This window comes from Rhizobium sp. NLR16a (genome assembly GCF_017948245.1).
GTDB lineage: Bacteria > Pseudomonadota > Alphaproteobacteria > Rhizobiales > Rhizobiaceae > Rhizobium.
On the sequence record NZ_CP072866.1, the window covers coordinates 57,672 to 167,952 of the forward strand.

The 110,281-nt window shown below is 61.3% G+C and carries 116 protein-coding genes, 1 tRNA gene and 4 pseudogenes (2 of these 121 only partly in view); 52 read left to right on the forward strand and 69 right to left on the reverse strand.

Translation table 11 applies throughout. The features are described from left to right. The 3 genes in view from J7U39_RS19945 to J7U39_RS19955 are tightly spaced (at most 17 nt apart) and all read left to right on the forward strand, a layout consistent with a single transcriptional unit that may run on beyond the window. Positions 1–461 carry the 3' portion of a DUF2271 domain-containing protein gene (locus J7U39_RS19945; protein WP_210631992.1) on the forward strand. Its footprint begins 10 nt before the window's first position, so 461 of the gene's 471 nt are visible here — the last part of the coding sequence; the start codon falls outside the window, past its left edge; it ends in the stop codon at positions 459–461. Positions 462–478: 17 nt separating this feature from the next. Continuing rightward, positions 479–2,677 (forward strand): PepSY domain-containing protein, encoded by a 2,199-nt coding sequence (locus tag J7U39_RS19950; RefSeq protein ID WP_210631993.1) that lies wholly within the window; start codon positions 479–481, stop codon positions 2,675–2,677. Beyond that, positions 2,658–3,602: an FAD:protein FMN transferase gene (locus tag J7U39_RS19955; RefSeq protein WP_210631994.1), complete on the forward strand. Its 945-nt coding sequence runs from the start codon at positions 2,658–2,660 to the stop codon at positions 3,600–3,602. The genes J7U39_RS19950 and J7U39_RS19955 overlap by 20 nt, the downstream gene beginning before the upstream one ends. 288 nt (positions 3,603–3,890) lie before the next feature. Here the strand turns inward: J7U39_RS19955 and J7U39_RS19960 are convergent, their stop codons facing one another. Genes J7U39_RS19960 through J7U39_RS19985 form a run of 6 tightly spaced genes read right to left on the reverse strand, consistent with a single transcriptional unit; the run spans position 3,891 to position 9,602 of the window. Further along, positions 3,891–4,874, reverse strand: a complete 984-nt coding sequence (locus J7U39_RS19960) for a sugar kinase (RefSeq protein ID WP_210631995.1) — start codon at positions 4,872–4,874, stop codon at positions 3,891–3,893. A 19-nt stretch (positions 4,875–4,893) separates the two neighbouring features. Continuing rightward, positions 4,894–5,709, reverse strand: coding sequence for a carbohydrate ABC transporter permease (locus J7U39_RS19965; RefSeq protein ID WP_210631996.1), 816 nt, complete (start codon positions 5,707–5,709; stop codon positions 4,894–4,896). After that, a complete protein-coding gene (locus J7U39_RS19970) occupies positions 5,709–6,647 on the reverse strand; it encodes a sugar ABC transporter permease (RefSeq protein WP_210631997.1) in 939 nt (312 codons plus the stop codon). Before J7U39_RS19970 ends, J7U39_RS19965 begins: the two co-directional genes overlap by 1 nt. Continuing rightward, complete coding sequence (locus tag J7U39_RS19975; protein WP_210631998.1) at positions 6,647–7,975, reverse strand: sugar ABC transporter substrate-binding protein; 1,329 nt, start codon at positions 7,973–7,975, stop codon at positions 6,647–6,649. Before J7U39_RS19975 ends, J7U39_RS19970 begins: the two co-directional genes overlap by 1 nt. Before the next feature lie 57 nt (positions 7,976–8,032). Next, positions 8,033–8,710 (reverse strand): GntR family transcriptional regulator, encoded by a 678-nt coding sequence (locus J7U39_RS19980; RefSeq protein ID WP_210631999.1) that lies wholly within the window; start codon positions 8,708–8,710, stop codon positions 8,033–8,035. 7 nt (positions 8,711–8,717) lie between these two features. Then, the gene (locus tag J7U39_RS19985) at positions 8,718–9,602 is read right to left on the reverse strand and encodes a dihydrodipicolinate synthase family protein (protein ID WP_210632000.1); all 885 of its coding nucleotides are present in this window, start codon (positions 9,600–9,602) and stop codon (positions 8,718–8,720) included. A 267-nt stretch (positions 9,603–9,869) separates the two neighbouring features. Here J7U39_RS19985 and J7U39_RS19990 point away from each other — a divergent pair, with 267 nt between their 5' ends. Next, positions 9,870–10,145, forward strand: a complete 276-nt coding sequence (locus J7U39_RS19990; protein ID WP_210632001.1) for a type II toxin-antitoxin system ParD family antitoxin — start codon at positions 9,870–9,872, stop codon at positions 10,143–10,145. Continuing rightward, on the forward strand, positions 10,126–10,476 hold the full coding sequence (locus tag J7U39_RS19995) for a type II toxin-antitoxin system RelE/ParE family toxin (RefSeq protein WP_210632178.1): 351 nt from the start codon (positions 10,126–10,128) through the stop codon (positions 10,474–10,476). Before J7U39_RS19990 ends, J7U39_RS19995 begins: the two co-directional genes overlap by 20 nt. Positions 10,477–10,492: 16 nt before the next feature. Here J7U39_RS19995 and J7U39_RS20000 read toward each other — a convergent pair whose 3' ends face one another. The 6 genes from J7U39_RS20000 to denD all read right to left on the reverse strand — a co-directional run bounded on the left by J7U39_RS20000 (position 10,493) and on the right by denD (position 16,782). Beyond that, a complete protein-coding gene (locus J7U39_RS20000; protein ID WP_210632002.1) occupies positions 10,493–11,392 on the reverse strand; it encodes a carbohydrate ABC transporter permease in 900 nt (299 codons plus the stop codon). 10 nt (positions 11,393–11,402) lie between these two features. Then, the gene (locus J7U39_RS20005) at positions 11,403–12,329 is read right to left on the reverse strand and encodes a sugar ABC transporter permease (RefSeq protein WP_210632003.1); all 927 of its coding nucleotides are present in this window, start codon (positions 12,327–12,329) and stop codon (positions 11,403–11,405) included. An 82-nt stretch (positions 12,330–12,411) separates the two neighbouring features. Beyond that, positions 12,412–13,716, reverse strand: coding sequence for an ABC transporter substrate-binding protein (locus J7U39_RS20010; protein ID WP_210632004.1), 1,305 nt, complete (start codon positions 13,714–13,716; stop codon positions 12,412–12,414). 176 nt (positions 13,717–13,892) lie between these two features. Continuing rightward, complete coding sequence (ugpC, locus tag J7U39_RS20015; RefSeq protein ID WP_210632005.1) at positions 13,893–14,960, reverse strand: sn-glycerol-3-phosphate ABC transporter ATP-binding protein UgpC; 1,068 nt, start codon at positions 14,958–14,960, stop codon at positions 13,893–13,895. 65 nt (positions 14,961–15,025) lie between these two features. Further along, the gene (locus J7U39_RS20020) at positions 15,026–15,799 is read right to left on the reverse strand and encodes an SDR family oxidoreductase (protein WP_210632006.1); all 774 of its coding nucleotides are present in this window, start codon (positions 15,797–15,799) and stop codon (positions 15,026–15,028) included. After that, a complete protein-coding gene (gene denD / locus J7U39_RS20025; protein ID WP_210632007.1) occupies positions 15,796–16,782 on the reverse strand; it encodes a D-erythronate dehydrogenase in 987 nt (328 codons plus the stop codon). The genes J7U39_RS20020 and denD overlap by 4 nt, the downstream gene beginning before the upstream one ends. 444 nt (positions 16,783–17,226) lie before the next feature. On the opposite strand from denD, the gene J7U39_RS20030 reads away from it, so the two are divergent. Further along, positions 17,227–18,225, forward strand: coding sequence for a LacI family DNA-binding transcriptional regulator (locus J7U39_RS20030; protein ID WP_210632008.1), 999 nt, complete (start codon positions 17,227–17,229; stop codon positions 18,223–18,225). Positions 18,226–18,276: 51 nt separating this feature from the next. Here J7U39_RS20030 and J7U39_RS20035 read toward each other — a convergent pair whose 3' ends face one another. Beyond that, positions 18,277–18,750 (reverse strand): NUDIX domain-containing protein, encoded by a 474-nt coding sequence (locus tag J7U39_RS20035; protein ID WP_210632009.1) that lies wholly within the window; start codon positions 18,748–18,750, stop codon positions 18,277–18,279. A 97-nt stretch (positions 18,751–18,847) separates the two neighbouring features. Here J7U39_RS20035 and J7U39_RS20040 point away from each other — a divergent pair, with 97 nt between their 5' ends. The 4 genes from J7U39_RS20040 (at position 18,848) to J7U39_RS20055 (ending at position 21,370) form a co-directional block, all read left to right on the forward strand. After that, positions 18,848–19,669, forward strand: a complete 822-nt coding sequence (locus J7U39_RS20040; protein WP_210632010.1) for a DUF1206 domain-containing protein — start codon at positions 18,848–18,850, stop codon at positions 19,667–19,669. 42 nt (positions 19,670–19,711) lie between these two features. Further along, positions 19,712–20,209, forward strand: a complete 498-nt coding sequence (locus J7U39_RS20045; protein ID WP_210632011.1) for a metallophosphoesterase family protein — start codon at positions 19,712–19,714, stop codon at positions 20,207–20,209. After that, positions 20,209–20,751, forward strand: a complete 543-nt coding sequence (locus J7U39_RS20050; protein ID WP_210632179.1) for a GXWXG domain-containing protein — start codon at positions 20,209–20,211, stop codon at positions 20,749–20,751. Before J7U39_RS20045 ends, J7U39_RS20050 begins: the two co-directional genes overlap by 1 nt. Positions 20,752–20,851: 100 nt before the next feature. After that, positions 20,852–21,370: a hypothetical protein gene (locus J7U39_RS20055; RefSeq protein WP_210632012.1), complete on the forward strand. Its 519-nt coding sequence runs from the start codon at positions 20,852–20,854 to the stop codon at positions 21,368–21,370. A 47-nt stretch (positions 21,371–21,417) separates the two neighbouring features. Here the strand turns inward: J7U39_RS20055 and J7U39_RS20060 are convergent, their stop codons facing one another. The 3 genes from J7U39_RS20060 to J7U39_RS20070 form a co-directional block, all read right to left on the reverse strand. Then, positions 21,418–21,603, reverse strand: coding sequence for a hypothetical protein (locus J7U39_RS20060; RefSeq protein WP_210632180.1), 186 nt, complete (start codon positions 21,601–21,603; stop codon positions 21,418–21,420). A 101-nt stretch (positions 21,604–21,704) separates the two neighbouring features. Beyond that, positions 21,705–22,061: a response regulator gene (locus J7U39_RS20065; RefSeq protein WP_210632013.1), complete on the reverse strand. Its 357-nt coding sequence runs from the start codon at positions 22,059–22,061 to the stop codon at positions 21,705–21,707. After that, a complete protein-coding gene (locus J7U39_RS20070) occupies positions 22,058–23,752 on the reverse strand; it encodes an HWE histidine kinase domain-containing protein (protein WP_210632014.1) in 1,695 nt (564 codons plus the stop codon). The genes J7U39_RS20065 and J7U39_RS20070 overlap by 4 nt, the downstream gene beginning before the upstream one ends. Positions 23,753–23,904: 152 nt before the next feature. Here J7U39_RS20070 and J7U39_RS20075 point away from each other — a divergent pair, with 152 nt between their 5' ends. After that, positions 23,905–25,203, forward strand: coding sequence for a GGDEF domain-containing protein (locus tag J7U39_RS20075; protein WP_210632015.1), 1,299 nt, complete (start codon positions 23,905–23,907; stop codon positions 25,201–25,203). 110 nt (positions 25,204–25,313) lie between these two features. Here the strand turns inward: J7U39_RS20075 and J7U39_RS20080 are convergent, their stop codons facing one another. Together J7U39_RS20080 and J7U39_RS20085 are read right to left on the reverse strand one after the other, a co-directional pair. Further along, entirely contained in the window at positions 25,314–25,514 is a 201-nt protein-coding gene (locus J7U39_RS20080) for a hypothetical protein (protein WP_210632016.1), read from the reverse strand. 337 nt (positions 25,515–25,851) lie between these two features. Further along, positions 25,852–27,033, reverse strand: coding sequence for an MFS transporter (locus J7U39_RS20085; RefSeq protein ID WP_210632017.1), 1,182 nt, complete (start codon positions 27,031–27,033; stop codon positions 25,852–25,854). 154 nt (positions 27,034–27,187) lie between these two features. Between J7U39_RS20085 and J7U39_RS20090 the strand changes: the two genes are divergently transcribed. Both J7U39_RS20090 and J7U39_RS20095 read left to right on the forward strand, forming a co-directional pair. Beyond that, positions 27,188–28,102 carry a LysR family transcriptional regulator gene (locus tag J7U39_RS20090; RefSeq protein WP_210632018.1) on the forward strand — a complete coding sequence of 305 codons (915 nt, stop codon included), beginning with the start codon at positions 27,188–27,190 and terminating at the stop codon, positions 28,100–28,102. Between the two features lie 779 nt (positions 28,103–28,881). After that, entirely contained in the window at positions 28,882–29,520 is a 639-nt protein-coding gene (locus tag J7U39_RS20095; RefSeq protein ID WP_210632181.1) for a hypothetical protein, read from the forward strand. A 99-nt stretch (positions 29,521–29,619) separates the two neighbouring features. Here the strand turns inward: J7U39_RS20095 and J7U39_RS20100 are convergent, their stop codons facing one another. From J7U39_RS20100 to J7U39_RS20125, 6 genes are all read right to left on the reverse strand, one after another. Continuing rightward, positions 29,620–31,218, reverse strand: coding sequence for an MFS transporter (locus J7U39_RS20100; RefSeq protein WP_210632019.1), 1,599 nt, complete (start codon positions 31,216–31,218; stop codon positions 29,620–29,622). Further along, a complete protein-coding gene (locus tag J7U39_RS20105; RefSeq protein WP_210632020.1) occupies positions 31,215–31,658 on the reverse strand; it encodes a DoxX family protein in 444 nt (147 codons plus the stop codon). The genes J7U39_RS20100 and J7U39_RS20105 overlap by 4 nt, the downstream gene beginning before the upstream one ends. 161 nt (positions 31,659–31,819) lie before the next feature. Further along, a complete protein-coding gene (locus J7U39_RS20110) occupies positions 31,820–33,802 on the reverse strand; it encodes an amidohydrolase (protein ID WP_210632021.1) in 1,983 nt (660 codons plus the stop codon). Beyond that, positions 33,802–34,089, reverse strand: coding sequence for a XapX domain-containing protein (locus tag J7U39_RS20115; RefSeq protein ID WP_210632022.1), 288 nt, complete (start codon positions 34,087–34,089; stop codon positions 33,802–33,804). The genes J7U39_RS20110 and J7U39_RS20115 overlap by 1 nt, the downstream gene beginning before the upstream one ends. 65 nt (positions 34,090–34,154) lie before the next feature. Then, positions 34,155–34,844 (reverse strand): hydrolase, encoded by a 690-nt coding sequence (locus tag J7U39_RS20120; protein WP_210632023.1) that lies wholly within the window; start codon positions 34,842–34,844, stop codon positions 34,155–34,157. 318 nt (positions 34,845–35,162) lie between these two features. Continuing rightward, positions 35,163–36,095, reverse strand: a complete 933-nt coding sequence (locus J7U39_RS20125) for a VOC family protein (RefSeq protein WP_210632024.1) — start codon at positions 36,093–36,095, stop codon at positions 35,163–35,165. Between the two features lie 113 nt (positions 36,096–36,208). On the opposite strand from J7U39_RS20125, the gene J7U39_RS20130 reads away from it, so the two are divergent. Further along, a complete protein-coding gene (locus J7U39_RS20130) occupies positions 36,209–37,108 on the forward strand; it encodes a LysR family transcriptional regulator (protein ID WP_085781364.1) in 900 nt (299 codons plus the stop codon). Between the two features lie 49 nt (positions 37,109–37,157). Here the strand turns inward: J7U39_RS20130 and J7U39_RS20135 are convergent, their stop codons facing one another. From J7U39_RS20135 to J7U39_RS20145, 3 genes are all read right to left on the reverse strand, one after another. Continuing rightward, positions 37,158–37,886, reverse strand: coding sequence for a gamma-glutamylcyclotransferase (locus J7U39_RS20135; protein WP_210632182.1), 729 nt, complete (start codon positions 37,884–37,886; stop codon positions 37,158–37,160). Positions 37,887–38,062: 176 nt separating this feature from the next. After that, positions 38,063–38,899, reverse strand: a complete 837-nt coding sequence (locus tag J7U39_RS20140; protein ID WP_311043526.1) for an alpha/beta hydrolase — start codon at positions 38,897–38,899, stop codon at positions 38,063–38,065. Positions 38,900–39,591: 692 nt separating this feature from the next. Continuing rightward, positions 39,592–39,996, reverse strand: coding sequence for a hypothetical protein (locus tag J7U39_RS20145; protein WP_210632026.1), 405 nt, complete (start codon positions 39,994–39,996; stop codon positions 39,592–39,594). Between the two features lie 297 nt (positions 39,997–40,293). Between J7U39_RS20145 and J7U39_RS20150 the strand changes: the two genes are divergently transcribed. The 5 genes from J7U39_RS20150 to J7U39_RS20170 all read left to right on the forward strand — a co-directional run bounded on the left by J7U39_RS20150 (position 40,294) and on the right by J7U39_RS20170 (position 44,226). Continuing rightward, positions 40,294–41,187, forward strand: coding sequence for an alpha/beta hydrolase (locus J7U39_RS20150; RefSeq protein ID WP_210632027.1), 894 nt, complete (start codon positions 40,294–40,296; stop codon positions 41,185–41,187). 121 nt (positions 41,188–41,308) lie between these two features. Continuing rightward, a complete protein-coding gene (locus tag J7U39_RS20155; RefSeq protein WP_210632028.1) occupies positions 41,309–42,406 on the forward strand; it encodes a PHB depolymerase family esterase in 1,098 nt (365 codons plus the stop codon). Between the two features lie 336 nt (positions 42,407–42,742). Then, positions 42,743–43,180 carry a curlin gene (locus J7U39_RS20160; protein ID WP_210632029.1) on the forward strand — a complete coding sequence of 146 codons (438 nt, stop codon included), beginning with the start codon at positions 42,743–42,745 and terminating at the stop codon, positions 43,178–43,180. A 62-nt stretch (positions 43,181–43,242) separates the two neighbouring features. Continuing rightward, positions 43,243–43,641, forward strand: a complete 399-nt coding sequence (csgH, locus tag J7U39_RS20165) for a curli-like amyloid fiber formation chaperone CsgH (protein WP_210632030.1) — start codon at positions 43,243–43,245, stop codon at positions 43,639–43,641. Positions 43,642–43,812: 171 nt separating this feature from the next. After that, positions 43,813–44,226 carry a curlin gene (locus J7U39_RS20170; RefSeq protein WP_210632031.1) on the forward strand — a complete coding sequence of 138 codons (414 nt, stop codon included), beginning with the start codon at positions 43,813–43,815 and terminating at the stop codon, positions 44,224–44,226. 65 nt (positions 44,227–44,291) lie between these two features. Here J7U39_RS20170 and J7U39_RS20175 read toward each other — a convergent pair whose 3' ends face one another. The 6 genes from J7U39_RS20175 to J7U39_RS20200 form a co-directional block, all read right to left on the reverse strand. Then, entirely contained in the window at positions 44,292–45,326 is a 1,035-nt protein-coding gene (locus J7U39_RS20175; protein ID WP_210632032.1) for an L-idonate 5-dehydrogenase, read from the reverse strand. Between the two features lie 9 nt (positions 45,327–45,335). Continuing rightward, positions 45,336–46,742 carry a TRAP transporter large permease gene (locus J7U39_RS20180; protein ID WP_210632033.1) on the reverse strand — a complete coding sequence of 469 codons (1,407 nt, stop codon included), beginning with the start codon at positions 46,740–46,742 and terminating at the stop codon, positions 45,336–45,338. 4 nt (positions 46,743–46,746) lie between these two features. After that, the gene (locus J7U39_RS20185; RefSeq protein ID WP_210632034.1) at positions 46,747–47,319 is read right to left on the reverse strand and encodes a TRAP transporter small permease; all 573 of its coding nucleotides are present in this window, start codon (positions 47,317–47,319) and stop codon (positions 46,747–46,749) included. 163 nt (positions 47,320–47,482) lie between these two features. Beyond that, a complete protein-coding gene (locus J7U39_RS20190; protein WP_210632035.1) occupies positions 47,483–48,457 on the reverse strand; it encodes a sialic acid TRAP transporter substrate-binding protein SiaP in 975 nt (324 codons plus the stop codon). Positions 48,458–48,481: 24 nt separating this feature from the next. Beyond that, positions 48,482–49,240, reverse strand: coding sequence for a FadR/GntR family transcriptional regulator (locus J7U39_RS20195; protein ID WP_210632036.1), 759 nt, complete (start codon positions 49,238–49,240; stop codon positions 48,482–48,484). A 480-nt stretch (positions 49,241–49,720) separates the two neighbouring features. Continuing rightward, on the reverse strand, positions 49,721–50,449 hold the full coding sequence (locus J7U39_RS20200) for a Crp/Fnr family transcriptional regulator (RefSeq protein ID WP_210632037.1): 729 nt from the start codon (positions 50,447–50,449) through the stop codon (positions 49,721–49,723). 235 nt (positions 50,450–50,684) lie between these two features. Here J7U39_RS20200 and J7U39_RS20205 point away from each other — a divergent pair, with 235 nt between their 5' ends. Beyond that, positions 50,685–52,058, forward strand: a complete 1,374-nt coding sequence (locus J7U39_RS20205; protein WP_210632038.1) for a PAS domain S-box protein — start codon at positions 50,685–50,687, stop codon at positions 52,056–52,058. 186 nt (positions 52,059–52,244) lie between these two features. Then, the gene (locus J7U39_RS20210) at positions 52,245–52,985 is read left to right on the forward strand and encodes a Crp/Fnr family transcriptional regulator (RefSeq protein ID WP_210632039.1); all 741 of its coding nucleotides are present in this window, start codon (positions 52,245–52,247) and stop codon (positions 52,983–52,985) included. Here J7U39_RS20210 and J7U39_RS20215 read toward each other — a convergent pair. The 3 genes from J7U39_RS20215 to J7U39_RS20225 all read right to left on the reverse strand — a co-directional run bounded on the left by J7U39_RS20215 (position 52,969) and on the right by J7U39_RS20225 (position 53,912). Beyond that, positions 52,969–53,208, reverse strand: a complete 240-nt coding sequence (locus J7U39_RS20215; protein ID WP_210632040.1) for a hypothetical protein — start codon at positions 53,206–53,208, stop codon at positions 52,969–52,971. The genes J7U39_RS20210 and J7U39_RS20215 overlap by 17 nt on opposite strands. Positions 53,209–53,323: 115 nt before the next feature. Beyond that, positions 53,324–53,620 carry a hypothetical protein gene (locus tag J7U39_RS20220; RefSeq protein ID WP_210632041.1) on the reverse strand — a complete coding sequence of 99 codons (297 nt, stop codon included), beginning with the start codon at positions 53,618–53,620 and terminating at the stop codon, positions 53,324–53,326. Next, positions 53,613–53,912 carry a hypothetical protein gene (locus J7U39_RS20225; RefSeq protein ID WP_210632042.1) on the reverse strand — a complete coding sequence of 100 codons (300 nt, stop codon included), beginning with the start codon at positions 53,910–53,912 and terminating at the stop codon, positions 53,613–53,615. The genes J7U39_RS20220 and J7U39_RS20225 overlap by 8 nt, the downstream gene beginning before the upstream one ends. 273 nt (positions 53,913–54,185) lie before the next feature. Here J7U39_RS20225 and J7U39_RS20230 point away from each other — a divergent pair, with 273 nt between their 5' ends. The 4 genes from J7U39_RS20230 (at position 54,186) to J7U39_RS20245 (ending at position 55,674) form a co-directional block, all read left to right on the forward strand. Then, positions 54,186–54,557 carry a hypothetical protein gene (locus J7U39_RS20230; protein WP_210632043.1) on the forward strand — a complete coding sequence of 124 codons (372 nt, stop codon included), beginning with the start codon at positions 54,186–54,188 and terminating at the stop codon, positions 54,555–54,557. Positions 54,558–54,716: 159 nt separating this feature from the next. Beyond that, entirely contained in the window at positions 54,717–54,995 is a 279-nt protein-coding gene (locus J7U39_RS20235) for a hypothetical protein (RefSeq protein WP_247241773.1), read from the forward strand. Then, entirely contained in the window at positions 54,992–55,174 is a 183-nt protein-coding gene (locus J7U39_RS20240) for a hypothetical protein (protein ID WP_210632044.1), read from the forward strand. Before J7U39_RS20235 ends, J7U39_RS20240 begins: the two co-directional genes overlap by 4 nt. A 68-nt stretch (positions 55,175–55,242) precedes the next feature. Further along, complete coding sequence (locus J7U39_RS20245) at positions 55,243–55,674, forward strand: DUF983 domain-containing protein (protein WP_210632045.1); 432 nt, start codon at positions 55,243–55,245, stop codon at positions 55,672–55,674. A 24-nt stretch (positions 55,675–55,698) separates the two neighbouring features. On the opposite strand, the gene J7U39_RS20250 is transcribed toward J7U39_RS20245, so the two are convergent. Next, positions 55,699–56,418 (reverse strand): Crp/Fnr family transcriptional regulator, encoded by a 720-nt coding sequence (locus tag J7U39_RS20250; RefSeq protein ID WP_097601685.1) that lies wholly within the window; start codon positions 56,416–56,418, stop codon positions 55,699–55,701. A gap of 113 nt (positions 56,419–56,531) precedes the next feature. After that, on the reverse strand, positions 56,532–57,506 hold the full coding sequence (locus J7U39_RS20255) for an alpha/beta hydrolase fold domain-containing protein (protein ID WP_210632046.1): 975 nt from the start codon (positions 57,504–57,506) through the stop codon (positions 56,532–56,534). A gap of 398 nt (positions 57,507–57,904) precedes the next feature. On the opposite strand from J7U39_RS20255, the gene J7U39_RS20260 reads away from it, so the two are divergent. The 5 genes from J7U39_RS20260 to J7U39_RS20280 all read left to right on the forward strand — a co-directional run bounded on the left by J7U39_RS20260 (position 57,905) and on the right by J7U39_RS20280 (position 60,462). Beyond that, positions 57,905–58,660 carry a Crp/Fnr family transcriptional regulator gene (locus J7U39_RS20260; protein WP_210632184.1) on the forward strand — a complete coding sequence of 252 codons (756 nt, stop codon included), beginning with the start codon at positions 57,905–57,907 and terminating at the stop codon, positions 58,658–58,660. A 223-nt stretch (positions 58,661–58,883) separates the two neighbouring features. After that, positions 58,884–59,432 (forward strand): sigma-70 family RNA polymerase sigma factor, encoded by a 549-nt coding sequence (locus tag J7U39_RS20265; protein WP_210632047.1) that lies wholly within the window; start codon positions 58,884–58,886, stop codon positions 59,430–59,432. Further along, positions 59,429–60,073: a DUF1109 domain-containing protein gene (locus J7U39_RS20270; RefSeq protein ID WP_210632048.1), complete on the forward strand. Its 645-nt coding sequence runs from the start codon at positions 59,429–59,431 to the stop codon at positions 60,071–60,073. Before J7U39_RS20265 ends, J7U39_RS20270 begins: the two co-directional genes overlap by 4 nt. Before the next feature lie 66 nt (positions 60,074–60,139). After that, entirely contained in the window at positions 60,140–60,292 is a 153-nt protein-coding gene (locus tag J7U39_RS20275) for a hypothetical protein (protein WP_210632049.1), read from the forward strand. Beyond that, positions 60,289–60,462: a hypothetical protein gene (locus J7U39_RS20280; RefSeq protein WP_210632050.1), complete on the forward strand. Its 174-nt coding sequence runs from the start codon at positions 60,289–60,291 to the stop codon at positions 60,460–60,462. The genes J7U39_RS20275 and J7U39_RS20280 overlap by 4 nt, the downstream gene beginning before the upstream one ends. Before the next feature lie 41 nt (positions 60,463–60,503). On the opposite strand, the gene J7U39_RS20285 is transcribed toward J7U39_RS20280, so the two are convergent. Both J7U39_RS20285 and J7U39_RS20290 read right to left on the reverse strand, forming a co-directional pair. Then, positions 60,504–61,826 carry a cytochrome P450 gene (locus J7U39_RS20285; protein WP_210632051.1) on the reverse strand — a complete coding sequence of 441 codons (1,323 nt, stop codon included), beginning with the start codon at positions 61,824–61,826 and terminating at the stop codon, positions 60,504–60,506. Between the two features lie 125 nt (positions 61,827–61,951). Further along, a complete protein-coding gene (locus J7U39_RS20290) occupies positions 61,952–62,479 on the reverse strand; it encodes a sigma-70 family RNA polymerase sigma factor (protein ID WP_183704965.1) in 528 nt (175 codons plus the stop codon). Positions 62,480–62,765: 286 nt separating this feature from the next. Here J7U39_RS20290 and J7U39_RS20295 point away from each other — a divergent pair, with 286 nt between their 5' ends. After that, a complete protein-coding gene (locus tag J7U39_RS20295) occupies positions 62,766–63,269 on the forward strand; it encodes a ferritin-like domain-containing protein (RefSeq protein ID WP_097601680.1) in 504 nt (167 codons plus the stop codon). A gap of 75 nt (positions 63,270–63,344) precedes the next feature. Here the strand turns inward: J7U39_RS20295 and J7U39_RS20300 are convergent, their stop codons facing one another. The 7 genes from J7U39_RS20300 to J7U39_RS20330 form a co-directional block, all read right to left on the reverse strand. Beyond that, entirely contained in the window at positions 63,345–65,057 is a 1,713-nt protein-coding gene (locus J7U39_RS20300; protein ID WP_210632052.1) for a glycoside hydrolase family 32 protein, read from the reverse strand. A 4-nt stretch (positions 65,058–65,061) separates the two neighbouring features. After that, entirely contained in the window at positions 65,062–65,955 is an 894-nt protein-coding gene (locus tag J7U39_RS20305) for a carbohydrate ABC transporter permease (protein WP_210632053.1), read from the reverse strand. Further along, the gene (locus J7U39_RS20310) at positions 65,948–66,889 is read right to left on the reverse strand and encodes a sugar ABC transporter permease (RefSeq protein ID WP_210632054.1); all 942 of its coding nucleotides are present in this window, start codon (positions 66,887–66,889) and stop codon (positions 65,948–65,950) included. Before J7U39_RS20310 ends, J7U39_RS20305 begins: the two co-directional genes overlap by 8 nt. Before the next feature lie 92 nt (positions 66,890–66,981). Beyond that, positions 66,982–68,274, reverse strand: coding sequence for a sugar ABC transporter substrate-binding protein (locus J7U39_RS20315; RefSeq protein WP_210632055.1), 1,293 nt, complete (start codon positions 68,272–68,274; stop codon positions 66,982–66,984). A 36-nt stretch (positions 68,275–68,310) separates the two neighbouring features. Further along, entirely contained in the window at positions 68,311–69,315 is a 1,005-nt protein-coding gene (locus tag J7U39_RS20320) for a LacI family DNA-binding transcriptional regulator (RefSeq protein WP_210632056.1), read from the reverse strand. A gap of 82 nt (positions 69,316–69,397) precedes the next feature. After that, a complete protein-coding gene (locus tag J7U39_RS20325; protein ID WP_210632057.1) occupies positions 69,398–71,251 on the reverse strand; it encodes an ABC transporter ATP-binding protein in 1,854 nt (617 codons plus the stop codon). Positions 71,252–71,684: 433 nt separating this feature from the next. Beyond that, complete coding sequence (locus tag J7U39_RS20330) at positions 71,685–72,005, reverse strand: hypothetical protein (protein WP_210632058.1); 321 nt, start codon at positions 72,003–72,005, stop codon at positions 71,685–71,687. A 260-nt stretch (positions 72,006–72,265) separates the two neighbouring features. Between J7U39_RS20330 and J7U39_RS20335 the strand changes: the two genes are divergently transcribed. Further along, positions 72,266–73,162 (forward strand): universal stress protein, encoded by an 897-nt coding sequence (locus tag J7U39_RS20335; RefSeq protein ID WP_210632059.1) that lies wholly within the window; start codon positions 72,266–72,268, stop codon positions 73,160–73,162. 163 nt (positions 73,163–73,325) lie between these two features. On the opposite strand, the gene J7U39_RS31835 is transcribed toward J7U39_RS20335, so the two are convergent. The 3 genes from J7U39_RS31835 to J7U39_RS20345 form a co-directional block, all read right to left on the reverse strand. Next, positions 73,326–73,868: an MFS transporter gene (locus J7U39_RS31835; protein ID WP_247241774.1), complete on the reverse strand. Its 543-nt coding sequence runs from the start codon at positions 73,866–73,868 to the stop codon at positions 73,326–73,328. After that, positions 73,825–74,520: an MFS transporter gene (locus J7U39_RS31840; protein ID WP_247241775.1), complete on the reverse strand. Its 696-nt coding sequence runs from the start codon at positions 74,518–74,520 to the stop codon at positions 73,825–73,827. Before J7U39_RS31840 ends, J7U39_RS31835 begins: the two co-directional genes overlap by 44 nt. Positions 74,521–74,620: 100 nt before the next feature. Then, entirely contained in the window at positions 74,621–75,316 is a 696-nt protein-coding gene (locus J7U39_RS20345; protein WP_210632060.1) for an NUDIX domain-containing protein, read from the reverse strand. 128 nt (positions 75,317–75,444) lie between these two features. Between J7U39_RS20345 and J7U39_RS20350 the strand changes: the two genes are divergently transcribed. Together J7U39_RS20350 and J7U39_RS20355 are read left to right on the forward strand one after the other, a co-directional pair. Continuing rightward, entirely contained in the window at positions 75,445–76,479 is a 1,035-nt protein-coding gene (locus J7U39_RS20350; RefSeq protein WP_210632061.1) for an SPFH domain-containing protein, read from the forward strand. Further along, a complete protein-coding gene (locus tag J7U39_RS20355) occupies positions 76,466–77,404 on the forward strand; it encodes a sugar kinase (protein ID WP_210632062.1) in 939 nt (312 codons plus the stop codon). The genes J7U39_RS20350 and J7U39_RS20355 overlap by 14 nt, the downstream gene beginning before the upstream one ends. A gap of 37 nt (positions 77,405–77,441) precedes the next feature. Here the strand turns inward: J7U39_RS20355 and J7U39_RS20360 are convergent, their stop codons facing one another. From J7U39_RS20360 to J7U39_RS20370, 3 genes are all read right to left on the reverse strand, one after another. After that, positions 77,442–78,056, reverse strand: coding sequence for an AAA family ATPase (locus J7U39_RS20360; RefSeq protein WP_210632063.1), 615 nt, complete (start codon positions 78,054–78,056; stop codon positions 77,442–77,444). A 405-nt stretch (positions 78,057–78,461) separates the two neighbouring features. Next, complete coding sequence (locus J7U39_RS20365) at positions 78,462–78,893, reverse strand: GFA family protein (protein ID WP_210632064.1); 432 nt, start codon at positions 78,891–78,893, stop codon at positions 78,462–78,464. 669 nt (positions 78,894–79,562) lie between these two features. Beyond that, positions 79,563–79,988 (reverse strand): hypothetical protein, encoded by a 426-nt coding sequence (locus tag J7U39_RS20370; protein WP_210632065.1) that lies wholly within the window; start codon positions 79,986–79,988, stop codon positions 79,563–79,565. A 597-nt stretch (positions 79,989–80,585) separates the two neighbouring features. Between J7U39_RS20370 and J7U39_RS31845 the strand changes: the two genes are divergently transcribed. The 3 genes from J7U39_RS31845 to J7U39_RS20385 all read left to right on the forward strand — a co-directional run bounded on the left by J7U39_RS31845 (position 80,586) and on the right by J7U39_RS20385 (position 84,100). After that, the gene (locus J7U39_RS31845; protein WP_247241776.1) at positions 80,586–81,170 is read left to right on the forward strand and encodes a hypothetical protein; all 585 of its coding nucleotides are present in this window, start codon (positions 80,586–80,588) and stop codon (positions 81,168–81,170) included. Between the two features lie 433 nt (positions 81,171–81,603). Further along, the gene (locus J7U39_RS20380) at positions 81,604–82,683 is read left to right on the forward strand and encodes a YihY/virulence factor BrkB family protein (protein ID WP_210632066.1); all 1,080 of its coding nucleotides are present in this window, start codon (positions 81,604–81,606) and stop codon (positions 82,681–82,683) included. A gap of 133 nt (positions 82,684–82,816) precedes the next feature. After that, the gene (locus tag J7U39_RS20385; RefSeq protein ID WP_210632067.1) at positions 82,817–84,100 is read left to right on the forward strand and encodes a cystathionine gamma-synthase family protein; all 1,284 of its coding nucleotides are present in this window, start codon (positions 82,817–82,819) and stop codon (positions 84,098–84,100) included. A gap of 47 nt (positions 84,101–84,147) precedes the next feature. On the opposite strand, the gene J7U39_RS20390 is transcribed toward J7U39_RS20385, so the two are convergent. From J7U39_RS20390 to J7U39_RS20400, 3 genes are all read right to left on the reverse strand, one after another. After that, complete coding sequence (locus J7U39_RS20390) at positions 84,148–84,561, reverse strand: cupin domain-containing protein (RefSeq protein ID WP_210632068.1); 414 nt, start codon at positions 84,559–84,561, stop codon at positions 84,148–84,150. Positions 84,562–84,611: 50 nt separating this feature from the next. Beyond that, positions 84,612–85,376, reverse strand: a complete 765-nt coding sequence (locus J7U39_RS20395; RefSeq protein ID WP_210632069.1) for an SDR family oxidoreductase — start codon at positions 85,374–85,376, stop codon at positions 84,612–84,614. Positions 85,377–85,818: 442 nt separating this feature from the next. Next, positions 85,819–86,280, reverse strand: a complete 462-nt coding sequence (locus tag J7U39_RS20400; protein ID WP_210632070.1) for a cupin domain-containing protein — start codon at positions 86,278–86,280, stop codon at positions 85,819–85,821. Positions 86,281–86,390: 110 nt separating this feature from the next. Between J7U39_RS20400 and J7U39_RS20405 the strand changes: the two genes are divergently transcribed. Continuing rightward, positions 86,391–87,338 (forward strand): LysR family transcriptional regulator, encoded by a 948-nt coding sequence (locus J7U39_RS20405; RefSeq protein ID WP_210632071.1) that lies wholly within the window; start codon positions 86,391–86,393, stop codon positions 87,336–87,338. A gap of 59 nt (positions 87,339–87,397) precedes the next feature. Here the strand turns inward: J7U39_RS20405 and J7U39_RS20410 are convergent, their stop codons facing one another. Genes J7U39_RS20410 through J7U39_RS20420 form a run of 3 tightly spaced genes read right to left on the reverse strand, consistent with a single transcriptional unit; the run spans position 87,398 to position 90,511 of the window. Continuing rightward, positions 87,398–88,597, reverse strand: coding sequence for a thiolase family protein (locus tag J7U39_RS20410; RefSeq protein WP_210632072.1), 1,200 nt, complete (start codon positions 88,595–88,597; stop codon positions 87,398–87,400). After that, the gene (locus J7U39_RS20415) at positions 88,575–90,092 is read right to left on the reverse strand and encodes an AMP-binding protein (RefSeq protein ID WP_210632073.1); all 1,518 of its coding nucleotides are present in this window, start codon (positions 90,090–90,092) and stop codon (positions 88,575–88,577) included. Before J7U39_RS20415 ends, J7U39_RS20410 begins: the two co-directional genes overlap by 23 nt. A 2-nt stretch (positions 90,093–90,094) precedes the next feature. Then, positions 90,095–90,511 carry a thioesterase family protein gene (locus J7U39_RS20420; RefSeq protein ID WP_210632074.1) on the reverse strand — a complete coding sequence of 139 codons (417 nt, stop codon included), beginning with the start codon at positions 90,509–90,511 and terminating at the stop codon, positions 90,095–90,097. 53 nt (positions 90,512–90,564) lie between these two features. On the opposite strand from J7U39_RS20420, the gene J7U39_RS20425 reads away from it, so the two are divergent. Further along, positions 90,565–91,533: a zinc-dependent alcohol dehydrogenase family protein gene (locus J7U39_RS20425; RefSeq protein ID WP_210632075.1), complete on the forward strand. Its 969-nt coding sequence runs from the start codon at positions 90,565–90,567 to the stop codon at positions 91,531–91,533. A gap of 147 nt (positions 91,534–91,680) precedes the next feature. On the opposite strand, the pseudogene J7U39_RS20430 reads toward J7U39_RS20425, so the two are convergent. The 3 genes and pseudogenes from J7U39_RS20430 to J7U39_RS32190 form a co-directional block, all read right to left on the reverse strand. Next, positions 91,681–91,952: pseudogene (locus J7U39_RS20430) on the reverse strand (nuclear transport factor 2 family protein); the annotation flags it as partial. A gap of 23 nt (positions 91,953–91,975) precedes the next feature. Continuing rightward, a pseudogene (locus J7U39_RS20435) lies at positions 91,976–92,338 on the reverse strand (LysR substrate-binding domain-containing protein); the annotation flags it as partial. Between the two features lie 5 nt (positions 92,339–92,343). Then, positions 92,344–92,472, reverse strand: a complete 129-nt coding sequence (locus tag J7U39_RS32190; protein ID WP_259665272.1) for a hypothetical protein — start codon at positions 92,470–92,472, stop codon at positions 92,344–92,346. Between the two features lie 679 nt (positions 92,473–93,151). Between J7U39_RS32190 and J7U39_RS20440 the strand changes: the two genes are divergently transcribed. The 3 genes and pseudogenes from J7U39_RS20440 to J7U39_RS20450 all read left to right on the forward strand — a co-directional run. After that, positions 93,152–93,394, forward strand: coding sequence for a BON domain-containing protein (locus J7U39_RS20440; protein WP_210632076.1), 243 nt, complete (start codon positions 93,152–93,154; stop codon positions 93,392–93,394). Positions 93,395–93,667: 273 nt separating this feature from the next. Continuing rightward, positions 93,668–93,775, forward strand: a tRNA-OTHER gene (locus J7U39_RS20445). 51 nt (positions 93,776–93,826) lie between these two features. Beyond that, positions 93,827–94,030, forward strand: a pseudogene (locus tag J7U39_RS20450) (nuclear transport factor 2 family protein); the annotation flags it as partial. Here the strand turns inward: J7U39_RS20450 and J7U39_RS20455 are convergent. Beyond that, the gene (locus tag J7U39_RS20455; protein WP_210632077.1) at positions 94,027–94,917 is read right to left on the reverse strand and encodes a LysR substrate-binding domain-containing protein; all 891 of its coding nucleotides are present in this window, start codon (positions 94,915–94,917) and stop codon (positions 94,027–94,029) included. The pseudogene J7U39_RS20450 and the gene J7U39_RS20455 sit on opposite strands and share 4 nt — an antisense overlap. Positions 94,918–95,022: 105 nt before the next feature. On the opposite strand from J7U39_RS20455, the gene J7U39_RS20460 reads away from it, so the two are divergent. The 5 genes from J7U39_RS20460 (at position 95,023) to J7U39_RS20480 (ending at position 97,894) form a co-directional block, all read left to right on the forward strand. Continuing rightward, on the forward strand, positions 95,023–95,727 hold the full coding sequence (locus J7U39_RS20460; RefSeq protein ID WP_210632078.1) for an SDR family oxidoreductase: 705 nt from the start codon (positions 95,023–95,025) through the stop codon (positions 95,725–95,727). Between the two features lie 13 nt (positions 95,728–95,740). Next, the gene (locus tag J7U39_RS20465; RefSeq protein WP_210632079.1) at positions 95,741–96,316 is read left to right on the forward strand and encodes a pyridoxamine 5'-phosphate oxidase family protein; all 576 of its coding nucleotides are present in this window, start codon (positions 95,741–95,743) and stop codon (positions 96,314–96,316) included. A gap of 277 nt (positions 96,317–96,593) precedes the next feature. Beyond that, positions 96,594–97,151 (forward strand): DUF3299 domain-containing protein, encoded by a 558-nt coding sequence (locus J7U39_RS20470; RefSeq protein ID WP_210632080.1) that lies wholly within the window; start codon positions 96,594–96,596, stop codon positions 97,149–97,151. Between the two features lie 75 nt (positions 97,152–97,226). Beyond that, complete coding sequence (gene vapB, locus J7U39_RS20475) at positions 97,227–97,487, forward strand: type II toxin-antitoxin system VapB family antitoxin (protein WP_210632185.1); 261 nt, start codon at positions 97,227–97,229, stop codon at positions 97,485–97,487. Further along, positions 97,484–97,894: a type II toxin-antitoxin system VapC family toxin gene (locus J7U39_RS20480; protein ID WP_210632081.1), complete on the forward strand. Its 411-nt coding sequence runs from the start codon at positions 97,484–97,486 to the stop codon at positions 97,892–97,894. The genes vapB and J7U39_RS20480 overlap by 4 nt, the downstream gene beginning before the upstream one ends. 117 nt (positions 97,895–98,011) lie before the next feature. Here the strand turns inward: J7U39_RS20480 and katG are convergent, their stop codons facing one another. Then, complete coding sequence (gene katG, locus J7U39_RS20485) at positions 98,012–100,195, reverse strand: catalase/peroxidase HPI (protein ID WP_210632082.1); 2,184 nt, start codon at positions 100,193–100,195, stop codon at positions 98,012–98,014. Positions 100,196–100,341: 146 nt separating this feature from the next. On the opposite strand from katG, the gene J7U39_RS20490 reads away from it, so the two are divergent. Further along, complete coding sequence (locus J7U39_RS20490; RefSeq protein ID WP_210632083.1) at positions 100,342–101,256, forward strand: hydrogen peroxide-inducible genes activator; 915 nt, start codon at positions 100,342–100,344, stop codon at positions 101,254–101,256. Between the two features lie 45 nt (positions 101,257–101,301). Here J7U39_RS20490 and panB read toward each other — a convergent pair whose 3' ends face one another. Next, positions 101,302–102,123, reverse strand: coding sequence for a 3-methyl-2-oxobutanoate hydroxymethyltransferase (panB, locus tag J7U39_RS20495; protein ID WP_210632084.1), 822 nt, complete (start codon positions 102,121–102,123; stop codon positions 101,302–101,304). Then, positions 102,120–103,046: a pantoate--beta-alanine ligase gene (panC, locus tag J7U39_RS20500; RefSeq protein WP_210632085.1), complete on the reverse strand. Its 927-nt coding sequence runs from the start codon at positions 103,044–103,046 to the stop codon at positions 102,120–102,122. The genes panB and panC overlap by 4 nt, the downstream gene beginning before the upstream one ends. Before the next feature lie 243 nt (positions 103,047–103,289). On the opposite strand from panC, the gene J7U39_RS20505 reads away from it, so the two are divergent. From J7U39_RS20505 to J7U39_RS20515, 4 genes and pseudogenes are all read left to right on the forward strand, one after another. After that, positions 103,290–103,766 (forward strand): ProQ/FINO family protein, encoded by a 477-nt coding sequence (locus J7U39_RS20505; protein WP_210632086.1) that lies wholly within the window; start codon positions 103,290–103,292, stop codon positions 103,764–103,766. A 145-nt stretch (positions 103,767–103,911) separates the two neighbouring features. Next, positions 103,912–104,168: pseudogene (locus J7U39_RS31850) on the forward strand (MFS transporter); the annotation flags it as partial. Positions 104,169–104,346: 178 nt separating this feature from the next. Beyond that, positions 104,347–105,327, forward strand: a complete 981-nt coding sequence (locus tag J7U39_RS20510) for a cytochrome c peroxidase (RefSeq protein WP_210632087.1) — start codon at positions 104,347–104,349, stop codon at positions 105,325–105,327. 10 nt (positions 105,328–105,337) lie between these two features. Then, positions 105,338–107,143 (forward strand): methyl-accepting chemotaxis protein, encoded by a 1,806-nt coding sequence (locus J7U39_RS20515; protein WP_210632088.1) that lies wholly within the window; start codon positions 105,338–105,340, stop codon positions 107,141–107,143. Between the two features lie 11 nt (positions 107,144–107,154). Here the strand turns inward: J7U39_RS20515 and repC are convergent, their stop codons facing one another. From repC to repA, 3 genes are all read right to left on the reverse strand, one after another. After that, on the reverse strand, positions 107,155–108,444 hold the full coding sequence (gene repC / locus J7U39_RS20520) for a plasmid replication protein RepC (RefSeq protein WP_210632089.1): 1,290 nt from the start codon (positions 108,442–108,444) through the stop codon (positions 107,155–107,157). Positions 108,445–108,654: 210 nt separating this feature from the next. Then, positions 108,655–109,629, reverse strand: coding sequence for a plasmid partitioning protein RepB (gene repB / locus J7U39_RS20525; RefSeq protein WP_210632090.1), 975 nt, complete (start codon positions 109,627–109,629; stop codon positions 108,655–108,657). 69 nt (positions 109,630–109,698) lie between these two features. Then, a protein-coding gene (repA, locus tag J7U39_RS20530; protein ID WP_210632091.1) for a plasmid partitioning protein RepA crosses the window boundary here: on the reverse strand, positions 109,699–110,281 show its 3' end. The gene runs 626 nt beyond the window's last position; 583 of the gene's 1,209 nt are visible here — the last part of the coding sequence; its start codon lies off the right edge, out of view — the gene reads right to left on this strand; it ends in the stop codon at positions 109,699–109,701.

Genomic DNA, 110,281 nt, shown 5'->3' on the forward strand with positions numbered 1-110,281 from the left:
ATTTGGCCACGCTGGCCGTCACGACGGCGTTGACAGTACCCTGTCTGGCGCTCGCAACCGAAGTGACCTTCACCACCAGCATGCGCAACTATGGTGGAGACGGAGCCTATCTTGCCTACTACGTGACCGACGCGCAGGGAAAATATGCCGGCAGCTTGTGGATGGCAGGAGGCAAGGCGCGCTACCACGAGCATCTGAGCGGCTGGTATCGGGCCACAGGCGGCGACACAGGCGAAATCAACGGCATCACCGGAGCCAGCGTCGGGGCCGGCCGCTCGCTCAAGATCACACTTGACCTCGCCGATACCCTCTTTGATGCCGGCTATAAGCTGCACATCGATTCCGCCGTCGAAGACATGCGCGACAGCCCCAACGAAATCGTCGTGCCGCTAACCTCGGCCGGATCGGGTCAGGCGGCTAAAGGTAGTCACTACATCGCCGACTTCATCTATACGCGTTAATCTGCAAGGAAATTGCCATGATCCGGTCACTCCACCGCTGGTTCGGGCTGGTCGCCGCTGTGCTTATCGCCGTCATCGCCCTGAGCGGTACGGCACTCTCCATCTTCCCGGCCATTGAGGGGCTCACCACCCCTGTCACTCAAGACATCAGTGTCGCGGAACTCGCGGCACGGATCCAGACAACGGAACCCTCAGTAGAGCTGATCAGGCGCGCGCCATCCGGCCGGATCACGGCACACTATTTCGACGGCGACCAGCCGGCGTCTTCCATCATCGACCCGGCGACCGGCTCGCCCGCTGGCAGCGCCGACACGTCGACCGTCGAGCGTTGGCTCATCGAGCTTCATCGCGCGCTGCTCCTCGACGATAGTGGCCGTCTCATCGTCGCTAGCGGCGCGGCATCCCTGCTGACGCTGACCCTGTCCGGCCTATTCCTGCTGGCGCGCCGTGCCGGCGGCTGGCGCCATATGCTGAAGCCTGCAAAAGGCACGGGCGACAGACGCTTCCATGCCGTCATCTCGCGGATTGCGCTGCCCGGCCTGCTCCTGTCATCGCTAAGCGCACTCTGGATGACCGCCTCAACATTCGGCTATCTGCCGGAGGGGGCCGGCGCTCCGCCCTTCCCATCGCAGGTCAGTGGCGCCATCGGTGCTCAGATCGCCTCCATAACCCTACTGCAGGAGACCCCGGTCGAAACATTTCGCTCCCTCAGCTTTCCGGCTGCCGGCGATGCAAGCGACGTATTTACCCTCAAGACGGCTGCCGGCGAAGGCTATATCGACCAGGGTAGCGGCGAACTGCTCGCCTGGAAGGATTCAAACTGGGTCAATCGCCTGACCGACCTCCTCGCCATGCTGCATACCGGTCAGGGAATGGCGTGGCTCGGCCTGCTTCTCGGTGTTTCCGCACTTGCCGTTCCTGTCCTCAGTTGGACCGGTCTCGCCGTCTGGTTCAGGGGGCGTGGCGAGAAGAAAGGCAGTTCCGTTTCCGCAGACGAGGCCGACACCATAATCCTCGTCGGCAGCGAGGGCGGGACGACCTGGGGCTTTGCCGAAACCCTGAGAAAATCGCTCGCGGCGCATGGCATGCATGTCCATGTCGGTCCAATGTCGAGCTTCCAACCCGCACGCTGGCCCATCGCGCAACGGCTCATCCTTCTTGCCGCAACCTATGGCGACGCCGAAGCCCCGGCGTCCGCGCAAGGTTTTCTGGAACGCTTTCGGCGCACGCCTGCAGAGAAGGGGCTTTCGCTTGCCGTTCTCGGCTTCGGCGACCGGAGCTTCCCTGCCTATTGCGGTTTCGCGGCCGACATCGCGCGGCTGGCGGAAGAGAAGGGCTGGGATAGGCTGCTGCCTTACGACACCGTGGACCGTCAGTCGTCGCCGGATTTTGCTCGCTGGGGCCGTGATCTCGCGGAGATGCTCGGGCTCACCTTCGAACTCGATCACCGGCCCACCAGACCCAAGACCTGGGAGCTTTCACTGGTCTCGCGACGCGACTATGGCGCAAGCGTTCAGGCCACGACTGTGATCCTGCGCTTCACTCCGCCGATGCCGTCCGTCTGGCAGCGTCTGGCCGGCAACGCATTTCCGCGGTTCGAAGCCGGCGACCTGGTCGGCATCCTGCCGGAAGGTTCGGAAGTGCCGCGCTTCTACTCGATCGCTTCGGGCACGAAGGACGGGTTCCTCGAAATCTGCGTCCGCAAGCAGCCGGGCGGCCTCTGCTCCGGACAACTGACAGCTCTGGAACCCGGGCAGACGGTGACGGCCTTCGTTCGCTCCAATCCGAGCTTTCGGCCTTTACACAGCGGCAGGCCCGTCATCCTGATCGGCGCAGGCACCGGTATCGGACCTCTTGCGGGATTCGCCCGCGCGAATAGGGCCCGCCACCCCATGTATCTTTATTTCGGAACACGTCATCCGGCGAGCGATGCTCTCTATGCGGAGGAATTGTCGGACTGGAGGCAGGACGGCCGGCTGGCAGGCGTCTCCACCGCTTTCTCGCGCACCGCAAATCCGGCCTACGTCCAGGACATCTTGCGCAAGGATGCCGCTAAGATCGGTAGACTCATCGCGGCAGGCAGCCAGATCCTCGTCTGCGGCGGCCGTGACATGGCGGCGGGTGTGGCCGCCGCTCTCTCTGAAATCCTAATTCCGCAGGGCGTAAGTCTTGCAGCACTCAAGGCAGAGGGCCGTTATGCCGAAGACGTTTACTGATCTCGCCCGCCATGCCCTGAACGGTCCCACCATGGGCACACGCTGGTCTGCCCTCTTCCACATGCCAGACGGCTTTGAAACCGCTGGGGTCTACGCCGCGATGGCGGGTGCCGTCGCAGAGGTCGATCGGCAGATGTCCACCTGGAAGCCCGAAAGCGATCTCAATCGCCTGAACGCGGCCCGTCCTGGCGAATGGGTCGCCCTTCCCGAGCAATTGGTGAAGGTGCTTCAGGCAGGCCTTGCCGTCGGCGTGGCTTCAGGCGGAGCCTTCGATATCGGCATAGGCGATGCCGTCGCCGCGTGGGGATTCGGCGTTGGAGAAGCCGACGCACAGGCAATAAAGGCTGCTCGCCGCTTACGCCGTAACCCGGCTCATGACATCCTGGAGCTCGACGCAGCTAACGGGCGGGTGCGAAAGCATGCCGACATGCGCTTCGACTTAAACGGCATCGCCAAGGGCTACGGTGTCGATCGGCTGGCGGAAGCCGCCGCTCTGCACGGCATAGAAGCGGGCCTTTTTGCCATTGACGGCGAGCTACGCGCCCGCGGCGCGCAGCCTGACGGCACGGGCTGGGCGGTTGCGGTCGAGAAACCTCATCGTCATCAACGCGCGCCGCATTCCATCATCGAACTTGAGGATGCGGCCGTCGCAACCTCCGGGGATTATCGCCATTGGGTGGATGTCGGCGGACACCGCCTCTCCCACACCATCGATCCATGCCGCGGCATGCCGCTTGAGGATTCGCCCGCCTCGGCGACCGTGATCGCTCACGATTGCATGAGTGCGGACGCTTGGGCGACGGCAATGATGGTTCTTGGCGAGCACAGAGGGCTGAAATTGGCGAAGAGGCTGGGCCTCTCCGTGGTCTTCCTGTTTCACGGCCGTGAGGGCGGGGCAGGAGGTGGCGTGTTCGCCAGTTGCTGAATGCGCATGCCCACCCGAAAGATTGCTGCTCGCGGATAGCGGTATCTTACATCCTGCGATAGCGAATTGAACGAGACGTTCCGCGAAATCAATTGCCGGTCACGCACGTGAACCGAGGCTCAAAGTGGTATCCACGGTGCTCCGCGACGGTGTCCCGAGCCTGAGGGAGAGGCGCCCGAATCCTCGTGTCGAAGATGATCGTCAGCGACAATGGCAGCGAGTTCACCAGCAACGCGATCCTGCAGCGGAGGCGCAATTCGCGGTCGGCGAGGACCACGATGTCCCGCCTCATCTGAACTTGATATCACCCGCTTTCTGGGAAACGCGGACGTTCCAATCCCGTAGAGCATCGCACGCCTCTGCTCGCGTGGGTGCGCCGATGCGTCCGCCGAACACCTGGCATTTGAGAGCCGCCGCCATCGATGACAATCGCATCGCCTCTTCGATCGGCAGGCCTTCTGCGATTGCCAGCGCGAAGGCGCCGTGGAAGATGTCACCGGCCGCAAGCGTGTCGATGGTTCTCACTTTCGGCGCGGCGAGGTGACGGATGTCGCCGCTTGGGTCGTCGAACCACAGGGACCCGTTTTCGCCAGCCGTAACGCTGATGAAGGCATGTTCGAATTTCCGCTTTAGCAGGCCGACGGTCTCGACGAGATCCGCCGTCCCGGCAAGCCGCTCGGCCGCAGGCTGTGAAAACACGATGTGGCTGGCGGCCGGCGCCAGCATCTCGATGACGCCCTCGCCGGCAACGTCGCCGTCCAGTATGGCGGGTTTGCCCGCCTTGCCAGCTGCGATCAGCGCCCGCAGTGCAAGCTTCGGCCATCGGACATCGACAAGCACCGCATCGAAAGCAGACATCTCCTGCTCGGTGACCAGCCTCACTGTATTGTGGAGCCGCTCGTCGTAGAAAGGCACGATCAGGCGTTCGCCTTGATCATCGATGAGGATCGTCGAGACGGCCGAGCGGGCGCCCTGCACAACCGTCATGCCGCTCGTGTCTATGCCGTCATTCCCGAGGTCGGAAAGGATGCGTTCGCCCGTCGTATCGTTGCCAACCGCGCCCCAGAGGCTGGCATAGCCGCCAAGCCGGGCGACTGCGAATGCCGCACTCGACGCCATGCCTTCGGCGACCTGCAGCATCCCATAGGGCAAGATCTTGCCCTGGCCCGTGGGCAATGAGCGAACGCGGAACAGGGTGTCGAGCACCGCCGCGCCGATGCAGAGCACGCGGCGTGGCGGACCTGGCGGCGGGCCGAAGGCAGAGGAAGTCATCGGCGGTCGTCTCACATGCTCACTTGACGGCGCCTGCCGTCAGACCGGCGACGATCTGCCGTTGCGCAAACACGGTCAGGATCAGCACCGGCAAGGTGACGATCAGCGCGGCTGCCGCGAGCGGTCCCCAACTGACCTGTTCGAAAGACAGCATATTGTAGACGGCGACCGGCAGCGTGCGTGTCTCGCGGCTCGCGAGCACGATGCCGAAGACGAAATTGTTCCAGGAGAAGATCACCGACAGGATGAAGGCGACGACGATGCCGGGCCTCGCAATCGGCAGGGCGACCAGGCGGAAAACCTGCCAGGGCGTCGCGCCGTCGATGCTTGCCGCCTCCTCCAGCTCCATCGGCGTCGTCTCGAAATAGCCGATCATGATCCATACGACGATCGGCACGGTGACGACGAGATGGATGATGATCTGCGGCATCAGCGTACCGAGCAGATTCAGCCATTGGAACAGCAGGAAGAGCGGAATGAGAAAGGACAGGCCCGGCGTCATGCGCGCGATCATGATGACCATCGCCGACTTCTCCGCCTTCAGACGCGCGATGCCGTATCCGGCCGGCACGCCGATCAACAGCGCCAGAAGCGTAGCGGCACCCGTCACCAGCAGTGAATTCCAGAGATAGAGGAAGAAGTTGTTCTCCTCGAAGACCTTCACATAGTTCGACCAGGCGAAACGTTCCGGGATGAAGATCGGCGGATAGGCGCCGTTGTCGATCTCATATTTCAGCGACAGCGAGATCATCCAGAGGAAGAACAGCACGACCGGCGAGATCATCACCAGCGCGACGAACAGCAGTCCGATGCGGTCGAGCGTCTTGCGCTTCATCAGCGTGCCTCCCCGTCGGACCAGTTGACGCGCTGCCGGATCATCATCAGGACGATGGAGAGCAGCACGATGAGGATGAAGAAGACGACCGCCATGGCGGAGCCATAGCCGATGTCGTAATAGGCGAACGCCGTATTGTAGAGATAGATGTTAATCGTTTCCGATGCCGTTCCGGGACCGCCCTGGGTCATGGCATAGATGATGTCGAAGCTCTTCACCGCATCGATGCTGCGGATGATCACGGCGATCATCAGGAACGGCGCGATCATCGGCAGCGTCAGATAGCGGAATTTCTGCCAGACATTGGCGCCGTCGATCTCAGCGCTCTCGTAAGGTTCGCGCGGAACCGCGGCCAGGCCGCCGAGCACGATCAGCATGACGAGTGGCGTCCACTGCCAGCTTTCGACCAGGACCAGCGAGGGAATGACGCTGCGCTGATTGTAGATCCACTCCTGCGGGCCGATGCCGACGAAAGAGAGGAGATAGTTGAGCACGCCGAGTTGCGGATGGTACATCATCGTCCAGACGAGCGCGATGGCGACGGGCGTCGCCATCATCGGCATCACGAATATGCCTCGAATGAGGCCGCGCAGCGGGAATTGGGCATCGAAGATCAGCGCGGCGAGCGTCCCCAGGAAAAGGGGAACCACCACGGAAAGCGTCGTATAGAGCACCGTATGCCACAGTGACTCCCAGAAGCGCACGTCGGTGGCGAGTCTGATATAATTGTCCAGCCCCGCAAAGACCTGCGACTGGCCGAGCGTCCAGCTGTTGACGCTCATCCACACCGTAAACACCCATGGAAAGACGATGACGGCTGAGATGACGATGAGCGCCGGGATGACGAATGGCCAGTAGTTGGGAGCAAACCGATCCGGTTTGCTCCTTCCTTTCGACGCCTTGGCCATAGCGGCCGTTTCGATGCCTGCCGAGGCCATTATCCCTCGCTTTTCGCCAGGACGGGTTCGAATTGTGCCGTCGCCGTCTTCAGTTCGGTTTCAGGATCGGCGCCGCCGATCATGTTGGTGAGACCGACGCCATAGATGTCGCGGAACTCGGTGACCGGAATGATGACCGGCAGGGCGAGCTGCGAGATCTTGCCGGAGCCGGCAACGGCATCCAGCCATGTGCCCGGCATCTTGACGCCTTCGCGGACCTTGGCGTCCTCAAGTACGGACTGGCGGAACGGAACGCCGGCACCGGCCTGCAGCAGGCGAGCGCCCATGTCGTGCGAAATCGCCCATTGGCAGAACAGGTAGGCGGCTTCCTTTTTCTGGCTTGCCGCGACCACACCGAGGCCGTCGCCGAACGTGCCTGCGGCTTGCGCCTTGGGTCCTTTCGGCATGATGCCGTAACCGACCTGGCCGACGACGCGCGACTTTTCCGGATTCTCGATCGGCGGGGCGAAACCGACGCCATCGAGCCACATGCCGATCTTGCCTTGCAGGAAGGCCGACTGCGCCTCGGCCCAGTTGAAGCCGGAGACGCCGGGAGGGGCGGTCTTGGTCATCAGCCTCTGGTAAAGCTTGGCCGCATCGATCGCTTCCGGTGACGTCGTGCGCAGCTTGCCGTCCGGGCCGAGCGGGCTCGAGCCATAACCGAGCAGCAGCGTCGTCCAGACCGGCGTGTTGGCGTTCTTCAGGCCTCGGGCGACGAAGCCGTAGGTGTTGGTCGACGGGTCGGTAAGCGCTTCGGCCGCACTTGCCAGTTCTTCGAAGCTCTGGGGATAGGCAAGCCCCTTCTTCTCGGACAGCGCCTTGTTCCAGTAGATGATCCAGTAATCGACCGAGAAGGGAAGGGAGCGCAGAACGCCGTCGCTATCCTTGGCGAAGGCGAGGCCTGCTTCGGCGAAGTCGCTTTCCGTGAGAGACGGTTCGGTCAGCGAGGCGTCCTTGAGGAAGCCGCTGATATCGGCAAGCCAGCCGCCTTTCTCGAACTGCCGCTTCTGGACGTGGTAGCTGAGGTGCACGACGTCGAAGCTCGGCTTGCCGGAGCTGAGCTCGATCGTCGTCTTCTGGCGCTGCTGCTGTTCGGGCGTTGCCTCGGCATTGACCTTGATGCCGGTGAGTTCCTCGAACTCGGACAGGTACTTGGTCAGGATTTCGCTACGCGGGCTCTTGACCAGATTGACCTCAAGCGTGGTTCCGGCAAAGCGCTTCCAGTCGACCGCGGCGGCGGCCGGGCGCATACCGAGCATGCTGCTCGCCCCGAGCGCGGCCGTACCCGCCAGAAATTCTCTGCGCGACGGATTGAAGAATGATGGCATGTGAGTCCTCCTCCTTTTGCGCCGGCGATCTCCTCACCTCCGGCTGCTTATTCCCGATTAGATCCTCAGCGCACGATCCCTTGCACCGTTGATGTGTGCGACAAGGCTGTTGACGGCGTCCTCCACCGACCGGCGCTCGATCGCCTCGAGCACCTTCAGGTGCTCGCCCATCACGGGTCCGACGTGACCGTCGATGCGAAACCGGTCCTGGCTGATCAGGCGCATCTTGATCGAGTTCACGCGGTAGGCGTTCGAGATGATGGTATTTCCAAGCGCATCGATAAAGGCGTCGTGCATGCCCCAGTCGACGGCCTGCGCGTGCAGCTCCAGTTCATGCGACGCGTTGCCGCTTCGAATGGCGTCGGCGATATCCCGGTGCTGTTTCAGGAGATTTGCGATCGTCTCGTCCGAGGCGGATTTGGTAAACAGCGCCACGGCCTCCTTCTCCAGGAAGACGCGCAGCTGGAACGCCTCGCGAATGAGGTTGAGATCGATGTGAGCGATCTGCAAACCTCGCTGCGGCACGGTCTTGATCAGCCCCTCCGCCTCAAGCCTCGGGATGAGCTCCCGGATGGCGCCAAGCGTCAGCCCGGTCAGCTCGACGAGCCGGCGCTGCGACACGAACTGGCCCGGACGCACGTCACGGGCCAGCAGGTGGCGCGTGAAACTTGCATAGGCCTTTTCCCGCAGTGTCGGCTGCTCTTCCGTTTCGTTCATCGCCTCCCCCGCAAACATGGCTGACCTATGCGGCTTTCGATTGAAAAAGACGGTCAAAAGCAAGGGCAAGCTGTGCCTGCGCTTCGCCGGATAATGAAACGAGCGGCGGACGAACCGCAACCCAAATCTCCTCCAAGGTCGTACGCGCGATCATCGTCTTCACGGCCGGAATGACTGGGTGTTTCAGCAATTCAAGGACGAAATCGGCAACGCGAGTATCGTCCCTGCCCTCTTCGGCCACCGGCTTGAGTTCGCGGGGCACAAAATTCGCCATGCCCGATATGGCGCCCTGGCCGCCAAGCCGCACGGCCCTTGCGAGGTGCCGCTCGTCCCCGACCAGGATGATGAGATCACTATGCGCTTTAAGAAGCGCCTCCGTATAGGGCCAGTCGCCGGAGGAATCCTTGACGCCTGTGACGATATGGGGAAAGGCGGTCCGCAGTCGGCCGATCAGCGACACGCTCAGCGGCACCATGGTCACGGAGGGAAGATTGTAGACGATGATATCGCGGGCCTTGTCGCCCAACAGGGCGAATACGGCTGAGAACCACTGGAAGACGCCGTCGTCGCTGACGTTCTTGAAATAGGACGGCGGGGCAAGAAGGATGTTGCGGGCGCCCAGGGAAAGAGCCTGACCGGCCTGCATCGCCGCATCCTCTGCGGCATCGACCAACACGCCGACGATGATGTTGCCCGGTGCGATGCCGGCATCGAGAAAGGCTGCCACTATGCGTTCCCGTTCGCCATTCCCGATGGAAGACCCCTCACCTGTCGTCCCGAACAGCGTCACGCTGGAGCACCCGGCGGCAAGACAGCGCCGCGCTTGCGCGATCATCGCCTCGATCGCAATATTGCCATCGCTATCGAACGGCGTGGCGAGAGCGACGGAGAGCCCGAATCTTGATGCCAACTTTGTTCCTCCCGGCTAATGAGTCAAGTGTAGCGGACTGACATGTTAGTTGTAAAGAGTTGATCGTATCGGTCGTGGCGGAGGCTCTCTTGGCACAATATTGCCAGTGGCTGTAAAGCAGACGAAACTCGTTTCTCTGGAAAGTACGGCTTTAGTAGCAAAAACGGCCAATGGTGGGGCCTGCCTTTAATGACGACAGATGAAAGCTTTCGTCACGTCGACAAATGTGCTACTGAGTAGCAAACTCGGCTCGATGGAGATAAACCGATGAGTGTCAAGTCGTCGATCTCGCTGACCGACCAGCAGGACGCGTTTGCCCGGTCGCTGGTGGAGAGCGGCCGGTATTCCAGCATGAGTTCCGTTCTTCAGCAGGGCCTAGAGCTTCTCCGCGTAAAGACGGAAAGCGAGACCGTCGAAACGGCAGCGCTTCGCGAATTAATCCAGCGGCGTTTGAACGGCCCGAGGATTTCCACGACGGAAATGGAAAGCCGCGTCGAGACAATGATCGACCGGAAGCGGCGGGCTGATCGTGTGGACCCTTGAATATTCCGAGGATGTCGAACGCGATTTTGAGTTGATTTTTGATCATCTCTTCGACTCCTATGTCGAACTCGGAGACTCGCCTGACGAGGCTTTGGAGCGTACCGCTGAACGAATCCGTAAATCGCGTGTCGAAATCGACCGTCTCGTCGATACGCCTTATATCGGGACATTGCGCCCCGACATTTACCCTGGCATCCGTTTTCTTCGGAGGGACAAGACGGCGGTCTGGTTCTTGCCCGTAGAAAATAATCGCAAGATCGTTATTGCTGCGATTTTCTACGGTGCTCAGGACCATATCAGACATATGCTTGCGCGTATGCTGGCGAGATAAGGTTGAAGGGTTCAGATCACTCCTTCACCGCGCCTGTCATCGAAGACACATAATAGTCGACGAAGAACGAATAGAGGATAGCGACCGGCAGCGAGCCGAAAAGCGCACCCGCCATCAGCGATCCCCATTCGAAGACGTCGCCGCGCACCAGTTCGGTCAGGACGCCGACCGGAATGGTCTTGTTCTCAGAGGACTGGATGAATGTCAGCGCGTAGATGAACTCGTTCCAGGAGAGCGTGAAGGCGAAGATGCCGGCCGAGATCAGGCCCGGCACGGCAAGCGGCAGGATGATCTTGACCAGGATCTGCCAGCGGTTGGCACCGTCCACCAGCGCGCTTTCCTCGAGCTCGAACGGGATCGAGCGGAAATAGCCCATCAGCAGCCAGGTGCAGAAGGGAATGAGGAACGTCGGATAGGTGAAGATCAGCGCCAGCCGCGAATCGTAGATGCCGAGCTTGAAGACGATGAAGGCGAGCGGGATGAACAGGATCGACGGCGGAATAAGATAGGCGAGAAAGATGACGAGGCCGATCTGGCGCGAGCCGGTGAAGCGCACACGCTCGATCGCATAGGCGCCGAACACCGAGGCGACCAGCGACAGCGCCGTCGACCCCACGGCCACCAGCATCGTGTTCCACAGCCACCCGGGATAGGATGTCTCGAGGAAGAGGTACTTGATGTGGTCGAGCGTCGGCCCGACCACCCAGAAGGGGCTGTAATTGTTGTAGTCGGTCAGCTGTTCGTTCGGCTTCACGGCGGTGATCGCCATCCAGTAGAAGGGAAAGAGCAGCACGAAGACGAAGACGGCCATCGGCAGGTAGAGCATCGCCACGCGCCGCGGCAGGCGGTTCAGATAGCTCATGCCCTCGGCATTGTCGGTCAGGACCTCATCGGCGGGTTTGAGATTGGTCGACATGGTTTGCTCCTCAATCCTGTCCGCCCTGCTGCCATTTGCGGCGTTGCAGACCGAAGAAACTGAACATGATGGCGCCGAGCAGGAAGGGTATCATGGCGACGGCGATGGCCGCCCCCTCGCCGAGCTGCCCGCCCGGAATGCCGCGCTGGAAGGAGAGTGTGGCCATCAGATGCGTGGCGTTAACAGGCCCGCCCTTGGTCAGCACGTAGATCAGCTGGAAATCCGTGAAGGTGAAGAGCACTGAGAAGGTCATGACGACGGCGATGATCGGTGTCAGCATCGGCAGCGTCACATAGCGGAAGCGCTGCCAGCTCGTGGCGCCGTCGAGCGAGGCCGCCTCCTGCAGCGAGGCCGGAATGGTCTGCAGGCCGGCAAGCAGCGAGATCGCCACGAAGGGGATGCCGCGCCAGACATTGGCGACGATGACCGATATCCGCGCATTGGTGGGATCACCGAGGAAGTTGATCGGCGCGCTGATCAGCCCGAGCTTCATCAGCGACCACGAGATGATCGAGAACTGGGAATCGTAGATCCACCAGAAGGCCAGCGCCGAAAGCACCGTCGGCACCACCCACGGCAACAGCACGATCGCTCGAAAGAAGGATTTGAACGGAAGGTGCTGGTTCAGGAGCAGCGCCAGCCAGAGGCCGAGCGCGAATTTCAGCGCCGAGGCGATGACCGTGTAAAGAATGGTGTTGAAGACCGACAGCCAGAAAACCGCGTCATCGGCCAGGAACTCATAGTTCTCCAGGCCGACGAAGATGCCGTCCCGGCCGATCCGCGTGTCGGTAAAACCAAGCCAGACGCCGAGCCCCAGGGGATAGGTGAGAAAGCAAACAAGGAACACCGCAGCCGGCAGCATGAAGAGGAAGCCGAGCACGTTGTTGTTCTGCATCAGCGAGGGGCCGCGCTTATCCCCCGAGTTCAAGGTCGACATTGCTTATCTCCAGATTGCATTCAGTCCTTGAGGAGCTCGCGGCATGCCGGATACCAGGCATGCCGCATGTCCCGGCTCCGGATCAGACGCGGTAGTAGCGATTTGCCCGGCGCTCGGCTTCCTTCATCGCGTCCTCGGGCGACTTCTGGCCGGTGACGGCGGCGGCATACATGTCGACCAGCACGTAGTCCGCCATGGTCGCCGCCGAGGCGTAGCCGAGCGGGCCGGCATAACCGTTCGGGCGCAGTTTTTCCGAGGCGAGCGCATAGGGCGCGTGGACCGGGTCGGCAGTCCAGATCGGGTTCTTGGCGAAGGCCTTGAGCGGCTGGCAGCAATAGGCGCTGGAGCCCTGGATCCAGGCATTCATCTGATCGGCTTCCATCATGAACTTGATGTAGGCCTTGGCGGCTTCCGGATATTTGCTGTGCTTGAAGAGCAGGAGCGAGCTCGTCTGGAAAAGCTCGACGCTCTTGCCGACCGGTCCGATCGGGAAATTCGTCGTGCGGATGTCCTTGGCGATCTCGGCGAGCTTCGGATCGTTCTTGGCCGTGTAATAGACCGAGACGCCGTTGGCGATCAGCGATACCTGGCCGGCGAGGAAGGCGCGGTTGTTGTTGACATCCAGCCAGCTTTCCGTGCCCGGAATGAAGGTCGCGTAGAGTTCCTTGGCATAGTTGATCGAGGCGAGCGTTTCCGGGCTGTTGATCGTCACCATGCCGCTTTCGTCGACCATTTTGCCGCCATGGCTCCAGAGCAGCCAATGGGCATAGTTGTTGCCGTCGCCGACCGCCTTGCCGTGCGGGAAACCGGCGGGCGTGCCCTTTGCCTTCATCGCCTTGCAAAGCTCGAGGAAGCCTGCGGTATCGTTCGGGAATTCGTTGAAGCCGGCCGCCTTGACATGGCTGTCGCGATAGACCACGGCATTGCCGATCGTCGTCAGCGGCATGGCGATGAACTTGTCGTCACGGGTGGCGTAACCCTTCAGGCCGTCGTACCAGCCTTCGTACTTGTTGCCGAGATAGTTGCCGAGTTCCGTGAGATCGACCAGCTTGTCCGGATATTGATGCGCGTCGTCGAACCAGCACATGATGAGATCCGGACCGGAGCCGACATTGGCGGCAACGGCGGCTTTCGGACGGATGTCCTCCCAGCTCTCCTTGTCGATGCGCACTTCCACGCCGGTGGCTTCAGTGAACTTCTTGGTATTGGCAAGCCAGGCCTCCTCATCGCCCTTCACGAAAGGCGTCCAGCGCAGCAACCGCAGGCTGGCGCCGCTTTCCGGCGTGTAGGTCGGTTCGGCCTGCGCAAAGGACGGCTTGATGCCGAGACCTGCGACACCGGCAACGGCTGCCGATGCAGCAAGAAATTCACGTCTCTTGATCGTCATGAGATTCCTCCTCATTGAAACAGCGGGAGCAATTCTCCGGCATTCACCTCCCGCTTGGTGAACGGCGGCCTGGCATCCGCGATACGGAAAGCTTGTGCTCCCGTGGGGGCTCACCCCTCGAATGCTTGCGCTCCGGCGGAACGGGAGACTCCTCCTCTCCCCTTGTCCCGCCGGCGTCAGTCGGTCAATCGCATGCCGCCTTCGGCGTCGAAGAGATGGACATGCTTGGCGTCGATCGCCACCCGGATGGCTTCGCCCGGGCGGGCATCGACACGTTCGCGGAAGACGCAGCTGACATCGCTGCCGCCGAGGCGGACGGTCAGATGCGTCTCGTAGCCGGTCGGTTCGATCACCACGATCTCGGCCGGCAGTCCGTTGGGATCGAGCGAGATGTATTCGGGGCGCAGCCCGTAGACGAGGTCGCGGCCGATAGCGCTCGCCGGTGGATTGGCGACAGGCAGCCGCGTGCCGTTGGCGGCGACGAACTGGCTGGGATTCTCCGGATCGAGTCTGCCGTGGATCATGTTCATCGCCGGAGAGCCGATGAAGCCGCCGACAAAGAGATTGGCGGGGCGGTCGTAGAGCTCGAGCGGGCTGCCGATCTGCTCGACGATGCCGTCATGCATGACGACGATCTTGTCGGCCATCGTCATCGCCTCGATCTGATCATGGGTGACGTAGACGGTCGTCGTTTTCAGGCGCTGATGCAGTTCCTTGATCTCGGCGCGCATGGCGACGCGCAGTTTCGCATCGAGGTTGGACAGCGGCTCATCGAACAGGAAGACCTCCGGATTGCGCACGATGGCGCGGCCCATGGCGACGCGCTGGCGCTGACCGCCGGAAAGCTGGCGCGGATAACGGTCGAGCAACTTGTCGAGGCCGAGGATGCCAGCGGCATATTTCACCCGCTTTTCGGCCTCCGCCTTCGGCGATTTGTTGAGCATGAGCGAGAAGCCCATGTTCTGCTCCACCGTCATATGCGGGTAGAGCGCATAATTCTGGAACACCATGGCAATGTCGCGGTCCTTCGGCGGCAGCGTGTTGACCACGCGCCCGCCGATCTTGATCTCGCCGCCGGAAATGTTCTCGAGCCCTGCCAGCATCCTCAGAAGCGTGGACTTGCCGCAGCCCGAAGGGCCGACGAGGATGACGAATTCGCCGTCGGCGATATCGATGTCCACTCCCTTGATGACAGGATGCGCACCGAACGATTTCCGGACATCCGCGAATTGAACGTTTGCCATACTCCCTCCTCCCAGATCATGAGCACTGCATATAAGTCGTTTTCAGCCGGCGGCAGCCCGCCGATTCACCCCCGTCCGACAAAGGGCATTTTCGTCGCCATGACAGTCATGGTCAGTACATTGGCGCTGAGCGGCAGGCTGGCCATGTAGACGACCGCGTCGGCAATATGGGCCGGATCGATCGTCGCCTCCGCGGCGATGCTGCCGTTCGCCTGCAGCACGCCGGCCGCAATTTTCGTCGTCATGTCACTGGCGGCATTGCCAATATCGATCTGGCCGCAGGCGATGTCGAATTCGCGCCCGTCAAGGGCGGTGGATTTGGTCAGACCCGTGATGGCGTGCTTCGTGGCGGTGTAAGGCGCGGAATTCGGGCGCGGTGTCGTGGCCGAGACCGAGCCGTTGTTGATGATGCGCCCGCCGCGCGGGGTCTGGTTCTTCATCAGCCGGAAGGCCTGCTGGGTGCAGAGAAAGGCGCCGGTGAGATTGGCGGCGACGATGGCGCTCCACTGCTCGAAGGAAACCTCTTCGAGGGCCACGCCGGGCACGGTGACGCCGGCATTGTTGACCAGGAGGTCGAGCCGCCCGTATCTCTCCGAGATCGCATCGAACAGAGCCCGCACCGAAGCGGGGTCGCCGACATCGGCGGGAGCTGCGAAAAACTCGGCCCCCGTTTCGCTGCCTAGCTCACTCGCGGCCTTTTCAAGCACATCGGCCCGTCGTCCTGAAATCACGACCCTGTAGCCGGCAGCGCCGAGTCCCCTCGATATGGCGCGCCCGACGCCGGTGCCACCGCCAGTGACAAGCGCGATCCTTGCTTCTCCGCTCGCCGCTGTGCTCACGCAATCCTCCCGCCGAGTTCATCCTCGATATGCACCTGCAGAATTTCGTCGAAGCTCGTTTCCGCCGTAAAACCGAGCGCAGAAGCCCTCGTCGCATCGAACTGCGTCGGCCAGCCGGCGACAATGCGTTCGATCACCGGATCGGGCACGCGTTTGATGAGGGCGACCGCCTTGTCGCCGGCCACTCGGCGCAGTGCGTCAATCTCTTCGGAGACCAGCGCGGAAAGGCCCGGCATGGTCAGGTTGCGGCGCGCGCCGATCCTCGTCGTATCGATCGTCGCGGCATGGACGAAAAAGCCGACGGCCGCGCGCGGACTGGCAAACCAGTGCCGCACGCTGTCGCTGACCGGCAATACGGCTTCCCTGCCGACGAGCGGCTCGCGCAGAATGTTGGAGAAGAACCCGGAGGCCGCCTTGTTCGGTGCGCCGGGGCGCACGCAGATGGTCGGCAGCCGGATGCCAATGCCGTCGAAGATGCCACGGCGGGAATAATCGGCAAGCAGCAGTTCGGCAATCGCCTTCTGGGTGCCGTAGCTCGTCAGCGGCGTGGTGAAGAATTCGTCGGGAATGACCTCCGGAAACGGCGTGCCGAAGACGGCGATCGAAGAGGCGAAGACGACGCGCGGGACGTAGGTGGTCTTGAGGCCGAGCTGGCGGATTGCATCGAACAGGGCGCGCGTGCCGTCGAGATTGACCGCGTAGCCCTTGTCGAAATCCGCTTCGGCCTCACCCGATACGATGGCGGCCAGATGGAAGATCAGTTCCGGCTGGCCCTCGATCAGCCGGTCGGCCGCGCCGGCGCCGGCGAGATCCACCGTCAGCGCGGTGGTCACGGACCGGAGCGCTTCCGGCACCGGCGGCGGAAAAGCGTCTGCCAGGGTCAGCCGGGTGACAGGCCGGCCGAAAGTGAGCGGCTCACGCTCAATCCTCTCAACCAGCTTACGGCCAACCATGCCGGCGGCGCCCAGAATCATCACATGCATATCGGCTCTTCCTCCCGTCGGCCGGTGTATTCGATCAAGATCGCGCTGCGCGTCCTATGGTTCGTGCGCTCACTCCTGGCCAGTGTCACGGCGATCCGGGACCGGCCTGATCGGACTATGCCCGATCGAATTCAGATAGATTTGCAACCTGCGGGTCAAGTCCTTGACCGATCCGGAGGCACCAGCAATCGTACATGTGTCGGATATCAGACCCTCAGGTGCTCTGCCCGCTCAGCGCATCGGACATGATCCGAGACAGCGGTCTTGTCATTCGTCCGCATGGCTTCTCCTCCCGTTTCCGATAGCTGTTATCGATACCGGTATCGGTAACAACGCCCATTTTTGCGTTTCCTGTCAAGTAGTGAGTGTTTTCCTTTTTTTGAAAAAGGCCTATGAATTTGACGTTGCCCGCTGGCGAGGCAGTTCGACGATGGGGTCGGTGCAATGCATAAATCGACACTGGAAGAAGTTGCCGCTGCGGCCGGCGTCAGCAAGATGACGGCATCGCGCGCTCTTCGCGGCGCCGCCGACGTCTCCAAGGAGACCCGCGAAAAAGTGCTTGAGCAGGCCGAGCGGTTAAATTACGTCGGCAACCGGCTGGCGCTCTCACTGTCGTCGCAGCGCACCAATCTTGTCGCCGTCGTCGTTCCCAGCATGTCCAACATCGTCTTTCCCGAAATGCTGGCGGGCATTTCGGCCGGGCTGCGAGGATCAGGCATGCAGGCGGTGTTCGGCATCTCCGATTATGATATGGCGAAGGAGCGCGAGATCATTCGCGACATGCTCTCCTGGCGCCCTGCCGCCATCATCGTGACGGGTCTCGATCAGCCGGCAGAAACGGTGAGAATGCTGCAGAATGCCGCGATTCCCGTCATCCAACTGATGGACCTCGACGGTACCCCCATCGATTTCAACGTCGGTCTATCTCATGGCAAGGCCGGAGAAGAGATGGCAAAAGCGCTGTTGGCGGCCGGCCGGCGGCGGTTCGGGTATATCGGCAGCGCGATCGACAGGGATCTGCGCGCCGGCAAGCGGAAAGCCGGCTTCGAGAAAGTGCTGCGCGAGAGCGGCCTTTCTTTCGTGGACGAGCGGTTCAACGCCGCCTATTCCTCGGTGGCGCACGGCAAGCGGCTGTCGATGTCGATGCTCGCGGCGACGAGAGATCTCGACTGCATCTATTATTCCAACGACGACATGGCAACCGGCGGCGTCTTTGCGTGCCTGGAACTCGGCATTTCCAGCCCTGCGGAAATCCTGATCGCCGGATTCAATGGGCTGGATGTCGCCAGCGCCCTCCCCGTCAGGATCGCGACTTCGATTTCGCCACGGCGTCAGATGGGCGAAGTCGCTGCTGCGCTTCTGCTCGCTGCGAGCAGCGGCGACGGAAGTCAGATATCCGAAAAAATTATCGCCTTCACTCCCGAGATCACCGGGGTCGATTGAGGCTTTTGCAGCCTCGGCTTGTCGAAGCAGAATCATGGCTGAGACTCCGGTTCACTGGTCTCGACCGAGCTGCGTAACGAGATCGGCAAGCATGGGGAGCTGGCCCTTGAGAATTTTGATCTCAGCTTCTGGGGTAGGAAACCATCCCGCGCGATCGACCTCGGGAAAAGCCTGGATGCGGCCCGATCGTGGTGGCCATTCGATCTGAAACTCCGAACTCCGCACCGTCTCGACATCAAGCGCTGCGTCCGCCTCCACCGACCAGACGACCACCACTTTTCCGCCGGGTTGGCGATATTCACCGAGCGGGGCGAAGCTTCCTTGAATTTCGACGCCGAGCTCCTCCTGCGCCTCCCGGATCGCTGCCGACAATTCGTCTTCGCCGGCTTCGATCAAACCTTTCGGAATAGACCATGCGCCCACGTCCTTCTTCGCCCAGAAGGGACCGCCGGGATGGACGAGCAGGACCTCCAGCCTCGTCTCGCAAAGGCGGTAGATGAGAAGCCCGGCGCTACGGACCGGCATCGACAACCCCCTCAATGATCATGGTCTTTCCTCGATGACAACTTTCCACGCGGTGGCGCGTTAGAGGTGACAGCCACACAGACGCGCGGAGAATATCATGCCCAAAGAATTTCGTTTCGACCTGCTTGCCAAGAGCGGCTATGTGGCGCGCGGCGTCGTATTCCTCCTTGTGGCGGGCCTCGCCCTCTTTTCCGGCGTCGCCGGGGGGAAGCCGGAAACGAAGTCGGCACTTTCGACGCTTCTCGCACAGCCCTTCGGCCGCGTCTGGGTTGGTCTCATCGGCATCGGACTTCTCGGTTTCGTCGCCTGGCGACTGGCGCAGTCGCTCGCCGACAGCGACGGCCATGGCCGCGACGCCAAGGCCATCGCCATCCGCACGGTTTTCTTCGGCAGCGCCGTCGTCTATCTCGGCCTTGCCGGTTATGCGCTGGGTCACGCACTCTTCAGCGGCGGCGGGAGCCAGCAATCTGGTGAGAAAGGGTTGGCAGAATGGATCATGTCGCAGCCGTTCGGCGCCTATCTTGCCGTAGCCGTCGGCCTCGGCTTCATCATCGGCGGGGTCGTGACGGCAGCCAAGGGCATCAGCAAGAAATTCGAGCGCTATCTCAGACTTGCGGACGTCAGCGGCGTGGTGACCTCGGTCTGCGTATACGGCCTCGTCGCCCGCGGCGTCGTCTTCGTGATCATCGGAATCTTCTTCGCCTATGCAGGGTTTCGCGTTGATCCTCAGCAGGCAGGCAGCATGGCGGACGCGCTCGAATGGGTGAGACAGCTTCCTTTCGGCTCGATCCTCTATATCGCCGTCGCAATCGGACTGGCGGCCTTCGGGATCTATAACCTCGTCGAAGCGCGCTATCGCGTCGTGCACAGCCCGTCCTTTGATGACGTCAAGCAATCGATCCCCACCCCTGGCCATTAGCAAACGGCTTCCCAAGCGGGCGGGCTGCGCCATCTCTGTCAAATGATCTACTTCACCGGCGATACCCATTTTGCAGATCCCCGCGTCCTTCGCATCGACCGACGCCCCTTTCCCGACATGACGTCGCATGACGTGACCCTGATCCGCAACTGGAACGAGATTATTGGTCCGCAGGACGACATCTGGCATCTCGGTGACTTCATGTCGTCTCGCGGCGGGGACTGTGATCAGCTCCTTTCGATGCTGAACGGGCGAAAGCACCTGATCATTGGGAATAATGATCCCGCGACGACGACGGCGGCGAGGGGATGGACAAGCATTCAGCACTACAGCGAGATGACGCTGGACGATCATCTGCTGATCCTGTGCCATTATCCGTTCCGCACCTGGAACAAGATGGGTAAGAAGTCGATCAATCTGCACGGACATTCCCACGGTCGCCTCAAGCCCCTGCCCCGCCAGTACGATGTGGGCGTCGATGCGCAGGGCCTCAGGCCGGTGTCGCTGCAAGCCCTGTTGTCAACGAAGGCGGGGTCATGATGCCGCTGAAGAGCGCTAAGCGACAGGACGAAATGACAGCCTGGTTTTCCTCGCTGGCGCCGGTCCAGCCGACCGAGATGCTCGGCCTGTGGCGAGGTGCGGGCATCCCATCGGATCACCCGCTCGACGGTGTTCTCGAGAACCTCGGCTGGTTCGGGAAGCGGTTTCACGTCGACATGCGCGCGGACGCCCTCCTCTTTCAGTGGCGGTCGGATCGGCTGGTGGCGATCGACCCCGGCATTTTTCCGATCAGCCTGGCCATCAAGGCGGCGCCGTTCGGCCGCACTCGGATCGCCCGGAACTGGTTCTCCTATCTGCAGAAGGCGCTCCGGGCGCGGGGTACGACCGCGTCGCTGAAGCTTCGGACCTTCGATAACCTCACCACAGCTGCTATGATCTACGACAGGCAGCCAATCGCCGACTATTTCCGCAGGACGGGAGACGACGAGGTCGCTGGTATGATGTTCGTCGACGGCGATGCCCGTCGTTATTTCTTCAAGCTCCGGAGAATCGATGCGGCGTCGAGGCGATGGAGTGAATGAGGCGAGAAAGCAGGCTGCCGCCGCAATGGTTGCACGAAGCCTGCGGCGGGGAACAATCTGCTCCGCTCAGGTGTTAGGCCATGCAACCCGGGGGGATCTCATGCGTGCTGCTCTGATCGCGACTTTGCTCTCGCTCTCCTGCCTGCCGGCCAAGGCAACAGCGTCGGAGGCTGGATTTCTACAGTCTTTGGGCGGGGACTGGAGCGGAACCGGAATGGTGCTGACCAAGATAGGCGGCCCGAATCTCAAAGTCTCCTGCACCCTTCGATCCGACGCAGGTACATCGGCCGTCTCGATGAGCGGGACGTGTCGCGGCCTTGCGGTTTTCACCAGAACCTTCTCCGCGACCGTAAAGGCCGCCGGAGAGCGTTATACCGGCAATTACGTGGGACCATCAGGACTGCCGTCGAAGCTTGCAGGGAATAGGAAAGGCGCCGCCCTCAACCTGCGGGTGACTTGGGCGCGGCTGATCAACGGAGACCGAGACGCAGTGCTACTGATCGAAAAAATCGGGCAGAACAGGCTTCGACTGCAGACTGTCGACAAAGACCCTGCTTCCGGCCAGCCGGTCATCACCAGCCGCATCGATTTGCAGCGGCCTTCCCTGGCGGAACGATAGTCGATCGGGCCGCTGGCCAGAGCGGAGTGACGACTCGATCGTCGCCTTCAGTGCTTCTTGGCGCGATGATCGCCGCGGTCGCCCTCTCCGGGCTTCGCATCATTTTTCGCCCGGCGTCGCTTGTCTGCCGAGAGCGAGCGGCTGACCTCGACCGACTCGGTAAAGCGACCCTGATCGTCGCGACGGACGTAGCGCTTGTCGGGGCCTGTATCGATGAGTTCGCGTTTGGACATGGTGGTCTCCTTGTTGAAGCAGGGAAAACGCGCGAGATTCCAAAAGGATGCATCGACCAGCACCATTTCCAGTCGCGCAGATGATGCCGTGGCTCGCAGCCCTACGCGGCCATGCTGACGAGCGCATTGGTAAGCTGCCTGGTATCATAGGGCTTGGAGAAGAAGACGCCGCGCTCGGGCAAAGCATCCGCCTCCGGCTGCTTCATGCCGGAGACGATGATGATTTCCACGGGCGGCCAGCGATCACGGACCGCCTTTGCCAGCATCAAGCCATTCATGCTTCCCGGCATGTCGATATCGGTAAACAGGATCCGTATGCCGGGCACTCTTTCGAAAAGCATGAGCGCCTCGTCGGCATTGCGTGCCTCGAGCGCCTCAAGGCCTGCCTCCTCGACGATGGCGACCGCCATCATCAGCAGCGGAGCTTCGTCCTCGACCACGACTACCTTGCTTTTCATGTCTGGCTCGTATGCTTTACGTCCGGGCTCAGAGGGTCAACTTCGCCTTTGGCAACCGGTTCCGCGATCGAAAATATTAGTTGGAAGACGAGGCCTTCGCTCCGGTAGTCCGCGCGGGATCGCGCCTGCGCCTTCGACGGGAAGGCACGTTCTATCAGCACCGAGCCGAAGCCTTTTTTCGTCGGCGTCGAGACCGGCGGTCCGCCGGCTTCCGTCCACAAAAGCAGGACGCGTCCATCCTCGTGCTTCCATTCGATGCTGACCGTTCCATTTTCGCTTCCGAGGCTTCCATATTTGGTTGCATTGGTCGCCAGCTCATGAATCACGAGCGAGAGCGGCAGGGCGGTGTCCGCCGGGAGAACCACATCCGGTCCGTCGAGGTGAATGCGCTCGGCTTGCGAGGCGACATGCGCTCGCAGGGCTGCGGAGAGGATATCCCGAATGGGCGAAGCCGACCCCTCCCGCGACAGGATGAGGTCATAGGTGCCGGCAAGGGCTGCGAGCCTCTCGGCGAAGGAACCGTATCTCTCCGGATCGGACCGCGAGAAGGTTTGTCTGGCAATCGCCTGCACGAGCGTAAAGCCATTCTTGACGCGATGCGCCAGTTCGCGGACGAGAAGGCTCCGCTCCTCCTCCGCCTGCTGATTTTGCCGCCTGCGCTCTTCGAGTTCGTCGAGCAGCCGATCGAAGGTTGCGCCGACGAGCCCCAGCTCGTCCGGTCCCGTCATGCCGGTCCGCGCCGTCGTCTGACCGCTGCGCCAGCTTTCCATCACATCGGCGATCCTCGAGATCGGTATCAGGATGAAGCGGTTACCGATAAAGATCGCGGCGACGAAGGCGAAAAGCGCACCGCCGATGATGGCGAGCGTATTCATCAGTGTCGCCCGGTCGATCGGGGCGAAGACCTCCGTTTTCGAGAAGCCGGCACTGACATAGAGGGGGTTGGAAGGCAAGGCTATCGGGCGATAACCGAGGATGCGCGCTGTTCCGTCCCGGCCGGTGGTCTCGATGACATCAGGCTGTTCGGCGTGGATCAGCCGTTGGTATTCCTCCACCAAGATCGTACCGACGAACTGTTCGGGAGAGGGAACGTGGGCAATAATCACTCCCTTGGCGTCGGCGATCGTCACCGCATTGCCGGGAGCAATACCGCGCTCGGTGATGCGATTCTGCAGCCAGTCCAGCCGGATTCCGCTGATGACGATGGCCTTGATGGTATCGCCTTCCATCAGTGGCATCGCGAGCGGCAGCACAGGGCGATCGGAAAGGCGGCTCTGCGTATAGGTGCCGACGACGAAGTCCTTGGTCTCCAGAGTCTGCCGGAAGTAATCGCGGTCGGAAAACATCACACCCTGTGGAAACGCCATGCTTCCGCAGATGGGATGCCCATCGAGGCCGGCGACGAAGATGGTGCGGATGTTGGGGATACTTTCGACAACCGATTTCAGTGCATCGTTGCAAGCTTGGACGTCGAGATGCCGGACGGAAGGCATGGCGGATACGGCGACGAGAAGGGCGTGCAGACCCTCGATAATCCGCTCGACTTCCGACGAGGCTTGCCTCGCCGCCTGCGCCGCGGAGGCACGCACTTCCTCGTTGCGCTGATGGCGAAGCGCGACTTCGTTGTAGACGAGCATCGCAACCACCGGCGCCAGCGCCGCGACCGCAACTGCAACCAGTTTGAGCCTCATCCTGCCCCCTCTCGGAAAAGAGTTGGTAGCATGATCGAGACGATCCGGCCCAGACCGCGCGCGCAATCTTGTTTACAAAATATCAACATACGAATCCCGATGCGAGTGCGTAAGCCTTGCCGAGCTTTGCATCGCGGCTAGTTAAATCAGAGATGAGTGATGCCAAAAGCACTTCCTCTGAAATCTCTGCAGCCGGGTCTGTGCCGCCACGGCCGTTGACCGGCGCAATGGTGGATGAGGTCGAACGTCTTTTATCGGGCCGAACCCGCGATATCCGCCTGACGGGCGAACTGCGCCGCCGTTTTGAGGAAAGGCTGTGGCGGCAAACGGCGAAGGTCATCCGCTCCTGGATGATTTGGGTCGCATTTGTCGATGTTCTAACGCTGGCGCTGAACGCCCTCCTGCTTCCCCGGCAGATCGTTCTGTCGATGATTGCGCCCGCCTGCGTTTTGCCGCCGGCAGCAATCTTCACCGCGGTCGTCTGGAACAAGCCGCGGCCGGCGGCCGTTCAGCGGGCGTCGCTGCTTGTGGGAATGTCCCTCATTCTCCTCTCGGTCGGGCTCGTCGGCGTTTTTGCCGGCGGCGAATTTTACGAGCGGCATTTGAGCATCATGTTGTTCGTCGCGACGAGCGCAATCACCATCTTCAGCGTGCCGCTGGCCTGGACGACCGCAATCGCCTGTTATGCCCTTTGTCTCTACTTCATCCTTCAATGGCACAACCCGCTTTTGGAAGCGGGCAGCGTCGTCGCCGCGACCCTTTTCTTTTCCTGTGGGATCATCGCGACGGTGGTCGCCAGGCGAACGATGAACATCCTGGCGCAGAAGACATTTCTCCTGGACTGCAGGGATCAGCGCCGCGTCGCGGAGCTTGCCGATGCGAACGCCCGATTGGAGCGGCTGGCCAGAACCGATCCGTTGACCGGAATCGCCAATCGCCGTTGGATGATGGAAACGCTCGAGGGCCTGTGGCGCAACGGCCGCGAAACCGGCGTCGTCGCGGCCATGCTGATGTGCGACATCGATCACTTCAAAGCCCTGAACGATCGGCTTGGCCACAGCGAAGGCGATCGCTGCCTCGTCAAGGTTGCCGGCATCATCCAGAGCTGCGTGCGCGCCGATCGCGATCTCGTCTCGCGACATGGCGGCGAGGAGTTTCTCATCGTGCTTCCGGATGTCGATGAAGAAGAGGCCGTCGCAGTCGCCAGGCGAATACGCGAGAGCGTGGAAGCGGCCGCCCTGCCGAACCCGGCCTCCAGCGTTGGGCCCTCGGTGACGCTGAGCGTCGGCGTGGCGTTCAAGTCGGCTGTCGACACGGATGTTTCGTTGGCCAGCCTCCAGCACGAAGCCGACATGGCGCTTTATCGCGCCAAGGAAGCCGGACGCAACCAGGTCTCGATCTTTCGTCGTCCGCCTGCTGTCGGGCAGGCCGCCGCACGACGCCAAGGGTAGCGGATAGGCAGATCGATCAGAGCTCCTTCTCCCGAACAATCATCCAGCCCGCAGCCGACATAATCGACGATCGCGGGAAGGCGGGTCTATGGCCACTCGGGTGATCGAGATCATCGGATCACCAGGATCAATACCATTGCGAAGGCGCAGATGAAGCCGGTGATGCTCAAGCCGAGCGTCAAATATTCGGCTGCCTTTTGCCCGTGAGGGCCAAGCTCCACGTTTCCAAGCACCGCCGCGAAGCCTCCGGCTAACCAGCTCGCCAACGTCAATATGCCGAGGAGAAGCGCCCAATGTGTTGCTGTGTCCATCGTCTTGCTCCCGTTACGGCTAGTTTTCCTCGCAAGGGAAACGCTCCTGCGCGTCTGATCAGTAACCACGTAGCCGCCGTTTTGTTTCCGTGCGGTATCTGCATTTCGTCCAAAGCCGCCAACCAGTTCTTCGGCCAGACAGCGATCGTCTCAAAACCACGCCCGTTGATCGCCAGCGGCCGAGAAACGAAATTTCGCCCCCCAGGCGTCAGGCCTCCTCCGGCTAGCTGATGCGGTCAAGCGCGGAAAACTGGCCCGCGTTCAACGTAGACATGGGAATTCTCCTGGGTGAGATCCGATAGGTGCGACCCGGCGCCCAACGCGCCGGGTCGCTGTGTTAGGCTGTCTTCAGGGCCGGAACCGCGCGACGGTCGAGAGCGCTGCTCCACATGGTCAGCAACAGAGCGATGACAACCAGGATGGCACCAACCCAAGGGGTCGCACCTAGCCCAAGCGGGGATTCCACGACCAGACCGCCCAGCCATGCGCCGATCGCGATGCCCAGGTTGAAGGCGGCAATATTGAGAGCCGATGCGACATCCACGGCACCCGGACGGTGTTCTTTGGCCAGTTTGACGACATAGAGCTGGAGGCCCGGCACGTTGCCGAACTGAAGGAACCCGAGCGCAGCAAGGGTGACGATCGCCAGAACCGGCGAGGCCGCGGTAAAGGTCAAGATGACAAGGACAATGGCCTGCAAGATGAACAGACCGATCAATGCCTTGACCGGGTTAAGGTTGGCGATCCTGCCGCCGGCAATGTTGCCGATTGCGATTGCGATGCCGTAGAGAACCAGAATAAGGCTGACGCTCTCCTCGGAGAAGCCGGTGATTTCCTGCAGGATTGGCGCCAGGAAGGTGAAGGCGACGAAGGTGCCGCCGTAGCCAAGCGCTGTCATTGCGAAGACGATCAGCAGACGGCCGGAGCCAAGAACGCGAAGCTGATCGAGCAGGCTTGCCGGCGGCGCCTTTTTGAGCGTGTGCGGCAATAGGGCTGCAATGGCGAGGAAGGCGATGACGCCGAGTGCGGCAACGGCCCAGAAGGTCGCGCGCCAACCGAGGATCTGGCCAATATAGGTGCCGAGTGGCACGCCGGTGACGATGGCAACTGTCAGGCCCATGAACATCATGGCAATGGCCGAAGCGCGGCGGTTCTCCTGCACGAGATCGGCGGCAATGGTCGAGCCGACCGAGAAGAACACGCCATGGGCGAAGGCGGCGATCACCCGGGCCACAAGCAGCAGATCGTAGCCCGGCGACAACGCCGCGATTGTATTGCCAACGATGAACAAGGCCATCAGGCCGAGCAGCAACGGCTTTCTCTCGATTTTGCCGGTGAGCGCCGTCAGGATCGGCGCGCCAAAGGTGACGCCGAGCGCATAGACGCTGACGATAAGCCCGGCAAGCGGCAGGGTAATGTTGAGGTCTGTGGCAACGGTCGGCAAAAGACCGACAATCACGAATTCTGTGGTACCGATCGCATAGGCCGCGATCGTCAAGGCGAAGATTGCTAAAGGCATAATAAATTCCTCTCCGCTCGCCGTTAAGGTGGCGGTTGCAAAGACAGCAGCGCTGTCAGACGAAGTTGTTGACCGCAATATGATTGAAGGGGACTCTCGTGATAATTGGCACTATTGAACAATCAGATTTGAATTGAATTCACAGGACAGAACGATGGATAATCGCGCTGGTGAAATGGAAGTATTTGTAAGTGCGGCGGAATTGCAGAGTTTTTCGGCGGCCGGACGGCGCCTGAAGCTTTCGCCCTCGGCGGTGAGCAAGCTTGTCACCAGAATTGAGGACCGGCTCGGGACCCGACTGCTCGTCCGCTCAACCCGCACGATGACGCTCACGCCGGAAGGCGAAATTTATCTGGAGAGAGCCCGGCGAATCCTGGGCGACATTGCGGAGACTGAACGGATCGTCGCGTCTGGCGGAAAAATGGCGCCGCGAGGGATCCTCAGGGTCAATGCCTCCGTTGGCTTTGGCGAACGCTATCTCCTCCCGCTCGTCCCGAAGTTCCTCAAACTCTATTCCGAAGTGCAACTCGACATATCACTTACGGACGGCGTCATTGGCTTGATCGAAGAGCGGACCGATATTGCGATCCGCTCCGGCCCCATGGAAGATTCGTCACTGAAAGCCCGAAAACTCCTTGAGAGCCGGCGCGTCATTGTTGCATCTCACGCCTATCTGGATGCCCATGGCAGACCAAAGACACCGGCCGATCTCGCTGGCCACAATTGCCTGACTTTCAATTTCCGCCGAACACTCAACGAGTGGCCGTTCCGAGGGCCGGGATCGACCGAGATGTATCGGTTGCCCGTATCCGGCAACAGCGCGGTCAACAGCGGAATGGCCATACGCAGGCTGTGCCTTGCCGGCGTTGGTTTGGCCCGGATCGGCCAATTCCATGTGGAGCCAGAGATCGACGCTGGGTTACTCGTTCCCGTGCTGGAAGACTACAATCCTGAAGACATCGAATTGATCCACGCAGTATTCGCCGGGTACGAGCACCTCGCAGCCCGCATTCGCGCTTTCATAGATTTCCTTGCGGAAAATGTCGGCAAAGATCGTTCGCCGGAATAGATCATCTGAAACTCGCGAAAGGTAAGTTTCAAATACATGGTCTACCCTAAAATACGGCATCAAGCCTGACCGCTTTTGCCCAGCTGCCGAGTGGCGACGTCCGCCAGTCTGTTCTCGCGGATCTCGGCCGACCCAATCTCAGGCCTATGCCGAAGCAAGTCGGTTGTGCATTCTCGAGCGGCTAATATTCCCACCGCCGCCCATCTGTCGCTTGCCCTAAACCCTGACCATACGCTTGCCGGGATTTGGACCCCGTTTCCGGCGTGGGCGTCTTTCTGTTGATTGGCGCCTCTACTGCCCTATTCAAGCGAGGGGAAGACAACGACCGGCAATCGGTTGTCCTGTCACGGTACGGGCGATCCTCTCGAGTGTCCGACCTACTGCACGTCAGCGGCTTGGCCCCCGGCTTTCTGCCTAGGTTGCGGGCATTCCTTACACCGCAGATTTCAAGGGCGCCCGTCAACGTGGACATAGACTCGAGGGAGTTGGTCGGAGCCTCGGCGATGTCCTCAATGGCCGCGTTCTTAGGGTAAAACCCGTCAATGCAGTACGAAGTCAAGCCGATCAAATCGCTGGCCGATGGCGGTGGAAGGACTTGAGCGGCCCCGCCGCTTTAAAGTGGGTGATCCCTCACGGCAGGATGGGTGCCATGGCTAACAGAACGGACACATAGGCCCTGGTGGATCAAGCAAAATCGCCCGAATGTGCGAAGCGCCAAGGGCGGGCATCGGACAGGCAGCCGGTTGACGCTCGCCGCTTCCGGCCCCATCTGCTCAGGTATGCCCAACACGAAGACGAAAAATAAGAGCGATGATCCCGAGCTGATCAGGGAGTGGTCACTCCCCGTGGCGGCGACGCTCGGATCGGCTGTCAGGGTGAAGAGAATCCTGCAAGAGGTCCGGTCTCGCCTGCCTCCCGCGGTCAGAAAGTCGCTGAATATGCAGTCGGGCGAGCTCACCCTGGTCATGGCGGAGTCTTCGAAGACAGCGTTTCGCGCGACCTCGTCGATTGTAACCGAAGCGCTGCAGGATATCGCCAAGCTTCCGATCATTCCTCGCGAGATCGAGGACATCCTGGGGATAACGACCTCTGAAAGGAAGCGTTGGTTGGAGGACGGGCGTCTTCCAAGCGCTGGAACGAGAACCGTCCGGCTTCAGGGTCGAGCGCGGCGGATCACCTTCCACGTATTCAACCCACGGATTGTCGAAGACCTGCTCGACCGCGGGGCCGTGGACGAATGGCGTGAAGAAGACGCAAGGACGAAGGCAGAAAACCGCAGACGCGCCGCCTATCATGCGAAGCTGACGCGTTCACTGAAGAAACAAGAAAAAGTCAAACAGGCTGATGCGAACGCTGACGACGCCGCGACCGGGCTGAGCGGTTGGGACGAGTTCGGCAGCGAAGGCCTGCTGTGGTAGGATTGGCGGCAATCGCAGCGGCAATTGACCGCTGCGGTTGCCTAGCTTGCCAATCGATCTGGCGGCGGCCGCCGTAGCTGCCACCTCCATACCGCTGTGTCATGCCGCCGCGGACCGGTTGATTGCCAAGAAGTGCCGGACGACGGGTTTCTCAGGACCGGCATGGTAAGCCAGAACCTTCCCCTGCAGATCGGCGTCGGCGTTCGAGACCCGCTTGTGCTGACGAAGATGTTCAGCCCAGGATTCCACCATGAACCACTCGACGATCTTCTCAGGGTTCGCCGAGTCCTCAGTGACACCCCATCCGTAGGCACCATCGCGGCGCCGCTCCCTGGAAAGATGTTCGATTGCGTGCAGGAAGGCTGTGCGGTGCTGTTTCTCGACCTTGTACTCGATCAGGATCAGCACCGGGCCGCGGTCATGGGCGATCGGTTCGGCAACAAGCGGCTCCGGCCAGTGGTTGGACGGCACCAGGTCGGCATCGCCTGAGGGAAGCTTAACTCGGTGCATGATGGACCCGGCGATGAGCAAGCCGGCAGCTCCGATGAGCAAGGTCGACTGGATGCCGACAGCTTCGCCGACAGCACCCCAGCCGAGGCTTCCTACAGTCATCGCACCGTTGAAGACGGTCAGATAGACAGCAAGACCACGACCACGCACCCAGTTCGGGAGCACAGCCTGGGCGGTGCCGTTGAGCGTCGTCAGCGCCGTGATCCACGCTCCCCCGAGGAAAAGGAGGACGATGATCGCAACCCACTTTGGTGGAGCGAGAGCAAGCAGACCCATGACGGCTGCTGTGACAAGCGCGGCGCCGAGAAGCAGTCCGTCCGAGCTCAAGCGTTCACGCAGCTTCGGCATCACCAAGGCTCCGCCGATCGCACCAGCACCGACCGCACCAAGCAGGATGCCGTAGAAGCTCGCATCACCACCGAGGAGTTGGCGGGCAACGAGCGGAAGTAGAGCCCAGACTGCGCTGGCGAAGGCAAAGAAGATCGCCGCCCGCATAAGCACGACATGCAGCGGCTCGCTCGCGCGGGTGTAACGGAGGCCAGCTCGGAACGCACCGAAGAAGTTCTCCTGAAGCGCATCGTTGGAGTTCGTTGCCCGCGGCCACCAGACAAGAGCTGCGATCACGAAGATATAGCTGACCACGTCCGCACCATAGGTGATCCCCGCTCCAAAGGCTGCGAGAAGCAGGCCGCCCGCGGCAGGGCCAATCGAGCGGGCGATGTTGATGCCCAGCGAGTTCAGCGCCACTGCGCTCTTCACGTCGCCGCGCTTCACGAGTTCCGGCACTATCGCCTGCCAGGTGGGCCCCATCAGCGCAGCACCGATCCCGCCGAGGAATGTGAGACCGATCAGCGCGCTGACGGAAAGCATGCCCGTCTGAGAGAGAACCATCAGCGCCATGCTGACAGAGGCGAGTAGCACCTGCACGGCAATCAGGAACTTGCGGCGATCGAGGATGTCGGTCAGAACGCCTGCGGGGATGGCAAGCAGGAAGATCGGCAGGGTTCCAGCAGCCTGGACCATCGCGACCGCAGCCGGCGATGCGGACAGATCCGTCATCAACCAGGAGCTTGCGACATCGCGCATGAAGCTTCCGGTGTTACCAATAACGGTCGCGATCCAGAGGACAGCGAACACAGGCTGTGCGAGGGGCGCGAATGTTCCCCCGGATGACTTTGCGGCGCTCATTTGCCGGCTCCCTTGGTGAGGTCGAATGCTGTAACGAAGACGAATGCGCCTGCGAGGCCGAGGTGCTCGAAGAAGGCATTGGTGGCCATGATGCGGTCAATCCCAGGCGCCATCTCCCAGAAGCGAAGGGCGATGAAGGTTGCAAGTACGGTGAAGCCTGAAAGCGCAAGCGCGCCCGCCCAGCGCAGGAAACCCGAGATCACCATGGCGGAGGCCGTCAGCTCGAATACGATCACGGCGATCGCGAAGAACGCGGCGGGATGCAGACCGAAATGATCCATCTCAGCCAGTGCACCGTTGAAGTCGAAGATCTTGGTGAGCGGACCCTGGATGTAGGCTGCGCAAAGAGCCAGCAGCGACGCCGTCCGCACCACAGGCGATCCGACGACGCCTGCGACGCGGCTCCGGATTGGATTGGATGATTGAGATTGGTAGGTCATGTCGGCTCCTGTATGTTCGACGCGAGCGGCTGTGTTGCTGGAGCGATATTGGCTGGTTATGGCATTGCCAACAATTGCGGCAATAGTTTCGATTTAATTGCAAAAACAGCAATTATAAAGCGACTCTCGGGCGGCACTTGGCCACCCGAGCTGAATGTTCGTCAGACTGCCCAGCAGGAGCAGCCGAGAGCGCCGAAGAAACCCTTGAGGTCGGTTATCGGGAGCTTGGATGTCCAGGCTCCGGCATGGTCGTGGCCGTGAACGCTGCAATCGTTGGCGCATCCGCATGTAGAGATAGCGGTGCGGCGCAGCGAACGAGCGCCCGCGCCTTCCGGTTCGCCCCAGGCCGCATAACCGCCGAACTTGCGGACAGGCGACCAGTCGGGCATGGCGGGGGGCAAATCGTTCTCGTCGAGCGTCTTGAAGTCACCCGCGCCGTAGACGATCTTGCCGCCGACCATGGTCAGTTCCGAGACGATGAAGGAGATCTCGTCTTCGGCGCAGGAGAAGAAGTCCTTGTCCGGCACCACGAGATCGGCGAACTGCCCTTTCTCGATGCGGCCCTTCTTGCCTTCCTCGTTGGAGAACCACGTGACCTTTTCGGTCCACATCCTGAGCGCCGTCTCGCGGTCGAGGCAATTGGCACGCGGATAGAGCTGCATGCCGCCGAGCGTCCTGCCAGTCACCATCCACGACAGCGAGACCCACGGATTATAGGAGGCGACGCGGGTGGCATCGGTGCCGGCCGAGACGTTCACGCCCTTGTCGAGCATCTTCCTGATCGGCGGCGTCGCTTCCGCCACGCCGTGCCCACAGCGCTCAACGAAGTATTCGCCCTGATATGCCATACGATGTTGTGTGGCGATACCACCGCCGAGCGCGGCGATACGGTCGATCGAGCGATCCGAGATGGTTTCGGCATGGTCGAAGAACCAGTTTAGTCCCTCGAGTGGAATGTCCCTGTCGACCTTCTCGAACACGTCAAGGGCACGGGAGATCGTCTCGTCATAGGTGGCGTGCAGACGCCACGGCCAGCGGTTCTCCGCCAGGACGCGGATGACCTCTTCCAACTCTCCCTCCATTTCCGGAGCCATCTCCGGGCGTGGCTGGCGGAAATCCTCGAAGTCGGCGGCCGAGAAGACAAGCATCTCGCCGGCACCGTTATGGCGGAAGTAGTCGTTGCCCTGCTTGTATTTGACCGACCGGGTCCAGTTCAGGAAGTCCTGCTTCTCTTCCTTGGGCTTCTGGGTGAAGAGATTGTAGGCGAGACGAACCGTCATCTGGTTCTCGTCGGACAGCTTCTGAATGACCTCATAGTCGTCAGGATAGTTCTGGAAACCACCACCCGCGTCGATCACGCCTGTCACGCCAAGTCGGTTCAACTCGCGCATGAAGTGGCGGGTAGAGTTGACCTGATAGTCCAACGGAAGCTTCGGGCCCTTGGCCAGCGTCGAATAAAGAATGCCCGCATTCGGCTTGGCCAGCAGCAAGCCCGTCGGGTTGCCGTTGACATCGCGGGTGATCTCGCCGCCGGGCGGGTTCGGCGTTTCACGGGTGTAGCCGACAGCGCGGAGAGCTGCGCCGTTGAGCAGCGCACGGTCATAAAGATGCAGAAGGAACACGGGCGTGTCGGGCGCGACCGCGTTGATCTCCTCGATGGTCGGGAGGCGTTTTTCCACGAACTGGTTTTCGGTGAACCCGCCGACGACGCGAACCCACTGCGGCGCGGGCGTGATCGCCACCTGGCGCTTCAGCATGTCCATCGCGTCGGCGAGCGAGCGCACGCCGTCCCAGCGCAGTTCCATGTTGTAGTTCAGGCCACCGCGAACGACATGGGTATGGTTGTCGATAAGGCCGGGCAGGACGCGCTTGCCCTTGAGGTCGATGATCTTAGTGCTGGAACCGGCCAGCGCCATGATCTCGCTGTCGGATCCGACTTCCAGGAACAGCCCGTCCTTGATGGCGATTGCCGTCGCATTCGGATTGGTCCGGTCAAGGGTCGTCACGCGGCCATTGTGGAGGATCAGGTCGGGATGCATAGTGTCTACTCCGGTCTGTCTGGGATCGGCAGTTTTCGCTGGTGAGAAGAGGTTCGAGAAGGCCAAGCTCGATGCACCTCCGAGAAAGGATCGACGCGTGGTCATCAGCCCCGCTCCTCTACAGTCGCCTTTGCCTTATGAGCAACGTTGATACGGTCGCCGCCCCTCGGCAGGTGACCGAAGATGTGCGGCTTGATCTGATGAATCCATGAGATCGCCGCCGGCTCGTTTCTCCAAAGCGTCTTCGCGAACGGAATAATTTGTTCGCCGACAAGGATTCCGAGAAGGCCGACCAGGGCAATGACAGGCGGTGCTGGTGATCGGACGTTGAGAAGGCTGTAGACGGTTCCGACGAGCAGGCCAGCGCCAAGCGACATGAGATAGATTTTCATGAGATGTTCTCCAATCAATGAACGGACCGCTCCGATGGGGTGATCGGAGCGGTCTGATCAGACTGTTACTTCGCGGGGTTCGGGCCGATGCGCTTGCCGTGCTTGACGCGTTCTTCTGCGCCATGAACCATCGTGTAGGCGTAGTCGATACCCATTCCGTACGCGCCCGAATGCTCCTTTACGAGGGCTGTGACCGCATCGTAGGTCTCCTTGCGGGCCCAGTCGCGCTGCCACTCGAGCAGGACCTGCTGCCAGGTGACCGGAATCACGCCTGCCTGCACCATGCGATCCATCGCGTATTTGTGTGCGTCCGCGGACGTGCCGCCGGAAGCATCCGCGACCATGTAGATCTCGTATTCCGGGACATCATGGAGAGCCGAGAGCGCGAACGTCGTGTTGCAAACCTCGGTCCACAGACCGGAGACGACGATCTTCTTGCGGTCCTCGGCGGCGTTCTTCGCCAGCGCCTCGCGGACGTTCTGGTCATCCCAGGAGTTCATCGAGGTGCGTTCGAGAAGGTCGTTCTCCGGGAAGACAGCAAGCAGTTCCGGATACGTGTTGCCCGAGAAGGATTGCGTCTCGACCGTCGTGATCGTGGTCGGGATGTTGAAGATCTTGGCGGCCTTGGCGAGGCCGACGACATTGTTCTTCAGCGTCTGACGATCGATCGATTGGACCCCGAATGCCATCTGCGGCTGCTGGTCAATAAAGATGAGCTGGCTGTTTGCGGGGGTCAGGACTTCGAGCTTGGGCATGGTCACTTCCTCTTCCGTTGTTTGGACCGCCTGTTGCGGAGTTATTAAATGGGCAGCAGCAATCGATCGGCCGCCGTGCGACGTTCGTTCTGCAATCCTTGAAGTGTTGCTGGATCCTTATCGGAGCCGCTCACTCGTTGTCTTGGCTGCTGGAAAGACACTTACCGCGCGGATGGTGCACAAGGAATTGCAATAAGAATTGCTATTGAATTGCGACTTCTGCAACAATCGCGAACGCCAGTGCTGCTGAAATGGAAAGCGCCGCGGCCCTTTCGGAACGCGGCGGTCTTTATCGCGGTTTTGTCTGGAGATTGCTGCTCATGCCGTCAGCGGCACAAGGTTGGACTGGATCTCATCGCGGTAGTCCTCGTATCGGCTCGGGAGCTTGAGCGCCTCCCCGAGGTGCGCCGTGTCCTCGTCCCGGTTGAAGCCAGGCTCGTTCGTGGCGACTTCGAACAGTATCCCGCCCGGCGTGCGGAAGTAGATCGCCCAGAAATAGTCGCGGTCGATGACGGGCGTCACCTGATAGCCTGTATCCATGAGAGCTTTGCGCACTTCGAGCTGCTTCTCGCGGTTTTCGACGGCGAACGCGATGTGGTGCACCGAACCTGCGCCCGGACGCGCAAAAGGCGTCTTCGGCAACGCTGCCAGATCGATCGTGTCCGCCCCATTGCCGTCGGGGATATTGAAGCGGGTCACGTCGCCCTCTTTGTCAGCGCGCTGGTAGCCCATGAAGCCGAGCAGCTCTTCGGTCGCAGCGGTGTCGTGCAGACTGAATCTTGCGCCGGCGAAACCGCGAATTGCCGCATCGTCGGGAATTCCATCGGCAACCCAGGGTGCCCGCTTGTCGTCGGAGGATTCAATGAGAGCAAGGGCGTCGCCGTCCGGGCCCATGAAGCGAAGCCGGTTGGCGCCAAACACGGTGTCGAGTTCCAGTCCGTCCACGCCCTGCGCGGTGAAGCGGTCCTGCCAGAACTTCAGCGAACCCTTCGGCACTGAGAACTGTGTTTCGCCAACTTCGCCGACACCCGGGCGGCCGAGCATCATGTTCGGAAACGGGAAGTAGGTCATCACTGTCCCGGCCGACCCCGTCTCGTCACCGTAGTAGAGGTGATAGACGCTGGGGTCATCGAAGTTGACCGTCTGCTTCACGCGGCGCAGACCAAGCGTATCGGTGAAGAAGCGATTGTTCTGCCGCGCGTCCGATGCCATCGAAGTCACGTGGTGTAATCCCTTGATGTCCTTAATCATGAAGATGCCTTTCAGTGGGCATTGAAATTGTTCATCTGAAAACTACGCCCGTTGATCGCCATCGGGTATTGCAATATTCCTCTCGAGTGAATTGCAAATCCTGAAACAATGACATGAACGATTACAAAGCCCTTAGAACCTTCCTGCTCGCCGCCGAGAAGCGAAATTTCGCCCAGGTCGCCCGCGAGTTGGACATGACGCCGGCGGCCGTCACACGCGCGATCGCCGCACTCGAGGCGGAACTTGGCGTGCAGCTTTTCGTGCGCACGACAAGGCAAGTCTCGCTGACGACTGACGGCGCAATCTTCGCCGCGCAGATCCAGCCAGCGGTGAAGACGCTGGAAGAAGCGCGCCGCGAAGTTATGAACGCACACAAGGCTGACGAAGGGCGGCTGCGGATCAGCGCGCCGACGTGGTTCGGCAAGACCGTGCTGCCGCCGATCCTGTCAGGTTTCAAGGAACGCTATCCGAAAATGAGCTTTGAGATCTCCTTGTCCGACGGTTTGGTGAATATCGTCGATGACGATTACGATCTGGCGATCCGCATCTCATCACAGCCTTCGGACAAGTACACGATCTGGAGAAAAATCAGGGTAGTGCCGCGTATCCTGGTCGCGGCCCCGGGCAGCCGTTTCGCCGATATGCAACATCCCAACGAACTAAAGCCAGACGACTGCCTCGCCTATAGTGGCGAAAGCCGGCGCGAGAACTGGCTATTGTCCGACGGTGGCTCAAGCATCACGATCTCGGCGGGTCGGGCCTTCAGCGCCAACAGTGGCGAGGTACTGGCCGACATGGCCGCCGACGGTGCAGGTGTCGCACTGCTCCCAGGATTCAACATCGCCGATCACATCAGGAGCGGTCGTCTCGTCCACGTCTTCAAGGGATGGGCGCCGCCTGACCTGTGGCTGACGCTGTTTTACCCGCCGTACCAAGCGCTTCCACCACGCATCGCTTCATTCTCGAAATTCTTCGAAGAGCAAGTCGCGGCGCAGATGGTCATGCTGGATTGACGTACACCGCCGCGCATCATCACGGATCCTCAGGAGACTTACACCTTCCTCAGATCGAGCCGTCCTGTGAAAGCGCCCTTAGTCTCGCGGCGACGATTTGCTGTAGCTGCCACAGGTTTCGATCGAAGATGTTCCGGTCCGCCAGATCCAAGACCGTCCGATGCAGGTATTCCGCGCAGGATCCAGCCGGTCCGCATGCCTGAGCGATCAACACTGCGGCGTCATCGAGCGGTATCTTCTCCGTGAGCCGTGATCGCTTCGTGCTCGCCCAAAATGTGAGCGCGCGGCGTCTACCGGTCGGTGTCTCGACCGAAACCCATCGCACCATGTCGCACACCTCGGCATATCGGATTTCGCGCGCCAGAAGCGTACGCAGATCCTGCCTTTTCGTGGCGCAGGGGAGCTTCAGGACGACGCCAGAGCAACTCCCTCCCGGCCGAAGCGCCAGCATCAGACCCGGCGCATCGGAGGTGGCCCTTAGCCGTTCTATCCTCAACGAGAACGCACGATGCCACCCGTACGCAATGGCTTCTTCACTTGTCGCTACTTCGAAGCCCGGGTTCCACATCAAAGACCCATAAGCGAACACCCATATCTCCTCGTCACCAGCCTCCCGCTCCACTCTGCTGACGAGTTCATCGAGTCGCTGACCCGAGATTGGAGTCCAGTTAGGTTCTGGGCCCTCGTCCTCGACCGGCTTGACGGTTTTGGCTACGAGGTCCGGGGTCAGTTGCATGGCAACAGGTACCGGTGTTTTGGCGGTGGTTGTTTTTCGCATGGTGGCAATTATTTCAACGAGATAAACGCCGAAGGACCATCGCATCCGGCAGTTCTTGGCTGTCGCCTGATCAATTAACGGGGACTGTCTCTATCGAAGAGGGTAGCGCGCCGAGCGCCTGTGGATCTTTGTGAGGCGACGGGTGCGTGGGAGGCCGCACCCGTCGCCAGGACCGATCAGGCCTGGACGAAGGCCAGCAGGTCGGCGTTCAGCACGTCGGCATTCACGGTCAGCATGCCATGCGAGAAACCCAGGTAGGTCTTCAGCGAACCCTTCTTCAGAAGCTTCCTCGACTTCAGCGCCGAGTCCGCAATCGGAACGATTTGGTCGTCTTCCCCATGCAAGACGAGCGTCGGAACGGTGATTGCCCTCAGGTCCTCCGTCTGGTCGGTTTCGGAGAAGGCCTTGATACCATCGTAATGGGCCTTGGCGCCGCCCATCATGGCCTGACGCCACCAGTTCTGGATCACGCCTTCCTGCACCTTGGCGCCTTCCCGGTTGAAGCCGTAGAACGGCCCGGCCGGAACGTCGCGAAAGAACTGCGCGCGGTTGGCGGCAAGTGCCGAGCGGAACCCGTCGAACACTTCCATCGGTAGGCCTTCGGGATTGGCCTCTGTCTTGAGCATCAGCGGCGGCACGGCCGAAACGAGAACCGCCTTGGCGACGCGGCCGGCAGGTTCGCCGTGCTTGGCCACATAACGGGCGACCTCGCCGCCACCGGTGGAATGACCGATATGGACGACATTCTTCAAGCCGAGCGCCTCGACGACGGCAAAGGCATCGGCTGCGTAATGGTCCATATCGTGACCGTCGGCCACCTGGGCGGATCGGCCATGGCCACGCCGGTCATGGGCGACGACGCGAAAACCTTTCGACAGAAAAAACAGCATCTGCGCATCCCAGTCGTCGGACGACAGCGGCCATCCATGGTGGAACATGATCGGCTGGGCATCCTTAGAGCCCCAATCCTTGTAGAAGATTTCGACGCCGTCTTTGGTGGTTACATATGGCATGTTCTTGGATCCTTCGATTGGGTTGATGGTAGGAGCCGCATTGGCTGCGAAACTGAGAGAGGGTGAAATTGCCATGGCTGCTGCAGCGGCGCCAATGGACAACAGCGCGTCGCGGCGGGTCATGGAATGGCGAGGTTGGGTCATCTTCGTCCTGCGATTTCGTTATTGAAAACTTCAGCTAACTTGTGTTCGTCTGACAGGGGTAATATTGCCGTCACATCCTCACATCCACAATTGCGGGAATAATTGCGAGTTTATTGCGTCGCGTGAAATAATGGGAGGTCTGGCCCGGGCCTGACGTGCTCCTGTCGTGAGGCCATCTAATTTTCCTGAAGCAGGCGGCGGACGGCATACAAGATGAGCCCGGTGCCAAAAGCGTCACCGTGGCTCACTTCCGATCGAACGGATCGCAGCCTGCCAGCAGACGCGAACGCGTTCATGTCCTGGCGATCGGATTGCTAAACGGGCCTCAGAGCATTCTAGGAGATCTCCGCCCTCGCGGAGCCAATGTGACAGCGATCGGCTGAATCCAAGACGTCGCAGCCTGGCACGATCCGCATTTGGCCGCGTCGAGCAACGGTTGCCAAGCCAGGCTCGAAGCTCCCGGTCATTCTCAATGCAAAAGCAGGAGACGCACGAGGAAAATTCGAACATGCAACTGGCAACCGAGATAGTCGCTCATCCCGATTGGATCAGCTCGCCCGGGAGACGCCGGCCGGCCTCGAAACCTCGCTGCCCGAGAAGATGATGACGGCGAACATCAGCACGCCGGCGAAGGCGATGAGCGAGGAAATGGCGACAATCGGTTCCACCGCCGTGTTTCCGGAAAGCATCAGATAAAGGGACGGGATCAGCACCGCGACACCGAAGGTGTAGACGACGTACTGGATCATCGCCAGGCGCTTCTCGGCCTTGTGTGGATTGAGCGCGTGGTAAACGCCGAAGAGCGCCATGGTGACCCAGCCGAGCAGGTTGGCGTGGGCATGGGCCCCGGTCGGTGCGTGATTACCTGAGATCGACATGTGAAGGCCGATCGAGATGCCGGCGATCAGAAAAATGATGGCGGTCTTGAAGTAAAGATTTGCGATGCGTGGCATTGTTTTTCCCCTCTGTAGCCGACGAAACCTAGCATGTTTTCAAGCTTCTGAGAACGAGCGCATTGGAGATCTTTGGAGCGCCAGCCCCGTTGCCGAGTTACAGTAGAAATATTGCCGGGAAGCGAGGCGACATTGGACGACATTGCCGGCGGGCGAAGCAGGTTAACCCGGATGACAGCTGTCAGTGGAACTTGTTACGGCGGCTTGCCCGCAGGCACGCTCCGGCTGGAACAGGTTGGTTGAACTAAGCCACAAGCGTCGCGGAACCGAGAACCAACCGCGGGCGTTTGTTGGATCATGTTGAAGCAGCAGGCATTTCGCCCCCGGATCGGCACGATTTACCAGATTGACAAGCAGCAGGTGCATGTTCTGGAGAGCGGCGACATGAACGCAAGACCGGTCCTTGTCCTCCATGGCTGCGGGAGCCTGGGTGAAGAGGTTCTGCTTCCGTTCGCTCAGAGCCCGTTCCGAATGGTGGCCCCCGATCGTCCGGGCTACGGTTTCAGCAGCCCTCTTCCTCTCGCTGAACGAGGACCGGTAGGCCAATCCTTTTGGCTTGAGCGCCTGATCGATGCAATGGACCTGCATTGCGTCTCGATCGTAGCCCACTCCATCGGCAGCGCACCGGCACTTCATCTGGCCGCGCGCCGGCCGGAACTGGTGAACGGATTGCTGCTGATTTCGCCGTGCTGCAGGCCCGTCCCACCAAAACCGCTGCTCATCCTCCGGGCGGCCGTTGCCCCGATGGTGGGATCCATGATCCGTCAGCACGTAATCAGCCGATGGGCAGCGTTTTTTCTCGAGCGTGGTCTGCGGTCGTCATCCTGTCCAAACACGTTACCTCCCCAGCTATCGGTGTTGCCGGCCGCTCATATGGTCAATCCGGGCGCAATTGAAACAATGGCTAACGAGCTGCGGGCCTTCAACAAAGACATGGAACTTCTGCCGCAGCTGCCCGGCAATCTTCCATTACACGTCCTGTTCGGTTCGGAGGATCGCATAGTTCAGCCGGCCTGGCATATCGATGGCCTTCGGCAGAAACATCCGGGGCCGACGGTCAGGGTGATCGAGGGCGTCGGCCACCTTCCGCATCATGTTGTGCCAGCCGTAGCCCGACAGATGCTGAGCGACCTTGCGAGGGAGCGAGTACAGCAATCTTCTGAGCGGCAGCATTTGGCTGGTGTCGCGTGAGTGGGCCCTTGAATGATCGCCTGCGGTTTGCTGCGCCGCGAAATTATTTTGCATCGCAGCGACTTTTCGCCATCACGTTGGTTAGAGTCGAGCTTCGTGCCTGAAACGCGAAGGAAACGACATGAAAATCCAGCGTTCACAATCGCGCCGTCTGAACGAACTTCGCAACTTCGGAAACAACCCCGGCAATCTCAAAGCTTTCATATACCAACCGCGCAATCCCCTTCCCCTTGCACCGTTGGTCGTCGTCCTTCATGGCTGCACGCAAAATGCCGATGGGTACGACCGGGGCTCCGGCTGGTCTCGGCTTGCCGACGAAGAAGGTTTTCTGCTGCTTTATCCCGAGCAGCAACGCGCAAACAACCAGAACCTTTGCTTCAACTGGTTCCAGCCTGAAGACACCCGGCGAGGTACTGGGGAGGCTCTGTCGATTTACCAGATGATCATCGCAATGGTCGCCGCAGGTCAAATCGACCCCGCCAAGATATTTGTCACCGGGCTGTCCGCCGGCGGTGCGATGAGTGCCGTCATGCTGGCGACCTATCCCGAGATCTTTGCCGGTGGCGCCGTCATCGGCGGATTGCCCTACGGCTGCGCAGCGACGGTGACCGCCGCCTTCGAACAGATGCAGGGAAAGAGGGTATCGCCGCCCGATGAGCTGAAGCGAGTTGTTCGAAACGCATCCGAACACGACGGCCCTTGGCCCACTTTGTCGGTCTGGCACGGCACTCATGATCACACTGTCAAGCCGCGCAACGGCGATCAGATCGTCGAGCAGTGGCGACGGATCCATGCACTTCAGAAGGCGCCGGCCATAAAGAATGTCAACGGTAACAAGCGCAAGATATGGGTGGATTCGGCAGGTCGCGAGGTGCTCGAGCAATTCGAGATCGCCGGCATGGCGCATGGCGTGCCGCTCGCGACGCGTGGTGAACGTGGCCTCGGCGTCGAAGGGCCGTTCATGCTCGAGACCGGCATATCGTCAACAAGGGAAATCGCCCGTTTCTGGCAGATTCTGCAACATGACGGCAGAGATGAGGTCGAGTCGCTCCGGGTTCACAATAGCGGCGGCGGCTTCGATGGGGAAATCATCCTGCCAGGGGCAGTCGTCGAGGTAAGGTCTCCTTCCGGCAAAGAAGGCCCCGAAAGCCAGCCAAACTCAAGTTCGATAGCGCGCACCATTTACAATGCACTCAAAGCCGCGGGTCTTGTTCGATGACTTTACGAGGATACCGTCCCGGTCTGAGGGGAGGGAACCAGCCGCACCGAGTGTGCGGTGATCAACAAAACGGATAGGGCGCACCAGCTCTCTTCGGCCACGGCGTCGGTCGGAGCCTTGAAGTGCTAGACTAAGCGCATTTGCTCGGGCGCGTAAAAATGGCCATCGGAAAAACCACGAGGGGTATCGATTTGAACAAGGTCATCTGGCCGCGAGGAGGGCGCCGATCTCCGCGAATGAACCCCGACTGAATGGTGCCTTCAGCTTTCGTTCCGAAGGGAGCGTCTAGAAGAAAGACGTTCAACCGCGGTCTTATCCGCCTGAGGAGACATATTCATGATCCGCACGTCTATCATTGCAACCGCACTCGTCGCTCTCGTCGGCATTACCGCCGCCGGCCCCGCCATGGCCAATGATGTTCGTATCGAACAATATGGCTGGTCTAACTCTGCCGGCGGGGCACAGGAAGGATACGAAAACCGGATCAGAACCTACCAGAACGGTGGCTACAACCGGATTCTCGGCCGTCAATATGGTCATCGAAATCTTTCAGCTGTCGGTCAGGAAGGCAACGACAACTATGGCGCCACCTATCAGCGTGGCAACCGCAACGTAGCGGGAATTGGCCAATTCGGCTCCAGCCATACGACCATCCTTACCCAGGACGGTAATGGCAACATCGCGGCCGGCGTCCAGGTTGGCCACGGTTGCAGCGCCAATGTCAGCCAGGGCGGCAACGGCAATGTCGCGGCCTTCGTCCAGGCCTGCCCGTAGGCGGCTGCAAATGCGGTGAAACAGGTCAAGATCGCAACAGCAGACCATCAGAGGAAACGACCATGCCAAATTGCATCCAACATCCGCGCCGCGCGATGACGATTCTCGCGCTGGTCCTGCTTCCCGTCGGCGCGGTTTCCGCCATGACGACTGCCGACCCATCTGACGGCGCGCAGCTTTGCGAAATCAAAGCAACCCCTGGGGCTGGTATGGTGAGACTGGACGCACTCGTCCACGCCGACATGCATGTCGGCGGGACTTACACCTTCCATGTCGAAAAAGTGGGAGGCGGCGGAAGCTCCACGATCAACCAGAGTGGCGATTTCGATGCCGCAGAGGGACGCACGGCAATTCTTGGTTCGGTCTCGCTCGACTCGAAAGGAGCCAAATACAAAGCCACGCTGGACGTCGTCGTCGGGGATAAGAGTTTCAGCTGCGCGAAGCAGATCGGCGGCAACTAATCGGCCTCCATGACCTGCAGTCTTCCTGAAAGGGCGCCGGTTTCCGGCGTCCTTTTCCATTCAATCAGGACGAAGCGACTGAACGACAACTGAACGGGCAATTCCGACTTGGTTCAGCTGCAGGATGCGAAAGTTGATCATCGGCTGAGGCAGCCGGAAATGGAGATCAGAATGACTCGCAATTTGTTTAAGATCCTTGCCATCACCCTTCTTGCCGGGAGCCTCGGCCAGGTAGCCGTGTCTGCGCCAGCCTATGCCGGCGGCCGGATCTCGCTCAACCTCGCACCGAACAATGCTCAGGATGCCGGACTTTTTTCAACGGGGCTGCGCGTCTATTCGCTCTACCGAGGTCTGAAAGATGCTGACATCCGGCAGCGGGGCTGGGGTAACGCGGCCGCTATCGCTCAGGCTGGCCGCGGCAACCTGGGGTTCGTCCGGCAACGGGGCAATGGTCATTCCGCGACCTTGCAGCAGAACGGCAACAACAATGCCTATGGCATTTTCCAGTATGGGCGAAATACTGAAACGGACGTCGTGCAGGATGGGGATAACGGCGGTGGTGCTACCTTCAGCTATGGCTGGTAAGGCAGTTCACAAGGCTGGGGCGCGACCAGTCAGCGCCCATACCTCTACGGCGAATATTTAAGCCGCTAGAATGTAAGCTGCACCTTACAGGCGACCGCACGGTCGCCGGCAAGGGTGAAGGCTGCGGCGACTTCTTCCAAGGGTAAGCTGTGGCTGATGATCGGCAGGACATCGATCTTGCGGCTTGCGATCAGCCCCGCGGCAGTGGCGAATTCCTCGTGGAACCGCTGCGTGCCGTGGATATGTAGCTCCTTGCCGACAATGGCGTTGAGTGGGACCGGGATCTCGCCGGTGACGCCGACCTGCACGATCGTGCCGCGCGGCCGAATGGCGGCGATCGCACTGCGGATCGCGGGTGCGGCGGCCGAGCATTCGAAGACGAGATCGAAATACCCTTTACCCGCCTCGAATTCGGCAAGTGCCGCAGCCCCGTCGGAAACATTCATCGTGCGGCTGGCGCCCATCGCTTTGGCCCGTGCGAGCGCCGCATCGGCAAGGTCGGTCACCACGATCTCGGCCGCGCCATGATAACGGGCGGCGGCAACCATCAGGCAGCCGATCGGGCCGGCGCCGGTGACGAGGACGCGTTTGCCCGAGATCTCGGCGGCGCGCGATGCGGCATGCAGGCAGACGGCGAGCGGCTCGCTGCAGGCCGCTTCCGCGGCGGTCGTCTCGGCTCCCATTTCGAAACATTGCCGGGCCGGCACCACCAGCCACTCCCGGAACATGCCCTGCTCATGCGGCAGGCGCATCGCGCTTCCCATGAAGCGCATATCGAGGCAATGGATCGGCAGTCGCTTCAAGCAATATTCGCAATGGCCGCAGGGCTGGCTTGGATTGACTGCGACCAGCGTGCCGGCTTTGAGCTCGACCCCCTCGCCCGCTTGGCTCACCCTCCCCGAGGCCTCGTGGCCGGGAATGATCGGCTCGCGCACCCTGACCGGCCCGAAGCCGCCGTCCTGATAATAATGCAGGTCGGAGCCGCAGATGCCCGCGGCCGCCATCTTGAGAAGCACCTCGCCTGGACCGGGAGCCGGAACCGTGTCCATTTCGACCCTGAGATCGCCTTTTTGGTAAAGCCGCGCCAAACGCGTCTGCATCCTAGCCTCCTATCTCAACAGTCCGAGCTGCTGCGGCAGCCAGAGCGATACGGCGGGAATGAAGGTGATCAGGAGCAGCGCCAGGAACAGCGGCACGAGCCAAGGCACGATCGCCATCGTCGTGCGTTCGACCGAGAGCTTCGCCACCCGTGACAGCACGAACAACACCATGCCGAGCGGTGGGTGAAGCAAGCCGATCATCAGGTTCAGCGTCATGATCAGGCCGAACTGGACGGGATCGATGCCGAACTTGGCGACAATCGGCAGAAGGATCGGCACGAGGATGGTGATCGCCGCGATCGTATCCAGGAAGCAGCCGACGAAAAGCATCAGCAGGTTCACCAGGATCAGGAACACCCATTTATTGTCGGTGATCGACAGGATCGCATCCGACAGCAGCTGCGCGGCCTGGCTCACCGTCAAGAGCCACGCGAAGACCGATGCGGCGGTAACGATGAACAAAACGGATGCCGTCGTCTCGATCGTGTCGAAGCTTGCCTTGGCAAGCGTCGAGAGCGTCATCGTGCGGTAGCGCACGAGGCCGAGGAACAGCGACCAGAGCACGGCGGCGACGGCGGCTTCCGTCGGCGTGAACCAGCCCATCGTCATGCCGCCGATCAGGATGACCGGGGTCATCAGCGCCATGACGGCGGAGAAGCCGAAATACCAGTCGAGCGCCAGAAGCACGAGAAGGGCAATGCCCGCCGCGGCATTCATCGAGAGGCCGGCGCCCATCATCAGATAAATCGCCATAGGCACCATCAGGACAACGACGATTTCCATGCCGGCCGACAGGAGCTCGCGCACATTGAACGGCGCGTCCGAGCCCCAGCGCTTGCGATAGGCGAAGGCGGCGACGGTGATCATCATCAGCAGCGTCATGACGACGCCCGGCAGGATGCCGGCCATGAAAAGTGCGCCGATCGAGACGTTCGCCATCATGCCGTAGATGACGAAGGGCAGGGACGGCGGGAAGATCGGCCCGAGTGTGGCGGAGGCGGCCGTGACGCCGACGGCCGCTTCGACCGGATAGCCATGGTCCTTCATCGCCTTGATCTCGATGGTGCCGATGCCGGCGGCATCGGCGAGCGCTGTGCCCGACATGCCGGAGAAGATGACGGAGCCGATGATATTGACCTGCGCCAACCCGCCCTTCATCCAGCCGACCAGGGCGACCGCGAAGGAATAGATGCGGCCGGTGACGCCGGCGGAATTCATCAGATTGCCGGCCAGGATGAAGAAGGGCACGGCGAGCAGCGGAAAACTTTCGACGCCGGCGATCATGCGTTGGGCGACGATGATGTCGGGCGCCACGCCATAAAGGACGATGTAAAGCACGGAGGCGACGGCCATCGAAATGGCGACGGGTACGCCGACCAGCATCAGCAGCAGAAACGAGCCAAGAAGCAGCAGCATCGGGTCATCCTTCGACGGATTGGAATTCTTCCGGGCGCTCCAGGACGGAGTAGCCGCGGCGCATATTGGCGATGAAGACGATGACCGCGCGGATCAGCATCAGCACGAAGGCAACGAGCACCGAGTAGAAGACGATGTTGCGCGGCAGGTCGATGGTGACCATCTGCTCGTCGGCGACGATGTCGACGTAACGCCACATCAGGGTGCAGCCATAGGCGAAGAAACCGATGCGGACGATGTCGACGAAGGTCGCGAGCACGCGCGCCAGCCCTGCAGGCATATAGTGATAGAACACGTCTACCTGGATATGCCTCGAGGTGCGCACGCACATGACGGCGCCGAGAAAGACGACGCCGATCAGGCAGTTGATGGCGATTTCCTCGGTCCAGGCATAGCTGTCGTTCAGCACATACCGCGTGAAGAACTGCAGGAAGACGCAGCCGGCCATCAGCCAGAAGACGATCAACGTGATCCAGTCCTCGACGGCATAGTCCGAGACGTTCGCCGTCGGCGCATGCCCTTCGAATTCGTGACCGATTTCCTCGGCCGTGATTGGCGTGTGAATTTCTTGCGACATTTTCGGCCTTGTTGCGGTTGGAGAAGAAGGGCGCGGCGCTTGGGCTGCGCGACCTTCGTTCGTTGCTCGGCGGGACGGCCCCTCATCCGGCTGCCGCCGCCTTCTCCCCGCTTGCGGGGAGAGAGTTAGGGTCAAGGGCACGAAGAAGGCACTGAGCGAGCTCCTACTGAATCGCCCGGATCGCTTCCCAATCGGCCTTTTCATAGCCGAAGTCCTCAAACTTCACCTTTTCCATCACATTCTTCTCGAAATCGCCCTTGTCGACCTCGGTGACGTTGAGGCCTTTTTCCTTGAAGGTCGCAACAAGGCTGTTTTCCTTGCCGGCGATCGTCTTGGTCGTGCGCTCGGCCGCCTGCTGCATCACTTCGCCGAAGATCTTCTTGTCCTCGTCGGAGAGCTTCGCCCACAGCTGCTTCGAGATCACGGTGTTCAGGTGGTCGACGATGTGGCCGGTGAGGATGATGTTCTTCTGGACCTCGTAGAACTTCTTCGCCTCGATCGTCGTCAGCGGGTTTTCCTGTGCCTCGACCGTGCCGTTCTGCAGAGCCAGATAGACTTCGGCGAAGGCGATCGGTGTCGTGTTGGCGCCGCAGGCGCGCGGCATGGCAAGATAGGCCGGAACATCGGGCACGCGGATCTTCAGGCCCTGCATGTCGGCGCATTTGGCGATAGGCTTGTTCGAGGTCGTATGGCGCGTTCCGTAATAGCTGACGGCGGCGATATGGTTGCCAGTCTTGTCCTCGTAACCCTTGGCGAGACGCTTGAAGACATCGCTCTTGGTATAGGCGATCAGATGGTCGGGATTACGGAAGATATAGGGGAAGTAGGTGACGCCGATCGGCTTGTAGTCGCGTGCGGCAAAACTCGATCCCGAGATGATGATATCGACCGTGCCGAGCTTGAGGCCCTGGTTGATGTCGGCTTCCTTGCCGAGCTGCGAGGCTGGATAGACCTCGATCTTGTAGCGCCCGTCGGTGCGTTTGGCGATTTCTTCTGCGGCCCAGACGGAATCCGTGTGGAAGGGCTCCGAGGTTTCATAGACATGCGCCCATTTCAATACCGTCTGGGCATGCGCGACCGCCGTCGTCGCCATGATCGCGGCTGCGGTGCAAAGTATCGTTGCCAGTCTGCTCTTCATTGCTCTCTCCTCCCGAGCTCGGGTTTAAGTCTTGGTGGTTGCTTTCGCGGGCGCCTTGTCGCGGCCGCGCTCCTCTTCTCCCGAGAACTCCTCCCCGAAGCTCTCGGAAAATCTCTTCTGTGATAAGGTGAGATGGCTGCGCATCGCAGCCTTCGCGCCGGCGGCATCGCCGGCGGCAATTGCATCGCGGATGGCCCGGTGCTCGTCCACAGCGCTGCGCCATGTCGTCGGCCCCTCGAAATGGCTCGCAAGTTTCGCGAAATAAGGGGTCATGCGAAGATCGAACATCTCGCCGGTCACGCGGGTCAACGTCGCATTGCCGACAATGGCGGCAATGCCGGTATGGAAGGCGCGGTCGGCGGCGAGCACCGTCGCTGCATCGGTGAGGCCGCTGCTCATGCGCATCAGCGCCTCGTCGAGCACGGCGATGTCTTCCGGCCCGGCGCGGGTTGCCGCCTCTTCGGCGATGGCGCATTCGATGATGGCGCGCGCCTGCAGCAATTCGAAAGGTCCCTCCACCGGCTCGCTTTCGCTCGCCGCCATGCTGACCGCATGCCGGCGTACCACATAGATGCCGGAGCCCATGCGGATGTTGACGAGGCCTTCAACCTCGAGAACGATCAGCGCCTCGCGCACGGTCGGGCGTGATACCGACAGTTGCTCCGCAAGATCGCGCTCGGCCGGCAGCTTCTGACCGATGACAAGCTCGCCGCAGGCAATCATCGAACGAATCTGATCCGCTACCTGCCTGTAGAGGCGGCGCGATTCAACGGGCGAAAACATTCTGGCCTCCCCGGCGGCTTCTCCTCAAACACGCAGCTGGTCAACTGGTCTGACCAGTTGATACGTACCACCGCGTCACTTATGCGTCAATGCGTCGCATGAAATTCCGGCGAGCATGTCCCGGGGTCGCAATCATGGGGACCTTCACCATCCTCCGGGGTTCGGAGGCCCGACATTGGGAGCATGATCATGAATTATCTTGTGCAGTACCGGGAGGGGCGGCCCTTCTCGGAATTGCTCTTGCTTTCGGAATGATCAAAGCAGGGCGGGCGACGATCGATTACCGCCATCGCCGGCGCTTTTGCGGTGGCCATCGGTGCGCTCGGACTCGGTATCTATGTTCAGAAGGTGCCCACGGCTCCTTCGCGCGCGTCCGATAGGGAGGGGTCGCAGAACAGCCTTCCGGCGGCTGCGACGACCGAATAGGATCTGCCAGGAAAGTGACGCTTGAGAGATCGTCGATCTCCTGTTCGACGTGCTTCAGCGCCTCAGCGCCAGAGATGGGCGGTCGATCACCGGCCAGCCGTGTCCTGTGATGCCAGGGAGGTCGTAGGCGTCTGCTGCGAAGGCTTCGAGGGATGCGCGGTTGCGGATGATTACCAGGCCGCGGGTGGAATAAATGAGATGCTCGCCCTCCAGGATGTGTAAGGCATCAGTGACGCTGGAGCGGCGGACTCCCAGCATCGTGGCCATATATTCATGGGTGATTTCAATTCCTTCGCCATCGAGGCGGTCATGGCACATCAGAAGCCATTTCGCCAGCCGAACGTCGATCTTGTGAATGGCGTTGGACAGTGCGGTGTTGGCGACCTGCGCGAAAAAACTATGGAGAAAACGCGAGAGTAGCCGGCGGACGGCGGGCCGGTCGGCGAGGAAGCATGCCAGAGCGCTGGCTTCCACACGGCGCCCGTGACCGCCAACCTGCATCATGACATCGAATGAAAACCGCTCCGCGTCCGCCGTCAGAGCCGGCGGCGACATCCCGTCCCTGCCGAGCACGCCGATCTCGGCTTTCCTGCCCTGGGGACTCGTCGCCACCATGGAAGCAATGCCGGTTTCCAGGAAATAATAATGACTGACCGGCATACCCAAATGGACGAGCTCGAAGTCGCGCGGGAGAAGAAGCGGTTCCAGTATGCGCTCCAGAGCCAGAAGCTCCGGATCCGCCAACTGCGACAGAATGAGATTTTCGCTTTCGAACGCTCGCATCACTCTGCCCTTTGTTTGGCAAGAGGACACTGTCTCTCGGCCGTCAGCACCACAGATGCGCTCAGCCCTACGCAAAATTATGAACCCCGGAATGGCCGATTGCAAGGCGCTGAGGCTTATCTCTCATGATCGGCAGAAGGCTTCGTGGAGGAGTTTTGTACGCAACCGCACGCGTCCGAGAAATTTCCTGTAGCAAGTGCTAATGTAGTCGACGGCAATAGCGGGGCGCGCTGGCATGGATCAATATCCCCTCCCGAGCAACGAGACTGAAATCTATCGGCACATCGTCGAGAGCGCCCGGGATTATGCAATTTTTGCAATGGATCGCAATGGCACTGTCATGACGTGGAGCGCGGGTGCCGAAAAAATCTTCGGCTATTCGGGATCCGAAATCATCGGACAGAGCGGTGCCGTGATCTTTACGTTCGAGGATCAGCTTGCCGGGGCAATGCTTAAGGAGATCAGGCTTGCCTTGACCACCGGCCGCGCCGACGACAATCGCTGGCATGTGAGAAAGGACGGCAGTTCGTTCTGGGCTTCGGGACTGATGATGCCGCTTCGCAACGATGCCGGCGAGACCTATGGCCTTCTGAAAATCGTCCGCGACCGAACGCAGATGCTGCATGAGGACGAAGCTCGGCGCGCCAGCGAAGAGCGCCTCCAGCTTATTCTCAAAAGCGCGATCGACTATGCGATCTTCGCCTTCGGCCGCGATGGGCGGATCATCAGCTGGAACACCGGCGCGTGCCGCATCTTCGGCTACGAGGAGAGCGAGATCCTCGGTCGCGACGCCCGCATCCTGTTCGTTCCTGAGGACCGCGAAGAGGGCGCGCTGGAGCGCGAGATGGAGGCGGCGGCCGAGCGCGGCCGCGCCGAGAACGAGCGGTTCCACTTGCGTAAGGACGGCTCGACATTCTGGGGCAGCGGCTTGACCATGCCGCTGCGCGCCCAGCGCGCCGGTTTTCTCAAAGTGCTCCGGGACGATACCGAGCGGCATTTCGCCGACGAGCATCAGCAGATCATGCTGCGGGAGATGAGCCATCGCGTCAAGAACAGCCTGGCTCTGGTTGCGGCCATGCTCGCCATGCAGGCCCGTTCGACCAAACAGGAGGAGGTCGGACAGGCGCTTCGGGATGCTGAAGCGCGAGTCGGAACCATTGCCCAGGTGCACGACCAATTGTGGCGCCAGCCTGATATCGAAACGGTGGATCTGGCCGATTTCCTGTCCAGCCTTTGCCAACGCCTGCAGCAATCGACCTCCGGCCACACGGTGTCGGTCGTCGCCGATCCATGCATGATCGATGCCGACCGTGCGATCCAGATCGCCCTCCTCGTCAACGAACTGGTAACCAATGCTTTCAAACACGCTTATGCCGAGGTAGCAGGCGCCGTCACGGTCAGCGCCCGGAGCATTGCCGACGAGATCTGCCTGGAGATCGCCGACGACGGACGAGGACTGCCGCCGGAAGCGCTGTCCGGCGAGAACGGCGGAAAAAGCCTCGGAATGAAGATCGTGCGGGCGTTGGTGCAGCAACTGAGGGCCGAGCTTCACATCGAAAACCGGGAGCCCGGCACGGGGTTCGTGATCAGGCTGCCGAGGGAGGTTTGAGAGCGTTCCGTGTCGGGCAGGAAATTATCCAGAAGCGGTGCGCCTGGGACTATGGCTCGGCTTTTGTCAGAACCGTACAAAACTTATATGAAGATGGTCATCATTGCGCGCGTGACCCATATAGCTCTCATTACCGCCAAAGAGGCGTCGGTATGAGCACGGGCTGTCTCCCGCCAGGAGAAGCGCATGCGCGTACCGGACCAAAGCGATATTCGGAATCTGCTGTTGAAGGCCCTGCCGGCCGAGGCATTCCAAAAGCTCACCGGCGATGGCAGTCTGATCGAACTTCCGGCCAGACGTGTTCTGGTCGAAGCCGATCAGCCGAACGAGTATGTCTGTTTCATCGAAGGCGGTCTTGCCTCAATGGTGGCCGCCAATGGCGATGACGAAGCCGTTGAGGTCGGTCACATCGGACATGACGGCATGTCCGGCCTCCATGTCCTGCTGAGAACGGATACGACACCCAACCGCACCTTCGTTCAGGTCGCCGGCTCCGGCGTGCAGGTGTCGGTGAAAAGCTTCAAGCAGGTGCTGGCGGAATTTCCGGTCGCCAACGAACTGTTCCTCAAATACATGCATTGCTGCGACATTCAGCTGGCCCAGTCAGCGCTTGCGAACGGGCGCTACAACATGCACGAGCGGCTCGCCCGCTGGCTGCTGATGTGCCACGACCGGCTGAATGGCAGCGACCTGCCGCTGACGCATGAACTGCTGGCCATCATGCTCGGCGTGCGCCGCGCAGGCGTCACCAACGAATTGCACGTCATCGAAGGTCTTCGAGCGATCAGGTCGACGCGCGCCAATGTCAGGATCCTCGACAGGGACCGGCTGGAAGAAATCGCAGCCGGCTGCTACGGCGTTCCGGAGCGCGAATATCAACGTTTGATCGGTCTGCCGATCCGGCGCCCCACTAATCGGCACTCCTGATCGTATCGGCGAAAGGCACGATCAGAAGCAGGGTCCCCTGTTCGTCGCAGATGTAGATCTTTCTCGCTGAGATGTCTTTTCCCGAAAGAATTGCCTGACTCATGAGGGCTCTTGCATCCTGAACGGCTTCGCGCCTGGCGTCTTCAATGGTTGCCAGTTCCGAACCATCGGGATCAACGACCGTGCCGGTGTCTGAAACGACATTAAAATAAAATCTTGGCATCAGCCGCCCCATCGTTGCAGAATCAATGCCATAGCCTGTCTTAAGGTTCCTTGGAAAAGAACCAGGGCGCCCTTCAACGGCGACAATATCCTCGTTTCAAATCCTGCTGTCGAAATCAGTGGGACGTTTCGGCGCCGCCAGTGGCAAGACGCGTCATCGTCGCGCGAAGATCGAGGAGCTCCATAAGAATGATCTCCCATTCCTCGTCATCCGCTTTGGCAATCGATATGACCGAAGCGTCGATCATGCGAGGCAGACGATCGAGAGCCGGAGCTCGACCGAAGTTGTCCGGCACTCCATCGCGCAGATTTCTAAGATCGGCAACGATCTGTCGCAGAGCGATCTGCCGATCGACAAAACCGAGTTCGGAATGACCTGCCGGGGCAGGAGCACTTTGCCGGGTTCTATCCATCGTGCCCATCCGCCCGCCCGGCATTCTCGCGCACATGTGCGCAGGCCGGTGCATCCGGGGTGACGAGCAGGTCCTCTGGATCCAGATACACATGCCGCATCAGGCCTGCGAGCCTATGCTTGTCTCGAATGCCGCATTCGAACCAGGATACGAGTTCTCTGGCAATATGTTCGGCTGCCGGGCTGGCGATCCCGCATGATTTTTCCTGGCACCAGTCTTCAAGGACCGAGGTCAGCATTGCCACGTCGTCGGGCTGTAACGGCGGCTTCGTGATTCCCGCGTGCTGCATCATCCGCGTTCCTCCCCTTATATGCGACGATCCTAAACTTAGGGTCATCGATTTCAACAGCTGGTGCGAAAACGTACGGATCGCACGGCCGGCGCCCCGATCCCAACCGCCGGGGAACAAGGCGGCCCGGCAAGGGTTCGGCGGTCAGGGAAAAATGAACGTCGCATGACAGGCTCGAATATGGTAGGCACGATACAGGCGCGGACCCGCCTATGTTTCTAACCGCCATTGAACAGCATGATCACCCTAAAACCTGGATTACAGTAGGCGTCCGCCATGAAGTCGCTCAGTCCGGTCGCCGGCAAGACGATCCTTATCATTGGTGAAGCCGGCTTCCTTTCGGACGGTGCAAGAAAGGCGTTGATCGCGCGCCAGGCGGTGCTCGCCGGCCCCGTTGTCATCTCCAGCGCCATGGAATGCTTGAGCGAGGGCCTCCTGTTCGATGCGGTGATCATCGATGTGACGATTTCCGACGAGGCCATGCTCTGGATAAATGATTGGTTGGAGACACGGCGGATTCCTTTCATCTTTGCCTATGACGAGCGATCCGAAACACCGCCGGGCGGCTTTGTTGTCAGTGGGCGTCCTTCCGACGTGGACGCGATGATCGCCGCTCTGTTCGGAGGGGACTCGTCCTATTATCACTAAAGCGCCTCGCGTCCCTTCGGGCGCGCGATGCGGTGGATGTCCGCTTCCGTACAATGGAGGACGAGGAGTTGTTTCGGCTGCAATAGAGTCCCATTATTCAAAAAACGCACGGTGAAAAGCTTAGGGACCAGGGTCATGCTCGATTCTCAGTCCATCCATTTGAAAGCGCTCGATTCAGCCGATCTTAAGCGTCTGCAAATCGTCTTGGATGTGATCTGCCGCGAGGCCGGCAAAGCCGTGCGTTCGCCTGAAATGCAGGAGGTCGCCGCTCTGCTCATTCGCCTTTATCGCCACGGTTTGACTGACGAGGTCAAGCTGCTGTCGGTCGGCCGTCTGGCGTCGGCAAAAAAGGGGCTCTCCCGAACTGCTGCCATCACGGCGGGGCGGAGATCGAAACGGCCGCTCGGTCATCTCAATCTGACGAGGAGCAGCTCATGAATGACGGTGAAAAAGCGCGAGCCGACATCGAAGGAACCGAAAAGGAAACCGCTGATGCGAGGAAAAACCCGCCCGCCGGCCCTCACGCCAAGGATCATCTCATAGACGAAAGCAAAACGCCCGGCGCCGGCGCGCTGTCCGAGAAGGACGACAAGAGCATCACGCCAGGATCAGGCTGATCCACCGCCGGTCCGCCGAAAACACCGTCGGCTGCGGAACCTGCACCTTCGGGCGCGGTTCGAGGGAAATGGAGCCCGAAAAAGAAGTTCCCACCAATTATCAGGTAACGACGAACCCTGCCCTCACGGGACTTTTGGGACGCTGCCCGCGGTGCCAGCGGGGTCATCTGTTTTCCGGATATCTTACGCTCGCCCGAGGCTGCGAAGTCTGCGGCCTGGATTATTCATTCGCCGATCCGGCGGATGGGCCGGCCTTCTTCGCGATGTCGATCGTCGCCGTTCCGGCGCTCGCCTTTGCCCTCTGGTTCCAATTCACGTTCGAGCCGGCGATCTGGGTGCATCTCATCGTCAGCCTGCCCCTCAGCGTCATCGCCTGCATTCTCATTCTGAGGCCTTTGAAAGGCTGGCTCGTCTGCTCGCAATTCTTTCACAAGGCGGAGGAAGGCAGTATCGACAGAGCCTGGCATGCCTCCGAGAAGGAGCGGAGGGAGCGGTCCTGAGGCGCTCACGCGGCGGCATGCTTTTCAGCGGGCGAGATCCTTGCCGATCAGCCGCCGATATTCTTCTTCGGCAGCGCCGTAAGATCCGTGCGCCTCTTCGATCAATCCCCGCCGGTTGAGGATGACGATCTGGCGGCGCGTGGACCGGATCAGGCCTTTGCCTTCCAGCAGGTGCAGCGCGACCGTAACGCCGGCGCGGCGCACGCCCAGCATCACCGCCAGAAACTCATGCGTCAGCCAGATGGTCGCGCCGTCGGTCCTGTCATGGACCATCAGCAGCCAGCGCGCCAGCCGCTCCTCGAGCTTGGCATGGCCGTTGGCGAGCACCGTAGACGTCGTCTGCGCGAGCAGCGCCTGGACATAGGCGAGAAGTAGGCTGCGTAAGGGACGGCTTTCCTCCATCGCCGCGGAAAGGGTCGATGCCGGCAATTTGAAGCCATGGCCGGTGACTTGCATGAACGTCCGGTTAGCGGATTGATTGCCGCCGAGAATGACGGCCGCCCCCGTCATGCCCTCGCGGCCGACGATGCCCACTTCGATATCGCGCCCGCCTGGAAATCTCGCCACGATCGAGGCGAGCCCTGATTCGAGAATATAGACGTCGCTGACCGGGCTATTCTCCATTTCGAGGATCGTGGGCACCTCAAGGTCGACAGGCTCCAGATGCGGCAGCAGGAGTTGCTGCTCCTGCGGGCCCATGGCGCGCAAAAGTTCATTCCGAAAAATCAATTGTTGGTCATCCATGTCCGTCCGCGCATCGGTGTTATTCCGACCCTTGCTGCGGGCGAACCTAACCATCTCGAATCATTGAGCAATACATTGTGCAATAGCGTACAGAATCGGAGGTCTGCGCAGGATCAGCCACTATTCGCGCCAAGGCGCCTCTGCGATATCCAGGCTCTGACAAGGCTGTTCGCTCGGGCCGCCAGCCTAGTCGGCAATCGGTTGAAGCCGTGCGGGGCCTCCGGGAAGATGACGCAGTCGGCATTGCCGCTTTGGCTCTGCCATCGCTCATACATCGAGATGCTGTCGTCGAGGATCGGATCGAGCGCTCCGGCGACCAGCAGGGCGGGGGGCAGGCCAGAGAGATCGGCAAACAACGGACCCTTCGCCTCGCGCCCGGAAAGGCTTGGCGTCAGTCGCTGCAAATTGCGCAGCGCCGATGGCCCATCGATCACCAGGCTTCTGCCGGTCGAGAGCCGCAGACTTTGCGACCCGCCGAGATCGAAAGCACCGCACATGGAAACAAATCCGACAACCCTCTCCGCCTTGCCGCGCTCGCGAAGGTGAAGAAGCGCCTCCGCGGCGAGATGCGCGCCCGAGGATTCGCCACCCACGATAATCCGCTCGACCTCAAACTCGGCGAGATGATCGACGAGCCATTCGATCGCGACCTTGCTGTCCTGAAGAGAGAGGTCCAGCCGGTCGTCGGCGGCGTTATGAAAATCGACGCCGGCCACCAGTATTCGACAGTCTCTGGCGATTGGGCGGGTGATGCGGTCGTCAAGCCGGGCGTTGCCCATCACCCAGGCGCCGCCGTGGAAATGGACATAGAGGCCGCGCGGGGCTCCGTTCGGAAGCATCAACCTCAAGCCGATCCGTCTGCCGTCGGCTGTGACAATGCGGGTGACAACGTGCCTGCGGCGCAGCAGCCTGTCTGGAGCCAGCAGTTGCGCGACGCGAATTGAGGTCTGCACGATTTTGGCGTTCCAGCGCCTATCGGTATGATAGCTGGGAAGGAAGCGCAGCAAGGCATTGAGCCTGCGGGCGGCGCCGATCTCGCGGGAAGTGAACGGCGCCGGCCGCAGGCCCGATGCTGTTCGAGGGGTCATGTCCGTCACTTCGCTATCAGGCTTCATCGGCAGCAAAGGCAGGCGTCGCGGCCAGGAAGAGAAGGGAAAGGTTGAGCATCAGCCGCATCATTGTTCTCCGTGTTTATTCGGTTGAAGCAGGCGATTGCGCCCGAACGACCGGACCGAGAGTCGGTTCCCGAAACGAGGACAGATTTGAGCTGCATACGCGCGCGAACCAGGGGAAGTTGAAGCGGATTGACAACAATCCGGAGATCGAGGCCGGCCGGCAAGTCCGGCAACATTCCTTTCGTCGATTCCGCGCAAATCCGGAACCAAGAGCGGGCTGGTGAGTTGTGTGGGAGAGCCGCCTAGCGAGTCAGTATTTCGCACCTGAAACCATCAGACTGCGCCCAACCCACACTTCCGGAGGGCGAGCATTGGCAGCAACGACACCGACCAGGGAAAACCGGTTATTCGCCCTCTTGCCTCAGGAGGAGCTTTCAGCTGTCGTTGCTGATCTGGAACCCTGCGACACCCCTCGCGGCTTTCTCATGGCTAAAGCAGGCGCAACGATCGACTATGCTTATTTCCCGTGCTCGGGCGTAGGTTCGATCATCAATGTTTCGCCGGAGGGAAACCGCGTCGAGGCCGGATTGTTCGGCCGTGACGGGTTTGCACCCACGGCGGCAGCGATAGACGGAGGAATCAGCGTCACCGAGGTCGCCGTCCAGGTGCCGGGTTTTGCCTACCGGCTGCGGCAGGACAAGCTTGTGGATCTGATGAAAACGCAGCCGGTGTTTACCAGCCTGCTGCACAAGAGCACGCACATCCTTGCGACCCAGGCCGGGTTCACAGCGCTTTCTAATGCGATCCACGGGATCGATGAGCGGCTGGCTCGCTGGATCTTGATGTGCCACGACCGCATTGACGGCGACAAGCTCGCGCTCACCCATGAGTTCATCGCTCTGATGCTGGCAGTCAGACGGCCGAGCGTCACCACGGCGCTCCATCTGCTCGAGGGCAACCATTTCATCCGCTCGGTCCGCGGCCTGGTCATTGTCAGAGATCGCGTTGGCTTGGAGGAATTTGCCGCCGACGCCTACGGCAGGGCGGAGGAGGAATATGAGCGGTTGATTGGACCTCTCAGAAAATCGAAGCGACAGACTTTTGTAGGGTCATCGCACGCTGGTTGAAACAGCGCCAGCCAAATCCGGTACACCGTTCTTCTCCACGACCCCGGAAATTCGCCCCGCGACCGCCCAATGGGGATCGGCTCGACCCACTCGCACGATGCTTTCAGCTGCGCGTCTCAATGCGTTACAGCTTCACGTGCATGTGCTATAGAGCTGTATTGCAAAAATCCTTGGTTTTAACTGTAACCGATTGTCTGCTTTTACGAATGAGCTCTTTGACAGCATGACGACCGCCCATTCGGAAGAAGCCCTGAAAGCATTGATGCTTCTGTCCCTCGACGGGGACGAGGCTGCCTATCGGCGTTTGTTGACGGTTTTGCGCGTGCTGCTTGTCGGCTATTACAGCCGCAGGATGGCTGCGGCAACGAGGGCGGACATGGAAGATCTGGTCCAGGAGACGTTGCTGGCACTGCATTCCCGGCGATCCACCTATGACCGGACGAGACCTTTTACTGCCTGGTTTTTCTCGATCGCCCGCTACAAGCTGATCGACCATCATCGCGGCCGCGGCGGACGCAGGCTGGCGGAGACCGAGCTTGATGACGAGATCGAAAGCGACTTCAGCGAGGATAGGCTGACTGCCCGCATGGATGTCGAGCGGTTGCTCGACGGCTTGCCGCCGAGACAGCAGGAACTGATCCGCCAGGTGAAGCTCGAGGGCGGCTCGGTCGCCGACGCCGCAAACCGCACCGGCCAGTCCGAATCGGCGGTGAAAGTCAGCATCCATCGGGCGCTCAAGGCGCTCGGAGAGAGATTGCGAGGCACATCGTGACAAAGACGGACGATATCATCGAACGATTGGCAAGCGACCTGGAGCCGGTGCCGCGCAACGCGCTAGGGCGCCGCTTTGCACTCGGCATAGCGCCCGCCCTCGCATTTTCCCTGCTGCTGATGCTGATCATTCTCGGCCCCCGGGTCGATATGCCCGACGTATTGAGGCTGCCGGTCTTCTGGATCAAGTCGGCCTATAACGCGCTGATTGCGGCGGCCGCCTTTGCAGCCGTTTTTCGGCTTTCCCGCCCCGACGGTTCGGAAGGTCGCTTTTTCGGTCTGCTTGCCGTGATTTTCGCTGCCATGACGGCCGTCGCGGCCACCCAGCTCCTGATGGCACCGAGCGAGAACTATCGATTGCTGATCGTCGGGTCCTCGGCGCTGCATTGCCCGCTGCTCATCGCAGGCTTTGCGATCCCGGTCTATGCCGGCACGGTCTGGGCACTGCGCCGCGCGGCGCCTGTCGATCTGCGGCTGACCGGCTTCGTCGCCGGCATTGCCGCGGGAGCAGCCGGAGCCTGGGTCTATTCCTGGTTCTGCACCGAAAACGGCATGCCTTTCGTGTTGATCTGGTATACGCTCGGCATCCTGCTCATCGGCGCTGTCGGCGCCGTCACCGGACCCCGCCTGCTCCGCTGGTGACCCCTCTCGATTTCTTGATCTGGAACATTCCGGGTTTCCCTTGGTTCGAGGACCGAAGGAGAGAAGATGAGCCAGGAATCGGACCGTCGCGCTTTCATGATCTATTTGGGAGCCATTCTCTTGGTCGGGCTCGTGATCGTGTTCGGCGCTACGCTCTCGTGGAACTCGATCAGCATAAGCGGTCAGCCCACGCAATCTTCAACGGAAGCCAATCCTTGACGAAGTGGCCGAAAGACGACCCGATCCGCTTGGACCGGCCGAGCGACGAAGCGCAGCGGGATGCGCTGAAAAGCCTGTGGCTGGTCATTGCTGTGATCGCGACCGTGGTCGCTATCGCCTTTCTGCTCTACGTCTTGATCCTCGTTTACGGGGTCATGCAAAGGCTGTGAGCCGGCGCGACCTGAATGTGCCGCGGCCATTGAGGCAGCATCTATTTCTCCCTGCGCCGCGCAATCAGCTTCAGCCGGATGCCATAGTGATTGAGAGTTCCGGGAAGATTGGCGACGTCTAAAGAGGGATGCAGCAGCACAATCTCGGCGGCCGACAAGAACGTGCCGACGGCAAGGCTTGCAATCGTCGGTACGAGATTATGTGCCGGGCATATGATAGGCCCGGCACTGAAAGGCACGAGACCGGCGGCAGGCAACGCATCGTTTTGTCCCCAGATGCTCGGTTCCATCCTATTGGCATAGAGGAGCGCGGGGTCTCGATGGAAGAAGGGGACGAAGATGATGACGCCCGTGCCGCGAGCGATGACCCTGTCGCCTGATTGGATATCTTTGGTCAGCTGCCTGAGGATGGCGGGCGTCGTCGGCCAGAGACGCAAGACCTCCAGCAGACAACTGCGTGTGAAGGGCCGATCGAGATCCCCGCCGATGGCCTCTTCCACGGCTTTGCCCCAGTAGCTCACATGGCAGGCCAGCAAGGCGAGCGTCCTCATAACGGCAATTCCGGCTGCATCAAAGGCGAACAGCCATTGGGCCACCTGGTTTTCCGGAGCAAGCTCATCGCCTCTGGGAAACCGATTGACAAGACTGTGCTTCTCCGGCTCTCGAAGATAGCGGCCGACCTGGTCGTGAAACCGAGCAAGCTTGCGCTGATCGACCGGGGCGGCAAATGCCCAGTTCGCCCGGCCTCGAAGTTCGTTCAAGGTCTCGGTCAATGTGACGTCGTTGCGCGCTCGCTCGCCGAGGACAATTCGCCGGACGATCCGGAACCAGGCCTGAGAAAAGGCCGGCCAGTCGAGCTCACGGGGTAAGTTCAGGACCTGCAGGAATTCTTCGTCGACGATATTTTTGAAATGCATCATATATGGATGCAGCCGGTCTGCCGCTGCCAAAGCGTGCTCATGGGCAGGCCGAAGCTCGGCGCGCCGAGAGTCCGATGAGATAAGGACGTTTCTCGGCTCGAAGTGAACAAGGGCGGCATGCTTTTCCGTCGTCGCCGCGGCAAAGGGTTCGGGCGAGGATTGAAGCACCGCGGCGACATCGGCCGGATCGAGGATCAGCAGCTGTGGTCGCAATGGGATGGGCAGCAGAAGAGGAGCCGGCCCGTATTTGTTTCTCAGCCGCTGCATCTGTTCCACGGCGGTTCTGTCGAAGCCTTGCCGCTCCGCCAGACGCTCCATTGTCGGGCGGCGAATGATGATGCCCTTGGCAACCGTTGGGGCCACGACCGCCGTCAATACGCGGAGCGTATCGAGCCACCCGGCGCGATTAACTCTGAGAAAGATGGCGTGGCTTCGCGCGTTCATGACTCTTCAGCCTGGCCCGGCGGTTGGCCCATATCGATTCGATCTGCCGATCCTATCGATTTGGTTTGGACCCAGGACCACGACCGTTTGTTCCGCTCAAGGCGAAGCGGACCGGCGCAAGCCGCTCAATCGACGAGATGGTTTCCGAGCATCGCAATCAGGCACTCGCGGGCGCGGCTCACCCGGCTTTTCAACGTGCCGATCCGGCACCCGCACATTTTGGCGGCGTCTTCATAGCTCGTTCCGGCAGCCACCAATGTCAGAGCCCGGCGCCTGTCGTCGGAAAGACGCGTCAACGCCCGCTGCAATTCATGTTCCCGCAGTACCCACTCCTGGGTCGGGGCGATCGCCACCTGTTCCATCGCCGCGTCCATTCCGGCCGGCTCGCGCTTCTTCCGGCGATAATTGGTGCAAAAGGTGTTTCGCAGAATGGTGAAAAGCCAGGATTTGAGCGAGGTGCCGGGCTGGTAGAGGTGAAGCGAGTTCAGCGCCTTCAGCAGGGTTTCCTGAACAAGGTCGTCGATGTCATCATCGCTGCGCAGGAACCTTCGGGCAAAGGCGCGCAATGCTGGTGTCAGCTCGACGATCTCCCGCTCGATCGCGGATTTTTCTTTGCAATGCGATGCGGGGCGTACTGAAGACGAGGAAGCCATTTTTCTCTCCTGGGATGAGAAGGAAAGTCGCTGGCTCCCTATTCGTTGCCGTACGATACCGGACAAAAGTCCCGGCTTGGCCGGCGACTGCTCGCCGGCTCGAGGACGGGAACAACGGCCTCCCGCAATCGTTCGGTGATCGCCGTCCCGGTACTCTCGATCGGGCGGTCTCTTCCTTGGCCGGACAGAGATGACGCCCCCGCCCAAGGGGGCGTCATATTTCCGATCGGAACATCCGACCGATGCGAGAGTTGATTGTCGTCACGACACGCCACAGGAGGATTAAATGGCAACCGAGAAGACTCTGAACGATCTGTTTCTCGATACTCTCAAGGACATCTATTACGCCGAAAAGCAGATCCTGAAGGCCCTGCCGAAGATGGCCCGCGCCGCGCAATCGGAAGAGGGCAAGGCCGGTTTTCTGCAGCATCGCGACGAGACCCAGGCGCAGGTCGAGCGCCTCGAACAGGTTTTCGAGATGGTCGGCAAACCGGCACGCGGCAAGACCTGCGAGGCCATTCAGGGCATCATCGCCGAAGCCGAGGAGATCATGGACGAATTCAAGGGCACGGTCGCCCTCGATGCTGGTCTGATTTCGTCCGCACAGGCCGTCGAGCATTATGAAATCGCCCGCTACGGCACGCTGATCGCCTGGGCAAAGCAGCTCGGCCTCAAGGATGCAGTGCCACTGCTGCAGGCTACGCTTGCCGAAGAAGAGGCGACTGACAAGAAGCTCACGCAGCTCGCCGAGTCCTCGGCCAACGTCAAGGGCAAAGGCAAGGCAGCCTGAGCCGCTCGACCGCGGTGTCCATTCGCAACGGCCGCCGCCTCGGCGGCCGTGCTTTTCCCGGGGCTGCCTCGCAGATCAAAGACTGAGTTGCCAGATTTCGGCGGTAAGCAGATTCCCTTGGGGCGCGATGAGACGCACCGAGCTTACCCCGCTGAAGCCGGGCAGCCGCTTGGTTCCGGTCCAGCGGCCATCGTCGGCGAAGACCTCGATCGAACCTGCATCGAGGAATATCCGGATGGTCGACGGGCGCGCGCCGGCGGCGATGTAGCGTGGCGACACCTTGGCATTCGCCACCGAAAAGGGAATGCTCAGCCCATCGTCGTTCAACAGGACCTCGAGCGCCGCCTGCGGATGTTCGAACGTCAGGCGGAACGCGTTGCCCGCCTGCTGGAGGGTGAGCAGGATTTCGACGGCGCCGTTGGCGAGGTCGACAGCCCGGCCGTTCAGAAGGCCATCGGCATCCAGCCGGCGTTGCCGCAGGCTTTCCACGCCGGCAACCGGCGGCGTGATCAGCGCTCCGCCACGCAATGCCAACCGGCGCGGCAGCGTCATCGCCGTCGCCATATCGAGGTCTTTGGAGACATCGGTCCAGTTCGCGAGCCATGCGATGCCGACCGGACCCCTATCATCGACGAAGGACTGGAAGGCATAGGCGTCAGTGCCGAAATCCAGTTCCTGTTCGAATTCCACGGAGAAGCTGCGGCCATCGAAATGGCCGACGGTCGCAATCGTCATATTGCGCCGGCCCGTTGCCGGGTCGCGGCTTGTGAGAAGACCGAAAATCAGGGCCCAGCGCGTTGACGGGTCGTTCGCGGGACCGTCGAGAGGCACCAGGCAGGGGCACTCCGCCGCCGTCATCCCGAAGCGGTTTTCGCGATGGAGAATGTCGAGGAAGGTCCATCCCGTTGCCGCAGCCGGATCGTCCGTTTCGTAAAGCAGGATGACGCCGCCCTCGCGGTCCCGCGTGCCGAGCAGCATCTTCCATTTATCGTCCGGACCCATGAAGACATAGGGATCGCGGAAGTCGGTCGTCAGGCCGAGCCCGGCGGGGCGCCCCGGCAGGATCAGGCTTGCCGGTTCAACGTTGACAAGATCGCGGCTGGTGGCCGTGAACTGAACCTGCTCCTCCGGCTGCCGGTCCTTCAGATGCTCGGTGAAAAAGATGCGAATGCCGGCGCCATCGACGGGGATCGCCGAGCCGGAAAATGCGCCGCCGCGCCCATCGGCCCGCGCGGTGAGCTCGTCCGAAGGCGGAAGAAAGATTGGAAGATGCGTCCAGTGAAGGTAATCCTCCGAGACCGCATGCCCCCAATGCATGTTGTTCCACCGAAGACTGTGAGGATAGTGCTGGTAGAACAGGTGCACCCTGCCGCCGAACCTTCCAAACCCATTGGGATCGTTCATCCAGCCGAAAGGTGGGCGGAAATGATAGCCGCCGGCAGCCTCGGGCGCGGCATTGGCAGGCCTGACATGCAGCAGCCTTACGCCCTCATCATGAACGCGGGACTGACGGAAGGCATAGAGAACCGAGACTTCGGTTGTGACAGGGTCGTAGGAGAAGGCAGTTTCTCCGCCGCTTTCCAGCGTCAGCGGCCGAAACTCGAATTCATGGGGATTTGACGTTTCGACAGCACCGGCCGGATCGCCGTCGACATGTGCGCTCAGCCTTCCCGGCGCGCCACCATGCGAGGCCTTTATCCAGGCATGGATCGTGCTCCCCGCCGGCAGGACGGCGCTGATCGTCTCCAGCCCGCCTTCATCGGACGGAGACATCACTTGTCTTGTCATCAATTCAACCTTTCACGGCAGAGCCGATAAAGGAACTCACGAACCAGCGCTGGAAAACGAGGTAGAGCCCCAGGATCGGGATCATCATCAAAACGGAGGCGGCCATCGCGCGATCCCAGTAGATGCTGTCCTGCCCGAAAAAGGTCGCGATGGCGACGGCGATCGGCCGGGCATAATCCGTCTGCGTCACGAGGATTGGCCAGAGATACTGATTCCAGGTCTCGATGCCCATCAGGATCGATACGGTGGCAAGCGCCGGCAGGCTGAGCGGCAGGAAAATCGAGCGGTAGGCCCGGAAAAAGGAGGCGCCGTCCATCTCGGCGGCTTCCAGCAATTCCTTCGGCAGTTGCGTAAAGAACTGGTAGAACAGGAAGATGTAGAGCGGGCTCGCGACCCAAGGCACGATCTGCACCGCGAAGGTGTCGGACATTCCCGCCCTGGATACCATGATCACGAGGGGCATGATGATGCTTTCCTGCGGGATCACATAGAGCGCGATCACCACCGCCAGGATCACCGCCCGGCCGCGGAGCGATCCCCAGGCCAGGACGAAACCGGCCATCGAATTGACGATCAGGCCGGAGCAGACCGTGGTGACCAGGATGATCAGCGAGTTGATGAGGTAACGGCCGAAGGCGAGTTCGCCCGAGAGGTGGCCGACCTCCGCATAGTTGGAGAGCGTCGGGTTCGAAACCCAGAAGGCCCGGAAGCTGCCCATGTCGGCCAGGATCTGGAACCGATCGTCCTTGAGGCTCGCCACGACCAGGAGCAGCAATGGAGAGACGATTACCAGGGCGATAATGAAGATAGAGACCGTCTGGATGGTGCGCAAAACCCTTGCGACGGAGCGAGGCCGCGCAGCGCGGGCCTGCGGGATCGAGAGAGCGATATCAGACATCGAAGCGCCTCAGGAGCTGGCGCTGGATCAGCGCGATGATGAGAACGATGACGAACAGGATGACCGAGACGGCGGAGGCATAGCCCATCTTCTGCTCCTCAAAGCCGGCGCGGACCATGTAATGCACCACCGTTTCGGTGCTGCTCTTCGGCCCGCCCTGCGTGAGGATGGCGACTTGGGTATAGAGCTTGAACGCCTGGATGGTGGTGATCACGAGGACGAAGACATGGGTGGGCCGCAGGCCGGGCATGGTGACATGCCAGAAGCGTCGGAAGGCGTTGGCGCCGTCGATCTTTGCGGCATCGTAGAGTTCGTCCGGGATTCCCTGAAGCCCGGCAAGGTAGACGATCATCTGGAAACCATAGGCCTGCCAGGCCGAGAGCAGAACGAGCGAGAACATCGCCCATTCGGGATCGCCGAGCCAATCGATCGGCTGGATCGCGCCCCCGGAGAGAAAGCCGAGGATCTGGTTGAACGGTCCCGTGGGATATTGGAATAGGGTTCCCCAGATGACGCAGACTACGACCATCGACGTGATCGCCGGCAGGAAGAACATGCCGCGCAGCAGATTGCGGAACGGCAGCTTCTGATGGAGCAGCAGGGCCGTTGCAAAAGCCAGGCCGCATTGCACCGGAATGATCCAGAAGGTGAAGCGTGAGACGTTCCAGAGGGCGGTCCAGAAAAGATCGTCCTGGAAGATGCGGATGAAATTGTTGAACCAGACGAACCGGACGGGCGTCGGCCGCGGCACGAGAGGCTGGTTGGTCATCGCCGTCCAGAAGGACAGCAGGAACGGCACGATCAGAAAGAGGGTCAGCAGGATGACCGCCGGCGCGAGCATCGCCGCTTCCTGCATCAGCCGTCCCGTGTCATGCCGGCGCGCCGGAGTCTTTCGCACTGTTGTCGACGACGGTGTCGATTGTTGCATGACCATGGCATTCCTCCTCTCCAGGCCTCGAGTGCCGGTCCCGCCTTGCAACGTGGTGGACACGTCGCAAGGCTTCGATGGACCGGCACCGTTGGCTGTTATTCCTGATCACCGAACGGCGGATATCCATCGTTGTCCTCGATATCCTCGTCGATCTTCTTGGCGGCTGATGTGAGCGCCTCCTTGGGATCGCCGCCATTGAACACCTCGTCGACAGCCTGCATGAAGGCAGAGGTGATTGTGGGATAGGCGGGGTGCGGCGGGCGCGCGACAGCCGTCTTCGACGCCTGTTCGAAGGCGATGGCCATCGGGCCGCCATTGGCATAGAGCGGAGATTCGGCGGCGAAGCTCTTCAATCCGGGGTAGCCGGACTGGCTTGCCACATAGGCCCGATATTCCTTGTCCTTCAGCAGGAAACTGATGAACTTGGCTGCGATGTCGGGATGTTTTGAAGTCTTGGTAATCGCCCAGATCCAGGTGCCGTTCGGGCTCGCGCCCTTTGTCCCGAACTTGGGCAGCGGCAGGACGACGAGGTTGTCCTTCATGGCGGCTACCGCCTCCGCATAGACCCAATGTCCGCCGAGCGCCAGGGCCGCGGGATTGCCTTCGGCATAGAACTGGTTGGTGCCGGCCGACTGCGGCACGACCCAGCCGTTCTTGACCCATTTCTGCATCATCGCAAGCGCATCGACGCAGGCGTCGCTGTCGAGCGTGCCCTCGGATTTCCAGGCTTTGCGGTCGATCAGGTCACAGCCGGCCGATTGCAGGATCGGGCCATAGGCATAGGTGATCCATTCGGTCTTGATGCCGTAGCCGCGGAAGGTGTCGATCGGCCACTTCACGCCTTCGAGCTTCGAAAGCTTCTCGAGATAGGTTTCGAACTCCTCCCGGGTCCAGGCGTCGTCGACGGATTTCGGGATGCGGGCGCCGATCGCTTCGAGATATTTCCTGTTGCCGTAAAGAACGACGGAAGAGTCCGTCAGTCCGATCGCATAAAGATCCTTGTCGATCGGGTATGTGCCCTGAGCGATGTTGGACTCCGTCATGTCGTCGAGCAGATCCTTGTCGATCAGCGGCTTGATCGGCTGCAGATAACCCGACCAGACATAATTGGCGAGGAACGGCGCATCGAGTTCCATGATGTCGGGCAGCTGTTTGGCCATGACGGCCGCGCTGAACTTCTCGTTATAGGCATCGTGCGGCGCATAGATGAACTGGACATCGACATCGGGATTGGCGGCCTCGAAGCGCTCGGCCACCTTGCCATAGGCGGCGACAAAACCGGGATCGCCCTGATGCATGACCTGGATCGCCGTCTTCTCGGCTGCGACAGCCCATGTGGCGGCCAGTGCCGACGACAGGATCAGGGACTGAAGTAAACGTTTACCCATTAGAAATCCTCCTCAATTGAATGGGCCTTCCTCAATTTACACGGATGCCCGCTCCACCAACTGGAACGGCAGTTTCTGCACCCCGGCCGGGGGCCGGTGTTCGGCAAGCAGGATGTGCGCGGCCTGGCGGCCCATGGCGCGGTGGGGAAGCGCCATGGTGGTCAGCGGCGGATCGAGACGCGAGGCGATCTCGACCTGATTGTCGAAGCTCGCGACGGCGACATCATCGGGAATGGTCGCGCCCGAACGGCGCAGGGCGGCATAGACCTCCATCGCCACGCGATCATTGCCGCACAGGATGGCATCGGGACGTCGCGGACCCGTCATGAGATCATGCACATGCTGAGGGACAAGGCTGTGTGCCCGGTCGCTGTAGATGGCCTTGCTGACGGCGGGCAACACGATGGCCCCTGCCCCACCGATGCCGGCGTGATCGAGCGCCTGGCGAAAACCCAGTTCGCGCAGTTCGCCGGCGAGCAGTCCCGGCAGGTTGATGAAGGCGATATTGCGACGGCCCGCCTCGATGAGATGGGCCGTAATCTCGGCTGCCGCTCCCGTTTCATCCGGCACCAGTGACGTCACCCGGTCGTTGGCGTCGCGGCAGTTGATCATGACGCCGACCGTGTCGGCAAATTCGGGCGGCAGGTCGATGCTCTTGTGATACATGGCGGCATAGGCAATCGCGCGCGGGCGAAAGCGCCGCATCTCATCGAGGATCGATCCCACGCTGCGATGGCCGCCGAGCGTCATGGCGAAGACGGCCATGTCGGAAGCACGCACGGCGCCGTCGAGCCCCCTGATAATCTCCGTCGCGAAAGGCGAGGTGATCAGGTCATCGGCGACGAGGCCGACAAGCGGCATCCAGCCCTGCCGCATGCTGCGAGCGGCGAAGTTGGTGACATAACCGAGTTCCTCGGCGATCTCCTTGATCCGCCGACGCGTTTCCTCCGACATGCGCGCCGTGCCGCCATGCAGGGCGCCTGACACGGTCTTGACGGAAACGCCTGCGCGGGCGGCTATGTCGTTGAGCGAAGCAGACACGAGACCTCTTTGGGTTATCGATTACCCATATCGGTACCAATCCCTTTCCGATGAGTCAAGCGATGACAACTCCCTGCCCCTCTCAATCGATCTCCTCAGGGATGAAGCCGCCGGTCTGGCGTTTCCACAGCCGGGCGAACAACCCGTCCCGTTCGACCAGCTCTTCCGGCCGGCCTTCTTCGACGATGCGTCCGTGATCAAGGACGACGATGCGGTGCATCCTGGCGATCGTCGAGAGGCGGTGGGCGATGGCGATCACCGTCTTTCCCTCCATGACGAGGTTCAGCCTTTCCTGGATGGCAGCTTCGGATTCGCTGTCGAGCGCCGACGTCGCCTCGTCGAGAACCAGGATCGGCGCGTCCTTCAACAGCACGCGAGCGATGGCGACGCGTTGGCGCTGGCCGCCGGACAATTTGATGCCGCGATCGCCGACGTAGGCGTCATAACCCTTGCGACCTTCGCTGTCTGTGAGATCGGCGATGAAGGCATCGGCGCTTGCCATCTCCGTCACCCTTTCGATCTCTTCCTGCGTCGCCCCCGGCCGACCGTAGCGGATATTGTCGCCGACGGAACGGTGCAGCAGCGCAACATCCTGGGCGATGACGCCGATCGCGCGGCGAAGGCTTGCCTGCGTCACCGCGCGGATATCCTGCCCGTCGATCAGGATCGCGCCGCCCTTGATGTCGTAAAAGCGCAGGAGCAGGTTTGCGAGCGTCGTCTTGCCGGCGCCGGAGAGGCCGACCAGACCGACCTTCTCGCCGGGCCGGACCGTTAGCGAGAGGTTGTCGATCACGGGTTTGCCGGACTTATAGGCGAAACGCACTTTCTCGAAACGGATCTCCCCCTGCTGCACCGTGAGATCGGCCGCATCCGTCCGGTCGGTGATGGCGGGCGGCGTCGTCATGACGGGCATGGCGTCCTTGATCGTGCCGATCGCCTGGAAGATCTGCTGGCCCATCTGCATGAAGACGAAGATCTGCGAGGACAGCCGGTTGAGGATATAGACCGCGCCGACGAACTCGCCGACCGTGAGAAAGCCTTTGACGAGACCGGAAAATCCGATCGCCAGCATGGTCAGCCACAAGAGCGTATTGAGGATGACGACGGTCACTTCCGACGAGCGGTAGATGCGCTGCTCGGCGTGCTGCGTCTGCACGGCCTTTCCGATGATGCGGCGGATTGCGCCCGCCTCGCTGTCTTCGGCTGCAAACTGCTTGATCATCTGCATGTTGGTGTAGAGATCAGTGATGGCGCCGGCGACCAGGCTGCGCTGCTTGGCGGTGCGGCGCGAGCGCTCGACGAAGATCGGCACGATCCTCGCGGCGAAGGCGACGTTGAGCGTGATCCACACGACGACGGGCAAAGCAAGCTGCCAGGCGAGCGCGCTCAGCAAAATCACTGAGCCCACCAGCTGCATCAGGAAGCGCGGAATGGATTGGAAGCCGGCGAGGATCTGCTGTTGGACGGCAGAGGAGACCTGCTGCAGCCGCGAGGAAACCTGGCCGGCATAGAGATCATGGAAGAAGGCAAGATCCTGCCGCTCCACGGCCTTATGACCCTGCCACTGGATGGCGGCCGGCATGGCGATGCCCAATGTATGCGAGTTCAGCGTATTGAGCACGAAAGACACGATCGGCATCACCGGAAAGATCAGAAAACCGAGAACGGTCAGTAGCAGCCATTCGCTGCGCAGGAAGACGGCAGCGCCCTGCTCAGTCACGCCGTCAACGATGACCGAGAGCCCCCAGACGATCGTCAGGTTGATCACCTCGAACACCATGGAGCAAAGCGCCAGCGCAATCAGCACACCGCGGAACATCGAGATGAAATGCAGGAGCACGGTGACCGGCCCCTTCGACGGCAGCGGTCGGTAGGGAATGTCGAGCGGCCGGATCAGGGTTTCGAAGGGACGATAGATCGCATCTGAAATCGACATGGGCCGCTCGGTCGAATGTTGAAATAAGGGCGAGGGACTCAATGCTACGCAGCCGGAGGATAGGATCACCTTGCGGCTGCAATCTCAACTAGAATTTTAGTGATTGTTTGCGGGCGGGAGGCTAACGAAAAATAGGGCTGGAGGGTGCGCGGATCGCGCGGAAATAGGTTAGCTTCTTATATCATTCTCAACGCCCTTCTCGGATGCGGCGTCTCTGCCTGGATGGCGCGGGCGCCCTCCGGCTTCCCGATCGTGACGCGCGCAGGCCGGAGGGGAAGGAGCCTCGAAGGACGCCTTCCAACGCTGCTCCTTGCATTCATCTGAAGTCGGCGCACCCGCCTCGTCTGTCGAGGCCCCTCGGGACACCTCAGTATGAGGCTCTCTTGAATGCCGAACCCCGCCGAAGCGGGGTTCTTGGTGCGTGGCAGGCCGGTCAGTTGTTATGCGCCGCGCAAGCTTCGTCCATCGGAGTGGCGTTGCTCGTGCCGCCCTGCGTCTGGAGATTGGCGGAGTTGTTGACCGGGTTCGGGCACTTGGTCTTGTCCATTTTCATCGTGCCGCTGGTCGTTGAGCCGGTCGTGGTGGTATCAGTGGACATCGGCTTCTTGGCTTTCATGTCGCCGCTCGCGCCACCGCCCTGATCGGCCTGGTTCTTGTCGATCGTGGCCCCGGCCGGAGCCGGATTGGACTGGGCGAAGGCTGATGTGGCCATGCCGAGTGCGAGAAGCGAGGCTGCTACGAGTTTCATACGCATCCTGATATCCTCCTTGGGATGTTGCGTGATTGGCCCATCCACAACCTCGCCAGGACATCATTGTTCCGCAGCTGCTGATGACAAATTGCGCCACACCCCCCGACGCTCCATCAACACCCGCCATGATGGCTTTTCATCGCCGGCATTAGCCCTCCGATCTGTTCAAGCCTTTGGCGTGTTGCGGGCCACCAGGCGCGGGCGTATTATGATTTTAGGATTGGACCAGGAGCGATGAGTGATCATCGCGCACGGAGGTCCTGATGAATACGTCACCTTCAAACGGTCGCGACGCAAAAACGTTGCCACCCGCGGTGATCTCGGCCCTGCGGGTCCACGAGTTGACCGCCCACGCGGATGTCATCGCCTTGCTGCCCGACCCGGCGAGTGCTCGCATCTGCCTCGATATCGCGGAAGACGCCGCTCGAGCCATCAATGGCAGCATGGCGGCCGCCCATGTCGGTGCAGATCCGGAACGGATGATCGCCGCACCCGAAGAAATCGACTTGCAGATGCTGCGCGACATGGACGAGGGTTCGCCACAACAACGCCTTGAGCGGGTGATAAGCGTCTTCGAGAGCTGGAAGAAAGTCAATCCGGGCCGAAGCGACCTGCTGCTTGATGATTGTCGCGGTGATCTCGGTCGCTGCGTCACATCCGAATGCCACGAGAGTGCACTGGTGGTCACGCCGTACCACGGCAACATGGATGCCCGCGATGCATTCCACGACCTGCTTTTCAACGAACGCAAGCTCGTGCTCGTGCCGCCTGCAGGCTGCTATTCCGGCCATCTCCTCCAGCGTGTCGTGATCGGTTGGAAACCGCACGATCATGCACGAGCGGCCGTCGTTGCCGCAAGGCGCTGGCTGGCGGTGGCGGAGCACGTCACCGTTTTGTGCGTCAACGACAAGCCCGACGGCAGCTATCAGTTTACCGCCAGGGAACTGATTGCGCAGCTCGGCTTGAAAGGCGACATCGTCGCGATCCGCTCGGAGGGTCGTCCGGTTGCCGAGGCCATTCTAGATTTCGCGGGTTCCGTTGGCGCAACCTGCCTGCTGATCGGCGCTTTCAAGCATAGCTATTTCCTCGAACTGCTTCTCGGCCGCGTCACTCGCTACCTGCTGTCGCACGCGAGACTTCCCTTGATGATGAAGCATTAGAGAGGTGCGATTTTCGTTCCCGCCGTCGATTTTCGCGCGTGCCTTTCCAAGGAACCGCAGCGAACACTCCCCCTCTGCTCTGTGCCCCGATGATTCAGGGCCGCGAAGTGCTTATGCTTAGCGACGGTCGCGAAGCTGCGCAGGTTCAGAATCTCGCATGGGGCTATTCCGACCGGTTTGACTGCGTCTCCCGACGCGCTTCCCTTCGAGCCAGGAAAAAGATCGGAAGGGATGCAAGCTGCGCCGTTGCGACGAACGCGGCAAGCGCAGGCGTCGAGCGATCATAGAGCAATCCCGTTGCGACGCTGCCCAGCAGCCAACCTCCACCATAGGCCGAATAGAACATGCCGAACCCCAGACCCCGACGCCCTTCCGGGAGCAGCCCGGCGATGATTGCCTTCATCAGCGTGTCCTGCACCGCGTAACCGATGCCCCACAATGGCATTGCGATGACAGCCATCGCGAAGCCGCCCTGGAGTAGAAGCGGCGCGAAGCAAGCAGACAGCACGATCCCCACAGTGAGCGCCACCTTATCCGACCAGTCGTAGAGCCTGCCGAGGATCAGGTTGGCCGCCACCCCTGATCCGGTGGAGAAGGCAAGCAACACCGGGATCCATTCAGATGGGACGGTCCGAGTGCGCTCCAGATGGTATGCTCCGAGCTCATAACTGAGCAACCCGGCGGCAAAGAGCGCGCCGGCGCCCATGTAGAGCCAGTAAAGGCAGGCCTAGCGTTTTCGCCGTGGCGGTGCGGCCCTGCTCCAATCGCTCGGGAACGGGGAACGTCAGCCGCGCAGCGATGAGTGCCATGATTGCAAGCACAACAGAAATGGTTAGCAGGGCGTAGGCGGTTCGATAGTCGCCACGCAGGAACAAAATGAGAGCGGCAATCAATGGCCCCAGCGTCGCCCCCGCCTCGTCGAGGGCGGTATTGAGGCCGAAGGCCCAGCCTCGCCCGAGTTCGCCGGTGGTATAGGAGATCATTGTCTCGACCGTCGGCTTGCGCACGGCACGGCCAGCCCGTTCGGCAATGATCAGGGCCCCCGCAAGCTCCCAACTCCCCGCCAGTAACATTGCGGGCACGGCGCAGAGATTGATCGCGTAGCCGGCAAAGGTAATCGCCCAATAGGCGCGGCTCCGGTCGGCGATCCAGCCGGCGACGGGCCGCAGCGCATATCCAAGGAATTCCCCTATGCCGGCAATGACGCTGATCGCAGCGGCACTCGCCCCCAGCATTGCAAGGAACTGGCCGTTGATCGCCGCGCCACCTTCATAGGTGAGGTCGCCGAAAAGATTGACGACTCCCATGATCAGCACGAAGCGGAGGGCGGACGAACCGCCACTATCGAGCCCTCTCATATGCGACTCCTTCTACCGCATCTATTACGCGGACGTTGCTCGCCTCTTCGACCGGCAGACGCAGCAGCGTCTCAACGCCTGATCCCTCAGGATGCAGAGATCAAATTCTGCGGTCGAAGAGCACCAGCGACCGGATGTCCTTCAAGCGGAACACCTGGGCGGGCCGATTGCTTGCCCGGCGCATCTCGCCTTCGACCGGCTCCAGGAAATCGGCTTCCGCCATGCGCTTTCGAAAAGCCGATTTGTCGAGCTTGCGGCCGAGAAGGCTCTCATAGACCGATTGCAGTTCGCTCAATGTGAAATGGGCCGGCAGCAGATGGCCGGGCAGGTTTGTATATTCGACCTTGCTCCGGATACGGCCGAGCGCCTCCTTGAGCAGGGACGCGTGGTCGAAAGCAATGGGAAAACCGACGCCCTCGCCCTCGACCGGCCGCCATTCTGCCTCCTCGGCCATGGCGTTCCGCCGTTCCGCGACATCATCGGCCGAAAGCAGCGCGATATAGACGATGCTGATGCTCCAGCCTCTCGGGTCCCTGCCGGCGCTGCCAGTCGTTTGCAGCTGTTCGAGATAGGGTGTTTCGACGCCGGTCTTTTCCTTCAGCACCCGCCGCGCCGCAGCCTCCAGATCCGCATCCTCGTCAATATGGATCCAGCCGCCGGGCAACGCCCATTCGCCGGAAAAGGGCGCGGCCGCCCGCCGGACGAGAAGCACGGCGAGCCCTTCCGACGACAGCGAAAAGATCGCGAGATCGACGGTCGCGATCGGTTTGAAGGCGTCGTTGTCGTGTGTGGTCATGGTGGGAAGATAGCACGCCTACGCCTTAGTGTAAATCTTCAACTAAGTTAGTTGACATTTATCACTAAGCCGTGTTTTCTCCTTTTCGACACGAGCGCGGGGCTCGCGCCGGTAACAGGGAAACGGACATGTTCGGACTGCGCTTCATCAAGACGGAACCCACACAATACGTCATTCAATATCAGAACGGCAAAGCCGTGCGCGAGGGTGCCGGCCTTGCCTTCTGGCATTTTTCGCCTTCGAGTTCCCTCGTGCTGGTGCCGACGGCGAGCGTCAACGATCCTTTCATTTTTCCCCTGGTGACATCGGACTTCCAGGAAGTGACGGTGCAGGGCCAGATCACCTACCGTATTGCCGAGCCGCGGCGTACGGCGGCACTTTTGAATTTCACGCTCGACCGCAAGGGCCACTATGTTTCGGAAGATCCGCAGAAGCTTTCGACCCGCGTGATCGACCGCGTCCAGGTGGCGATGCGAGCCGAGGTTCAGACGCTGTCGCTGAAGGAGGTTCTTGCTTCGGGCGAGGCGCTCGTCGCCGGCGTGGCGGATGCGCTCAAGGTGCATCCGACGGTCGAAGCGCTCGGCCTCGAAATCCTCGGCCTGTCGCTGCTCGCCGTCATGCCGAAGCCTGAAACCGCCAAGGCGCTGGAAGCGCATGCCCGCGAAGCGCTGCTGCGCCAGGCCGACGAAGCCATCTATAGCAGGCGCAACGCCGCGATCGAGCAGGAGCGGACGATCAAGGAAAACGAGATCGCCACCGAGATCACCCTGGAGAACAAGAGGCGCCAAGTGCGCGAGGCCCAGATGGAGGCCGAACGCGCCGTGCAGGAGCGGCAGCTGCAGATCCGCCGGGAAGAAATGGCCGGCAAGATCGCGCTCGAAGAGCAGAACCGCGACCTGGTGACGCTGGCCGCGACCAATGCGCGGGCCGAGGCCGACGCCCAGGCCTATGCGCTGACGGCGATGATGAAATCCTTCGAGCAAGCTGATCCGAAAGTGCTGCAGGCGCTCGCCTCGGTCCGCATGCAGCCGGGCCAGCTCATGGCGCTCGCCTTCCGCGACCTTGCCGACAATGCCACGAAGATCGGCCAGCTGAATGTCTCGCCCGATCTTCTCAGGGAGATCTTGCAGCCGCAGGAGGGCAAGGACCGTGCCGGCCTCTGACGAACGCAAGATCATCCTGGTCGTCAGGCCGACCCGGCTCGACGAACTCATCGCCCGCTACAACACGGTGCAGCAGGCGCAGTTCTATGTCGAACATCTCGGCGCCGACTTCAGCGACTATCTCGCCGAGAAGAAGCGCTACGAAACTGCTATATCAGAGGTGGAAGCAAGCCTGCGCGCCGTCGCCCGCGTCCAGCGTCTCGACCGCCGCTACCTCGCGAGCTTCGTCTTCGGCCCCGACGATGTCGTCGTCGTGCTCGGCCAGGACGGCCTCGTCGCCAACACGCTCAAATATCTCGACGGCCAGCCGGTCCTCGGCGTCAACCCCGATCCCAAGCGCTGGGACGGTCTGCTGCTGCCCTTCAACCCGAAGAGCCTTCCGAAAGTGATCGGCGAGGCGCTGAAAGACAAGCGGCCGATCAAACATGTCAGCATGGCCAAGGCTACGCTCAACACCGGCGCCGTCGTCCACGCGGTCAACGACCTCTTCATCGGCCCGAAAAGCCATGTCTCGGCGCGCTATATCCTGCAGGCCGAAGAGCGCGAAGAACGCCAGTCCTCGAGCGGCATCATTGTCTCGACCGGCATGGGCTCGACCGGCTGGCTGAAGAGCCTCTATTCCGGCTGGCTCGGAGCCGCGAGCGCACTCGGCCTCGAACCCGCCGACCGAGAGATCGACATGTCCTTCGCTTGGGATGCGGACTATCTGCGCTACTTCGTGCGCGAACCCTTCCCGAGCCGCACCACCGGCACCACCATCGTCGCCGGTCTCGTCTCTAAGGACCAGCTGCTCACCATCGTCTCCGAGATGCCGGAACACGGCGTGATTTTCAGCGACGGCATCGAGGCGGATTTTCTGGAGTTCAACGCCGGAACGCGGGCGGAGGTGACGCTGGCCGAGCGACAGGGGATGCTGGTGGTATGAGGGACGGGCTTGCGCTCCGAACGATCCGGGGGGCGAGCTATCTGGCATATGCAGATATTTTGTCGGAGGCTGGGTTCCAACCCGTCGTCTGCGCGATACTCAAGACATGATTGTGAATGGCCGCTGCGCTCGCTTCCGCCGTCTTTGAGGTGACATCCAAAGTCAGCGTGAACGGGTGCTGAGGGTCGAGGACCTGGGCTCGTCTGCTTCTCTCTCTGGCAACCTGCACGTCAATCGACTTCAACCGCTCGCGACGCGCCGGTGTGGCAACGCGCCGCGCCAACTCTTCCTCGTCGCAGAGCAATCTCACAGGCACCAGCAGCGCTTCGCGTTGTTGCGCCGCGCCGGCAATCTGCTGAAAGGTGCGATTGCTACGCTCATCACCTTCTATGCCGGCATGTGTGAAAATGAAATTCGCCGTGGGAGGGCCATAGGCGACGATCGCATCCAGGACGACTTGCCGGACCCTTCCGGTATATTCCCATATTCCATTCGGGAGGGGCGTCGCTCCATCGTCATCGAGCAGCCGCAGTATCGGGTTGTTGAACCAATGATTATCAATGACCTTCGCATCCAGCAGCGGGCTTAACTCTCTCGCAATCGTCAGCTTTCCGACGCCAGGAAAGCCCAAGAGGAGAATGAATACGCTCATAGCGACGTTAGCTCCACTAACTCTCGAGCCCGGCATAGTGGGACAATAGTCAGCCCGCGCGGTTTTACGAACCATCGGCGCAACATTTGCGCCCCTGATGCCGAAAGCGTCGAGGCGCTGTTGGCGGCCACAGTGCCTTGTCGATAGAAATAAGGTATTGTTTTCGTTTGGATGGATTCTGTTGCGGAAACAATATCGCCATTCGCTTCCGTCACTTGTCGTGGGTGTCGATAATGAGCGATGCTGGATTGCCCGTTACAAGTGCGAAGATGATGCTTGAATTGTTCCTTTCGCCATCAGCTAGCGTGGCGCCCATAGCTGACGCGACTGCGCGTGGGTGCTTCTTCCGCTCTGTCCTGGAAGCGCCTCGACCGCGTCTCCGGGTTGATTTGTTCACCTGCCGGACTATTCGTTACCGGCCGCGGCCGCTAGCGAAGCCAGTCCGCGTTGCGCATGCTTCATCCCATCCGGCAGTTGAAACCAATCATGTCTCGATTCCTCGTAGACGGAAACCAGGGGCGGCGGAAATGCCGGGTCTGCGAAGGCACCGACGGCGACGACGCAGAGTTCCGGGTTGAAATCGCCTTCCCAGTAGAGAGACGTGCCGCAGTTCGGGCAGAAATGAAATCGAACCTTGCGCCCCTGCGCGGCGTCACGCTCGAAGACCTTCCGCTCTCCTTCGACCGTTACCTCTGTCTTCGTGAAGATCGCACCGCTGCTCGCCACGGCGCCGGTTCTGCGCTGGCAATCGCGACAGTGGCAGACGCTCACCATGAGCGGATCGCCTGATGTCTTTGCGCGGAGTGACCCGCAATGGCATTGCGCAAGTCTATTCATCTGTCACCTCGGTTGTTCCTGTTGATCTCGTTCGGTGTTTCTGGTGAGAAGAGTTGGAAGATATCGCACCGGCACTCGAGATGCGTCTGAAGAGCATGGGTGCACCTTGCGCCGGGTAACGACAAGGATGAGGCTCTCTTGGGGGCGGCGTGCCGTGTGGCACCCCCTCTGTCCTGCCGGCCACCTCCCCCACAAGGGTGGAGATTGGCAGGTGGTCTGAACGTCGCTCCCTCTCAGGCGGCAGCGACAATCACACTACTTTAGTTGTTTGGGGAAGCCGTCACGCCCAGCCGATCTCCACCATTTGGGGAGATGGCCGGCAGGCCAGAGGGGTGCCCCACGGCATGCCCATCCACTCTCATCCCGAAATGCGCACCCCGTCGCACGACCCCACTATACAGCAACGGCAACGTACAAAGGCGGTGGAGGATGTCGCGGCTTGGAGGTATCGGCATGGCTGGAATGTCCGTTGGCGAGCGCCGCAGCCGACGAGAGGGGTTGGAAAAACGCGCCCGAGGGCCTCAAAGGACGCGGCGAGTGTTCGGTGTCAAAGTGAAAGAAGCCCGGCGCGGGAGAGAGGGCGCCGGGCTTCGATAGTGACCGACAGCATGGGAGGAGGAGTGCTGTCTATCGGGCCGAAGCAGCTAGGAGGGGCAGCGCTTCGGCTCGTCACGAGGTAGTGCCGCAATGCGGCGAATTCAAGCCAAGGGCTGAGTCAATATCGTGCAGATGATGTTGCAGGCACGGCGCCGTGTCGGGCTTGGGCACGGCGTTGTCCGCGGACAACGTGCCGAGGTGCCTGCCTAGATTCAATAGCACCGCACGAACGAGGCTCGCCATGTGGCCTGGGATCATCAGCCGATTAGACGAGCCTATCCGCTTCGGCTCGCGAGTTGCTAATCTCAATTTGCGTCGCTCCGGCGGCTTCGAGAATTGCAGGATCTCCCAAAAGGCGTTGGGAGGAGCGGTGCCGAAATCGATGTTGGTGCAGTCTGGCTGAAGCAGCATCGAATGGATCGCGGCGGATACGTCCGCGGCCGGGGCATGCCGTTCATCCCCGCAATCACAATCGAAACCATCTGGAGAGATGGTCATACGGCAGTTGTTCAAGGTTATGCCGGATCAAGACACCGTCCCCCATCAAGTGCTCGATCAGGAAAGACGAATTGCCGAATGTGGCTCTGACGGCGTCAAAGGACATGGCTTGCTCTCCTCGCTCAGCTGCAACTTTATCTCGGTTACTCCCTGAACACAGTTCGCCAGGTGTTTTTGAGTGAAGTTGCGAAATTGAGCGCGTATGCGAGAGACGAGGGCAGCAAGATCCATGCAGCGAAACTGCCGGAATGCCGGCTTGATGGCAAGTGTGTCCTTTATCTGAAACAGAGCCTTTGCTCGCCATCGGCATGACCCGGCACGATCCAGCTGATCTCGAAGCGATCGCTCCGTTGTCCGCGGGCAACGGCCGACTGGGCGACTATCCCAATTGGTGAGGCAATGGGCAGTTGGCGCGGGCGACTTGCCTCACTGTCGATCCCATATCCTGAGCAAGAAGCGTCCGCAGGTTAAGGTCTCAGCCTGGAAGCCCATCCGAACCTGCTGCCGGGTTGAAGGGCGAGTGGAGTTTCTCGACGACCATGTTCACCAAGGTCGAAGCGTAATCGGCAGGCTCGGCCAGGGACATTGGATCGTCATATGCTGAACCCATCCATCAGGTTCTCGCCTGCGAATATCGCCGCTCTGAAGAAGGCTCTGCGGGGCCAGTATCCTCACATCAAGTCGTCGCACCTCGATGAGGCGATCGCCGCATCGTTCGGGTTCAAATCCTATGCCGCCATGCATCCGGCGCTGTATCAGCTCGTCGCCTATGCCGGGCTGGTCGTCGAGAGCGTTCATCTGCTGCTTCTGCTTCGTTTGGAGGAGCTTGGTATCGAAACATCGCCCCGGAGCGGTTGCGTCGTCTCGTCTGGAATATCGAATTTCCCGATGACCGGTACGACAGCAAAACCGGACATGTTGTCCAGCGCGCAGGAGGCCGACGGCGGCCAATGCGGGGTAGCTCGCGCATCGATCACCAAGCCGCCGACCGTCCGTTGGGCGGCAGAGACGTCGTTGGCGGCCTTGGCGCCTTGCTTCCCTCATGTCGTTATCTCGGAACGGCTGCACATTTCCGGGCGATACGCATTGGAGGCGGCCAAGGGGTCGCCGGGGAAATTGTCGGATGCTTCAATGACTGGCGTCCAAAGCAAGCACTGTGAAGCCAATCTTTTCCCGGGATAAAGGTCGCGGCTATTGCTGCCGGTTGCCGCTGGCGCTATTGTTTATGGGGCATTGTCGTGCAGCGTCTCTACGCTGCGGATTGCCGGTCGCAGCTGCCTGGCAGGCGCCGGATTTAAACGGTGGCAGGCGGAATTCAGGTCTGCGGCGTGTCAATTCGCCGTCCCAAGGTCTTAAAATCGCCGCTACTGGGCGCGCGCGAAATCATCCGTACCGCACTAACGAAACTAAACTCGCGATTCGCTTCCGTAGTGGAGCGCGGTTCCAATAAGATCAGTGGCTTGTAGGTCGCGAGGCTGGCGCCGGATCTTCGCTCAAGCGCGCCATTGGCCGCCGCGATCCCCCTCCCCCGCCCCGGGTTTCCGCAGGAAAGCATCAGCTTGCATCCTTTAGCGGCACCCGGCGTTATCCCCGAAGCAAATCGGAGGATAGGGTAATGGCTGATGGGCTCCACCTCAAGAGATATCCGCTCGCTGCGGCGATGATGGTGGCTGCGGTCGGGGCGTTCGTGCTGGTTCAGACAAGGCAGCGCGGTTCGCTCACCCCGCCTGCGGCCGCCGGCTGGTCGGGTGATGATCATGGGCGCAGCGCGGCGACGCCGGAGGCTATTCCGATGAGCGGTCTTCGCGATGTGTTCTGGCGCCTCTTCCATGAGGTCCTTGACGACCGGGTCACCCTCATTGCCGCGGGCGTCACCTTCTATCTGCTCCTGGCCCTGTTTCCTGCTCTGGCGGCCTTGGTCTCGCTGTACGGCCTGATCGCCGATCCCGTCACCATCTCCGAACATCTGCGCGAACTGGCTGTCCTCCTGCCGCCCGGCGCCTTCGATCTGCTTGCCGATCAGATCAAGGCGCTGGTCGAAAACCGCGAGAGCACGCTCGGCATAACCTTTTTCGTCGGTCTCGGTATTGCGCTCTGGAGCACCCATAGTGGCACGCTGGCGATCTTCGACGCGATGAACGTCGCCTATGAGGAGAGGGAGAAACGCAGCCTCGTGCGGCTGAACCTGATCGGCCTCTGCTTCACGCTATGCGCGATGCTCTTCGCCGTCATCATGGTGGTGCTCGTCGGTGTAATGCCGGTCGTGCTCTCCTATCTCTGGCTCGATCAGTTCAAGGAGCAGATGGCGCTTCTCCTGAGATGGCCGCTGCTTCTCTCCGTCGTCGCCGTGGCCGTGACACTGGTCTATCGCTTCGGTCCGAGCCGCGAACCGGCGAGAATACGGTGGATGACCTGGGGCGCAGCCTTGACCGCCGCGGCCTGGGCCGCCATGTCGCTCGGCTTCTCCTTCTATCTCGAGCATTTCGCCAATTACAACGCGACCTACGGCACCCTCGGCGCACTGATCGGGTTCCTCATCTGGATCTGGCTTTCCGTCGTCATTCTCATCGTCGGCGCGGAGCTCAATGCCGAGCTGGAGCATCAGACGGCGCGGGACACGACGACGGGCCACCCGTTGCCGATGGGCGCGCGCGGCGCCTATGTCGCCGATACCCTGGGCGAGATCGTGAGCTGAGCGTCTGAGCATGAGGCGAAAAGCGTGAGCGGTTTTTCGGACATCATGCTCCCCTGTTAATAGAGCAGTCTCGATGACTGCTCCTCGAATTGATGTATCCTGTCCTTCGGCAGGTTCGACAGAGGAGACGATCATGACCGCCCCGCATCCTTCCAAAACCCATATCGGCAATCATGCGCTGCATCCCGAAACGCAGATGCTGAACTACGGCTACGATCCCGAGCTTTCGGAAGGGGCAGTCAAGCCGCCGGTGTTCCTGACCTCGACCTTCGTCTTCAACTCCGCCGAAGATGGCAGGGATTTCTTCGACTATGTCTCCGGCCGTCGCGAGCCGCCGGCAGGCAAGGGCGCCGGCCTCGTCTATTCGCGCTTCAATCATCCCAACAGCGAGATCGTCGAAGACAGGCTCGCCGTTTATGAGCGGACGGAAAGCGGCGCGCTATTTTCCTCGGGCATGGCGGCGATCGCCACCACGCTCTTCGCCTTCGTCCGGCCGGGCGATGCGATCCTGCATTCGCAGCCGCTCTATGGCGGCACGGAAACCTTGCTGGCGAAGACCTTCCTCAATTTCGGGGTCGCCGCGGTTGGCTTTGCCGATGGCGTCAGCGAGGCCTCGGTGCAGAAGGCGGCGGATGAGGCGGTCGGCAAGGGTCGCGTGTCCGTGATCCTGATCGAGACGCCGGCCAATCCGACAAACAGCCTCGTCGACGTCGCGATGATCCGGCGCGTGGCTGATGCGATCGGCGCAAGGCAGGGGCATGTGCCGGTCGTCGTCTGCGACAACACGCTGCTCGGGCCGGTCTTCCAGCGGCCGATCGAGCATGGCGCCGATATCTCTCTCTATTCGCTGACCAAATATGTCGGCGGCCATTCTGATCTGATTGCCGGCGCCGTCCTCGGGCGGAAGGCTGTCATCAAGCAGGTCAAGGCGCTGCGCGGGGCGATCGGCACGCAGCTCGATCCGCATTCCTGCTGGATGCTCGGCCGATCGCTGGAAACGCTGCAACTGCGCATGGAGCGGGCGAACAGCAATGCGCGCGCCGTCGCCGATTTCCTGCGTGATCACCCGAAGGTCGAGAAGGTCCACTATCTCCCCTACCACGATACAGACTCGCCTGCGGGCCGCACCTTCGCCGCCCAGTGCACCGGCGCCGGCTCGACCTTCTCCTTCGATATCCGCGGCGGCCAGCCGGCCTCTTTCAAATTCCTGAACGCGCTGCAGGTCTTCAAGCTCGCCGTCAGCCTCGGCGGCACCGAGTCGCTCGCGAGCCACCCCGCCGCCATGACGCATTCCGGCGTGCCCGCCGATGTCAGGGAGCGCATCGGCGTGCTGGATTCGACAATCCGGCTGTCGATCGGCATCGAGCATCCGGACGATCTGATCGCCGATCTGGAATTGGCGCTGCAGGCTGTTTGACACGGCGGCGCAACCGATGCCCGGCGGCGCCGGGCATCGGTTGCGCGTTATTTGTCGTCGGTCGTCAGTTCCGTCTCGTCGGTGTTGAGCACGAACACCGCAAGCAGGCGCGCCGGCTTTGTCTTGCTGGCGTTCTTGCTGACGGCGTGGTGATCGCCGGGAAATTCGGGAAAGCTCTCGCCGGCCTTGTAGGTCTTCTCCGGCCCGTCATTCACCTTGCTGGTGATCGCCCCTTCGAGAACGGTGGCGTATATGAAGGCCGACTTCGGGTGCGTATGGCCGGGCGACTGGCCCCCTGGCTCATATTCCACCAGCACGGCCTTCATGCTCTTGCCGGGAACATTGGGCAGCTTCTGCTCAAAGACGACGGTCACCTTGGCTTTGCCGCCAGCGGCGTCAGCCTGAGTGCCGGCGGCAAGGACAAGCGCAATGGCCGCGGCCGAGATGATTTTCCTGAGCATGTCTGGTCTCCTCCGATGATGGGAATAGCTCGACAGGTGACGCTTCGCCGTCAGGCGCTCTTCTTCTGAAGCAACTGTTGGCTCAGCCAGTCGTCGAAGCGGATCTTGCCGAGCCGGGCATTCGGACCGGTGACGAGCGAAGTGTCGTCGAGTTCGACGCCGAAATAGCGGGCGTGCGGATCCGTCATCACCTGCCGCGGATCGTGCGTCGCCTTGAAGAGACGCGTCACGATATCGGTCAGGCGGATCTTCTCGGGCCCGCCGATCTCGATCGTGCCGTTGACCGGTGCAGCGAGCGCCACCTCCGCCATGACGTCGGCGACATCGTCCGAGGCGATCGGCTGCAGATAGGCCGGCGACAGATGCACGGTCTGGCCGACCGTGTTCGACTGGGCGATGCCGGCCATGAACTCATGAAACTGGGTGGAGTGGACGATGGTGTAGGGAATGCCGGAGCCCTTGATCAGCTGCTCCTGGGCCATCTTGGCGCGCATGTAACCGCTGCCCTGCAGCCGCTCCATGCCGACGATCGACAGCGCGATGTGATGCTTCACGCCGGCCGCAGCCCCCGCCTTCAGCAGGTTACGGCCCGAGGTCTGGAAGAATTCGAGCACGGCCTTGTCTTCGAAGGAAGGCGAGTTGGCGAGATCGAGCACCACCTGCGCCCCGGCAAGCGCTTCGGCGACGCCCTTGCCGGTGATCGTGTCGACGCCCGAATTCGGCGAGGCCGCCAAAACGTCATGTCCTTTCTTGCGCAATCTTTCCACGGTCTTCGAGCCGATGAGGCCAGTGCCGCCGATAACGACGATTTTCATGGTAATCTCCCTGGTCCTTTACGAGGAATGTCCTCTGTTGATTTTAAGATGAGCTGCAAACTGCCTCTTCAGTAGGGCAGGCGACTTGATCGGCATGAGAACAATCGCCGAGCGGATTCCCGGCGCGGCCGACCACAGCCGACGGCAGGAGAATGCGCCGGATCGGGGGCTCGAACCATTCTCTCTCGGTCGCTGCCGTCCTATGCCAAGGCAGTAGCGCACCTCACCTGTGGTCGAGGTGTCCCGTCGGAACAGACAAGGCTGGTTTCATCCGGTATCGGCCGGACGTGCCGTCGGTGCAGATAACCGAAACTGAGGAATGTCATCACGATCGCGCAAGCCGCCTTCGATTCCGTCGCGACGGAGACGAAGGCGCTCAAGCGCTGGGTTCGTACCAGGGGTCGGAGAGGCACTTTGCAATCGTTGATGAAGGGCGCCGTCGTCAGGACGCCCGGGCGGTGTCCCAATCCGGCGGCCCGCGAAATTCGATACCGTAGCGTCCCGCAAGCTGCAGCAACCGATCCATGTGTTCCGGTAGGCGCGGAGCCTGCACAGCGGCCTCGATGAAGAATTCTTCCAGCCCGCCCGGTGTCAGGACGGTGAGGTTGCGTCCCGGAGACGCGCTCGCCACCCGAAAAGTATGCGGCACGCCTCGTGGCAGGAAGATTGATCTGCTCGCGGCAACCGGGATGATCGCGCCGTTCAGCCAGAATTCATAGGCGCCCTCGATGACGTGGATCACCTCATCCTCATTGTGATGGATGTGGACGGGCGGCCCCCCGCCCGCCGGCACGGTGCTTTCGAAAACTCCGACAATTCCGCCGCTCTCAATCCTTCCCACATTGATGGTGTAGGCGGTGCCCAGCCAGGTTATGGTCCGACTGATGCGCCCAGCGACGTTCATCGCAATTTCCTTCCAAGGTTGAATGGAATAGAGTTTTATACTGCTGTCCAAAACTATCGCCGGAAGCGGCAGCGCGGAAATTGAATGATCGTATAAGGGATATTGAGCCCGTGAATTTCTCAGCCCTCGATCTCAATCTATTGCGTGTATTCGACGCCATGATGGCGGAGCTCTCGACGGTGCGAGCTGGCGAGCGTGTCGGCTTGTCCCAGCCGGCCGTGAGTTCGGCGTTGGGCAGACTGCGCGCCCTCTTGGACGACGAATTGTTCGTCCGGGAAGGCAATCAGATGATGCCGACAGCGCGGGCGCTTGAGCTGCGTGAACCGATAAGACAAGCATTGGCCGGCATGGAAGAGGCGTTGGCGACGAATGCTGCATTCGACCCTGCCACGTCTACCCGATCCTTCATGTTGATCGGATCGGACTATTTTTCCTCGCTGTTGATGCCGCCCCTCGCTGCGCGCGTCGCCAAAGCGGCGCCGTCCACCACCCTGCAGATGATCGATCATGCTTCATCCGAAGTCTTCGAGATGTTGCGTGACGGCCGAGCTGACATTGTTATTGATCGATCGCTCGAACCGCCTGAATGGGTTGTCAGCCGCAAGATGTTCCAATCATGGTTGGTATGCATTGCGAAGCGAGGACATCCGCTCCTTGCCAATCATGGCATTTGTCCAGGAGAAGTCATACCGGCGGACGTATTCTGCGCTGTTCCCCACGTTCTGCGTTCCGCCGATGGCAGCAAGACGGGGACGATTGATCCCGCCCTTGCACGCCTGGGCCTTGCTAGGCGTGTCATGGTCACGGTACCGCATTTCCAGGCGGTCGCTCTTGCCGTCGAAGCGAGCGAAATGCTGGGGAGCATTCCGGTTCATTTCGCTCGCATGTTGACCGGCCGGCTGATGCTTGATGTGTTCATGCCTCCGGTGGATTCGCCGAAAATGGACGTGACCATGTATTGGCTTCGTCGTTTCGATCGCGATCCCGGCAGTGTGTGGCTCCGGGATCAGATCGCGCAGGCCCTCGCCGCGCCGGCGCCGCCTTGGTTTCCGATATGACCGAGCCAGATCAGAAGAGGATCGAAGCCGGCAGCGCACCTGCCTGAATGGCTGTCTTCTCAGAATAGCCTGACCGCCTCGAACAGCGCCGTCAGTCCTATGCCGCCGCCGATGCCGATCATGGCGAGACCGGTCGCGCCGAGCGACCAGTCATTCCCGCGCACCAGCTGACTATATAGCCGGCTAACAAGAATCGCGCCAGAGGCTCCGAACGGATGGCCGAGCGCCAGGGCGCCGCCATCCTTGTTGACCGCGTCGGCTGATATATCCAGCTGATCGAGTGAAGCCAGGACCTGCGCGGCGAAAGCCTCGTTGAATTCGATCGCATCGATCGTGGAAAGCGAGAAGCCGGGCTGGCGCTGCAGAAGCTTATCCGTCGAGGCGACCGGGCCGATGCCGAGCAGGTTAGGGTCGACGCCGGCGGCGGCGCTGTCGATGAAGGCGAGGCCTTTTTCGATGCCCATGCTTTTCGCCATGCCGCGGTTCATGACGAGCACCAGGCAGGCGCCGTCATTCAGCGGGCAGGCATTGCCTGCCGTCACCGAACCGTCGGCCAGGAAGACGGGCCGGAGTTTTGCCAGTGCTTCAATCGACGTCGTGGGTCGCGGGCATTCGTCCCGTTCCACCAGTCCGTGGCCGGTGGCGATCTCTACGATCTCGGGCCGGAAGCGGCCCGCTTCGGCGGCTGCGACGGCGAGCCTGTGGCTGCGAAGGGCGAATTCATCCTGCCGCTGGCGCGATATGCCGAATTGGCGCGCGACGTTTTCGGCGGCAATGCCCATTTCGGGATCACCGATCGCCTCGGGGGAGAAGCGTGCGCGGCCGTAAAAGCGCGGCAGGGCGCCATTGGCTTTCGGTCGTTCGACGCGCCATGGCGCGGTGCTGACGCTTTCGACGCCCCCGGCAAGGAAACACGAACCGGCCTTCGCCTGGATCAGCCGGGCGGCCAGGATGATCGCTTCCAGACCGGAACCACATTGCCGGTCGATGGCGACACCGGGAACCTCCATGGGCAGGCCTGCGTTGAGCGCCGCCAGTCGGCCGATATTGCCGCCGCCGCCGGTGGCATTGCCGACCAGCACGTCGTCGATGGCGTCGGGCGCAACGCCCGTTTCTGCAAGGATGCGGCGGATGATGGGCGCAGCCAAGTCTTCGGCTGCAACCGTCGAAAGCGAGCCGAAGGCCCGGCCGATCGGCGTGCGGTAGGCGGCGACCACGACCGGCTGCCAATCCTCGTCAGGCTGATAGGCGTAGGACAAGACCATCTCCCGAAATCACCGATGCCTCTACCTGCCCGCGCGCGATCTTGCCGCTGCTCGTCATCGGCCAAGAGCCGATATGGTAGAACTGCTTGGGGACCTTGAACCTTGCAAGCCTGCCTGCGCAATGCTCGGCAAGCATTTTCGCATCCGTCGCCTCGCCCGAGACGATGGCGACGATCCTTTGGCCGTAATAGGCATCCGGCAACCCGAAGACGACGGCATCTTCGACGCCGGGGCAGGTTTTGAGCGCGCTCTCGACTTCGGCGGGATAGACGTTGTTGCCGCCCGATATCATCATGCCGCCCGCCCGGCCGATCACCCGCAGCATGCCGTTTTCATCGATCTCGCCGAGATCGCCGACGGTAGCACCCGCCGGCGTGACCCGGAACGCCTGGCCGTCGTCGCCCCAGAGATAGCCGTCGGCGATCAGGTCGCTGTTGACGAAGATGGTGCCGGGCACATCGGCGCCGACATCGTTTTCCCCAGAGTCGCGGATGGAAATTTCGACGCCGGGATAGGCTCGTCCGACCCGGTCGATCGGAAAATCGGGTACGCCGCCGGCAAGTGTCGAGACCGTTATGAAACCGATTTCGGAGGCGCCGTAATATTCCCGGATGCGCGCCTTCGGAAAGAGGCGGCGCATGGATTCGACCTCGTTGAGATTGAGCTTGGCGCCGGCCGTCAGTACGTCACGCAAGGACGCCATCGGCTCACCCGCCCATGCCCGGGCGATGCCCGCTATATGGGTGGGCACGGCGACCAGACGTTCGATCCCGGAAGACAGAATCTGCGCGACCGCGCCGGCATCCCATTTCCCCACCGAATGGAAGGTCGCTCCGGCATCGAGCGCCTCGACCAGGGCATAAAGCGCGAGCCCGTGCGCGAGCGCTCCCGGGCACAGGGTCGAGGGCGCGTCCTGGAGTTCGAAAACGATCCGTCCCCGGTCGAGGCTCCGGCGCCACTGTTCGCGCGAGCGGTAGTAGGCCTTCGGCTCGGCTGTCGTACCCGAGGTAAAACCGATCAGGAAGATGCCGTCGGCATCGGCCGGAGGGTCGTCTCCCATCGATGTGAGATCGAAGGGTTCGGCTCCGGCGACGATGACGGGAATGGCGAGCCTGCGGCCGATCTCGGCGCTCGGGCTCGCAGCGTCGTCGACGACGAGCACGTCGGGCGCCAAGCGCTCGACGATACGCTCGATTCTGGCTTCCGGCATCATCGGATCGATGACGGCGCAGGCATTCGCCAGCGCGGTGGAGGCAGCGAAATACTCGGCAAAGCCGATGTGATTGCCGAGGCTGACCGCTACAAGCTTCTCGACGCCGGGCAGATCGAATGAACGGCCGTTCGAGCGCGGAAGCGCTTGGATGAACCGGTAGATCGCGCCGGCGCGGCCATAGAGTTCGCCATAGCTCAAGGCGCGGCCGTCGATCACGACCGCCGCCTTCTCCGGTTTCTCCGTGGCGTGTCGAAGAAGCGCTCTATGGATCGGCATGGTCAGCCCTGCGACAAGGCGGCCCTGGTGGCCTCGGGGATCGGCGTCGGGCGGCTGTCGGAAAGGCCGACGCAGACCCAGACGAGTCCGCCCGAGGCGCAATGGGCGCCATCGCGCTGGCGATAGAGCTCGATCGTAAAGGAGAGGCTCGACCGCCCGATCTTCTCGACCCTGACCTTCGCCTCGACGACGTCGTCGACGTCGATTGGGCTGTGAAAGGTGATCTCCGCCTTCTTGACGTGATAGGCCACGCCCGAGGTGGTGTGGCGGAAGTGGGTGAGGATCTCGCGGTGGCGCAGGAATTCGACGACCGCATCCTCGCAATAGTCGAGATAAACCGAGTTGTGGACATGACCATAAATGTCGATGTCTCGCATCGAGACCCGGAACGATGCTAAAGGCCTGTCGTCAACGCTCATTCGATCACCGAAATTTCGACGGCGTGTTCTAACCGACTGTGTGGGGGATGCAAATGCAATATCAGGCGATCGTGCGAAAATTCGGGCCGGCCGAGGAGGTCGTCGGGATCGAACGCGCCGAACTGGCGCCGCTCTCGCGTGACCAGGTGAGGCTGCGCCTGCTGGCACGATCGATCAATCCCTCAGATATCATCACCATCTCGGGCGCATATGCCGGCCGAACAACACTGCCCTTCATTCCGGGTTTTGAAGCCTTTGGCGTGGTGGAAGAATGCGGCGCAGAGGTGCACGGACTTGTGCCGGGGACGCGCGTCCTGCCGGTGCGCACTGCCGGCGGCTGGCAGGAATTCAAGGACACCGACCCAAGCTGGTGCCTTCGCGTTCCCGACGCGATTTCCGATCTCGAGGCGGCGACGAGCTACGTCAACCCGATGACGGCCTGGCTGATGCTGCACAAGAAAATCGGACTGAGACCCGGCATGCGCATCGCCATCAATGCCGCGGCGTCTTCGATCGGGTCCATCCTGATCGGCATGGCAAACGCGGTTGGCGTCGAGCCGATCGCAATCGTCCGCAGCGAAGAGTCCCTCTCGCGCCTCAGCGGCCGGCTGGAGGCAGTTATCGTCGACCGGTCGGGCGGTGATCTCGCCGCCGGCCTCGCGGGCCGGCACGGGCTCGATGCGGTGCTCGACTGCGTCGGCGGCGCACGCGCCTTAATCCTCGCCGATGCGCTGCGGCCCGGCGGGCATTTCCTGCATTACGGCCTGCTGTCGGGGGAGAGCATCCCACCCTCCTTCTGGGCCCCCCATCTCGATATCGCCTTTTCCTTCTGCCACCTGCGCGAATGGGTCCATTCCGAAGCGATGGAAGACGTCCAGCGCGCATATGCCGAAGTGGCCGCGCAGATCACGGCCAAGGTCATCGCCACCGAAGTGCGACAGGTGTTTCCACTGGAAAAGATCGGCGAGGCGCTGCGTACCGCCCTGCCCTTCCGCACGGGCGGGAAGGTGCTGCTGGCGTGATGGCAAGCTGCGCTCTCACCGCACCGGTTGAAACTGATGCCGCTCCGGAGATGCAGGCATGCCCCGTTGGCCCTCGAGGACCGCGGCGTTCCGGCGAATGCGACTTTCCAGGGCCGCGATTCCTTTTGAGTGCGTCATACCCGTCCGTCAGGAGACTTCCTGGATGTCGAAGCGAATGATCTTGCCGTCCCTGAGGTGGAAGACATGTCCAACCATCTTGTCCTGCAGAAGTGCGCCCTGGAGATCCCGCACCAACTGGCGGACATCTGCAACGATGGCGCCGTCAGAAGTCCTGTGAAAGCTTGCAGGTTCCACGTGGGATCAATCATCGCCCATTGGCGGGTCCAGTAGGCGCGAACGGCCTCGCGCCCATGAACGTGGCCGCCCTCCATGCCGTTGGCCCATGCGACGTCGTCGGTAAATGCGTTTCAACTTTTCGATTTCAGCGTCCACGGTCCTCTCCCCGGACTTCCTGCGACGCAACCGACGGCAGCGACAACTGCATCGTACACCAGGCCCAGACCGCGTCGACAGCCTTGCGCGGCGATGATGAGCGTTTGCGCAACAGATAGTAATCGGGTCCCATGGTTGCCGTCGCATCCGTCACCTGCACCAGCCGCCCTGTTGCGAGATCGGCAGCGACGAACGCCCGGCAAACCAGCACGACACCCTGGCCGGCGAGAGCGGCATCCAGCGCCAGTGTCGTATGGTTGAATGCTGCACGGGGCAGCTTTTCACGCGAGCGCAGGAATGCCGGCCAATGATCGTGCGAGTCGTGCAGAAGCGGCAGCTTGCGAAGCTCTTCGCCGGTCAAAGAGTGAATTCCACCGTGTCAAAGCTTTCGACCGCACTCCAGCCGGGCCAGTAGTCGTCTTTCAAAGGAATACCGTCCGAATTGATGCACTGCTTTTGGCCTGCATCGGCCACGTTGGGCGTCATGTCATACGCCTCGCTTGAGGTGATCCCTAATCGATTGAAACAGCAGCGCTGAGGTATGTTCAAACGGCCGCATTCACCTTTTGGTGGTGAAGCCAATCCCTTTTGCAGGATGTGCGCACTGGAATTTTTACATCAATCTTCCCTTGTGACCGGGAGGGACGAAATGGCAAGCAATTACCGTTTGCAAGCGAATGATACCACTTGGGCCGTAATCGACGAAGCGACTGGTGCACCGGCCCGATTGGACGGCATACCCCTCGTAAGAATGGAGGCCGCGGAAGCCCGACATATGCTTTGTATACTTGATGGCATTGATCGGATCAGGACCACCTCGAAGTGGTGGGCGGAGCTCTCTAAAGAGCGGGCAAAGATGACAACCTTTCCGGGCGCTGTGCAGGCGGTGGAATTCAAGCCTCTTCGGCCGTTTAGCTCGAGCAAATGGACTTGGAACAATGAAGAGTTTCGCTAGAACAGACAGGCTTATGGCCATCAAGCTCTCGTGAGCAGCCAGCCATATTGTCGCCCATGATCGCCGCGAGCCGGTCGCTCCAGTCAGGTCCCCGAAGGCCGAGACCACAGGACCGATAAGACTTCCGGTCATGGCTTCTGGGACCTAAGTCCCGGCTCCGAACCAAATTGGCCTCGCGCTGTTTCCTTCGTATCACCAAGGAGGACTGCCATGACCTTTGAGCCGGAAAGCCTAGCCTACGATCAGCTTGCGAGCGTGCAGGCCGCGGTATCCGCGGAGCCAGAACTAGAAAGCTCGTCCATCTCTGTAAGCATGGTGGGCAGAAGCGTCCTGTTGGAGGGCTATGTGGCCGGTTATGGTGATCGGGAGAAGGTGACGGCGATCGCCGCCTTGATCGCGGGCCCGGAGAACGTGCACGACAGGATGCAGGACCGTGAAGAGATAAATGGATAACACCGCAACAGGGGCGAGCTTACCCAACCATAATGAAGTCTTCAAGGTTGTTTCTGAATGCGAAGAGCGCGCACACTGAAGGCAGCGCTCTTAAAGTTTGCCTCGAACTGCACGGCCCATGATCACTATCGGCGTGCCGCCGTTCTTTACGGAGGTTGAATTGTATGTTGGCGTGGTTCGATAGCCGGGGGTGATATGGGCAGAAAGCCCACACCATCTTGGCAGCAGAATATCCCTTTAGGAACAATCGCAAGGCGAGGTAGTTAATGCTTAGTCGGGCGTAAGGGTAATTGGAGCGCGGCGCTCTCCCCATCCCTCGGGTATTCGAGGTTGCTTCCAGCTTTCGAGCTGTGACGCGGGGTTCGAATCCCTGCCCCGACAACCATATTCGATACAATCGAACAAAGTCTGCGATTTCTCGTCGGCTCCTTCAACGCCCAGTCGAAGGCTAAGATCGTCCGCAGCGCTGCCGATGGCGATCTCGCCTGGCCGCATGTGCATGCGACGAACGGCGCGGCCGATCGCGGCCAGGCGATCGTCGATATCTTCCGCGTCAGGGACGGCAAGATCGTCGAGCATGGGGATGTGATCCAGCCCGTTCCGAGCGAGTCGGCCAACAAGAACACCATGTTCTAAGCCGCGTCGATCAGGGGCGGCGACAGCCGCGTTGCACACCAGTCCCAGACGGCGTCCACGGCCTTTCTCGGCGATGAGGAGCGTTTGCGCACCAGGTAGTAATCGGGTCCCATGGTTGCCGTCGCATCGGTCACCTGCACCAGCCGCCCTGTTTCGAGATCGGTTGCGACGAACGCCCGGCAAACCAGCACGACGCCCTGGCCGGCGAGTGCGGCATCCAGCGCCAGTGTCGTATGGTTGAATGCTGCACCGGGCAGCTTCGCACGCGAGTGCAGGAATGCCGGCCATTGATCGTGCGAGTCATGCAGAAGCGGCAGTTTGCGAAGCTCTTCGCCGCTCAAGGGTAAGATCAGGCCTTCGACCAGATGCGGGCTTGCGACCGCCACAAGTTCCTGGCGGAACAGCAACTGTGCCTGCAGGTTCGCCGGAAAAGGCGGGCGGGTGAGGCGTACTGCGATATCTACCTGGTCGCGGTCGAAATCCGACAGCGCCTCGGTGGCGACCGTCCTCAGATCGATGTCGGGAAGGGCCGCGTAGAGCTCGGCGAGCCGCGGGATCAACAGCCTGGTGGCGACCGTGGGGGTGGCGCTGATCGTCACCATTTCCGGCCGGTCGAGAAGCCGCCCGGTGGCCTCCGCGAGCGTATCGAAGGCGCGGGTCACATCCGCCAGATAGGCCGTGCCATAGGCAGTGAGCGCAAGGCCGCGGGCAAGGCGTAGAAACAACCTGAGGCCGAGCTGCTCTTCCAGCGCGCGAACCTGCTGCGCGACCGCCCCTTGCGTGACACCGAGCTCCTCGGCGGCGGCGCGGAAATTCAGTCGGCGGCCCGAGGCCTCGAAGGCGCGCAGGGCATTCAGAGGCGGCAGCGTGCGGCGGGATTGGGTCATCGGCATATCCAGGAGATTTTCTACAGTCTGGCACCTTTCTTTCTCGCGCGAAAGTCCCGTCGGCATCTGCCATAATGCTCGCAATATCAGCTATCGGAGGTCTCAATGTCTGAAGGAAAAGTCGCTCTCATCACTGCAGGCGGGTCCGGCATGGGGGCTGCGGCTGCCCGGAGGCTCGCCGCGGACGGCTATCGCGTCGCCGTGCTCTCCTCCTCCGGCAAGGGAGAGGCGCTGGCAAAGGAACTCGGCGGCGTCGGTGTCACCGGCTCGAACCAGTCGAACGACGATGTGAAGCGGCTCGTGGATCTGGCGATGGAGCGGTGGGACCGTATCGACGCGCTGGTCAATTCCGCCGGCCACGGCCCACGTGCGCCGATCCTCGAAATCTCCGACGAGGACTGGCACAAGGGCATCGAGGTCTATTTCCTTAGCGCCGTGCGGCCGATCCGGCTGGTGACGCCGATCATGGAAGCGCAGGGCGGCGGCGCGATCGTGAATATCTCCACGGCATGGGCCTTCGAACCCTCTGCGATGTTCCCCACCTCGGCGGTCGCGCGGGCAGGCCTGGCGAGCTTCACTAAGATCTTCGCGGACACCTATGCGGCCAAGAACATCCGCATGAACAACGTCCTGCCGGGCTGGATCGACAGCCTGCCGGCCACCGACGAGAGGCGCGACAGCGTTCCGATGGGCCGCTACGGCACGAGCGAGGAAATTGCGGCGACGATCGCCTTCCTCCTGTCGGATGGGGCCGGCTACATCACCGGCCAGAACATTCGCGTCGACGGCGGCATCGCCCGTTCCGTCTGAGCGAGGCCTGGCGGTGGATCTCATAGACATCGATGCCTCGGCATGGGCGGAGCTCGAAACGGCTGCGGCGGGTCCGCAGTCGGGTTTCCGCTATGTGAACCTCTGCTCGGTGGGCGCCGAGGGCAGACCGCAGGCGCGCATGGTGGTGCTGCGGGCGGCCGATAGAGCGAGGCGCAGCCTTGAATTCCACACCGATACGCGAAGCCCGAAATGGCTGGAGCTTTCGGCAAATCCCGACGTTACGGTGCTCGGCTTCTGCCCGCAGGCCCGGCTGCAGTTACGGCTCCAAGGCACCGTCGAACGCCACGGCCCCGGAAGCGAACGCGCCGACGCGGCTTGGGAAAACCTGCCCAACCGGACGCGGATGACTTATATCGGTGGGCCGCCGGGAGATGAACGAGCCTTCGAAACCGTGGCCGAATTGCCGGAGCCTCGCGGCGAAGTGGAGGGGAAGGCTCGCTTTGGCGTCCTGAGTTTTCGCGCGCGGATGCTGGACTGGTTTCAATTGCGTCAGCAGGACAACCGAAGAGCCCTGTTCAGCTATGACGAAACCGGCGCGCTCACCCATAGGCGATGGGTCAATCCTTGAGCCTGAAATCACGGTGCGAATCCTCGTCAAGTGCATGACATGAATAGGATGGCAGCCTATTCTCGGATACACGAAATATTGCAGCGGCTGTGCGTGCGTGTCCCGCCGGGCTTGCGGAGGTCGCCTCGCTGCTGCCGATCGCCGCCGAGCTGCTCGGCCAGCATTCGCGGACGGCCAATACGCATAGGGAGCTCGGCTGATGGACCCGCGAGCGGGATCGGGAGTAGCATCCGTGCGGCAGTGGCAGGCGGTCAAGCGACCGGCCCGGGGAAATGCGATGATGAAGCTGAGACCTTTTTTCCTGACGTTCGCGATGCTGGCATTCGGCTTGGCATGGCCGGTTTCCGACACCTTCGCTGCAGCGCAGCTCATTTTCTGGAGTGCTTTGCGGCCGGTCGATCAGGCCAAGGCGACAGTGCCGCTGTCGGGCAAGGCGGTCAGCGGTCCGCAGGGCGAAACGCTAGCCTGGCATGATGAGGAGCATCCGGTCGACTTGACGGGCTTCGTCCTGCCGATCGACCAGGACGGCGACCTTGTCTACGAATTCATGCTGGTGCCCTGGGCTGGAGCCTGCAGCCACATGCCCTCCCCGCCGCCCAACCAGTTGGTGCGCGTCGTTCCGCAGGAACCTCTGCATCTCGAAAGAATGTACGAGACCGTGACCGTGACCGGCAGCCTGCGGCCTGGCCTGGATCAGGCGCAGTTCTTCATGATCGACGGCGTCCGCATCCTTGCCTACGGCTACAGCATCAGCCATGCCGAGGTGGGGAAAGCGACGGCGACTGATGATCCCGATCTGCTGACGCTCTCGCCGTTCGGCATTCTGCCTCGTTAATGGAAAGGCTTCTTGCAGAAACGGCGCGTGCCGCGTATATACATGTTTATATATACAAACTGTGGAGAGTTCTCTATGCCGCAATATGCACGCGTGTTTCAATCCGGCAATTCGCAGGCCGTGCGGCTGCCGAAGGAGTTCCGTTTCGATGTGGAACAAGTGGAAGTGACGCGGGAAGGCGATGCCGTCATTCTCCGGCCGCGGGTCGATAGCCGCGTGCAGTGGGCGTCGTTGCGAAACGCTCTTGAACGCGGGCTCAGCGACGATTTCATGGCACAAGGGCGAGAACAGCCGGAGGATCAGGAGAGGCCTGGTCTTCAGGGCCTGTTCAAGTGATTACGCATCTGATCGACACCAATGCCGTGATTGCCTTGATCGGTCGCAAGTCCGACATGCTGCTCTCCCGCGTGATGGAGAGCGACGAGGGATCGATCGGCCTCTCCACCGTCGTCATGCATGAACTCTATTACGGCGCCTACAAGAGCGCTAAAATTTCCTACAATCTCGAAACCCTGCGCCTGTTCATGGCGGATTTCCCAGCCGTCGGTTTCGAGCGCGAGGATGCGCTGGCAGCCGGGGAGATCCGCGCCGCATTGGCGGCCAAGGGAAAGCCGATCGGTCCTTACGATGTGCTGATTGCCGCGCAAGCCAGGAGCCGCGATCTGGTTCTCGTCACCAACAATGTCGGGGAATTCCAGCGCGTCGAAGGCTTGTGCGTCGAGGATTGGACGGTCGGGCGGTAGTCCAAGAGAGCTTCAGCGGCGTTTCGGCGTGTTCTTCGAGACTCCGCCTCGCGCCTGTTCAGGATAAAGTGGACAAGGCGTGCCACACGGCACGCCTTGGGCCGAAATGCCTGCCGATCAGACGAGATCGAAGCGATCGGCGTTCATGACCTTGTTCCAGGCGGCGACGAAGTCCTTGACGAACTTCTGCTTGGCGTCGGCCTGGCCGTAGACTTCGGCGAAGGCGCGCAGCTGCGAGTGCGAGCCGAAGATCAGGTCGACGCGGGTGCCGGTCCACTTGGCGGCACCCGTCTTGCGGTCGCGCCCTTCATAAATGCCGTCCTCGCCGGCGGGAACCCATTGCGTCGCCATGTCGAGCAGGTTGACGAAGAAGTCGTTCGTCAGCGTCTCGGGCCGCGACGTGAAGACGCCGTGCTCGGGGTTGCCGGCCCTCAGCACGCGCAGGCCGCCGACGAGGACCGTCATCTCGGGCCCGGTCAGCGTCAAGAGCTGAGCGCGGTCGACAAGCGCTTCTTCCGGCTTCATGAACTGCAGACGCTTGCCGTTCACATAGTTGCGGAAGCCGTCGATGCGCGGCTCGAGTGCGGCGAAGGAATGTGCGTCGGTCTGAGCGTCGGACGCATCCATGCGGCCCGGCGTGAAGGGCACGCTGATGGTGTTGCCGCCGGCAGCTGCCGCCTTCTCGACGCCGGCCGCACCGGCGAGCACGATCAGGTCGGCGAGCGAGATCTTCTTACCGCCCGTCTGGGCGGCGTTGAAGTCTTTCTGGATGCCTTCGAGAACGCCGAGCACCTTGGCGAGCTGGGCCGGCTGGTTGGCTTCCCAGTCCTTCTGCGGAGCAAGGCGGATGCGCGCGCCATTGGCGCCGCCGCGCTTGTCGGAGCCGCGGAAGGTCGAAGCCGAGGCCCAGGCGGTCGAGACCAGTTCCTGTACGGAAAGGCCTGTGGCGAGAACCTTTGCCTTGAGGTCGGCAATGTCCTTGTCGTCGACGAGGGGATGGTCGACGGCCGGGATCACGTCCTGCCAGATCAAGTCTTCGGCCGGAACCTCCGGGCCGAGGTAGCGCACCTTCGGCCCCATGTCGCGGTGGGTCAGCTTGAACCAGGCGCGGGCGAAAGCGTCGGCGAACTCACCGGGATTTTCGAGGAACCGGCGCGAGATCTTCTCATAGATCGGGTCGAAACGCAGCGAGAGATCGGTGGTCAGCATGGTCGGAACATGCTTCTTGCCCGGCTCATAAGCATCCGGAATGGTGGCTTCGGCGTTCTTGGCCCGCCACTGATGGGCGCCGGCCGGGCTCTTCGTCAGCTCCCACTCGTGGGCGAAAAGGTTTTCGAAGAAATAGTTGCTCCACCTGGTCGGCGTCTGCGACCAGATGACTTCGAGGCCGGCGGTGATCGCGTCTTTGCCGACGCCGGTGCCGAACGAGCTCTTCCAGCCGAGGCCCTGGTCCTCGATCGCGCCGCCTTCCGGCTCGGCGCCGATGAAGGACGGGTCGCCCGCGCCATGGGTCTTGCCGAAGGTGTGGCCGCCTGCGATCAACGCCACGGTTTCTTCGTCGTTCATTGCCATACGGGCGAAGGTTTCACGGATGTCCCGGGCCGCCGCGACCGGATCGGGATTGCCGTTCGGACCTTCCGGGTTGACGTAGATGAGGCCCATCTGCACGGCACCGAGCGGTTCTGCCAGCTGGCGTTCGCCGCTGTAGCGCTCGTCGCCAAGCCAGGTGCCTTCCGGACCCCAGTAGAGCTCCTCCGGCTCCCAGACGTCGGCGCGGCCGCCGGCGAAGCCGAAGGTCTTGAAGCCCATCGATTCGAGCGCGACGTTGCCGGTCAGGATCAGGAGGTCGGCCCAGGAAATGCGGTTGCCGTATTTCTGCTTGATCGGCCACAGCAGGCGGCGAGCCTTGTCGAGGTTGGCATTGTCAGGCCAGGAATTCAGCGGTGCGAAACGCTGCTGGCCCTGGCCGGCGCCGCCGCGGCCGTCGGTGATGCGGTAGGTGCCGGCGCTGTGCCAGGCCATGCGGATGAAGAGGCCGCCATAATGGCCGAAGTCGGCCGGCCACCAGTCCTGCGAATCCGTCATCAGCGCGTGAAGATCCTGCTTCAGCGCGTCGAGATCGAGCTTCTTGAACTCCTCGGCATAGTCGAACTCCTTGCCCATAGGGTCGGCGCGGCCGGAATTGTGATGAAGAATCTGCACGTTCAGCTGGTTCGGCCACCAGTCACGGTTGGCGCGGCCGCGGGGCGTATTGCCATGGGCCACAGGGCATTTGCCTGTGCTGTCAGTGGGGTTGTCCATGATCGTCTCCTTCATTGCTTGATCTGTCTGCGGTTCAAAAAAAGATGAGCCGAGCTGACGCCCCACTCTCTCCCTTGCAGTCTTCATATCGGAAGCGTTCAATAATTTTAAGTTGGATTTACTGATTGCCGCGATAAGCTGAGGTTATGAAGAAACTTACCCTGAAACAGCTCCGTTATTTTGAAGCCCTGGCGCGGGATGGCCGCTTCCGCCGCGCCGCCGACGCCTGCGCCATCTCTCAGCCGGCGCTCTCCATGCAGATCAAAGAACTCGAGCAGGAATTGGGCGGCGAACTCTTCGAGCGAAGCGCGCGCGAGGTCAAGCTTACCCCATTCGGCCAGAGCTTTGCCCTAAGGGTCCGCGACATCCTGCGCGCCGTCGATGAGCTAGGGGAATTCGCCCGCGCTTCGCGCGAATCCTTCCTCACGCGTCTTCGCATCGGCGTCATCCCGACGATCGCGCCCTATCTGCTGCCGGCAATTATAAACGATCTCAACGAAACCTTCGCCGGAATTCAGATCGAGGTGCGCGAGACGCAGACAGGCAAGCTGGTTCATGAACTGGCGCAGGGCCAGCTCGATATGGCGATCGTGGCGCTGCCGGTGTCGGAACCCTCGCTCACCGAACTCGAGCTTTTCAGGGAGGAGTTCGTGCTGGTCAGGCGGCAGGAGGACGGAGACAAGCCGGTGCCCGAGCGCGAGGCGCTGCGCGAAATGCGGCTGCTGCTGCTCGAAGAGGGCCACTGCTTCCGCGATCAAGCGCTGTCCTTCTGCAAGGTGGGCCCTGCCCGTCCTCGGGAGATCATGGAAGGCAGCTCGCTCTCCACTCTCGTCCAGATGGTCGGCGCCGGCATCGGCGTGACACTGATCCCGGAGATGGCCGTTCCCGTCGAAACACGCTCGGCCCATGTCTCGATCTCCCGCTTCCCCTCGCCACAGCCCTCGCGAACGATCGGCATGGTCTGGCGCAATTCGACACCGATGGCCAAGCAGTTGCAGGAGGTCGCCGACGCGGTGCGCCGCTCAGCCGAGACGATGCGGGAGCAGCATATGGGCGGGTGACGGACGATGGCTGCCAGTTGAGTGCCAAAGACCCCTGCCCTCGCCTCAGCTGCGGCGCTTGAACGTATGTTCGGCTGCCGGAAATTTGCGCGCGCGCACCTCCTCGGCATAAGAGGCGGCGGCGTCAGCGACCCTCTTGCCGAGTTCATCGTAGCGCTTGACGAAACGCGGCCTGAAGTCATTGAAGAGGCCGAGAATATCGTCGGAGACCAGGATCTGGCCATCGCAGGCGGACGAGGCGCCGATGCCGATGGTCGGTATGTGGATCGAGGTCGTCATCTCGCGGGCGAGCGGCTCCACCGTGCCTTCGACAACAACGGCGAACGCGCCGGAGCCGCCGATCGCATGCGCGTCGCGGCGGATCTTGGAGGTCTCGTGTTCGGAATGGCCAACGGAGCGATAGCCGCCTGCAGTGTGAACGAGCTGCGGCATCAGGCCGATGTGGCCGAGCACGGGAATGCCTCGCTTGGTCAGGAAGGCGATTGTTTCGGCCATCTCCTCGCCGCCTTCGAGCTTGACGGCGTCGCAGCCGGTTTCCTGCATGATGCGCACGGCATTGCGGAAGGCGACCTCCTTGGATTCCTGATAGCTGCCGAACGGCATGTCGACGACGACGCAGGCATTGGCGACGCCCCGCATCACCGCCTTGCCATGGGCGATCATCATGTCGAGCGTCACGCCGATCGTAGTCTCCATGCCGTAGAGCACCATGCCGAGCGAGTCTCCGACCAGCAGCAGGTCGCAATGCTCGTCGAGAAGGCGCGCCATCGGCGTCGTATAGGCGGTGAGGCAGACGATCGGCTTACCGCCCTTCATGGCTGCGATCCGCGTCGGCGTCAGGCGCTTCTGAGATCCGGTGGCGCTCATTTCGTCACTCCCTTCCCCGGCTGGCCGCTCACTCGGTTGTCCCGGATCATTTTGCTGTTCCCGCTTGCCGGGCTGCTGTTGTCTCCGACAACTCTGTTGTCGAGAAGCCGCGTCGTGCCGATTCGCACGAAGAGCGCCACGACGATGGGGTCTTCGAGCGAAGCGACCGGTGCCAGCGTTACCGCATCCCTGACGGCGGCGACTTCGACCCTTGCCAGAGGCTCGCGGCCGATGAAGGCGGTGAGTTTCGCCTCAAGTTCTTTCGCATCCGTCAGGCCTTCGGCGATGAGCCGCTCGGCCTCGTCGAGCGCCTGCGGAACGATCACTGCCGCGCGCCGCTCATCGGGGCTGAGATAGACATTGCGCGAGGACAAAGCGAGGCCGTCGCTGTCGCGCACCGTCGGCACCGAGATCACCCGCACCGGCACGGCGAGATCTTCCACCATGCGCTTGATGATGACGACCTGCTGGTAGTCCTTCTCGCCGAAATAGGCAGTCTGCGGCTGGACGATGTTGAAAAGCTTGGTGACGACGGTGGCCACTCCGGCAAAATGGCCGGGCCTGACCGCGCCTTCGAGTTCGCGGCCGAGATCGGGAACGTCGACCACCGTCATCATCGGGCGGGGATACATGTCCTCGACGCCCGGCGCGAAGAGGAAATTCACACCGGCCTGCTTGAGCATGTCGCCATCGCGCTCGAGATCGCGCGGATATTTGCCGAGGTCTTCGGCCGGGCCGAACTGCAGCGGATTGACGAAAATCGAGACGACGACGAGGTCGTTCTCTGCCCGGGCGAGGGTGACGAGCTTGAGATGTCCGGCGTGGAGATAGCCCATGGTCGGAACGAGGCCGACGGTGCGCCCCTGCCGCTTCAGCGCATCGAGCGTGTGGCGCAGCTCTTCAATATTCGAGAAAACCCGCATACATCCTCCCCGCGGCCGGTCACTCATCTTGGGCGCGGATAAGAAGTGTAATCGAAGCGGGAGGTCAATGCACTTCCGCGACAAAAAACGATTAGATGCATGGCAGGCCGATAAACCCCACTCATATCCGCCGGGAAATCGTCTCTCGCATCCGGCTTGCCGTAGGGCTAGCAATGTGCGACCTGCGCCTCTATCTACCCTCTCCGTCAAGATACCATCACAGTCGGCCGTTATGGAGGATGCATGGACAAACCCTGGAAAATCAGCCGTGGGCCGATTGCGGCGACGGAGCTCGACGTGGAGAAGGCAAACGCGATCAACTCGCTGTTGGTCCGGCCGGTCGGCGTGCTTCCGACAAAGCCTGGCGATCCCGTCCTTCCCTTCGCCGTCGGCCTCTTCAACGAGCTGCGCCCGCTCCTGAAGCCCGATGCCGGCGTGACGACGCTTCGGCGCGCGACCGCTGCCTATGTCCATTGCCGACGCTATTATTTCGCCAGCGCCCAGCCCGATTCCATGCGCCATAACATCGACGGCGAACCGGTCGAGCCGCTGTCGGAGGAAGACCGATTGGTCGGGCAGAAGCGGTTCCTGAGCCTCAAGCAGAGCGCCGCGAAGGCCGAGGAGCCTGAGCCAGCGCCTGTGGTGGTTCCTCCTCCTGTCATCAGCAAGAACGAGCAGATCCGCGCCGCCCTTCTCGGCAAAAGGAACGCCGCCCAATAGGGTGAAACGACGTCAGCCTTGCTCCTCCTTCGGTGAAGCCCTGAGCATTTCCATGGCACAGGGCGGGTTGACGGTTGCGCCAGAAAAATGCCCCGCCCGGAGGATCCGCAGATGGCTGATATCATCACGAAGGGCCGGGTTCTTCTGGGGCCCGCACATGGGCTTCACACAAGGCGTTTTCGCGGCGCTCGTCGCCGACGCGGCACCTGCTGATCTGCGCGGCACGGGGTTTAGGTTTTTCAACCTCGTCTCGGGGGTTGCAATTCTGCTCGCCAGTGTGGTGGCGGGCGCCCTGTGGGAAGCGGCGGGGCCGCCATCACCTTCACCGCCGGCGCCGCCTTCGCGGCGCTCGCGGGCGCGGCCCTCCTCGTCGTGAAAGCACCCATGACGCAGAAGTCTTGAAGAATATTGCGCTCGACATGCAATGGAAGAATAACCTGCTGGTGTATTCTCACACCAAACTATTTTCTGCGCAACGTCAGGTAGTTATAACTTCATGTATTTCACGCTTTACAGAGCTTTAACGCTATTATTCTAATTTAAGCACCAGCTATTAAATCTCGCTGGACGTTCTAAAACGATGCGTTTTCTGGTTGCAGCTTCCCTTTTTGCAATGGCCGCAGCCCAGTCCGCGGCGGCCGATCTTTCCGCCTACAAAAGGCCGCTGACGGTGCCTTTCGAGAAAGTGACGCCCTATTCGCCGCAACTCGCGACGCTCGGCAAGATGCTGTTCTTCGATCCCCGGCTTTCCGGCAACAAGAACATGACCTGCGCCAGCTGTCATAATCCTTCCTTCGGCTTCGAGACGCCGGTGAAGACACCGATCGGCGCGGCCAATACCGCGCTCGCCCGCCAGGCGCCGACAGTCCTGAACGTCGCGTGGGTCTCACCCTTCTTCTGGGACGGCCGCGCGAAGAACCTGGAGGATCAGGCGGCAGGCCCCATCACCGCAGCCGCCGAGATGAACGGCAAGCTCGAAACTGCTGTCACCGAAATGCAGAACATTCCCGACAAGGCGTGGTTCGGCGAAGTCTTCCCCGATAAAGGGATCACAAGGGAGACGATTCTGACGGCGATCGCCACCTATGAGCGGACAGTGGTTTCCAACTGGTCGCCCTTCGACCGGTGGGTGGACGGCGACGAGAAGGCGGTTTCCGACAGCGCCAAGCGCGGCTTCGAGGTCTTCACCAGCAGCGCCGGCTGCTCCGCCTGCCACTCAGGCTGGAATTTCACTGACAACAAGTTTCATGACATCGGCCTGCCGGATGAGGATATAGGCCGCTTCAAGATTGATCCGAGCAGCCCGAACAATCAGCATGCTTTCAAGACGCCGGGCCTGCGCAACACGCTCTATCGCGGCCCCTATATGCACGACGGCAGCCTGAAGAGCATGGACGAGGTGATCGCCCACTACGAAAGCGGTGGCGTCGGCCGCCCCTCGCAAGATCCCGCCATGATGCCCTTCTTGCTGACTGACCAGGAGCGCGATGATCTGATCGCCTTTTTGGGAACTCTGACCGCCGAAAAGCAGGACATTCCCCTGCCGACGTTGCCGAACTGAGGTGCATACCATGAAACTCTCCATACGCATGCAGATCCTCGTCCCCATGGTGGCGACGATCGTCGTCGGATTCGGCAGCGCCCTCCTGATCGGCAACCAGGCTATCACCGGCCAGGCTCGGGTTGCCGCTGTGGTGCAGGAGGCGGTGAACGCCAAGCTGAGCTCGGCCCATATCGAGCAGCAGTTCCGGCAGGCGACATCGGTGGTCGACCGGGTGCTTTCGATGACGAATTTCGTGCCGGCAGCCGAGGTCAAGGCAGCGTTCGAGGAAAGCAATGGCGCGCTTTCGCAGTCGCTCGATGAGCTTGGGCGCGTTGATCTCGCCATGTCGCTGACCGAGGGGGTGCGCTCGCTTCGCGAGGCGCACGGCGCCTGGGAAAAGGACGTCAAGGTGAGCCTCGGCCTGCAGCAGGCCGACCAAGTGCCGACGGCCGAGAAGCTGGCGCGCTCGCAGCAGGCGATCATGGAAGGCATCACCGCCGTCAACGGTATCGTCGACAGGATCGCGACCGAAAGCGTCGCCGAGGCCGGCAAGGCCCTGGAAACGAAGATCGAAACTGAACTGGCGCTCGCGGGCCTTGCCGCCATCATCGGCCTCGGCATTCTCATTGCCATCGCCCGGCATGTGTCGCGTCCGATCCAGCGCATCACCCGATCCATGCAGGAACTTGCCTCCGGCGAGACTGACAATGCGATCCCCTATGCCGGGCGTGGCGACGAGATCGGCCTGATGGCGGGCTCCGTCGAAGTCTTCCGCCAGAACGCCATTGCGCGCATCCAACTGGAAAGCCAGGCGGAGGAAAACCGGCGTCTGGCCGAAGCAAACCGGCTGGCCGACCAGGAGCAGGCGGAGCGCAGCGCTGCAGCACGGCTGAAGACTGCGACCTCGGGCCTCGCCGCCGGCCTGAAACGGCTTGCGGAGGGCGATCTCGCCTTCCAGCTCTTGGATCGGTTCGCGCCTGAATTCGAGCCGCTGCGGCATGATTTCAACGCGTCGGTGGAGCAGCTCGGGCGCACCCTGCTTTCGGTTTCAAAAAGCGTGTCGATCATCAATACGGGTACCCGCGAGATCAACAACGGCTCCAGCGAGCTTTCCGGCCGCACCGAGCGGCAGGCGGCAACGCTCGAGGAGACCGCCGCTGCGCTCGACGTCGTCACGGCCAAGGTGACCGAAGCCTTCAATATCGCCGAAGAGGCGCGCAGCGTTGCCGACAACGCCAATCGCAGCGCGATCGCATCCGGCAAGGTGGTGGCCCAGACCGTCGACGCCATGAGTCAGATCGAGGAATCCTCCAAGCAGATCAACAATATCATCGGCGTCATCGACCAGATCGCCTTCCAGACCAATCTGCTGGCGCTCAACGCAGGGGTCGAAGCCGCACGCGCCGGCGAGGCCGGCAAGGGTTTTGCCGTCGTCGCCCAGGAAGTGCGAGAGCTCGCCCAACGCTCGGCCCAGGCCGCCCGGGAGATCAAGGAGCTGATCGGGCGAGCATCCGCCAAGGTCGCGAGCGGCGTCGAACTGGTCAACCACACCGGCGCGGCACTTGGCGACATCGGCCGCTTCATCGTCGATATCAACCAGCGCATGGAAACGCTCGCCGCCTCGGCGCGCGACCAGGCGACCAGCCTCTCGGAAGTCAATTCGGCCATGAGTCAGCTCGACCAGGTAACCCAGCAGAACGCCGCCATGGTGGAGGAAACGACCGCCGCCAGCGTCACACTGGCCAGCGAAGCCGAACGGCTGCGCGAACTGGTCACTCAGTTCGAACTGGGTGGGGCAGACTCCGGCACGCGGAGCTATCGCGACGCAGCGTGAGGTAAGCACGATTAGGTCCCGGCCCGGCTGACAGCCGGGCTTTTTGCACGCAGCAGGGCGATCAGCATCGGGCCGAGTGCAAATTCACTGCGTTCGGCGCGCCGCGTCAGGTCCCTGAGATAGCCTCCGGCGGAGTTGATGCACTCTCCCCTTTGCAGGATGCAAGCCATGACGGTGGCGGCGCTTTCCGGCCCCATCACGCGTGACGCCGCCTCATAGGCCGACGGACTGACGGCGAGCATCGAGCGCACGACGATGGCCGCTGTCATCAGATCCCGCCAGCTGTCGACCTTGCCGCCAGGGCCGTAGTCCATGATGTCGGGGCAAGCCTGGAGAACAGTGGCGAGCGGGAAGGATTTCAGTTCGCATACTCTCGGCCAAACGGCGAGGCGCGATCCCTCCCGGCCGCGTGTTTGCGCTTTCGGCCCGTCATCGTGCGGCTTCGTCCCCGGTTGCGGATCCCGGCCGGCCTGCCCCGCCCCCGTTTCCAAGCGCGGTTCAGATTCAGAAAGGGATTCGGTGTGAGAATTCTGTATGTGGCGCTCAATCCGGGATTCACTGGTGCTCGCCATCTGCATTTTCGCGTGCAGCTCCAACAGGTTGACGATATCTGTGCGGAGTGTCTCGAGGTCTTCGAGGACGGGCGTGAGGGTTTCGATCGTCGCGGCTCGCGGAATCCGATCCAGGATAGAATGGAACATTGAGGACACGCGCTCGCAATCTCCCGCAACCGCTTCCTCGACGGCTGCGGAAATCAGCTTGGCGATGTCGCGCCGGTAGATCGTCAGCCGCTCCTTCATGGCGCGCAGCATCTGCCGGTCAGCGGCGATCCGTGCCGCCATCACCTCGATCTCGCCGGCCCGGGCGAGGAGCGGGGCGAGGCTGAAGCCATAGGCCTCGTCGATTCCGCCCCCCCGGCCGCGGCGGGCATAACGTTTGCCGTTCGGGCTGTCCTTGCGGGAGATCAGGCCGGCCTCGATGAGTACGGCGAGATGCCGGCGCAAAGTGGCGGCGGCCATGCCGCGGGCTCTGAGCGAAAGCTGCGCGTTCGAGGGGAAGACCACCAGTCCTTTTTCGCTGGACAGTTCGTCCTCAGGATAAAAACTCAGCAGCGCATCGAGCACCGTCAGCGCTCTGTCGGAGACGTCGAGCCCTGCCCGCGCCTCGCAGACGGAGCGGAACAGTTTCCATTTGCTGCGCGTCGTCTCGGCCGCGATCGCTTCGCCTCGCCGCTGTTTCAGCAGCATGGCGAGCGTCATCGGCCGCCGCCCGAAGGGCGTCGTCACATAGTCACTCTCCATTTCCTTCACCTCTCATCGGGCAAAAGAAATCCGCTCACCGAAACGATGCGAGGGAAAAGGTGCTGCAGCATCATTTACGCGTCTGAAAAGACGCGCAGGCGCTGCAGGACTCTTGACGGGGATTCGTGAAAATGCGATTCTCTGTCTTGCTAAGGATATGAGAAGGGCTTCCACGACTCGTTCGTTTGGGGGCCTTTTTCTTTTGCGGTTTCAGTCTCCTTGTTTGCCCTCCTCGGCGAGGAATTGCTCATAGAGCGCATCCAGCCTGCCGGAGAGAAATTCTCCGAAGCGACCGGCATTTCTCGCCTTCATCGAGAGCGAGAACGCCTTACCGTCATTCTTCATTTCCGCCTGGACCGCCTTATCAAGCGGCTGCCATGTCATCTTCCTCGCGGCGACGGTTTTCTTCACCGGCCGCGCGTTTTTGTTCAGCGCCGCATGGAGTGCCTCGAAACGTTTGTCGGAAGGTAGCTGATGAAAGTTGTCGTCTTGCAGGACTTTGGCGACATTTGCCGCATTGGCCGATTTGCCGGCGAGCAGCGACAGCTCCACCCAGCGCTCGCGGCCGACGCCGGGTGCGGCGCCGATCGCCTGGACGACCTCCGGCGAGATACGATCCATGACCGACAGCATCTTCGAGACTGAAGCCGCATTGGCGGCGAGCGCCGTCGAGATAACCTCCCTGTCATAGCCGAGTTCCTCAAGCCGCCTCGCAAAGAGCGCGCGCTCGATGAAGGTGAGGTCGGCGCGGGCGGAATTCTCCTGCCCCTGGGCGATCACATGGGTCCGGTCGTCGATCGCCTTGACGACGGCGCGGACATTGCGGCCGAGCGCGCGGGCGGCGCGCAGCCGCCGGTGGCCGAAGACCACCTGATAACGTCCGTCGATCCTGGTGTGGGGACGTACCAGGATCGGCGTATCCTGCCCGCGCGCCCGGATCGCTTCGACCAGCATTTGGAAGTCCTCGTCATCCTCGGACAGCCGGTCCTTGACGAAGGAGGCTTCGACGAGATCCGGGTCAAGATCGACCACCGCCTCGCCTTCGAGGAATTTTTCCGCCTGCTTGGCCAGCTCATCCAGCGAGCGGACGAGCGACCGGCCTGCGCCGCGCATCGGATAGTTAGGCGCGCCCGCGTTTTCGTCCGGCATATCGGCCAGTCCTTCCAGCAGATTTTTCCGTGCCATCGCTTCCTCCGGTTGCGGTCATTCCATTGATTTGCTTCACGGAAAGCGTGAATTTGTCGGCCGACAAATTCACCTTCCCCATGCCTGGTGAATAAGCCCGGCGATCTCTGCGTTGACGGCGTCCATCGCCTCCATCGCGCGATCATAGGTTCCCCGGTTCATCGAGGAACGCTCGACCTCATAAAGTGTCTGTTTGGTGATCCCGGCATCCGAGATTGCCGTCGATTTGACCATCTGGTTCTTCAGCATGAACTCGTGGAACATCGTCGACATGAAGCCGACCATCTGCGCCTGCGGCACGTCGGTCGGCTCGTAGCGGGTGATCAGATAGCGATACCAGGAGAGGTTCACCTCGGCGCCGGCGGCGCGGATCGGCTTCAGGATGCCGCCGAGCATGAGCAGGAACTGGCCCATCGACATGACGTCGAGCATCTGCGGATGGATGGTGATCAAGACACTGGTCGCCGCCGTCAGCGCCGTCAGGGTGAGGTAGCCAAGCTGCGGCGGGCAATCAATGACGACGACGTCGTAGCGGTCGTCGACTTCAGCGAGCGCGCGGGAGATGCGGGTGAAGAAGGTCTTGCCGTCATTGCTCGACTTGTCGGTCATGGCGAGCGGCGTATCGTATTCATATTCCTGCAGGTCGAGATTG

Coding starts and splice junctions, on each gene's coding strand:
- J7U39_RS19950 (WP_210631993.1), top strand. CDS start 479: ATGATCCGGTCACTCCACCGCTGGTTCGGGCTGGTCGCCGCTGTGCTT.
- J7U39_RS19955 (WP_210631994.1), top strand. CDS start 2,658: ATGCCGAAGACGTTTACTGATCTCGCCCGCCATGCCCTGAACGGTCCC.
- J7U39_RS19960 (WP_210631995.1), bottom strand. CDS start 4,874: ATGACTTCCTCTGCCTTCGGCCCGCCGCCAGGTCCGCCACGCCGCGTG.
- J7U39_RS19965 (WP_210631996.1), bottom strand. CDS start 5,709: ATGAAGCGCAAGACGCTCGACCGCATCGGACTGCTGTTCGTCGCGCTG.
- J7U39_RS19970 (WP_210631997.1), bottom strand. CDS start 6,647: ATGGCCTCGGCAGGCATCGAAACGGCCGCTATGGCCAAGGCGTCGAAA.
- J7U39_RS19975 (WP_210631998.1), bottom strand. CDS start 7,975: ATGCCATCATTCTTCAATCCGTCGCGCAGAGAATTTCTGGCGGGTACG.
- J7U39_RS19980 (WP_210631999.1), bottom strand. CDS start 8,710: ATGTTTGCGGGGGAGGCGATGAACGAAACGGAAGAGCAGCCGACACTG.
- J7U39_RS19990 (WP_210632001.1), top strand. CDS start 9,870: ATGAGTGTCAAGTCGTCGATCTCGCTGACCGACCAGCAGGACGCGTTT.
- J7U39_RS20000 (WP_210632002.1), bottom strand. CDS start 11,392: ATGTCGACCAATCTCAAACCCGCCGATGAGGTCCTGACCGACAATGCC.
- J7U39_RS20005 (WP_210632003.1), bottom strand. CDS start 12,329: ATGTCGACCTTGAACTCGGGGGATAAGCGCGGCCCCTCGCTGATGCAG.
- J7U39_RS20010 (WP_210632004.1), bottom strand. CDS start 13,716: ATGACGATCAAGAGACGTGAATTTCTTGCTGCATCGGCAGCCGTTGCC.
- ugpC (WP_210632005.1), bottom strand. CDS start 14,960: ATGGCAAACGTTCAATTCGCGGATGTCCGGAAATCGTTCGGTGCGCAT.
- denD (WP_210632007.1), bottom strand. CDS start 16,782: ATGCATGTGATGATTCTGGGCGCCGCCGGCATGGTTGGCCGTAAGCTG.
- J7U39_RS20030 (WP_210632008.1), top strand. CDS start 17,227: ATGCATAAATCGACACTGGAAGAAGTTGCCGCTGCGGCCGGCGTCAGC.
- J7U39_RS20035 (WP_210632009.1), bottom strand. CDS start 18,750: ATGCCGGTCCGTAGCGCCGGGCTTCTCATCTACCGCCTTTGCGAGACG.
- J7U39_RS20040 (WP_210632010.1), top strand. CDS start 18,848: ATGCCCAAAGAATTTCGTTTCGACCTGCTTGCCAAGAGCGGCTATGTG.
- J7U39_RS20045 (WP_210632011.1), top strand. CDS start 19,712: ATGATCTACTTCACCGGCGATACCCATTTTGCAGATCCCCGCGTCCTT.
- J7U39_RS20050 (WP_210632179.1), top strand. CDS start 20,209: ATGCCGCTGAAGAGCGCTAAGCGACAGGACGAAATGACAGCCTGGTTT.
- J7U39_RS20055 (WP_210632012.1), top strand. CDS start 20,852: ATGCGTGCTGCTCTGATCGCGACTTTGCTCTCGCTCTCCTGCCTGCCG.
- J7U39_RS20060 (WP_210632180.1), bottom strand. CDS start 21,603: ATGTCCAAACGCGAACTCATCGATACAGGCCCCGACAAGCGCTACGTC.
- J7U39_RS20065 (WP_210632013.1), bottom strand. CDS start 22,061: ATGAAAAGCAAGGTAGTCGTGGTCGAGGACGAAGCTCCGCTGCTGATG.
- J7U39_RS20070 (WP_210632014.1), bottom strand. CDS start 23,752: ATGAGGCTCAAACTGGTTGCAGTTGCGGTCGCGGCGCTGGCGCCGGTG.
- J7U39_RS20075 (WP_210632015.1), top strand. CDS start 23,905: ATGAGTGATGCCAAAAGCACTTCCTCTGAAATCTCTGCAGCCGGGTCT.
- J7U39_RS20080 (WP_210632016.1), bottom strand. CDS start 25,514: ATGGACACAGCAACACATTGGGCGCTTCTCCTCGGCATATTGACGTTG.
- J7U39_RS20085 (WP_210632017.1), bottom strand. CDS start 27,033: ATGCCTTTAGCAATCTTCGCCTTGACGATCGCGGCCTATGCGATCGGT.
- J7U39_RS20090 (WP_210632018.1), top strand. CDS start 27,188: ATGGATAATCGCGCTGGTGAAATGGAAGTATTTGTAAGTGCGGCGGAA.
- J7U39_RS20095 (WP_210632181.1), top strand. CDS start 28,882: ATGCCCAACACGAAGACGAAAAATAAGAGCGATGATCCCGAGCTGATC.
- J7U39_RS20100 (WP_210632019.1), bottom strand. CDS start 31,218: ATGAGCGCCGCAAAGTCATCCGGGGGAACATTCGCGCCCCTCGCACAG.
- J7U39_RS20105 (WP_210632020.1), bottom strand. CDS start 31,658: ATGACCTACCAATCTCAATCATCCAATCCAATCCGGAGCCGCGTCGCA.
- J7U39_RS20110 (WP_210632021.1), bottom strand. CDS start 33,802: ATGACCACGCGTCGATCCTTTCTCGGAGGTGCATCGAGCTTGGCCTTC.
- J7U39_RS20115 (WP_210632022.1), bottom strand. CDS start 34,089: ATGAAAATCTATCTCATGTCGCTTGGCGCTGGCCTGCTCGTCGGAACC.
- J7U39_RS20120 (WP_210632023.1), bottom strand. CDS start 34,844: ATGCCCAAGCTCGAAGTCCTGACCCCCGCAAACAGCCAGCTCATCTTT.
- J7U39_RS20125 (WP_210632024.1), bottom strand. CDS start 36,095: ATGATTAAGGACATCAAGGGATTACACCACGTGACTTCGATGGCATCG.
- J7U39_RS20130 (WP_085781364.1), top strand. CDS start 36,209: ATGAACGATTACAAAGCCCTTAGAACCTTCCTGCTCGCCGCCGAGAAG.
- J7U39_RS20135 (WP_210632182.1), bottom strand. CDS start 37,886: ATGCGAAAAACAACCACCGCCAAAACACCGGTACCTGTTGCCATGCAA.
- J7U39_RS20140 (WP_311043526.1), bottom strand. CDS start 38,899: ATGCCATATGTAACCACCAAAGACGGCGTCGAAATCTTCTACAAGGAT.
- J7U39_RS20145 (WP_210632026.1), bottom strand. CDS start 39,996: ATGCCACGCATCGCAAATCTTTACTTCAAGACCGCCATCATTTTTCTG.
- J7U39_RS20150 (WP_210632027.1), top strand. CDS start 40,294: ATGTTGAAGCAGCAGGCATTTCGCCCCCGGATCGGCACGATTTACCAG.
- J7U39_RS20155 (WP_210632028.1), top strand. CDS start 41,309: ATGAAAATCCAGCGTTCACAATCGCGCCGTCTGAACGAACTTCGCAAC.
- J7U39_RS20160 (WP_210632029.1), top strand. CDS start 42,743: ATGATCCGCACGTCTATCATTGCAACCGCACTCGTCGCTCTCGTCGGC.
- csgH (WP_210632030.1), top strand. CDS start 43,243: ATGCCAAATTGCATCCAACATCCGCGCCGCGCGATGACGATTCTCGCG.
- J7U39_RS20170 (WP_210632031.1), top strand. CDS start 43,813: ATGACTCGCAATTTGTTTAAGATCCTTGCCATCACCCTTCTTGCCGGG.
- J7U39_RS20175 (WP_210632032.1), bottom strand. CDS start 45,326: ATGCAGACGCGTTTGGCGCGGCTTTACCAAAAAGGCGATCTCAGGGTC.
- J7U39_RS20180 (WP_210632033.1), bottom strand. CDS start 46,742: ATGCTGCTGCTTCTTGGCTCGTTTCTGCTGCTGATGCTGGTCGGCGTA.
- J7U39_RS20185 (WP_210632034.1), bottom strand. CDS start 47,319: ATGTCGCAAGAAATTCACACGCCAATCACGGCCGAGGAAATCGGTCAC.
- J7U39_RS20190 (WP_210632035.1), bottom strand. CDS start 48,457: ATGAAGAGCAGACTGGCAACGATACTTTGCACCGCAGCCGCGATCATG.
- J7U39_RS20195 (WP_210632036.1), bottom strand. CDS start 49,240: ATGTTTTCGCCCGTTGAATCGCGCCGCCTCTACAGGCAGGTAGCGGAT.
- J7U39_RS20200 (WP_210632037.1), bottom strand. CDS start 50,449: ATGCGAGCGTTCGAAAGCGAAAATCTCATTCTGTCGCAGTTGGCGGAT.
- J7U39_RS20205 (WP_210632038.1), top strand. CDS start 50,685: ATGGATCAATATCCCCTCCCGAGCAACGAGACTGAAATCTATCGGCAC.
- J7U39_RS20210 (WP_210632039.1), top strand. CDS start 52,245: ATGCGCGTACCGGACCAAAGCGATATTCGGAATCTGCTGTTGAAGGCC.
- J7U39_RS20215 (WP_210632040.1), bottom strand. CDS start 53,208: ATGCCAAGATTTTATTTTAATGTCGTTTCAGACACCGGCACGGTCGTT.
- J7U39_RS20220 (WP_210632041.1), bottom strand. CDS start 53,620: ATGGATAGAACCCGGCAAAGTGCTCCTGCCCCGGCAGGTCATTCCGAA.
- J7U39_RS20225 (WP_210632042.1), bottom strand. CDS start 53,912: ATGATGCAGCACGCGGGAATCACGAAGCCGCCGTTACAGCCCGACGAC.
- J7U39_RS20230 (WP_210632043.1), top strand. CDS start 54,186: ATGAAGTCGCTCAGTCCGGTCGCCGGCAAGACGATCCTTATCATTGGT.
- J7U39_RS20240 (WP_210632044.1), top strand. CDS start 54,992: ATGAATGACGGTGAAAAAGCGCGAGCCGACATCGAAGGAACCGAAAAG.
- J7U39_RS20245 (WP_210632045.1), top strand. CDS start 55,243: ATGGAGCCCGAAAAAGAAGTTCCCACCAATTATCAGGTAACGACGAAC.
- J7U39_RS20250 (WP_097601685.1), bottom strand. CDS start 56,418: ATGGATGACCAACAATTGATTTTTCGGAATGAACTTTTGCGCGCCATG.
- J7U39_RS20255 (WP_210632046.1), bottom strand. CDS start 57,506: ATGACCCCTCGAACAGCATCGGGCCTGCGGCCGGCGCCGTTCACTTCC.
- J7U39_RS20265 (WP_210632047.1), top strand. CDS start 58,884: ATGACGACCGCCCATTCGGAAGAAGCCCTGAAAGCATTGATGCTTCTG.
- J7U39_RS20275 (WP_210632049.1), top strand. CDS start 60,140: ATGAGCCAGGAATCGGACCGTCGCGCTTTCATGATCTATTTGGGAGCC.
- J7U39_RS20285 (WP_210632051.1), bottom strand. CDS start 61,826: ATGAACGCGCGAAGCCACGCCATCTTTCTCAGAGTTAATCGCGCCGGG.
- J7U39_RS20290 (WP_183704965.1), bottom strand. CDS start 62,479: ATGGCTTCCTCGTCTTCAGTACGCCCCGCATCGCATTGCAAAGAAAAA.
- J7U39_RS20295 (WP_097601680.1), top strand. CDS start 62,766: ATGGCAACCGAGAAGACTCTGAACGATCTGTTTCTCGATACTCTCAAG.
- J7U39_RS20300 (WP_210632052.1), bottom strand. CDS start 65,057: ATGACAAGACAAGTGATGTCTCCGTCCGATGAAGGCGGGCTGGAGACG.
- J7U39_RS20305 (WP_210632053.1), bottom strand. CDS start 65,955: ATGTCTGATATCGCTCTCTCGATCCCGCAGGCCCGCGCTGCGCGGCCT.
- J7U39_RS20310 (WP_210632054.1), bottom strand. CDS start 66,889: ATGGTCATGCAACAATCGACACCGTCGTCGACAACAGTGCGAAAGACT.
- J7U39_RS20315 (WP_210632055.1), bottom strand. CDS start 68,274: ATGGGTAAACGTTTACTTCAGTCCCTGATCCTGTCGTCGGCACTGGCC.
- J7U39_RS20325 (WP_210632057.1), bottom strand. CDS start 71,251: ATGTCGATTTCAGATGCGATCTATCGTCCCTTCGAAACCCTGATCCGG.
- J7U39_RS20330 (WP_210632058.1), bottom strand. CDS start 72,005: ATGCGTATGAAACTCGTAGCAGCCTCGCTTCTCGCACTCGGCATGGCC.
- J7U39_RS20335 (WP_210632059.1), top strand. CDS start 72,266: ATGAATACGTCACCTTCAAACGGTCGCGACGCAAAAACGTTGCCACCC.
- J7U39_RS31835 (WP_247241774.1), bottom strand. CDS start 73,868: ATGGGCGCCGGCGCGCTCTTTGCCGCCGGGTTGCTCAGTTATGAGCTC.
- J7U39_RS31840 (WP_247241775.1), bottom strand. CDS start 74,520: ATGAGAGGGCTCGATAGTGGCGGTTCGTCCGCCCTCCGCTTCGTGCTG.
- J7U39_RS20345 (WP_210632060.1), bottom strand. CDS start 75,316: ATGACCACACACGACAACGACGCCTTCAAACCGATCGCGACCGTCGAT.
- J7U39_RS20350 (WP_210632061.1), top strand. CDS start 75,445: ATGTTCGGACTGCGCTTCATCAAGACGGAACCCACACAATACGTCATT.
- J7U39_RS20360 (WP_210632063.1), bottom strand. CDS start 78,056: ATGAGCGTATTCATTCTCCTCTTGGGCTTTCCTGGCGTCGGAAAGCTG.
- J7U39_RS20365 (WP_210632064.1), bottom strand. CDS start 78,893: ATGAATAGACTTGCGCAATGCCATTGCGGGTCACTCCGCGCAAAGACA.
- J7U39_RS20370 (WP_210632065.1), bottom strand. CDS start 79,988: ATGACCATCTCTCCAGATGGTTTCGATTGTGATTGCGGGGATGAACGG.
- J7U39_RS31845 (WP_247241776.1), top strand. CDS start 80,586: ATGCTGAACCCATCCATCAGGTTCTCGCCTGCGAATATCGCCGCTCTG.
- J7U39_RS20380 (WP_210632066.1), top strand. CDS start 81,604: ATGGCTGATGGGCTCCACCTCAAGAGATATCCGCTCGCTGCGGCGATG.
- J7U39_RS20385 (WP_210632067.1), top strand. CDS start 82,817: ATGACCGCCCCGCATCCTTCCAAAACCCATATCGGCAATCATGCGCTG.
- J7U39_RS20390 (WP_210632068.1), bottom strand. CDS start 84,561: ATGCTCAGGAAAATCATCTCGGCCGCGGCCATTGCGCTTGTCCTTGCC.
- J7U39_RS20395 (WP_210632069.1), bottom strand. CDS start 85,376: ATGAAAATCGTCGTTATCGGCGGCACTGGCCTCATCGGCTCGAAGACC.
- J7U39_RS20400 (WP_210632070.1), bottom strand. CDS start 86,280: ATGAACGTCGCTGGGCGCATCAGTCGGACCATAACCTGGCTGGGCACC.
- J7U39_RS20415 (WP_210632073.1), bottom strand. CDS start 90,092: ATGCCGATCCATAGAGCGCTTCTTCGACACGCCACGGAGAAACCGGAG.
- J7U39_RS20420 (WP_210632074.1), bottom strand. CDS start 90,511: ATGAGCGTTGACGACAGGCCTTTAGCATCGTTCCGGGTCTCGATGCGA.
- J7U39_RS20425 (WP_210632075.1), top strand. CDS start 90,565: ATGCAATATCAGGCGATCGTGCGAAAATTCGGGCCGGCCGAGGAGGTC.
- J7U39_RS32190 (WP_259665272.1), bottom strand. CDS start 92,472: ATGACGCCCAACGTGGCCGATGCAGGCCAAAAGCAGTGCATCAATTCG.
- J7U39_RS20440 (WP_210632076.1), top strand. CDS start 93,152: ATGACCTTTGAGCCGGAAAGCCTAGCCTACGATCAGCTTGCGAGCGTG.
- J7U39_RS20455 (WP_210632077.1), bottom strand. CDS start 94,917: ATGACCCAATCCCGCCGCACGCTGCCGCCTCTGAATGCCCTGCGCGCC.
- J7U39_RS20460 (WP_210632078.1), top strand. CDS start 95,023: ATGTCTGAAGGAAAAGTCGCTCTCATCACTGCAGGCGGGTCCGGCATG.
- J7U39_RS20470 (WP_210632080.1), top strand. CDS start 96,594: ATGATGAAGCTGAGACCTTTTTTCCTGACGTTCGCGATGCTGGCATTC.
- vapB (WP_210632185.1), top strand. CDS start 97,227: ATGCCGCAATATGCACGCGTGTTTCAATCCGGCAATTCGCAGGCCGTG.
- katG (WP_210632082.1), bottom strand. CDS start 100,195: ATGGACAACCCCACTGACAGCACAGGCAAATGCCCTGTGGCCCATGGC.
- J7U39_RS20490 (WP_210632083.1), top strand. CDS start 100,342: ATGAAGAAACTTACCCTGAAACAGCTCCGTTATTTTGAAGCCCTGGCG.
- panB (WP_210632084.1), bottom strand. CDS start 102,123: ATGAGCGCCACCGGATCTCAGAAGCGCCTGACGCCGACGCGGATCGCA.
- panC (WP_210632085.1), bottom strand. CDS start 103,046: ATGCGGGTTTTCTCGAATATTGAAGAGCTGCGCCACACGCTCGATGCG.
- J7U39_RS20505 (WP_210632086.1), top strand. CDS start 103,290: ATGGACAAACCCTGGAAAATCAGCCGTGGGCCGATTGCGGCGACGGAG.
- J7U39_RS20510 (WP_210632087.1), top strand. CDS start 104,347: ATGCGTTTTCTGGTTGCAGCTTCCCTTTTTGCAATGGCCGCAGCCCAG.
- J7U39_RS20515 (WP_210632088.1), top strand. CDS start 105,338: ATGAAACTCTCCATACGCATGCAGATCCTCGTCCCCATGGTGGCGACG.
- repC (WP_210632089.1), bottom strand. CDS start 108,444: ATGGAGAGTGACTATGTGACGACGCCCTTCGGGCGGCGGCCGATGACG.
- repB (WP_210632090.1), bottom strand. CDS start 109,629: ATGGCACGGAAAAATCTGCTGGAAGGACTGGCCGATATGCCGGACGAA.